We start from the raw sequence: 115,343 nt of genomic DNA, 5'->3' as shown, positions 1-115,343 counted from the left end.
GCGATTTATCACCGTGTACTGCGATTGTCTTAATACCATCTTTACACATTTCTTTTGCTAGGCTATCTGCGCCCTGCTTGGTACGCGTAAAGATAAGAACTTGATGCCAGTTGCGAGAACCGATTAGGTAAGACGTTAATTCACGTTTACGATCGTTATCAACAGCATAAATAATCTGTTCAACTTGGTCAGCCGCAGCATTACGGGTATCTACTTCTACTAATAATGGATCGTTTAACAAGCTCTTGCTTAGTTTAAAAATCGCATCATCGAATGTTGCCGAGAACAACATAGTTTGACGTTTTTTCGGTAAGTGTTTTAAGATACGACGAATTTCTTCCATAAAGCCCATATCGAGCATACGGTCAGCTTCATCGAATACAATCTTTTCAACAAACTCAAGTGTTAGCGTTTCACGATCTAATAGATCCAATAAACGACCCGGTGTTGCGACTAAAATGTCAGCACCTTGTGCAAGTGCTTTTACTTGTGGGTTAATGCTAACACCACCGTAAACAAGTTCAGCCGTTAGTTCGCTGTCTTCGCTATACTTAACAAAACTTTTATGTACTTGCTGTGATAATTCACGCGTTGGCGTTAATATTAAAGCACGGATTTGTTTTTTAGCTGTTGGTTCTGTTGCGTTAGCGGTTAACTCTTGGGCCATTAACTTGTGGGCTGTTAATAGGTGAATAATGGGCAATGCAAACGCGGCAGTTTTACCTGTACCAGTCTGTGCACCACCCATGATGTCACGCCCTTCCAGAATTGCTGGAATAGCCTGAGCTTGAATTGGTGTCGGCGTTTCATAGCCTAACTTGGTAACAGTGTTAATTAATTTTTGATTCAGATTTAAAGCAGAAAAACCCATAATGACCTTACTAAACACAACAAAAACGATATGCCGCGCAGTTTAGCAGAAGTCTTACAAGTTTGCAGATAAAGTCAGTAAAGCAATGATTTTAGGGGCGAGGAAGGCATGTTACGTATAAAAAGCCAACCGTACATGCAGTTGGCTATAATTTAATGCGCTAGTTAAATTTAAAATTATAAGCACAGATGATAAAATGAACCTAGTATAAAACAATTATACTTTAGTTGTGTTACCTGCGGGTGCAGTCGTTTTTTCAGTTTCTTGATTTAGTGCTGGAGCCGTTTTTGCGTGTGTTAAATACAGAGGAACACACGTGAATAGCAGACCACCAACTAGGTTACCTAGAATTGTTGGAATAAGATTCCAGTTTAACCAAGTTGCAATGCTAACGTCAGCGCCTAACAGCATACCGAGTGGGAATAAGAACATATTAACAACAGCATGCTCAAATACTAATGCGAAAAAGATAAAAATTGGCAACCACATTGCCGCAATTTTGCCAGCAACTGTGCGAGATGTCATATTACCAATAACACCTAAACAAACCATCAGATTACAAAGAATACCTTTAACGAATACAGTAATCCAACCATCAAAACCATGTTCAGCATAACCCACTGTACGTGCAAGTGTAGCACCAATGAATTTTTGCCCTACCGCGCCCGCTTCAACGCTGAAATTCATAGTGAATATAAGTGCAACAAGGAAAGCAACAATTAGCGAACCGATCAAGTTACCCAGGCCGACATAACCCCAGCAACGCAGAATTCGCCCCCAAGTAATACCTTTACGGTTTTCAAATTTAGCCAGTGGTGCAAGACCAAAAACACCCGTTAACAGATCATATCCCATTAAACTCAGAATACAAAAACCAACAGGGAAGACTAAAGCACCGACAATACCAACCCCTGTTTGTACGATAGCGGTTATCGCAACAACAACGGCTAGAGAAAGAATAATACCAGCCATAGTACCACGTAAAATAAGGTCTCGAGTGCCCGTACGTACTTTAGCTTCACCAACATCAATCATAGTTTGAACAAGTTCGGCAGGTTTTAAATCAGACATATAGGTTTCCAAATTATTTAAAGTTAAAATTGTATAGGAAAGGGCTCTAGCCTTTGGGTGGCTAGAACCCTTGAACTATCTAATTTTGCTTTTATTATAGCTAAGTGGCTTAAGCATTAATCTCAACAGCATCTTTGTTCACCCGTACTTTATATGTCGCGAGTGATACCAGATCATTTTCTAAACACTGACCCGTTACTAAGTTGAAGCGTTGTTTTTTCAGCGGGCTTGCTACCCACAGTTGCTCATCATGTTCACAAATAATACCGCGTGAAAGCACATTTGATTTCGCAAACGGGTCCATATTGTCGATAGCAAACAACTCATTGTTGTCACGTGGGCGGAAGATCGCAACTTGCTTACCATTAACCAGTGCACATACACCAGTCTTTGGGTTGATATCGTTTAGTTGGCAAACGTTAATCCATTTACTCATGCGTGTTCCTCCACTGTGATGATATAGGTATCGGTATTGGTATCAGCTTTTTCTTCGATTGATGCAGGACGATGTTGCTCACGCGCACTGACAAAACGCACATTGCTGTCTTGCTCATCGCTATTAATAAAGTGAGCGAAACGTTTTTGCTGTTCTTCACTTTCGACTACTTCAGACCATTCACATTGGAACTCATTAATCAGTTTATTAATGTCTGTTTCGAGTTGTTCGTTAATACCTAGCTTGTCGTTTACAATAACTTCACGTAGGTAATCTACACCGCCGTCTAAATTTTCCATCCATACCGACGTACGTTGTAACTTGTCTGCTGTGCGCACATAGAACATTAAGAAACGGTCGATATATTTAAGCAATGTTGCTTCATCTAAATCTGATGCGAGTAAGTCAGCGTGACGCGGCTTCATACCGCCGTTACCACACACATACATATTCCAACCAGCGTCTGTTGCGATAATACCTAAATCTTTACCCTGTGCTTCGGCACATTCACGGGTACAACCGGATACACCAAACTTCATTTTGTGCGGCGTACGAATACCTTTATATCGGTTTTCAAGTAACACACCTAGAGCAACACTGTCTTGCACACCAAAGCGACACCAAGTATTGCCTACACACGTTTTTGCCATACGCAGTGCTTTTGCATACGCTTGCCCCGTTTCATAACCACCGGCAATCAGTTTTTTCCAAATTGTTGGTAAATCACCTTTATGGGCACCGAATAAACCGATACGCTGTGCGCCAGTGATCTTGGTATACAGGTTATACTCAGCAGCAACTTCAGCTAATACCGCTAATGCTTGTGGTGTGACCTCACCACCCGCCATACGTGGGATCACTGAATAAGTACCGTCTTTTTGCATGTTACCAAGGAAGTTATCATGGGTATCTTGCAGGCCAACATTGTCACGACTTAATACATGGTCACCCCAGCAAGACGATAAGATTGAAGCAACGATTGGTTTACAGAATTCACAGCCGTAACCTTTACCGTATTTGCTTAATAGCGCTTCAAAAGTTTTAATGCCTTCGATACGAATAAGGTGGAATAGCTCTTGGCGGGAATATTCAAAATGACTACATAAGTGATTTTTCACTTCGATGCCAGATTTAGCCAATTCTGAATTCAGTACTTGAGTAATAAGTGGAACACAACCACCACAACCAGTACCCGCTTTCGTTACCGCTTTGATTTCCGCCATGGTTGTATGACCATCAGCAACTGCAGCAGCAATTTTGCCTTTGGTTACATCAAAACAAGAACACAGAACTGCAGACTCTGGTAATGAATCCACACCCATCGCTGGTTTATCGCCACCCGCATGTGCAGGTAAGATCAAGCTATCTGGATGTTCAGGTAAATCCATGTTGTTTAATTTAAATTGTAATAGACTACCGTAATCCGATGTATCGCCGATTAATACTGCACCCAGTAATTTCTTGCCGTCTTCTGAAACAATAATACGTTTGTATACTTCTTCTGTTTCATTCAGGTATACATAGCTCTTACAGCCCGGCGTACGGCCGTTAGCATCACCGATACTACCGACTTTTACACCAAGCAGTTTCAGCTTAGCGCTCATGTCTGCGCCTTCAAATGCGTTGTCGTTACCTAACAAATGGTCAACCGCAACTTGGGCCATTTTATAACCTGGTGCAACGAGACCAAAGAATTGTTCATTCCAAGACGCACACTCACCGATTGCATAAATATCATTGTCGCTGGTAATACAATGGTCATTAATGGTGATACCACCACGACGACCCGTTGCTAGACCCGATTGATGTGCCAGTTTGTCTTGAGGGCGAATACCCGTTGAGAAAACGATGAAATCAACTTCAAGTTCAGTACCATCGGCAAACTTCATGGTGTTACGTGCAGTTTTACCTTCAGCTACAATTTCTAAGGTGTTTTTACTGGTATGCACTTGCACACCCAGCTTTTCGATTTTCTTACGTAGTTGCTCGCCGCCTTCACGGTCTAGCTGTTCTGCCATTAACACTGGCGAGAACTCAATTACATGTGTTTGCACACCTAACGCTTTTAATGCGCCAGCAGCTTCAAGTCCTAATAAACCGCCGCCGATAACAACGCCGCTTTTACTGCGTTTAGCTGTTGCTTCAATGGCTTTTAAATCTTCAATGGTACGGTAAACAAAACAGTCTTTACTTTCGTTACCTTTAATTGATGGCACCCAAGGTTTTGAACCTGTCGCCATAATCAACTTGTCGTATTTAATTTCACGACCAGTGTTTGAATAAATTATTTTTTGTGAACGGTTAATATTAATAGCACGTTCACCAATCAATACATTAATATTGTTCTTTTCGTAGAAACCTTCTTTTACTAATGATAATTCATCAGCAGTATGGTGAGAGAAATAAGAAGAGAGGTGGACACGATCGTAGGCAACACGGGGTTCTTCACAAAAAACGGTTACATCAAAATCTTCAATTGCAGATTTTTCTACTAAGTCTTCAATGTAACGGTGGCCAACCATACCGTTACCAATAATAACCAGTCTGACTTTGCTCATAATTATTCCTATATATTTATTATGTAGGTATTTTGAGGTATTACTTAGGAGATAATGATGATGTAGATCAATGTTGTTGGCGAGGTAATGTGACGGAGATCAAAAGTGTGAAGCTGAACGTCATTTAATAACGACATGTGGACTTTAAAAGCAAGTAACTGGCTAAATATGGCCATTTATGTAATTTTAAAACAACAAAATACACAATTATATACCCTCAATAAGGTGGTTAATGTGTTTTGTTATTTTGTTACACTTTAAGGTAAATGGCCCTCAACTCATCTGTCCAGATAATTAATACTACTAATTGGTTAATTTTAAATTAGTATAAATAAAAATGGTTGCCCATACATCAGAAACGAACATCCGTTATGAATGAAAGATACCAAGTGTGAAGCCGATCGCAAAGCATCTTTTAACAACTTTAAACCAGCTCAAATACCGATGACAATACCTACATGTAAATACCCATTTAGATAGCAATTCTAAATTTTGGTACGTAAACGAAACTTGGCTTAAGTTATTAGAGCTACGACATATAACAAGGATGATACAATGTTAAAAAAGCGTTTTTTTAAAACTAAAGCCGAAGCCGATATCACGTTTGAATTCGCCTGCGACACGAATAACGCGTTAATGAGTGACGATACCGTTGAGTTGTTTGCTGATTTTAATGATTGGCAGGCCTTACCAATGAAATACATCAAAAAAGATAAAGTCTTTCGCACTAAGGTTCGTTTACCAGAAAATAAACAATTTCATTTCCGCTACTTAATTAACAGTAACGAGTGGCATAACGATCATAAAGCAGACTTATACTTACCCAATTCTTTCGGTACTGATAACAGCGTTGTATCTACATTACGTACTGCATAAATAGCTAACAATACATTTAATCCAGGATGGATAATGAGTGACATTTCAACTACACCAGCAATAGCGACTCGTTTTGAAGATCGCTTTAACCAAGAAATAGAAGCCCTTAACCAAGGTAAACTCTATGACCCGTTTGCTTTTTTAGGTCCACACCAAGTGAGTGAAGATGAATACCAACTCAAAGTATTCATCCCCGGTGCACAGCAAGTTTTTTATCAAGACAAAAACCAGCAGTTGCGTTATCAACGTATCGGTACCAGTGATCTGTTTGTCCTTAGCCTAACAACCAAGCAATACAATGCAGATTATCAATTAACGATCGCCTATCCATTTGCAACTGTTGTCGAGCAAGACCCTTATAAATTCTCATCGACACTTGATGCCAACGCCATTTACTTATTTAGCGAAGGTACGTTAGAGCAAGCACAACGTCATCTAGGTGCACATTGGACAATCACAGACAATGTTGAAGGCGTACGATTTACAGTTTGGGCTCCTAACGCCACGTCAGTAAGCTTAATTGGTGACTGTAACCATTGGAATACAACACGTCATCCGATGCGTAAGCACCCAGCTGCCGGTATTTGGGAAATATTTATTGCTGATATCGCAGACTCTGAACACGATAACAATTATAAATTTAGCATTATTACCGCAGATGGTGAGCGTTTAGAAAAAGCGGATCCGTTCGCATCATCAATGCAGCTACCACCGCAGACTGCGTCATGTGTACCAACCAAAGCACAATCTGCAGTATGGCAACAATCTCCTGCACAAGCGTGGTCGCAGCGTGCAGAACGCAATGCGATTAATGCACCAATTAGTATCTATGAAGTGCATGCAGGTTCGTGGAAACGTGATGAGAACAACCAGTTCTTAAGCTATAAAGCCATGTCTGAACAGCTGGTGCCTTATGTCAAAGAACTTGGTTTTACCCATATTCAGTTAATGCCAATCAGTGAATTTCCATTTGATGGTTCGTGGGGTTATCAGCCCGTTGGTTTATTCGCACCAACCAGTCGTTTTGGTAGCTTGGCTGATTTCCAATTCTTTGTAGACGCCTGCCACGAAGCCAACATCGGCTTATTAATTGATTGGGTGCCTGGACACTTTCCTGCAGATGCCCATGGTTTAGCGCAGTTTGATGGTTCACACCTGTTTGAACACGCAGATAAGCGCCAAGGTTTCCACCCAGATTGGAAAACCCACATCTTTAATTATGATCGCGCTGAAGTACAAAGCTTTTTAATTTCAAATGCGCTGGCTTGGTTTGATAACTTTGCCATTGATGGTCTGCGTGTTGATGCTGTGGCGTCTATGTTGTATCTCGATTACAGCCGCAAAGAAGGTGAATGGATCCCGAACAAATATGGTGGCAGAGAAAACCTAGGGGCGATTGAATTACTCAAACAAGTGAATCAACGCTGCTACAAAAACCACCCTGGCATCATGATGGTTGCAGAAGAATCAACCGCTTGGCCAGGTGTTACCAAATTTACTGACCAAGGCGGTCTGGGTTTTGGTTACAAATGGAATATGGGCTGGATGAACGACAGCCTAAAATACATGCGTTGTGACCCACTCTATCGCCAACATCATCATCACGAGATGACTTTCTCATTAGCATACGCATTTAGTGAAAACTTTATCTTACCGCTAAGTCACGACGAAGTGGTACACGGCAAAGGTTCACTGCTCGAGAAGATGCCCGGTGATGACTGGCAAAAATTTGCTAATTTACGTGCTTATTACGGTTTCATGTGGGCACACCCAGGTAAAAAACTGTTATTTATGGGTTGTGAATTTGCTCAACGTGCAGAGTGGAATCATGACCAATCGCTAGACTGGCATTTACTTGAGCAATCTGAGCATCAAGGTGTGCAAGCGCTCATCAAGGCATTAAATAACAGCTACTGTCATCAAACTGCCTTATTTGAGTTAGACACTGATCACCATGGTTTCGATTGGATTGACGCCAGTAACGCCGAACAGTCTGTGTTTAGTTTCTTGCGTTATAACCAAGCCAAAGATGAACATGTGGTCGTGGTATCGAATATGACGCCAGCATGCCAGTCACATTACCGCATTGGTGTCCCGAGTATGAGTGACTATGACGTGCTCGTTAATACCGATGAGTCGCAATTTGGTGGCAGTGGTTTTGCAACCCAGACAAGTTACATCGCAGAGTATGTTGAATGGCAAGGTTTTACCCAAAGTATTTGTATCGCCCTAGCGCCGTTATCAACTGTGTACTTAGTACCCAAAACAAATAGTAATAAATAGGCAACCTAGTTGCGGCTTGGTTGCTCATAAATACTTGTTGTTCAATAAATAGTTAGCCAAAATGTCATAATAAAGGACGTTATATGTCATTAAAGAAACAAAAGTCTAAAGCAAATAAAGTTTGCACATTAGCGACAAACAATGGGCCCGTGGTTAATGCCAGCACCTTGCCTGATGATTTACAGCGTCATTTCCATTATACCCTTGGCCGCGATGAAGTCGGTGAATCGCCACAGTATTTATATCACGCACTAGCATTAACAATCCGTGACCGCTTGATGGAAAAATTACGTGCGACGAAGAAACAACAACAGAAGCAACCGACTCGTCGTGCCGCTTATCTATCATTAGAATTCTTGATGGGCCGCGCTTTGGGTAATGCAGTACTAAACCTTGATTTAGAAGACAGTGTTCGTAAAGGCCTGAATCATTACAGCTGTGAATTAGAATCAATCGCCGAGTCAGAACACGATGCCGGTTTAGGTAATGGTGGTCTCGGTCGACTCGCGGCTTGCTTCCTTGATAGTTGTGCTAGCTTAGCATTGCCCGTCACTGGTTATGGTATTCGTTATGAATACGGTATGTTTAATCAAAGCATTGAAAATGGTCATCAAGTAGAACATCCCGATAACTGGTTACGTGATGGTCACCCGTGGGAAGTTGCTGCACCTGAGTATAACCGCAGAGTTAAATTTTTTGGTCATGTTGATACTTATCAAGATAAAGAAGGTCGCACCCATTACCAATGGGTAGGTACCGAAGATGTACTTGCGGTGCCATATGATGTGCCCATTCCAGGTTATCAAAACGATATCGTTAATACCTTGCGGCTGTGGAAATCAACGGCGACAGACGAATTTGATCTCGGAGAATTCAACGCCGGTAGTTATACCGAAGCCGTTGCTCGTAAAAACTTAGCTGAACAAATTACCATGGTGCTTTACCCAAATGACGCCAGTGAAAATGGTAAAGAGCTACGTTTACGTCAGCAATACTTTCTGACGTCAGCAAGCTTACAAGACATTATTGCTGAATGGGTAAAAATACACGGCAGTGATTTTACTGATTTTGCTAAGTACCATGTATTCCAGCTTAACGATACCCACCCAAGTGTGGCGATTGCTGAGTTAATGCGTTTATTACTCGATGAACATGATCTGGATTGGGACTTTGCCTGGCAGATCACCACATCTACAATGGCTTACACCAACCATACCTTATTGCCAGAAGCATTAGAAAAATGGTCGGTACGTTTATTCGCACATCTATTACCTCGCCTACTTGAGATCATTTATGAAATCAACGCGCGATTCTTAACGGAAGTTGCATGTCATTGGCCAGGTGATGTGGATAAGCAACGCGCTTTATCCATTATCGAAGAAGGCGACGACCCACAAGTACGCATGGCTTACCTCGCCATTGTGGGTAGCTTCTCGGTTAATGGTGTGGCGGCATTGCATACCCAGTTATTAAGCGCTGGTTTATTCAATGACTTCTATCAGTTGACGCCAAACAAATTTAACAACAAAACCAATGGTGTAACGCCTCGTCGTTGGTTAGCACATTGTAATCCCAAACTGAGTGAACTCATTAGCGATAAAATCGGTCATAATTGGACGCGTGATCTAAGTGAAATAAGCAAGCTGCGTCGCTATTACGACAACACCAAATTCCATGTTAAATGGCAACATGTTAAGCAGCACAACAAACAGCAACTTGCCGACTTAGTAAAACAAGCATGTGGTGTTGAATTCGATACTAATATGATGTTTGACGTACAAGTTAAACGTATGCACGAATACAAACGTCAATTACTTAATATTCTGCATGTTATCCATCTTTATGATCGTATTCGTCGCGGTGATACCGAAGGCATGACACCACGCTGTGTATTAATTGGCGGTAAAGCGGCGCCGGGTTACTTCATTGCTAAGTTAACCATTAAATTAATCAATAACGTTGCAGCAACAATTAATGCAGATCCGCTAGCACAGCCTTGGTTACGCGTTGCCTTCTTGCCAAATTACAACGTCACTGCAATGGAAACAATCTGCGCAGCAACGGATTTATCAGAACAGATATCAACGGCAGGTAAAGAAGCATCGGGTACCGGCAACATGAAATTCATGATGAATGGCGCTGCCACTATTGGGACGTTAGACGGTGCAAATGTCGAGATCAGAGATGCCGTAGGTGCGGATAATTTCTTCTTATTTGGCGCTCGTAGCGAGCAAGTAGCTGATATCCGTGCACACTATGATCCTGCACACATTATTGCTAATGACAACAACCTAAACAGCGTAATGGCATTACTTCGCAGCGGACATTTCAATTTGTTTGAGGGTGGTTTATTCCAACCGTTAATCGACGCTATTTTGAATCCAGATGATCAATGGTTAGTTGCATACGATTTCGCGAGCTACTGCGAAGCACAACAAATCGCAGCCCTCGCCTATCAAGATAAAGAAACGTGGACACAATTAAGTATTTTGAATACCGCAGCAAGTGGCTCGTTCTCAAGTGACCGAACAATTAATGAATACAATCAAGATATTTGGAAGCTAACGCCACTTAATGCTTGATGCTGTTATTTATAACAGCGTATTTGTAAGACAGATGTTTTATAAAAACAATGTTACCCATTTATTTAGGCCCTTGATTGCGCTTACTTGCTGATAAAGCATTAATTATTTCAAGGGTAAATAATTTAACCGAATTCCGACAAACGCTTATGGAGAAGTAATATGTCAAAAAATACACATCGTTATATTAGTAACTTAACTAAAGATACTTATGCCCTTATTCTTGCAGGCGGCAGAGGTAGTCGTTTACATGAGTTAACTGATTGGCGCGCAAAACCAGCTGTATTTTTCGGTGGTAAATTCCGCATTATCGATTTCCCATTATCTAATTGCATTAACTCTGGGATCCGTCGTGTTGGTATTGCAACACAGTACAAATCACACTCACTCATTCGTCACGTAAACCGTGGTTGGGGACATTTCAAAAAAGAACTGTCTGAGTCTGTCGAGATCTTACCGGCATCACAGCGCTACGGTAACGATTGGTATTCCGGTACAGCAGATGCGGTATTCCAAAACATCGATATTATCCGCGACGAAAAAACTAAATACGTGATGATCTTATCTGGTGATCACGTATATCGTATGGATTACGGTGATCTGCTTGCTAAACACGTAGAAAACGGTGCTGACATGACGGTATGCTGTATCGAAGTACCGACAGAAGAAGCGGCTGGTCAGTTTGGGGTAATGACCGTAGACCAAGATAACCGCGTTAAGCGTTTCGACGAAAAACCGGCACAACCAAATGAGATCCCTGGTAAACCAGGACAGTGTTTAGCATCAATGGGCAACTATGTATTTAATACCGAATTCCTTTTCGACCAATTAGAAAAAGATGCGATGCGTTCAACATCTGACCGTGATTTTGGTAATGACATCATTCCTGCAATCATTGAAGATCATCAAGTATTTGCATTCCCATTCAGCGATCCTGATAGTGATCAACAACCGTACTGGCGCGATGTCGGTACGCTGGATTCATTCTGGGAAGCGAATATGGAATTAGTGACACCAGAACCACAGCTTAACCTTTATGATTCAAACTGGCCTATTTGGACTTACCAAGAACAACTACCACCTGCTAAATTTGTATTTGATAATGATGAACGTCGCGGCATGGCTGTAGATTCGACCGTGTCTGGTGGTTGTATTATTTCTGGTGCTACAATCCGTAAATCGCTGCTATTTTCGAGCGTACATGTTCATTCATACTCAACCATTGAAGAGTCGGTAATATTACCGGGTGCCGATATCGGTGAACATTGTCAATTACGTCGTACTATCGTTGACAGCAAATGTGTCATACCAGCTGGTTTAATCGTCGGTCACGATAAAGAACAAGATATCACCAATGGTTTCCGAGTTTCGCCAAAAGGTATCACCTTGGTAACATCGGATATGCTGAAGAGAATGGTAGAAAAAGACGCAAAAACAGCACTCGAAAAAACGGCTAAACAAACTACAGAACTTGTTTAAGCGATAACTGATAAACTGTGATCTATCCATAATAGTCTAAAGCAATAAGTCGCTTAACTAAGTGACTTATTGCTGTTTTTGTTTTATAACTTTAATTTCACAACGATTTCTAATAACACCACTTTAATATTCTGCTTTAAGGACAATTTATTCATGCACGTTTTAATGATAGCCGCCGAAAATGATGCGATACCAGGTGCTAAAGTTGGTGGCGTTGCTGACGTCGTTCGGGATTTACCAAAAGCCTTACCTCACCATGATGTAAGTGTTGATGTTGTGATCCCTGATTATGGTCAATACGCGACAAAATTTGAGTCTCGTCAACTGGCCAGTGTCAATGTTGAGTTTGCCGGCCAAACAGAAACAGTTACCTTGTTCGAACTGTTCTTTCCTCAAACGCCAAATAAAGTCCGTCAATTTGTAGTGCAACATCCACTATTTGGTCAAGGCGGCAGTGTTTATAGTCATGATGAAGGTAATCGCCCTTTTGCCACTGATGCAACCAAATACGCTTTATTCAGCCTTGCCGTATGCCAACTTCTAATCGAGTCAGAATTAACCCGACCTGATGTATTACATTTACACGACTGGCACAGTGCCACAATCGCGGTACTAAACCAATACGCACCGCAATATAAAGAACTTGCAAACATTCACTCAGTCTACACTGTGCATAACATTGCCCTGCAAGGTATCCGCCCAATTGCAGACGATGAGTCAAGTTTACGCCACTGGTTCCCTACCCTTAACTTTGATCAGAGTGTTATTGCTGACCCGCGTTATAGCCATTGTTATAACCCGATGCGTGCTGGTATTAATCTTTGTAACAAAGTCCATGTGGTATCACCAACATATGCAGAAGAAGTATTACACGCCAGTGATGCGAACAATGGCTTCTTCGGTGGTGAAGGTCTAGAAAAAGACTTAGCAGCAGCAAAACAGCAAGGTCGCTTAGTCGGTATTTTAAATGGCTGCGAATATGCAGACTCAGTAAGTAAGAAACGCACTAAAAAACCTGCACTCAGTACTCTTTTAGTCCCAGCACAACAACAGGTTAAACGTTGGTCAGCACAGTCTGCGCAATTAAAAACGGTACATTACCTGGCTAATGAACAGATCAACAACTGGAATAGCCAAGCACCATTTACTGACTTCTTAGTGACTAGCATTGGCCGTTTAACCGATCAAAAAGCCCTGCTGTTACGTCAACCTTATCAGGGTAAAACGGTACTGTCGGTATTACTTAATGATCTTGCGCGAGTGAATGGTCGACTGATCATTCTTGGTTCTGGTGATACGCAAATCGAATTTGAATTCATGCAGCTAATGGCAAGTCATGACAATTTCTTATTCTTGAACGGTTATAGCCAAGCGTTATCTGATCAAATATATCGTCATGGCGATCTGTTCTTAATGCCAAGTTCATTTGAACCTTGCGGTATTAGCCAAATGCTAGCAATGCGTGACGGGCAACCCTGTCTTGTGCATGCGGTCGGCGGTTTAAAAGACACCGTTCAGCATTTGGAGAATGGCTTTAGCTTTAACGGTTCATCACTGCAGGAACAAAGTGATAATTTGATTACCGCCTTTAACGATGCAATTAAACTGCATGCGAACAAGCCTAAAACATGGGCCAAAATTGCCGACAATGCAAAATCAGCCCGCTTTAGCTGGCAAGAAAGCACCAAACAGTACCTAGAGTTGTTATATACACCTGCTTAGACAGTGATATAAACACGACTAAACTGATTATATAAAAAGTGGGGTCTAACTTCTCAACACCCACTTTTTATAAGCATAGATTTGTCTTTCATTGAGGTTTTAATTCAGAAAGAGTGATCATCTATTTATGCTGATTGCTATCAAGATTTATTCAACCAGATATCAGCATTCACAGGCGCTTTATTTTTACGTTTTTTCTTACCGCTGCCTTCAGGTGGCGCCATCGGTATATATGCTTCGACAGCTTCATCAACTTCAAAACCTACTTCTTGCTCACGCTCAAGTCGGATCTTGTTTTTCTTTTCGATGGTGCTGAAATGATGATAATCTTCATGATCGATAAGCGATAACGCCAAGCCAACTTCACCAGCACGGCCACTTCGACCAATACGGTGCATGTAGTCTGATGGGCTTCTTGGTAAGTCAAAATTGATCACGACAGGTAGTTTTTCAATATCGATACCACGTGCAGCAATATCGGTTGCGATTAGTACGTGAACCTGGCCAGCTTTAAAGCCGTCAAGCGTACGAATACGAGCGCTCTGCCCTTTATCGCCATGAAACACTTGCGAGGTAATGCCACGTTTAGCAAGTTTGTCCGCTAAGTGATTACAGCTGTGTTTAGAATTAACAAAAATAAGCACTTGTCGCCATTCATGTCGTTTGATCAAATGCGCTAACAAGGCTGTTTTCTCGCCTTTAGTAACCACAAATACGCGCTGTACTAAGGTACTGGCATCCGCACTTTGCAATTGAATTTCAACAGGGTCATTTAGCAATTCTTGAGTTAAAGTTTGAACTTGCTCAGGAAAAGTGGCTGAAAATAATAAAATTTGTTTTTGCTTTGGCGTTAATGCCAATAGCGCAGATAGCTCGTCAGTAAAGCCTAGGCTTAACATGCGATCGGCTTCATCTAGCACTAAGGTTTTAACTCTATCAAGCTTAATAGCATTACTTGAAATCAAATCGAGTAATCGACCAGGCGTTGCCACCAAAATATCTGTGCCACCGCGTAATGCGAGCATTTGCGTATTCGCAGATACACCACCAAAAACAGCAACCGTTTTAACTGCACCGTTTAAATGTGCTGCATAAGATTTAATGCTGTCAGCAACTTGTATAGCGAGTTCACGGGTAGGCACCAAAATTAGTCCAGTAACATAGTTACCTTTACTGCTGGTATCACTCAATTGTTTTTCAGTATGTAGTTGCTGCAATAGTGGCAGTGCAAATGCAGCTGTTTTACCCGAGCCGGTATTAGCCCCTGCAATTAAGTCTCGTCCCGCTAATACACTTGGGATAGCTTGTGCTTGAATTGGCGTGGGCTGCAGATATTCCATCTCAGTCAATCGAGTTAATAAAGGTGAAATAAGGCCAAGTTCAGTAAAGTTTGCAGGTGCTGTTACAGTGGTCATTAATATATAGAGCTCAAAATAAGATAATAGCCGGCTATTTTAGCGTATTTATGCCCTGTTAAGTTAGTTAAATCGTGCTACACCTGCTGTAATGTCATTCAATCCCTGCATAGACCGAGTTTTTTTTGACGTAACGTTCCAAGGGTTAAGTAACACAACTGTTTTTTCATTCTCATCAATAGCATGAATGTGAAACACGTTTTTTGCCAAATCCACACCAACTCTAATTATATTTTTCATAATATGTCACCTATGATAAATAAAATGCACCTGCTTACAGCCTACGCCATAATCAACGGGCTACCCCCTGCACTGCTAGGTGCAGGTGCAGATGCCGCTGCCGCATTCGCCATACTCCGACTTGCAACATAAAGATAAATCCATTTAATCAAACCAGCGATACGTCGCGGTACCGACATACGGCAATGACGCAGTATCAATCTGCAGGCTAGTACCCTGCCAGATATGCTGTTTATAATGATGATAAGTCACTAAAAAATGTAACAGGCTATAACAAGCGCCAATATCACCTTGGGTTATTTGTGGCGTAAAAAACTGGGTATTAGCATCGAAAAGTCCTGATATAGCAGCGAGGGTATTGTGGCTAACCTGATCTAAACCTTCATCGCCACTATGGCACAAAGATAAATACGGCATCGGCGCAGCTTGCTTTGCAACACTATCCGCAATCAGTGTAATTAAACCATTTGGACTATGCCTGTCTATCACTGCATCCATACCACAAGACAATACCTCAATGCCTTGTGCCTGTCGTGATAGCATCACAAAAACAGCGCCTTCCGAAGCGGGTAATACAACTGAGGAATAATCACTGAACTGGCTGACAAACTTCAACAAGCCCTGCTCCGTTGCCCAGCTGTCTACAGCGCCGATGACCACCTGTTCCATGCCATCACTGAGTAACACATCAGCCTGGCGTAGCGCTTGGTAAAAACCAGCGCTACCCAGCAAGTAATATTGATTATTGGGATGCGTTGTCCACGCAGGCAAAATATCAACTACAGAGTCAATGAGTTGCGTCTGCATTTCGCTAAACTTAGCGTCAACAAAAGGCAGTACCATTAATAACGGCGCATGCTGACTAGATTCAATTAGGTTGGAATTTTCCAGCGCCGTATTAATCAATATTTGCCAACGGTCAATCCGGTTATCTGCTAATGCCGATTGGGTAAACGCCACTTGTTTGGCTGATTTAAACTGTGCGTATGGTGCAAGTTCGGTTAAATCGATACGCGGCGCTTGGCCAGACAACACAGCATCAAATGATTGCGGCGCACAACCGAATTCGCCAGCATAAGCGGTTACAGTAAATTTCATAACAAACCTCGCGTATTAAACCCCAGAGCATCCGTTAAACGATGCTCAACCTTCAAGCACCAATAACGATAAGCGGCAACGTCGCATTGAAAAATATTGCCCTGTTGCCAGACCGATATAATATTCGACTCATTAATCGCTTTACCCGCTAATATCTGGTCAGGAAAATCATCGCGATGCGCTTCCCACCAAGCCGTTAATGTTTGTTTTAACGCCGCCAGCAACTCCACTTTAGATTCAGGTTCGAACTCGCCAACTAATCCATCAGGTAATTGCCGCTCAAATTCAGTCCCTAACAAGGTATGCAGAGCTGCAAAAGCAGCATGACTTAAAAAACCGGCTGTTAACATTTGGATCAACCAAGGAATAAACTGCTTATAACCACTAAACGCCATCATCGATAATACAAATTTGGCATTATCATTATGTTTCGATAATTCATTTATCAGAGTATTGACTAATTTGCTATCGGCCTGAACCACGTACTGCTTAAGTAAGCACTTGTCTGCCAACAGAGTGCTGTTTAGTGCCGGCAGTTTAGCCGCACTATTACCTCTACATAAGGTTAGTTCGAGCAATTTTTTATTATCATCATCGATGTTTTCATCGTTCATAAAATGGCTAAACCAGATTTGAGACGCTCTACCTAAATGCTGATTAATAAAATTGATACAAGGTTTAATATCACTAACGTGAAGGAAATTGAATTGATCGTTAATTGTCGACGTAGCGCTGGCAATTACACATAACAACTGCTTTGTCAGTTCTGGCGGTGTTGTTTCAAGACTAATAAGCGCCGCGATCAGGGCTGCACCGTTATTCTGCTGTGCCCACCACTGTATACAGATAAGGTCTGAATGAGTGGTTTTACTTTGGTTTTCTAATAACTGAATAATTTCGGCCACAGTTTCTGACAATAATAAACTTAGCCAAAATGGGATGTCATTTTGCTTGACTTTTAAAGTGGTTCGTTGCTGCGTAAGCAAATAAAACAAATTTGCAGCTTGCTGATCCAGCTGCCTAAGTTGCAATTGAGTGGACCAACAATTATCAAAGCAACGGTGACGTTGTTCGAAATAAACTTCAATTTGTGCAATCAATGTTTGTGAAGTCATATTCATTATATTAGCCAATGAGCACTGTAGGGATTCCGACAACAATTTTACCACCATGCGCAGAAGGATCGCCCATACGAGCAGCCGGTTTACCGTTTATAAATACCGTTGCAGACCCCATAATAATAGTATCTGGTGGACCACAACATATCATTTTATCCCCTAACCTTGCCGCAGGTTTTCCACCGATAAGCACAGTAGGTGAGCCGACTATCACAGGCCCCCCAACATGAGGAACAGGGCCGCTACTTGCAGGGCAAGAATGATAACTAGTCAGTGTTGCAGCGGGTTTTCCCATATTGGATATCCTTATGATAATAATTAACGAGCAATATATTTAATTGATTTTAACGACAGAGCCTTTAACGACGACCATAGAACCTTCAATGTTAGTCGCGGTTCCTTTTACTTTGACATTCGTGCCTGATATTTCGATATTAACGCCCGATAATTTAATCGTACCGTCACTTTTCATCGACAATTTAGCCGAACCAACGGTCAGATTTATTTCGGTTGCCGCTTTTAGATTAAAAATATTGCCAACATCTAACGTATCGTCATTACCAATATTGGTCTTACGATCATTACTGATGGTTTCGATTTGATCATTACTCACTGTCAGCGTGTCATTGTTGGTGACCGTTGTCGTTCTATCATTACCAACAGTATCGACTTGATCATTGACTACAACTAATTGGTGGTCTTTCTCGGCGCGTAATCCTAACAATTCATTACCGACTTTATCTTCGAATATCAATTCATTACAGTTAGCATTGCCGTCTGTTGTGGTAGAATGAGTGCGTATACCACTTTGCGTTTTGTTAGCTGGCAGTGCATTAGCGGGCATCTGCTCGCCATTATAAATAGAACCGATCACGATAGGTTGTGACGCATCACCGTCTAAAAATGAAACCAATACCTCTTGGCCAACGCGGGGATAAAAGAATGCGCCCCAGTTTTTACCAGCCCAATTTTGTGAAACCCGGATCCAACAAGAACTCTTCTCGTCAGATGTGCCGAGTCTGTCCCAATAGAATTTAACTTTGATCCGACCATAAGAATCTACGTATATCTCGTCGGACGCACCACCAGTTACAATTGCGGTTTGTACGCCTCGTATAATTGGCTTTTTGATATTGACAATTGGTTGATAGTTTTGGCTATTCGCAACACAATAAAAATTAGAATGGATTTCCATACCATTTTTCGAATTAACATCAAGCTGTGAGCCTTGACTCGCCATAAAATGGTTTCGTGTCACAAGGAATTCAGGTCCGACTAGACTTTGTGTCGCATGCTCAGAAAAAGCAATCATCTTGCCACTTTCAATGGTCACGTAATTCGAACTGGCTTTAAAAATCGCTTTGTTTGACTGTAATTGTTCTAACTGTGTTGTAGCAAATGCATTTGATGCCGCTAAATTTTTATTGCCCGAAACATACTCAAAATGTTCTAACTTATCTTGCCCTGTAAAATCTGCATTACTGGAACTGCCATCAATGTTCGTTAAGGGCTGTTCAAAATTAATTGCTCTTAAGCTCACCTTGCCGGGTTTTACAGCGGCCAGTGAAGACCACGCGGAAATATAAGCATGAGAAATAATCTCATCCGATTGCAATAAAGGGCTTTCAGCGCAACTCATGTGAGACGTGGTTGAATTAGCTAAAATAAGGGAGTTGGCTCCAGCGTCTTGCTTAAAGTAAAAATAAATACCTTCCTGAGCAAACAATCGAGTCAAAAATTGATAGTCAGTTTCATGATACTGAACGCAATATTCATAAGGCTTAAACGCGGTGCCAGCTTTGTTAGTAAACTGAATATTATGTTCAGGCAATATCTGAGAAGCAATATCAATAACAGATAAGTCTTGAAAGATACGGCAGTTACTGCGCATCGTCGCTAACCAAAATTGCGGTGAGATAATTAATGTATAACAGTAGTATTTATTGGCATTATCAGTTTTGTGATAAGCCTGGCCCTGCGAACTAATACTCGTTACAAGCCCATTAAAATTTCGCGTGTAATTACCAGAAGAATCTTTAACAGCAAGTTCAATGGTAGTCGATTGACCTAATAGCAGTTGATAATCCAGCTCACTATTTGTGGTATACACAGAAGCGTGAATTTCATACAAAGAAGATATGCTTTCTTGCATTGATACGGCCGTAATATGTAAGGCGTCACCTCCCAATGGTGTGGTGATTTTCATCATTGAATGTTGTTGAGTAGCCGATGCCATTTTATTTCCTAACTGAACAAAAAAAAACAGTTGGGCAACTGTTTAAGTTGCCCAACTGTGAAACCAGCAAACTTACATTTGTTGGCCAGTCACACCGCTGTAACCATAGACAAGTGGAGCTTGTACATTGTTTAAGTCATCAGTAGGCGTTACTGTCATCATCATTTCTGTATAACTAATGGTGATAGTTTCTAGTGGGCGATCGCCTTGAACTGAAACTTGGTAACTGCTGATCATGGCATTTGTAAGTTCAATTTTCATGATCTCTTCAATTCCTTCGCCTTGCTTAGTGATGTGGAAAACAGCACTTTTACCTTTACCGATCGTAGATTCTTTGAAAAGATCAGGTGAAGCTTTATCTTGTAGCTTAGTAATTGTTACATCATTAAGCTTTGCAGAGCTTGCTTCACGGTCTTGCGCTGTACCAGTATAAGAACTTAATACACGGCTTGTACCAAAGTCTAATGATAATACTGTGATTAGATCTGGGAATTCTTTAGCCGTAGATTCACCAACAATACCTTCATAATCTAAATACGTATTTGCTTGCATTTTATAATCCTTTAAAATTGCTTAAATAAGCTTGCTATGGTGATGGTTTTGTCAATAAAACCATCTGTGAAATTTATTTTTGGTTACCAACCTGTTCATTTAACACCTTAATAAATAAACAAATACCCGCTGTAGAAGCTGATTAAATTATCTTAATAATCTCCCTTTAACACAAGCTTTTGAAGTATGTATTACCAGCGAATTTAGAATGGTTTTTATCTCATACTTTTCTGTCTAATTCAGCGTAATAATGAAGTTATCTTCATTCGTAGTAACGTTAATTTGACTAAATTCAGTCTGCTGCGTCATCGCTTGTAACACTTGCACTGATATTTCCGGTAATAGCGTGTTTTGCAAATAATTGTGAATGGTACGCGCACCTGATGCCACGTCATGACATCGACTGACTATTTGAGTAATCACTTCATTATCAACGATAAACTCGGCATTGTGATTACGACGAATACGCGCAGCCAAACGGTTTATTTGTAACTGGGCAATGGTGCTTAACATGTCATCTGTTAGCGGCACAAACGGAATTATGTTGGCACGACCCAAAAATGCGGGTTTAAAGGCCGCCATGAGATCGCCTTTAATACAATCAGCCAAACTGTCTAACGCTGGAGCAGTATCGGGATCGGCAAATAATGCAGTGATCGTGTCGCTACCGACGTTAGATGTCATGATGATAATGGTATTTTTGAAATCAATATCGCGCCCTTCGCCGTCTTTAACACAGCCTTTATCAAAGATTTGATAAAAAATATCTTGCACACCAGGTGCCGCTTTATCAATTTCATCGAGTAATACGACACTGTAAGGGTTACGACGAACCGCTTCAGTCAATACGCCGCCTTCACCAAAACCAACATAACCAGGAGGAGAACCGAGCAACAGAGAAACCTTATGCTCTTCTTTGTATTCAGACATATTAATGGTGATGATATTTTCTTCACTGCCATAAACCTGCTCGGCAAGTGTTAACGCCGTTTCAGTTTTACCGACACCACTTGGACCCGTTAGCATGAAAATACCATTGGGTTTACTTTCGTCACTTAACTGGGCACGAGAGATCTGTACCGTCCGAGCGATCAAATCAATGGCATGGTCTTGACCGATAACACGAGTCTTCATCTCAGCACTTAAATTAAGCACAGTTTCGAGTTCGTCTTGCGCCATTTTACCGAGGGGAATACCCGTCCAGTCCGAGATCACTTCACAAATAACTTGCTCATCAACTTGCCAGTACACCATGGTATTTTTAGCTTCGTGTAATTCTGCTTTTAACGCAGTAAGTCGAGTATATTTATCTTGCTCTGCACCATGCTCATGAATGTCGGCAATTTGCTGTTGAATAGCTTGTACTAATTCCAATTGTTTTTTCCACGCTTGCAGCTCAACAACCAAGTTATCTTCAACACCAACAAGATCGCTTTGTAATGCGGTAATGACATCACCATGATCTTCGCCAGACAGTTGTTCACGCTCAAGCAATTTGATCTCAGCTTCAAGCTGCGTTTTTTTACGTTGTAAATCTTCAACTAAGCCCGGTGTTGCGGCTTGACTGATAGCAACACGAGCGCAAGCGGTATCCAATAGTGCCACTGCTTTGTCTGGTAATTGACGACCGTTTATATAACGTTTAGATAAGGCAACGGCGGCTTGCAGGGCATCAGCGGTAATCACAACATCGTGGTGTTGTTCCATCACAGGTAAAATACCACGCAACATAATCACCGCAGTGGCCACAGAAGGTTCTTCAATTTTAACCACTTGGAAACGGCGGGTTAATGCCGGATCTTTTTCAAAATACTTTTTATATTCAGCCCATGTTGTTGCGGCAATAGTACGTAACTCTCCGCGAGCAAGCGCAGGTTTGAGGATGTTAGCTGCATCGTTTTGCCCTGCCGCGCCACCAGCACCAATCATGGTATGAGCTTCGTCAATGAATAAAATAATAGGGGTTGCTGATTGTTTTACTTCATTTAATACTGCTTTTAGGCGGTTTTCAAATTCACCTTTCATACCCGCGCCAGCTTGCAGCAACGCTAAATCAAGTTCACGTAATTGCACGTGCTGTAGACTTTCTGGTACATCTTTGGCAACGATACGTTGGGCAAGTCCTTCGACAACGGCAGTTTTACCCACACCAGCTTCACCGGTTAAAATAGGGTTGTTTTGACGACGTCGAGTGAGAATATCGACCATTTGTCTAATTTCTGGATCACGGCCTAAAATCGGGTCCATTTTACCACTGCGGGCTTTTTCGGTTAAATCTACAGTGAATTGGTCTAACGATGGCGTTTTACTGTTGGTTGCGACACCAGCATTAGACACTGCAACAATACCGTTTTGTTCTGCCGATTTTTCGGTAATAATAGACCAGTTATCGCGAATTAAATTAGCTGATAGTCGCTCAAACTGGCGAATATGGCGAGACAACATCGCGTTGATGCTGTCATCACTTAGGAGTGTATAAAGAATAATACCGGAGCGGATCTGTTGTTCGTCAAACTCAATGGTGGTATTTAACCAGCTTTGTCTTAATAAGTTGATGATATGCGGAGACAGACTCGGCGCTGCACTATTGCCGGTTTTTTGTCGCTCTAATGATAAATTAAGTTCATTGATTAGTACTTGTACATCGATGCCCTGCAGCTGACAGATTATCGCTATATCATCTTGTTTGTTTTCTACTAGCTGTAATAACCAGTGTTCTATTTCAACCGTAAACTGACTGCGTGAGTGACAAAGCCCCGCAGCACCCTCTAGTGCCTTTTTACCATTTTGGTTCAGTTTGTCCACTAGGTGTTTTAACGACATCGTTGACATGTAAAATCCTTTTAATTCATCCCATTAACACTTCAATGGTATGAACTTTAGACTTAATCAACAATCGGTTATAGGTATGAAAAAAGGTTGGTTTTGTTTGAAGTAGTACTGCCCATTCTGCCCATTCTGATCATTCACAATCGAGCATGATTAACTCTTAATAGCTAATCATAATATCCTAGTGCACGGTGCCCTTTAACTTTTATTACTTGCTCGATATTTATATGTCGTGACAACGCTTCTAACAATTCAGCTTCTTGACTCGGCTTATAATGAATTTTACAACTATATGAAAAGTCTATGGGCTGACTACACAATGACATAATTCCAGCTTTACTCCATATTTTCACCTTATAATCTTGAACAAAGTTAACAGTCAACGCTTTAGTTACAGCTTTAAACCCTGTAAATTTAACGGCTAATAACGCCATTCCACCGGCACCAACAAAAGCAAGTGGTCCAACATATACAACAGTCGCCAAGCAGACAACCACTGAGAACCATGCAAAACCACGCATGATTGTATAAGCAACATCAGGGATGGTATCTTTTTCAGTATAAATGATACCTAAAGGAGTGAGCTTGTAGTGTGTGTCCTTATCTGGAAAAAATAAATAATGAGATATGCTTATAAGAATTAAACCAAAGATAAAACCAAAAATGATCGAACCTAATGATCCTTCATTCATTCCTCTATAAACAAATAAACCACCAATAAATACCCCCATCAAATAACAACAAAGCTTAGGTGCGATTGGAAACTTAACCATAAGTCGCCACTCGTAACTAACAGGAGCTTTTAATAATTCAGCATCTAAGGTATCACGTAACTTACGCTCTTCTTGCCAACGAATTTCATTCATTTCTTGCTGATCTGTTTCGTTTTCTTTATTCATGATGTCCTACTCTGCTCGTAAATAAGTTAGAACTATTTTCAATAGTTACTTGATCTTGTACATGTACAGTCAAAGAGCCTTCACTACCTGTCGCTTTATACTCTATGTCTGAATCGCCCGCAGGGACTACAATATTGACATTGAAGCTATCACGTTCTGTTTCAACAATAACGTCTACACTGTACTGCCATAGGCCTTCTAGCTCAGCCCATATTCCTTGATTAAGATCATCCAATGTAAGTGCTGCTACCGCAGATATATCACTTACGTCTCTAATACGCGTTGATGTAGATACATAGCTGTGTTTCGTTATACCAATATCAACTTCATCATTAGGTTTAATCCCAGGTACAGATATAACCAAACGTTTCTTAGTAGGTTTACGTCCATAGCCCATTTTCTGTGCTGCAGTCTCATTTTCCACTATGGTTGTAATTTCAATCATGGGTTGACGTACTATTTTGTCATATTCAAGAAGTTCTTGTTCAGCCGTCCAATCTTTGTTTTGCCTTTTTCCCCACGTACTTTTATTCACCCAAGTTTCTAGAGGTGTTTTTTGTATGATGCCAAGCACTACAGAAGTGATAAGATACACAACCCCCGATATAGCAAGTACAGCGGTCATCCACGGAAGAAATATAGTCCCTAGCGCGAGGTTTCCAAACTTTGAGAATAACCAAAGCACTGATTGAGCACCAAAGATAAAGGTTTGCGCAGTTAAGGCTGCAAATTTCATTTGTACTAATGTATCTTCAAATTCACTACCTGAATCATCTATATCATCCCATGTCATCCATGCTTCAACACCTGCTGCAACTAGCCCAAAACCAGCCATGGTTCCCATGCTAACACTGAATCTTTTCACTAAAACAGTTATTTTTTTATCAGCAGCTGCATCCCGTAAAGACGTTCTCAATAGTGTGTCACCTTGATTCTGAACCTGAGCCCAATGCACACCTCTAAACACATCACTAATAGAGGATGCAGTCCAAAAGAAAGTGGAAGCAAGATCTTTATTCATTCTAGATTTCTGTTTGTCATCCAAATAATCATAGCTATTTGCATAATCTTCAGCTTTATACAGCAGGTTAACAAAATTCAACATAGCTAACCCAGGTGAAGTAGCACCATATTTTTCATATATTCCTTGCGCTTTTTGTGTACGTTTTGCTACCGCAACGCCAGCAAGTTCTGTAGTACTTTGATTAGAAATTGCATCTATTACTTTAAGCTTTTCATTTTCAAAAACGAATAAATCAGGTTTATTTTCAATATGAAGTTGTTTTTGATTAACTAGTTTTTCAATTTCTATATCTATTGCTTCTTTCTTGAATTTTTTCGCATAGAACGAGTTACCTTTACCACTGGTATTTTTATTTGAATTTAAACTAGCCTTGCTTCTAAAAAGTGGTTTTAGACGATTGTCGATAGCATCGAGATCAGCATTAAATTGCTTCATCTTATTATCAAACTGTTTATTTATGATGATAGAATACTCATCAATTGCATTACTTAATAATCCCAATCGTAGATGGTGAATGATCGAATCATTCACATTATTTGATACTATAGATGGCAGAGCATTAGTGAATAATGAGGTTTGTAGCGTTCCCCATGCCGAACTTGCAGCTCCTTTTGCAGCTTCTTTAAAAGCATTGAAAGTTCGCTGAATAGCGGATTGGACTAGGGGATACCATGTTGAACCCTGAGCGCCTGCCACATTGAAACCCATAAGGGTATCCATTTCACTGAAGCGTCCCACCCACAAGGAACCATTTGCTGTACTATCTGCAAAGCTATAATTACCATTATCTGTTTCGGTTTTTAACTCAGCGAACAATAACATTCGTTCTTCAAACTCTTTTTGATACGCAGTTGAAAAGCAGAAAGTAGTCAGTGATAACAGGTTGTCAGGGGATTGCTGAGTTAAAAATGATTTGAGACTCGCACCACCGTCCTCATCGAGTGTGGTAAGCATAAGCATTGACGTTAGCGCATTGGAAAAATTCAACAGATAGGTCACGCTCTCAACATCTTCAACATCAAGGCCTACTTTCATGGCTTCATTACCAAGAATTCTCAAACTGGCTAATAAGTCTTTATGTGCCTGTTTAATTAACGGTAAATTGGCTTTTAACTTAGGTTCAATATCATCACAGAATGCATCTAATTCATCCCACCTCACTTCATCTTGATACTTACTTTTTTGTTGTGCAATCAAATCAAGTTCTTGTTTGTACGTAGGTACAAAATTGTACTTTTCTAATAATGTCTTTTTAGATACCGTAATTTTATTTTCGTATTTTTGGGCTACAGTTCCGAGTATATCTTGTGTCGCAGCATATGTTTGCGAGTAAGCGTTTCTAGCTTCAACCTGATTTAAGTATTCATTAAAATCAATATTGAATTTACTTTTTAGTAAGGGATTATCTTTAATTTTCGATGGTAATTCATCTCCACTTAACTGCACTCTCGCTAAACTCTTGGTAAACTGAGCCATCTCCCATTTACGGGTATTGTCTGCTACTTCTTTGTCCGTTAACCCCATAACTAGCGAGTGTCTGGCATACGGTTGGGCTAATGCCACATACAGGTCCTTCACATCTGCGAGTGAATCATCCAGCGCTACAATAATCGCTTCGGTTGCTTCTGGCAGATCAGCTGTATGATCTGTCTCGACGCTCGCAGCCTTGTGGAGTACCAGTCCGTCTTTATTACCCGCCAATTTTGGATCTGATAGCGGTGTACAGGTATTATTAAACGTTGCATCCCCTTCAGCATCTACATCTACGACTAATTCACTTAGTTTGATAATGTTGGCAGTATGCGGTGCATTTTTGTAGTCGCTCATATCCAACTGACGCATCCATGCATCACGGCTAGCAGCATCATTACTCATGTGTTCACAAACTCGGTCTGTCCATCGTAATGGTGCGAACGAAATCGCAAGTTTGTCACCTTCGTTGTATAACAAAATACTTTTTGCATCACCCGCCTGACTGTCGGCGTGTTGATCTATCGTATCCCAGTCATATTTGGTATACGTTGAGCCTGATATTTCATATTCGTCTAATTCACTCTTGGTGTCGTTATACACATATAGCCAACCATCACGTAATTGACGCAAGGTATAGTCGCGCATACCACTCGACATCAAGCCTGACTCTAAATTAGTACCGGTGCTATCGAGTTGCTGACGTTCTTCATCAAGAGATTCAGCGATCTTGTCAGAAAACGCATATCGAACAGGTAAAATACCGATTTGTTTAAGAGGAGTGATTTCTTTTTCTTTTACCACTCGAAAAACCTGTATTCCACCTTCTTTCGCAGGTATTGTTTTCATGACTTTATGGGGTATAACGATTTCATCACCCGGATAGATTGAGCTAGGATCTGGACGAAGTTTTTTAAACTCCGCGTTAAGCTCATGGTCATATATCGCTTGATAATTACGGAAACCAAATCGGCGTGCAATTAATGTAAAGTTATCACCACTTGCAACTGTATATACACTCGCTTTATCTGACATAATCAATCCTTAACGTTGTCATTATGACCAATCTTCGCCATCAAATTCTGGAAAGCAAATTTTTGCATTTTTGTATTCGGCACCACATAGTTTCACATAACCATCTGCGTCCAGTTTCCCATTAACTTCGTCGCCAGAAGCCAGCGTGACTAAATACGCTTCATTTGCCATAGGAGTGTCATCATGATCGAGCAATTTAAACTCTATCAATACAGCCTGCTCAGCTGCCGCATCTTGCATTTTCCTTACAGATGCAACGGCAGGCGTTTTAACTGGTGCGATAATTGGTTTTGATAGCGGTTTACTTTCAGCAGCAGGAGAATGACTTTCACCCGCGACAATAGATTCTTGAAGTGTTTTAACTTTACTCGCAAGTAATTCATTGCCAATACCCATTGTCATAGACAGGTATACATTTCCGCTACGGTCAATAACACCGTCAAACTGAGCTTGTGGCCACTGCAATAAGACGATATGCCCTAATAAGAGTTTCTCAATTACGCGTGCATATTTATCTGTTGGTGAGGACATGAAATCAGCATGATCGTTATGCCATTCAAGATCCCAAATCTGCGTATGGTGAAGATGCAACTCTCGGATAATATCAACAGCGACGTGAGGCCTTAATACCATGTTGAGATCTGTGGGTTTTAAATCACTTAATAATATTAATTTATAAGACATTGCCAAATCCATTTAGCGACAAGTTAAATTGAGGTTCTGCCATTATCAATCCTTAATACAGCAATTTATTGGTAACAGCCGTAACGCTATCCCGTAATAAAATTAGCTTATCAGAAATATCCATAGCTTAAAGTTGGAAAAAGTATGAATTTGTTGCTCATTAGCATACAAAATGAAGAGTGTGTATCGCAGTTAAAATATTCACCACGATACACAGTCGTGTTACTCGTTAATCAAACAACCGTTCACACTGTCTGAATTGGTATAAACCACCTGATTTGAGGGTGTAAATTCACTCGCAACAATATTGCCTTTTTCCTTGAAAAATGAATACAACACTTCAGCATCCACATAACCAGTCATGACCGGGTCAATAACTGGATAGCCATCACCACCCGCCGCATTAAAACTTGGCACAGTAAAACTATAACTCGCCGTATCACTAAAGCCTTTATTGTTTATATCGCTGATCGACACACTTTGATTTTGGCAATCAACCGACATGGTTACACCGATTAATTGCGCATAAGCACCCGAACCAACTTGCTTAGTGGCTACGTCACTCAAATAAGTGCTGATTTGGGCACCCGTCATCGTGCTTTTAGTTAATGTATTACCAAAAGGTTGCACGGTTAATACGTCTTTATAGGTAATATCTCCGGCTTCGATTGATGCACGCACCCCGCCCGAATTCATAATACCAATATCCGCGTTAACCTTGAGCGAATGCGCAGTCGCAATGAGATGACCCAAGTTAGTTTGTTGAGAACGAACATTAGCCCGTGCGCCATCTAATAGTTCATCGGTTGTGGCAATAACCTCGCTAAGTTCTTCTTGTCCCTTAGCTTGGTACTGGGATAAGATCTCTTTAACCGTTGCGTCGGGGATAATCGGATCTGCAACAAGCACACGCTCGCCATTTTCATTTTTAACTTTAATGTTAACAGGGATTAATCGATAATTAACCAAGTGTAGTTGTTGGTTATAAAATTCAAAATCAGCTCGACCTACATACTTCCCCCATTCAAAGGCTTGCATTATATAGGTGCCATTTTGTTGATCAGGAATACATTCACCTGTCGGTTGAAAGTCTGCATAGCTGTTGCTATCTACTTCCATACACACAGGGTTTTGCGAATGGCCGCCAATAATAACGTCCAGCGCGCCTTCGTTTAACGCACGAGCAAGTGCCACATCACCCGGTGCATTACTGCCATGCTGGCCGTCGGCATAATGCCCCATATGAGTTGTGGCAAATATCACGTCCGCGCTATTTGCAGCGTTAATTTCATCAATAACCAGTTGCACTTCAATTTTCGGATCGGTAAATCTAAGTCCACTGATAAATTCGGGATTGCCAATTTTCACCGTGTCTTCTGTTGTTAGGCCAATGACTGCAATACGTACGCCATTAATCTCAAATATTTTATAAGGGTCAAAGTAACGTTCGCCCGTTTCATTATCATATATGTTGGCGGCTAACATTGGAAAATCAGCTAATTCTCGCTGCATTTCTAACACCGATAATGGGTTATCAAACTCATGGTTACCGACAGCCATCGCATCATAACCAAGCAGATTCATCCCGATAAAATCAGGTCTCGCATCTTGTAAATCAGATTCCGGTACGCCGGTATTAATATCACCACCCGATAACAATAATATTTCGCCGCCTGAAGACTCGACTTCTGCAGTAATGGTATCAATCAATGTTTTACGGGCTGCCATGCCATATTCACCATAGCTATTTTCCCAGAAGCGGCCATGATTATCATTGGTGTGTAATAAGGTAAACTGCTGACATTCATCTCCCGCGTCTACGCATGTGCTGTAATTGGACTCATTATCATCACATGCTGTTAATGTGACTGATAAACTCGCTGCAATCATCGTCTTCAAAAATACATTATTCATTACATCAACTCCTTGACGTTATTTCATTCCATTACGATCTGCTATCGATCACCTTATTAAAGAGTAAGTTATGAATGTGGTAGTTTTATGAAAACGTTGATTAGTGTACGTTATTTTATTAAATGATCATGAAAGTCGATGCTCATAAACACACCTTACGTGCCTGTTCCCCCTGTGATTCGTCATGTAACAACATAGCGCCAGAACCCAGTTTCATTTCGACAGCGCCTAAGCGTGGTTTAACAATCGCCGCATAATCAGCCTCTACTTTTAAACTACTTTTGACTGCTGGGCCAAGGTAACTGGCAACTAGGTTTTCAATTATCTTACGTTTGGCTGAATTAGGTTTTAGCTGATCAAAGTCCGACGCATCACTTGGCTTTAACACTATATCTATCTTGCTACTCAGGTCCCACATCTTGCCACCAACCATGCTATTAACCCCTAAGCAGGCGAATGCACCTTCAGGTTGTTGCCGTGAACATAACCGGGTGACTTCATCATCCGCCATGTTGATCCACTGACCTTGCAGTGTCTTAATGACAACGTCGCCTGCCACAATCTCTTGCAACATATTGCGTAAATTAGCTTCGTTACGAATGGCATGTTTGAAATAACTGGCAAAATAGAGTTCTAAATCATCATCCGCGCCAGTTAAATTACTCAGCGCTACGCTGATGGGATCGGTGGGGTTACAGCCGTTTTGTTCATAACCAATGGCAAAACGATATTTTTCCCAACTGCGATAATACAAGGCAATGATGCGGTTATTAAACATATCGAAGAAATCACGTAATGCATGATCTTTATGTCGCATTCGCTGCAGAATGGCTTCGGTATAATGAAATGGCAGAGCCCCATTCACACCCGTCAAGCCTAAAAATGTCACCGCCAAATCTAACTGATGGCTATCTGCGACCTTGGTCACTTGGCTAATTGGAGCACCTGCATAACCAACTTGCTGCGCAACTGAAAAACGTACCGCTTCAAGGCTGGGGAAATTATCACGACCAATGGCACCATTCTCAAGTCCGGCCCGTTTTGCTTGGTTTTGCACGGCATAAACGGCTTGATAAAAATCATAATCATGCGGAAATTGCATTAAATCTTTTTCTAACATACATCGTCCCTATTCTTACAGCAAAGCTCGTTCGCCAATACGCGCAGGCCATTGATGATATAGCTGCGTACTGCCATGGCAAGTGACCTTAAGACGGGTAAAACTATTGATCGCAGCAAACAAAGCAAAGAAACGATCGAGCACCGAGGCAAAGAAAAATAAGTCATTGTCCGGGAAACCCGCAGGGTTTAAGGTTAAATTAATATCACTGCCATAACACACCCCCATTCGACCTTGTACTTGTAACTTAGCTGTCGCAGGCGTAATGGTTAACGCGTCAATATGTTGGATTTGGGTATTACTGGCAGCATTATTAGCAAAGTTAAACAGGTGTAATAAATCACACAGTTTATCGCGGCCCTCGTTGCCGGAGAAATGCTCAAGACTCACCAAACGTAATAACTGCCAACGCGTGGCTTTACCTAATTCAGGGCGTACTGCCGCGGTAAATGGCGTCATACAGGTCGCACTTTGTACCATATGACCACCCGTTGGGGTATGTAAAACAGGGTTACCACCGCCATAAGGTAACTGCACCGGTAAATTCCGATTAGAACAACGGCCATGTAAACTTAACCGTTGGCTGCTCCCATTTGCGGCTACATCCGTAAAACTATTGAATTCGCGATCAACAACCGAGATGAATAACTCCGTACCTTTTTGGGCAACACCGCCCGACCAATCTGAATGTTCACGCCTTGCCACCCAAAAATGCTGCACATCTTGATAGCTGGGATGACTTTGGCTGTAAAATGGCCCGAGTATGGTTTTATCCATCTCGCTGTCATACAAAGCGACATCCGTAATCGCGACAACTTCAGAACATGACTCGTCACGATTATCTGCCACTATGCGGTATTCATAGACACTTGGGCTCAGTATAACGGGCTCTAACTGCTGCTCGAAACAATTGATTATCGGCGTGCAGTTTAACTTCAGGCTGTCGTGATTAATGTTTGATTCGAGTTCTGATGAAGGCGCTGAAAAATAGAAATGAAACTGCACCTCATCATGGTATTCCGGGGTCAATTTAGATAATAAATCGACTAATTCCACAAACAAAAACTTCTGCGGAAACACAAATTGCTCGACTAACAAGCGATAACCATCAAATGATTTTTTGCCATAAGGTAATACAGACTCGTCATGGTCAAAACCGACAGTCGAAAGGTGCCTCGTTTCGAGCGTTTTACTGTGACTAAAATCATCTTTGGCACTGATGCTAATACCAATAAGATGTTGGAATAAATGGGTATAGAGTAAAAATGCGTGCTGCAGCTGCCCGCCAAGGTAAAAGCGTAATTTATCTGGATTAACCATGGATAAATTATCACCCGCCACAAAATGCTTTAAGCTAAATTGTAATACCGAATGCGGTTTAGTGATCCAAGGCGAATCAGGCGCATTGAAAGGGGCATTTTTAAAGCGTATATCTTCAATAGTCAGTGGTTTAACGTCGGTATCATAACAGGTGGTAAACTCACAAGCCTTGTACCCCGCCACATGAGTAACCACACGACTGCCTTTTGCAAATAAGCTACCATTGCTGACAATCTCGTTGACATTAAGTTGGCAAATACCCAGTGACGGAATAGTTACTTGATAATCAGGCGCCAGCTGCCCTAACAAGGCATCGGTTAATTCCGGAAAACTATCATCGAGTTTTTGTCTAATTTGTGCGGTTAATAACGATACCCCTTCGAGCAACCGTGATACATGTGGATCTTCGACTGAGTCATCATCAAGCTTTAATCGACCTGCTATTTTTGGATATTTTTTAGCATAGTCAGCGCCCATACGTCTTAGGTAACTTAACTCACGATTATAATAACTTAATAAATCATCACTCATATATACAGCCTATGGATATGGCAATCACAATAAATACACACGTATATACTGCCATTGCGATTACAAATTGGAAAATTAATACAAATTATCAGAGACCGATATGCCCAGATAAACTGGTTCAATTTCAGATTCTAAACTGATCAGTTCAGGATGTGGGTCCGCGTGCATCAGCGCTTCAATGCGCAACTTTAAAGACCGGTCAATATCATCATCTACATCAATCGGTTCGACATTCACCTCGATAATACGCGGTTCGAAACGCAGAATGGTGTCTTTGACTTTGGCGCATAATGCCAGTCTGCCATCTAATGTCCCTACCGGAACCCCCGAAAAATCAGGTAAACCATAGTTAAACAATGAATTATCCAGCTCACGATAATAATGTGACCAATTCATCCACCTTATCTTTGAATTTAATAAGTTTTCTAAGTCTCGTTTCATTGCTCGGCGTAATGCCCGCACCGTTATACCGGTACGCTTTTCCTGAGCATTACTAATATTGGGTTCTAAATCAATCAGCTTATCTAATAATGATGCTTCGATAAGCTGTTTATTGTTGACTGCCATTAAACTAACGCTGCTTGTGGCGATGTATCAACTTCCGTTTCCTGAACATCAAGATCACGCGTAAAATAAGTAAGTTGCTGCGCGGACTCACCGATTAATAACATTTTATGCCCCACACCTTGGTACATGCTCTGCTCGTTATTTGCAGCTTGGCTCATTGCTTGCCAATCGGTTTCGCGACCTAGTTTTTCGGCATCAGATTGGCTATTAAGATAAGTTAACGGAATGAATGCATCGCCACTGGGGCCGTTGATAATGTCAATATGCACACGACGCCATACTTGTTCCAATATTGACGTTGGCGCTTGCCATTCTAATACACTGATTTGTGAAAATTTAACTAAGTAAAATTTACCATTGGTGCCCAGCACTTCCAGATAACCAGCGAGGCTATCATCAAGATCACGTGGTTGGGTCGGACTCGACTGATAACGGGCACTTTCTAACGCGGCACACAGACTGACAACATCGGCATTATTCTGGTCTTTAATCGCAACCTGCAATGCCACAATCGCCTTAAGCTCGGCATCAACGTCACTGAACACTTCGGCAGTAGCACCACCTTGTGAAAAATCAACACGGGACTGTTGTGCACGAATTAATTGTTGTACATTTTTACCACCAATCGCCGTATCAGGCGCTTGACTCAGCAACAAGTTAATTTGTTTATCGGCTTTATCTAACTCGCCATTAACACATAACAGCTCGATATAGGCACTGCGGATATCGGTTTCTAGCGGTTGTTTTTTTAATATTGCCTGACAATAACTAATTGCGTCTTGTAGCTTGCCAGCTTCAATTAATTGTTTTATCTCTTGCATCTTCATATCCTTATGCATGCGAATGTAATTTGCTTTTAACTTTAAAGTCTAACTTCTAATATTTGTTGAATAGGCCAATGCATAGGTTGCTAACCAACCCTGCAGAGAGTGCCTTTCCTGCTACACGGCAACATCACTGCTCGCCAACTCCGTAATTAAGCGGATCGACGACACCATTTGATCTAATTGAAAATGGGGTTTTAAGTGTATGACTGAATAAAAATGACCTATTTTTCCTTTCACTTCGTGTACTTCGACTCGCGCTTCACTCAGAGGTCGCTTTGACCTTACTTCGTCAGAAGCACTGCCTGCGGCAGCCGTATATCCCTGCAGCCATTTTTGAATATCACCTTGGATCTGCTGCGCGGTTAAATAACTACCCACTTTTTCGCGGCCGATAACTTTAATCGCATGAGCAAACCGTGATACACAAAGAATGTATTGCAGCATAGTCGCGAGTCGTGCGTTAACCTGTGCGATTTTTGCATCCGTTGTCACTTGCACACCACTATGTATATAATTCACTGCTTTTTGCACTGAAGAATTACTAAAAAAGGCCAATTTGTCGGTGTGTTGTAACACCGATAACGGGATAAAACCCGCTTCCGAAAACTGTTTTTCTAACCGTTCACTTACATACATATTTAAGGGTATTTGGTTGCGACGTTTATACACGTCACAATTCATACTCAGTGACGATCCGGCCCCCAAATAGTGATGCGGGAATTGGTCAACTAACCCACGACTGATTTCACCCTGATTAACCCCGCGGATCTGCGCAAACCATTTTGAACTAGCAAAAGATCGCATCAATATCACTGCAAACGAATAGCCAATATTGCCCCATAAGTTATCTTGTTCGGAATTTTCAATACGTTCACGAAAACGAAATTGATGATGAAAACGGCCATCGTCTAAATAAGGACTGCGCATTAACATATACGGCACGGTAAGGCCAAGATAACGTGCATCTTCAGTTTCACGCAAACGACGCCATTGCATATATTCTAGCTGTTCGAAATGTTTATCAATATCCGCACCTAAACCTAATTCAGCAAAGCTGTTAACCCCGAAAAACTGCGGACTAGCAGAGACGATAAAGGGCGCGAAAGCCGCTGCAGAGACTTGCGTCATATTACGTAGAATATCAATGTCGGACAATGAATTACCCGGTTGTATGCGATTAGTGATCTGATAATCACCGAGTAATAACCCAAACGGCTGACCACCAGCTTGACCGAATTCATTACTGTAAATAAGGCGGTATAGATTACTCTGATCAAATTCGATGGCGCGACTAAAGTCTCGCGAAATTTCTTGCCACGAAATACTTAGCATCCTAACTTGAATCAACTCTTCCCGATCAATGGCTTGCTCTTGCTGCACCAGATAATGCACACCACGCCAACTTGCTTCAAGCCGTTGAAACTTATTATGATGAATAATGTTGTTCATCGTGGTATTCAATATTTTATCTAGGTCTGTTAACAACCGAGTCAAGGTAGCATTCAGTGCTTGCCTGAAATGTCCCTGCGTTTGCATGCCGTTATCTACGAGCCAAACCAATAATTCTTCAATACTGAGGTCATCTTCAACATCCATATGTTGCAAGAAATCCTGCTGTAAAAGATCCACAGCATTCAATACAAAAGCATTATTAGTTTGATTCTTACTGTCGGTACTCTTTTTGGTAATATTATCAGTACTGCTATCGCTACTTTTATCAGAATTGCTGTCGCTATTATTGTCCACAGAAGACATCGAGGCTTTAGCGTCTATTGTTTCGGACTGGTTAATAATGGTTTGCTGCATCATGCTACTCCCTTAACAATATGCATTGAATTAAAGTAGCAGATTCAACACCTGCTACTTTAAGTAAAAAACTAAGAATAGATCTTAATTACCTTCTGGAATTTTAGCCACAAGACGTAACGACGTGCTTAATTCTTCCATTTGTAACCACGGACGCATCCAGGCGATAGCGTTATAACTACCTGGTTTACCCGGAATTTCTGCAACAGTTACTTTCGCATCGGCTAATGGATATTTCGCGCGAATTTCTTGACCACCACCTTCAGACGCATTAACAAAACCAAGGATCCAACGGTTTAACCAATTTTCAAGGTCTTTCGCTTCAGCAAAGCTACCGACTTTATCTCGGCCCATCACCTTAAGGTAATGCGCAAAGCGTGACGTGGCCATAATATAAGGTAAACGTGTTGATATTGCGGCGTTTGCTCGGGCATCTGGATCGTTATATTGACCCGCTTTCTGGCAAGATTGCGCGCCAAAGAATACCGCGTAATCTTTATCTTTATAATGACAAATAGGCAAGAAACCGAGTTTGCTTAACTCCGCTTCACGACGGTCGGTAATGCCAATTTCGGTTGGACATTTGAGCGTTGGATCGCCATCATTACTAATGAAAGTATGGGTTGGCAGGCCGGTTACTTTACCTCCACCTTCAGCACCACGAATTGCAGTACAGAACCCATATTTTGAAAATGCTTCAGTAAGGCGAGATGCCAATGCATACGCTGCATTTGACCAGCAATAGTCATCATGATCGGCTTCTGTTGACGATTGCCCGTTTTCTGCTAATTCAAACTCTTCGTAACGGAACTCTTCAACTGGTGATGTCGCTTCACCATAAGGTAAACGCGCCAAAACACGTGGCATAGTCAGTGTCACGAAGCGTGAATCCGCACTTTCTCGGAATGAATTCCATTTAGTGTATTCCAGTGACTCAAATACTTTACTCAGATCACGGGGTTTATCCATTTCATTCCAAGAATCAAAACCAAATAATTCAGGTGCCGATGCGGATAAGAACGGGCAGAAACCAGAGGCTGATACGTTCGACATCAATGACAGCGTTTCGATATCTTCGGGGTGATTATTAAACTCATAGTCACCAACAATTGCACCAAACGGTTCACCACCCGCAATACCAAATTCACCTTCATAAACCTTTTTAAATATCTGGCTTTGATCAAACTCAACCGCTTTACTTAAATCTTTATGTAGTTCTTTTTTAGTTATCGAGATCAAGCGTAACTTTAACGAACCGCCCGTATCTGAACTGCTCACCAAGGTATGCACACCACGCCACGAACCTTCCAATTTTTGGAATTTGTCATGATGCATGATTTTAGCTAACTGCTTGGAAATTTTAGCATCAAGAGCTGCAATCGATTCATTGAAGGTAACGGTTAGATTCTTATTCCAACTAACCGTGCCATTTAACGCTTCTTCGGTTAACGTTTTAATCAGTTCTTGTGAGCGCGATATTTCAGTTTGCTTAGTGGCGCCAATGACTTGGTCAAGTATCGATACTTGACCTTCGGTCGACTCGAGTTCTTGTGCTGCTGCAATATCAGACATTATGCTTTCTCCCCAAGGTCTAGTTCACTCGCTAACTGCTCTAAATCAGCACTGTTGCTTAATACTTTTTCGAGAATATCTTCAAGTTCTTCAGAGCGATCTACTTTGGTCATTAAGTCTCTTAACTTGTTACGTGTTTCCATTAATTTACGCAATGGTTCAACTTGGTTAACAACAGCAGCAGGTTCAAAGTCAGCCAACGAATTAAATTCAAGGTTAATACTCATTTCCAGGCCTTCTTCATCGGTCAGCGTGTTATCAACTTTAAATTCTAACTTCGGATTCATACGTTTTAATACATCATCAAAGTTGTCTCGATCAACTTGCACAAAACGACGGTCTTTCAACGGTTTCAATGACGTTTTATTTTCACCGGCAAAGTCACCCATGATACCAACAACAAAAGGTAATTCCTTTTTGGCAATTGCACCACCCGTTTCAACATCATACGTAATATGTACCCGTGGGGTACGTACTCGTGATAATTTTGATTGTACGCTTTCCATAGCTATTCCTTAAATTAAGCTCTAATGATAATCATTATTTGGTTATTGGTATTTACTGTTCGTTGTTTACTTCTAATTGGCCGTATTTATTGCTAATTTATTCTATTTACGACTAATAGCCCGTTAGTGTTATGTCTCTTCATCTTGGATTATGCCGGTGAGTTTGAAATAATCGGTTCTCGCGCTAGGGTCGCTCACTAATTCTGCCAGTAACTCCGGTAAGCTAAGTTCACTCCAGCGTATCGCTTGCGCAATCGCATATGAAATTGGCGAGTGCGGCTCAGTGGTCCGAAAATACTGTTCAATTTTATGTAATGCTTTAATGGCTTCGTGGCGATTATTTAACGATTGATCCATTTGCATGAAATCATAGCCATTAACAGATTTAAGCGGTACTGATGCGCCTGAACTATGATTTGAACTATGACTTGCGCCGTTTAGTTCGACGGCGTCTTCAGCTACTTGTTCAACAACAGACGCCTCTACAGCGGCTTCTGCATTAATGACGTTAAAACGTTCTAAGGTAATGAAGGTAAAGATGCTTTCGCAATGTTGTAACTTCTCCGTTATTTTAGATGTCGGTTGCGCATCACCCGACATGACTTCATCCATTTTGTCGGCCAGCAGACGGAAGGCCATAATTGCCTCAGCAATATCGTTTTTTAAACTAACCAACTCATCATCGCTGACTTCGTTTAACGCTTCTTTAATCTGTTTTAATGAGATAGCACCGTTGGCAATTTTGGCTTTTTGTTTATCCGCACTGAGACTATTTAATTGACTTGCTTGCTCAATCTGCCAGGTTGCAAACCGTTCACCAGATCCGGTTTCAACCAAAGGAATGGATAGAATAGGCATTAACAACACCCCTTCCCCTTCAAAACCATTAAGGCCAAGTAACGGTGCAATGCGAGTTTCTAAACCATCTTCATCAGGGCTCGGATATAAACCGTCCCAAAACTGACTGATCAGTTGATGCGCCAATGTAAAGCCAATGGTTAATCCGGCAAAACCATCGGTACGGCATAACGCTTCAATGAGCCAGGCACAATACTCAAGATCTTTGGTTTCCTGTGCGAGTATCTGCGGGATCTCGTCTTTAATTGGACTCCATTCACGGACAAAGTTATTCATCGTTTCGTCGCTATCAATACCAATTAACGCACTGCGTTCATCCGCTCTGGTACGGGTTCGCACTTCCTTCAACCGATAATATTGCGACAGCGGCGAGGTGTCTGAACGCGGATCGAGTCCACACGGTAATTCACCGTTAATTGGCAGCGCTATATCTTCAATAATTTGTGAGTTTAATACTGACATTTACTACATCCATATACACATGTTAAAGCTACAGGTTAAAAACAAACGTTTAACTAAATAACGGTACGGTAAGATCATCATCTTTAAAGCTTTCGATCTGGTTCTGCTTCGATACCGACACTAATATTAAGGTCACATTATCCTTTGCACCTTTGCCTAACGCGGCGTGCATTAGCGATGAACCTGCATTTATAACGTTTTGCTGCTGTAACTGCTCCGCGATACTGGCATCCGATAGTTCACCCGTTAAGCCATCGCTGCACAGCAATAGCATTTCGCCTTCGACAATAGGATGGGAAATATGGTCGACATCGATATCTTCAACCACCCCTATCGCACGTGTTATCACATTGCCCATAGGGTGCTTTTCGGCTTCTTCAGCACTCAGCACACCCTGGTCAACCAGTTCATTGACATGGGAATGATCACGCGTAACTTGTTTTAAATCCTGATGGTAAAAACGATAACCACGGCTATCACCAGCCCATAACCAATGTGCCGTGTATCCATCAATCCATAACAATACTATCGTTGAACCGGCGGTTTTCCCTGCCAGTTGGCTATGACTATAAGCAATTATTTTTTCGTTTGCAGTCAGTATCGCTTGCTTCAACACGTTAATCGTAATGCCGTGATAAGCATGCTCATTAATATAGGTATTAATAGTGTCAATCAGCATTTGACTGGCCACATCGCCCGCTTCATGCCCACCCATACCATCAGCGACAACCCAGATATTTTGCTCTGGGTACTCCAATAAACTGTCTTCGTTTATTTTCCGTACTGCGCCAACATGACTCTGACCAAAAGATTTTAACGCTATATCAGTTAACATCTTATTACCTCCAGTTAAGACCGAGTCCAATTGCCATCAAGCATGCCAGCATACGTCGCCGCACTTGGCATACCAGAAAAGATCAATGTACAAGGGTCGATCTTGTCAGAGCCCGCTGTCCACCAAATACTATAACGGTTAAATTGCTGATTTAAGGTTTGCTGTAACAACCCTAATTGATCACTGCCGAACCCACCAATTTGCTCGCCAGCGGCTGACAGCAACCAGTTTGGCTGGTGGCTATTTGGCGATAATAATGTTTGTTTGTAGGGGGTGATCGGCGTGACATCTAAACTCAACGGCGTCAATTTTTTATACCAATTTAACAACACACACTCATCGTCTAATATTGACAATAACGGTTGCTCATTTTGCTGAAAAAACGCTTGTTCCTGCCAAAATTGTAGCGGGTCAATATCAGCTTGGTAGAACAAGGTAAATGGATAATAACGTCCGACATTATCCACACTCGGGATCAAGGTGCCTGCAAAACTACGGTCTGAACACACCCCTCCACTCACTGCAAAGTGCCATATTGGCGAGGTTAGATAATTATCCAACCATTCTCCTTGTAGCTTTTCACGACTTACCGCCAGCGCAGCCTGCACCCATTCATTCCACGATTGTTCTAAATTGGGATCCAAGCCTAGACTGACAAAGTCCCCCAAGCTGGGAATTTTGCCACAGTAACCCGTGATGATATCGATAGTTTTAGTGTTCATATTGGCACTATTCATTGATTGTTCGTCTATTACAGCTTGGCTGGACATGAGAACGCCTCCAATTCACGCGTTTTAAATGGGCTCGAAGCACTGCCAGCGATCAATTGGATCCTAGCAGTATGACCCTGAACTTTAATTTCAAGCATATTATCTGTTAATGTTTTTGGTCGCGCAGCAACAATGTCATCGAGGAAGCGGAACCACGCCCAATCACCTTCATATGACTTCTCTACCGTGCGCATGTAATTGGCCGGTGTAAATATCACCCGCATTTGGGAAAAATTTGCCGAACCTGGCCAGCGATACTCAGTCACTCGAATTGGATCATGACGATAGACAAAATTTTGATCATCAATTTGCACTTTAATTTGCTGCATATCACGGTCTAGATAATTGGCTTTCAACGCAAACTCGACTTCAGGTGTACTACTACCGGATTCAAAAAAGTCATTCTTGATCTTCTGCCAACTACGGAACACTTTTAACGACTCATTACTTAACCCTATGTTGTTTTTAAAGGTCCAGCGATTGGCTCCCATACGTACATGCGGTTTAATATAGGTTTCAAAGTACTTAGACATCGTGCCTTGTGGGCTAAAGAAACGGGAGAAATCTCGGATCCTGACTTCATTTTTCGCACTACGTTTAAACGGGTAACGACCACGTATACGTTTTTTGTATTCGTTATATACAGTGCCCTGCCACACATCATTGAGATGATAACGTGCACTTTGCAATGAGATTTTCGTGGTGCTGTCAATGACACCTTGGATCATAGCGGCAAAGGGACTTGGTAAATCCTCAACTAATTTATCCAGCTCGGCAATTGGCTCACCTGCTTGTGTTAAATTAACATGCTGGTTAACGATCTTGTCACCGCTGGTTTGGCCGCGATTAAGCTGCGCCAATAATGCATGAACCTTTTTCATTTGCGTCTGAATTTGTAATACATCAGTATCTTCAAGTGCCAAAATTTCCGGGAATACGTTTTCAACCGATTCGCCAGGTAATGCCACATTTATACTGACATTTCTTGGCATATATTGTTTAAAACGGTTAGTCGCACTTGGCATTTTTTGTGCCGCAATTGCGCCTGCTAACTTGCCGACTTTACCAGCAACTTCAGAAGCCGGTAACTTAGTTAACTCGATATTGTCTTGGATCGCCGTTAACAATTTTTGTATTGGCTGTTCAGGACTGGTCAATACCTTAGTTATATATGCCCCCTGCGATGCGGTAGCAAATGTTTTCAGGGCGATATCATCAATCAAATCACGCCAGTAATAACTGTACTCTTTAAAGTAGCGTTCTTTAACCTGCTTAATCACCTGATCTTCAACATCATCACCCATGCCTTTAACTTCATCACCATAGACCCAGCTATCTTTAGTTAAAACTTGGATGATCTGTTTATGCTCAGTTAAGAACACCTTATAAAAGCCTTCATAGGTGAATAACGCTGGAATTGGTTTATTCATCGGCTCACCACTGTGGCGATAAAATAAACCAATACTTTCATTTGGTAAAATATTCGTCAATTTAAAATCAGCTAATTGATTTTGTTTGGCTTTTTTCTCAATACGGGCGAACGCGCGGTCAGCTAAAGGCACGGCGAGGAGAATGTCTCGGGCATCATTAACGGCTAGTGCGTTGTACTCAGCTTGTATAGAGTTGTTGTTTAACAATACGGCTAAATGTTCATTAAGCGCTAAGCGCATATCTTTATTCACCTCACCAGGAATATTATTTTCTAGGTGGAATGAAAACCAGGATTTGATCTGCTCAGCATTATAATAATCACGCTCAAATAACATTAAGTATGTCTTCAAAGTTTCATATAGATAATCAATATGGGTTTTATTGTTGGCCATATCACTTACCAGTGACCGAGATACATACGACAATAAGTAACGCTGTAAAGCACGCTGATATACTTCGTTCGTCGCCTGCGCCAATCGATCACCTTGGTATAAACCAAGATGATTCGGCCAACCTTCGGGTAAATTACCGACATAACCAGTAGGTAAATTACGCAAGATAGTTAAGCCATTGCCAAGGGTAATTAAATCACTGGTTATTGTTAATCCACCATTGGCATTCTGTTTGAATGCTTCCACATCCTCACTGATCTGTGCCGAAAGCGTTTGGTTCCAGTTTGCACTCGCCCACCAGCTAGCACCGAGCACCACAGAAAAAACACAAATAGAGGTAATTGCAGTACGGCGTAACCAACGATGTTGACGGGCGTGTTCGGTATTAATACTGGCAATGTTCTGCTCTGCAAAAATAATATCGTTTAATACTGATTTAAGGAAAAAGCCTTTTGGTTCATTACTATTTGTGGTTAGAGGGGTACTTGGTTTTAACCCAAAGCCACTCGCCATCTGACTGCTGACGCGATCAATAGGATTACCAGCTTGATGACCACTGGCGATAAACACACCACGCAGCAGGGGGAGTTTTTCAAATGCATTGGGCGCAAATATCTCTTTTAAGAAATCATCGGCTGCGCTTTGCAACAAACGTAACTGTTTCGGGAATTCATAAATAAGCGCACGTACTTTCGGATCTCGCTCCCCATTTAAACGCTGCAACATGCCTTCGTTGATCTTGACAATAAGCTGATAAAACTCTTTGTTAAACAGAGACACCACCCCTTGGGTATCTTCGCTATTTTCCATCGGCAGGGTAAAACCCCAAGCCTGTTCGCGCTCTTCTTCAGTCAATTCAGCAAAATATTCATTAAACCCAGCCACAAGATCGGCTTTGGTAAAGATGACATAAATTGGAAATGTCATGTTAAGTTGATTCTGTAATTCTTGGATACGTTGTTTAATGGCCCGCGCATGTAAGTTACGCTCTGTTTGTGTGCAGGTTAATAAATCTGCTAAGCTCATTGAAATTAACACACCGTTAATCGGTTGCTTGGCGCGGTAACGTCTTAATAATCCTAAAAATCCAAACCACGCCCTTGAATCCGTCGTACTTCTGCTGTCTTGCGTAGTATAACGCCCAGCAGTATCAATCAGCACAGCTTTGTCAGTAAACCACCAATCACAATGGCGTGTACCCGCAATACCAGCTAACGCATTAACCCCCATTTCTTTCTGCAGCGGAAACTGTAAACCCGACTGTTGCAGTGCGGTGGTTTTACCTGAACCAGGCGGCCCAATAAGCACGTACCAAGGCAACTGATAGATACTTTTGCCCTTGCTCAATTTTGCGGTACGCAAGATGCTAATTGCTTGTTTAAGCTTGTCTTCAATAGCTGAAATGTCTTGGTCTGCCGCTATGTCATCATTCTCATTGCCTTGACCTTTGATCATCTCGCGCGCTAACGTGTCATTTTGACGTTTAACGATGATCTTTTTCACCACTAAGCTCATGATCCAGAACAGTAATAATATCGCTAAAAAAGCGAACCTATTTGGGGCACTGGCGAGTGGTGTGACACCGTCAATCGCAATTAACGGACCCGCTAACCAAACGCAAACGACAATGGCAACAATACCAATAATAATAAACAGTGTTTTTAACGTAAAGAACGCTAATAACTTGGACATACTTTGTTTAAAAGACATCTTTACTACCTCAAAATATCGATTTCAACACGGCGATTTAACGCATGCTGATCTTGACTAAACGTGGGATCTACAGCTAATGGTTCGGATGAACCTCGACCTTCCGGTAATAACCTGCCACCTAAACGGGTATCTTTGGCTAACACATCAGCAATACTTGTGGCACGAGCCAGTGATAAGTGCCAATTAGAAGGATAGCGACTCGATATAATTTGTTGTTTGTCGGTATGGCCAGTAATTAAGATCTGCCCTTGGGTGGATTCTAGCGTGCGCGCTATTTTACGTATGATAGGTTGATATGCCGGATTAATTTGGTCGCTGCCACTGGCAAATAGGTCTGAGCTGGTTATCCGGATCCGGATCCGATCTGACAATTCTCGAACAACGACAATATTACGCATAATTTCAGTTTGTAATAGCTGTTCTAATTTTAACGTTAATGAACTAGCACTCACGGCTGCAGACACTTCTGGCTGACGATCAACAAGATCCAGTACTTGCTGATAGACTAGATCTGCTTGTTCATTTACTTCTAAACGTAAACCAATAAAACTGGCCACCAGTAATGCACCCGCGATAGCAGCTGTCACCCAAATCGGCAGTTCCAATTTAGCTTTTTCACCACCCACTTCGATCACTTGTAAATTATCAGATAAACGTTTTTCTTTACGTCCGTGATGATTTTTCAATGCTAGTCCGAGCTTGTCCCGTAATGATTCGATTAACTGCTCGGCATGTTTCGTTACCCGATACTTACCTTGATAACCTAATGATAAACAGAGATATTGTAACTCAACAATATCAGCCATTTCGACCATGTTGGCAACAGACTCATCCAACAGCGTATAGAAATGTTCACCACCAAATGTTTGGTGATAAAAATGACTTTGCAGTGAGTTTTGTGCCCATGCACTATTGCGTCCCCAAGGCATTGTCATCACGGTTTCATCAATAAATGCGCAAATACAAAACTTAGCCGCATCAATCAGTTTGTTGTCCGTCGTTTCTGTTTTACCACTCAGTTTATTGTCGTATTTTAGTGCGTGTAGTTGCCGTTCATATTTATCCACCATGCTCACACATTGTCCGTGTAACACATCCACTTTTTCATACTCAATATTCACTTTAATCTGATTGATCAAGGATAATATCAAACCGGCATGCTCAATCAGTGGATTAGCACCTATGGTTAGGATCGTCTGATTAAGCGCTTTATTTTGTGGCTGCACAAATAAAGTATTTTCCTCTGCCGCGGCAATGCCAGGTTTAGGCACTGCATTGCCATTCGCCGCATTACTGTTCGCCGTAGAATTAGGCGCAGGTTGACTGCGTCCTCCAGGTCTGGGTTTAAATATTGTTTTTTCGCTCATACTAATCTATCCCTGCTTACTACTAAACGGTCCATGTTAATCATCACTGTCAAAATAATTCCTAATAAATATTCTATTTATCAATAAATTCTTATGGTTATTAATAAATTTTAATCGTTATTGTTTTATCGACCACAATTCCATTGCGAGTCCTGGAAATTGGCCGGATAAATGAATAGCGATACCACCACTATTTTTTAATTTATGCCAATATTCACTGCTACTATCGAGTTGAAAATAAAAACTACCAGCGTGATAAGGGATCTGCCTTGGGGCAACAGGTAACGCGGTTACGCTGATCCCTGGAAGCTGAACATTGACCAGATCTCGGATCATTTCAACCGGTCCAATTTTTATCTGTCCTGGTAAGTTTTTAGTTATATCCTGTACCGCCATATTGGCTTTTACGGCCAATACTAAAATACTGTTTTCTAATACTGATTTGTCGGCAAGTTGTGCCACATAAATGCCAAATTTCTTCTGCGTTAATACTAAGGCAACGGCTGTATGATCGACCACCACACTCAGTGTTTGCGTCAACAGCGACATGCTACTACCAAACGTTGCAGCCAAGTGCTCGTGTTGATACACAGGCATTTTGGCAGCCCTTTTGGTTTCGCCGTAGAAGGTTGACAGTTCACCTGAAATCGAGATAAACAACTCAAAAAGGCGTTCGGGATGCAGAGTGCGTTGTTGTATGTGATGCATCAACAACGGCTCTATGCGATTTAACAATTGCAGCATCATGTAATCTGCAACTGTCGATGCCTGCCCCTGCCCTGGTCCTTTGGTTAAACGTGCGGCAATGGCTTCAGCGCGTTGCCCGACCATACCCGTCACTTCATTTAAGTAATCAACTAGGTGACTCGCCGACCCAATACTCAAGCAAGGGGCAATAAACTTTTTATCCAGTTTGATATCACCAGCATCGCTGACATTAATCACCCGTGCGATTGGTACCGTGACATAACCGGTTAAATCTTGATTAGCCAGTTTCAATTCTGCACTTAACTTAGCCATGGCAATGGATTCAACTGGCAGGCTCTCTAGTGATGTATCAATAACATCCTTATAGACGTTTAAATAGCGGGCAATCACACCGTCGTCGTCACTGTTGATGATGTTAAGTCCAGTGCTTTTATCAATGGCCAGCGCTAACACAATATTACAATCTATCGTGCCCGGCGGGATCAATAACGGCGATGGCAATGTGGCCTGTGATGGCATTTTAATGTGGGTACCATCATTAAAGATGCCTTCAAAGTCAGTCAGTGCGAATCGCCCTAGCCCTAATAAATCATCATCAATACAAAGGTCTACTACGCCCCATTGGTGCGAACCCGATGCTTGTAACAAACGTCGTTGCACATAACTATGATAACGGTCTTGCTGTTGAAAATGCTGTGGACGAAGGAACATGCCTTCACTCCATGCAACTTTGCTGTAATCACTCATAACGGTTATCACTCATCAACGGGCGGATCTTCGCAACTAAAACAAAAGGATGATTAATCACGAATAAATACGCTTAGTTTTTCTAGGTATACGCTAAAGTCGTCATAAGATTTAGGGTCTACCGCAATGACATCACGCCAGCGTGAGTTTTCAATATCTTGATAAGCAACTAATACCGCAATAAAGCGGGTATTTTTGTTAAGCTCACGTGTGTAACTCAAGCGTTGACCAGGATTAAATACCAACTCTTCTTTGTTCAGTAACTCAGGTCCTAAGATCTGTTCATAATCAGAATACAAACTAAAAAAATCAGCCGTTTCTATTGGCCCACGACTTGCCAGCTCAAACACTCTCACGACTACAGGTGACGGACGTGTTTCCATGTCCGGGTTTAAATTTTCAGACGCCACAAAATTCAATGTTGTAGATGGCGTAACAAAAAAGTTCATCATCGAACAGCCAGAGATACTGCTCAGGGTTAACAATGCCAAACACATAAGTATAATGCGGTTAAAACGATTGAAGTTAAGGTTGAAATTACGATTCCGGTTTCGATAAAATAGTTTCATGTATTTACCTGTATTAATAGTTGGATTTTAAATAACGAAGGTTGATTACTCAGCATCTGTTATCCCTGTTTCTGCTTATTTTCATACGCCCGAACAAACGCATCAGAAAGAATACTTTCGCGGTTAACAGTGATCTCGTTACGAATATCTTCATGCATTTCAATAAAGTGACGCCACAATTTCTGCTCTTTGTTGCTGCGGTTGAATTTTGCAAAAAAACCTTGTTCACCCTGCTCTTCCTGCATATTTTCTGGCGCTAATTGATCTAAGATACCAACCACTGCACCTTCTAGACCCGCGCGCATGCTTTGTTCATGCTGGCGTAAATCCCCAAAGGCTTCGGTAATGGCTTTGTTCGTCGACATGAAACTGCCGTTACTACGTAAGTATAAATTACGGAATAAATCATCCACAGAAGCAGAAAATTTAAACGGGTTATTTTCTTTAATTTGAAACATGGTGTGATTTACACGAAATTTATTCTTGAATGCAGCGCGCTCGCGCAGTGATGACATCAGTTCTTCATTAATGGTTCGCATTGATGCACCTAGGTCAAACCACCATTCTTCATCGCCATCAACTGGTGACTTTTCGATACCTAGACCTTTCAGCAATGCCATCATGTTGTCAGTATTTGCAACTGTTGGTTTGTTCGATTTAGCGGCCACCTGAGGTGATTCAATCACCTTGTCTGTATTGCGGCGGCGGTTGCTACTATTATTGGCGTCAACAGCAACTGTTTGTTTCGGTGTTATTTTTGCCGAGACTGCTTTTGTCGATACTATTTTCTCTGCGTCTATTTGCGGATTATTTGGCGTTTTTTGAACGTCAGGGGTCTGACCTTCTTGATCCCAATTCCAATCATCAGGGATAAAATTACTCTCTAGCACTAAACTATCGTCCATCTCACTGCCCTCTAGATATGGGTCACTGAGACTGTGATTAGGCACTGATGGCATATTTATCTCACGATCAGTCTGAGCCATCGACGACGAAGTAAAAGAAGAAAAGCTAGACACTTGTTGGTTAGGTTCTAAATGAGCGGAAGTTTGGTTATCGTCAGATAATGCAGATTCGATAACCACTTCAATAACGTACTCACCCAATATAATCTGCTCACCTGTGGTCAACGCGTGTCGATTGCCTTTACCAAGCGGTTTTGTAGACTGGTTGATGAACACACCATTGGTCGATACATCGGTAATATAATATTTATCCATCACTAACGTGAGTTCAGCGTGGCGGCTAGATAATATTTTATCGCCATCTGGTAGCACCCAATCACTGGCATCCGAACGGCCGATCACGGCTGAAGCACCTTCAAGGGTAAAGTTAGCTTGTAAATTTGGTGATAATTGTTGATAGCTAATTACAGATAAAAACAGTCCCATTTGTCATTCCTTGACTTATCTATTGTTAACACTAAATAAATATCCCGCTGAACCTATTTATGAAATAATATTACAACTTCATAGCAATACTATTTACATCCAAATTTAAATACATATTAATATCCAAATACATACTGTTACAACTATAAAACCAAATATGCGCAATCAAGTCAAACAAGTGAATCCGCTACATTTACAAAATAAACAGATATCTAATACTACATTTAATACTATTTACGACAAATAAATGTGTATGCTGATTGACGTTACCAAAATTAAACTAATTAATATCCAATAACAACAAAGTGTTTATATAAGTCGCGAAATGTTATTTATATAAAATCTCTTCAGTGGTGCCAATACCTATATGAACGGCTAACATAACAGATAAATAACAATGACTTAAACGCGTAATATGTTGTTGTTGAAATTTAAAAAATATTAATGTAACAACAGCATAACCGTTGCGTCACTATTGATAAGTAGCATAGTAAACAACGATGATAAACAATAAACTTTAACTATTAATATGAAAGTTAACTAAAGTATTAAATTCAATAAAAAACAAAATTCAATACTAAAGTGCTAGACGGAACTAGTACTTTATATAAATTACGTTATTCAAACAGAACAAGGAGTGTAGTTGTGGTACAAGATAAAACGCTATTAGATAGCACTAGTTCAAAAGACGAAGTTGATACAGCTACGCTTACAGGACGAATATTAAAAGACCGTTATGAGTTAGAAACACATATCGGCTCTGGTGGTATGAGTGATATATATAAAGCCAAAGACTTACTATTAAGTAAAGCGGGCGTTGATGATCCTTACGTAGCGATAAAAGTCCTGCAACCACAATATACTAAAAACAAAGAAGCACAGCAGTTACTGTTTAGAGAAGCACACAAAACAATGGCGCTCTCCCACCCTAATATCATTCGTGTTTATGATGTCGATAAAGAAGATAAACTGTGTTTTATCATTATGGAGTGGCTGGATGGTGAAACCCTTGATCAAGTTATATCACGGTCAAAACCCAAAGGTCTGACGTATAAAGGTGCTGAAAAAATCATTTCGCAAGTCGCTAATGCACTTAAGTTTGCGCACAAAAATGGCATCGTGCACACAGATTTAAAACCGGCCAATATCATGCATACCCGTAATGGTGATATCAAGGTTTTTGATTTTGGTGTCGCACGCGTACTTCAGGATCATGCCGATGAATTTGCCAGTGATAATGTTGAACATAATAACGTATTAAGCGGTTATACACCTGCTTATGCCAGTGCCGAGTTACTGCAGGGTCAGCAACCATCAGAAAGTGATGATTTGTTTTCACTCGGCTGTATATTTTATGAATTACTGTCGAGTAAACATCCGTATTTACGTAAGCCAGCAGATCAGGCCATTACTGATAAGATCACCGCTAAAAAGTTAACTAAACTCAGTAGTAAGAATTGGGCCATGTTGCGTTCAGCACTGGCACTAAAAAATGCAGAACGTCCAGTCAGCATCCAACAGTGGCAAGCTAAACTAGCCCGCAAGCCGTTTCCGGTGTTTTCAACTGTCTTGCCGTTACTTACCGTACTAGGTTCAGTGGGTTATTTTTATTATATGGACAATGTAATTACTAAACAGCAGATCACGCAGCAAGCGCATATATCGAGTGTGGATGGTTTAGTTAATTCAAGTGTTGAAGTATTTATGAATTCATTAGCGGATTTAAATACTGAAACCTTGACCATTAAAGCCGGTGTTTTGCGCCAAAAACGTGATGAGGTGATCGATTATCATATTGCAAAAGTAAACCGCATTATGCAGGATCCAAACTCACGTTATCCGGACTTCTACCAAATGTCAGCGTTAATCGCAGAAACAATGGCTCTATACCCTGACTCAGTGAAGCTCACCGATATAGAACAGTATGTGGAAGGTCAAAGAGTATCAGCTCGATCAATCCTGGTCGCTAATATTGAGCAGCGGTTATTACGGGCCAATTATAAACTTGACAGCGAGGGCATGGATCTATTTACCCTAGAGCAGGATATAAAACAAGTTGATGCCGATTACAAAATCATCCCGTCCGAGCAAGCTATCAGCTTATATGCTAAACAGCTGAAAACAGCTTTAATAGATTATAATTATCGTCAAATTAACACCCTGCTTGCCCCTGGAGAGTTACTGTTTAAAGATTCGGTACCTGAGCTTCAAACCTTGTTAACACAGCCCGAGTTAATATCTGCCATTAACACGCTCACTGACTATCAAGCATCAGAACAAAGCGGAGAATTTCCATTCAATGCGGCTGAAACCTTTTACCAAGATCAGTTTGATTATTGGATAGCGGCAATCAAAAACGCTAAAAACCAAAAATCACTGGATCGTATTTATACACAACAGAATAAATATAACCAATATCTACCGGTAAACTTTAAACCGTTAATTAAACTGCGTCGAGACTTAGCCAATCGTTACTTAAAACTGATCGTGACAGGTAAAATAAAATCAGACTCAAGAGTGATTAAAAAAGCGGAGAGTTTGTTTACCAAAGCAGATAAAGGGCAAGAAATGTCTGTTTAATTCTGAAAAATGGAAGACCTCAATGATGGGGTCTTTAATACCGTGTGATCTAGTTCATTAAGACACAACACCCTTATAGTTGTTTCTGATAAACACCCTCTGTTCCATCAACAAGCTGAAAACCCACTTTGAGCAAATACTCTCTGTGTTCCTGCGTCGTCGGTGTCGCCATGAGTGTATTGATCCCTCTGTGTTTGAGTACATCAGGGTGCGACTCATAGTAATATTTCGCCAACTTAAAATCACGGTATTCCGGTGTGACATAGTCCAATAGCACAGACAACACACCTTGTTCACTATTATTGCCAACTAATACACCCGCGATGCTGTTATTCCTGAGCATATAAAACACCGTATTGGCTTCTTTAAGTTCGTCTACAGATGTCTGCAGTTCAACTTCGCCCTGATTTGTTGAAATAAAATGCTCAAAATACTCAGAATTAGCCGATGCAACAATTAGCTTGAACTGTTCCTTTGCCGAATGAATGTTCCATAAAAAGTAAACATTGATTCCAGCTATACCCAGATTCATTAACATCGTCGGTAAAGAATCAATTAAATAGGCAAACGCAGCAAACAACAGACAACCAATGAAGTTAATTACCCTTAGCTTTATGATTGACGTCATTGTCAGGGAAATAAGAACGACTAACGATGCCAGATAACCGAACCACTCTATCCAATCAAAATCCATTTTAATGTCCTTATGTGTTTGTTTACCATAAAGGTAGCATTGAATTAAATAGATGTAACAATGGTGTCTTATTTGTTTTAGCTAGGTTTACGTGCCAACATGGTCGCAAACTGTAATTTCGCGCCATTGTGCATAGTACCTACATCTTCATTGTACTTAATTAGATCCCAGCCCGTATAAGCCTCACGTAACTGCCCTGCTTTTAAGGTAAAAGGAAACGGAACCGGACACGGGTGTTCTTCAGTGCTCATGGCGCAAACAATTAGGTTATAACCGCCAGGCTGAGTACGCTTTTGCATATCGGCAAGAACAGCATCAACATTAGCTGGGCTGATAAACATTAAGGTTACGGTACAGGAGATAAAGCCATAGCCCTTATCATAGCCCTCACCAAGACTCGCACTGTTAATGTCGTGCACTTGAGCCTTAATATTATCCAGTTTCTCTTCAGTAATAATGCTTTGCAGCATATCAATGGCACCAGGATTAATATCTATGGCGGTAACGTTAAATCCGAGCTGGCCGAGATACAACGCATTACGCCCATTCGAACAACCCATATCTAACGTATCGCACGGCTCAATAAATTTGCACGCCTCGACTACTTCACTGTGTGCAGGATTTAAGCCGTAACGGCTATTTAGATCAACTTTCATGGTAACCACTTTAATTTTGTAATGAGGGTTATTATCTTACGACTGATATTGCCCAATGAAATTGATAATAGTCATTTCCATCGTTTTTTTCTGACTAGTCATCCCGATCATAGGTCATGTGATTGTGATTGTGATTGATAAATTTTATTTTGCTCTACCCGCCAATTTTTCAAATGTGCGGAGTGTTCCAAGCCCAAGTAGTGCCACGACTAACGCCATAAGTTGATCCATTGGAATTTGAGGACCAGTACCACCAGCCCACTCTATTAACGGATTCAGGATAAAAGGAAAGGCAAGACCGATTGCGCATACCCAACCAATTGCAGGCCGGCTTATTGCAGCTTGTTATGGCTAAACTTTACCATGTTGAATAGTCGCTGAATATGAAACCAATTTCAGCGGGCTTATTACTTTCTAATAGCTTGTCACCACAGTAAGGACAATGATCAATTTCAATAATAACCTCATTGATCATTTCTCCAACTTCTTCTAAGTGATGGTTTTCTTCTAAATCATGTTCAGTTGCCTCAGTATATAACTGCAATACCCAGTGGCCATCTTCTTCTTGAGATATATTCGCTTTTTCTTTTGTAATTCTAGAACAGTCATGGATTAACAATATAAAATACCCGATCTAGTTTCTGATGTGTTTTAAGGGTAAGTTTACCCTCGGAATGCTCTTTTGATTCAACAAGAGCTGAACTTAATTCTGAAAATAAATCACGATTGCTCATTGCGCAATACCTCCATAAAAGCTTTTAACTGTTTCTTTTGATCTGCGGATAAATCCGACATTTCATAATCTAAGCGTACGCAATTAACGTGTAGATAACAATATATGATTTGAGCTATAACGCCATAAGCAATGCCCGATTTAACCGTCTGATTGACTCTAGCACTTCAAAGATGCTCAACGTAGAAACCCTCGTTAAGAGGGTTTTGTTATACTTAGCAACACAAAATATATTTTTACTTACACAGCTTTAAGCCACTGATGATCTTTCTCTTCAAGAATGATTTCAGACATTAGTGTTTTAGCTTCTCTGTCTGCTAACTTTTCAAGTAGATAACTTAAATTACTATCTTCATTTAATAATTCTAAAAATAACTGACGCATAGTGGCATCAACTGTTTTAGGAATTGCTGTTTCTTCTTTTTCCCAACGGCCTACAGTTTGTTGGTCTATACCCAATAGCTCGCCAAGTACTCTGCGAGAATGGTTAAACTGTAATCGTAAGAACTTAAATTCATCACCAGTTAAGCCCTGGTTTTTATCCACAACTTGAGAACCAATGGCATTATGTAAACCGTTCATATCGTCGATACTTAGGTATTCTTCGCCATCAATAATTTCAAGAGTGTAGCCATTTTTTAGATGCACATTTGGTAGACCACACTCTGTATAGTGGTATGACTTACTCATGTTAACTCCGATTTGAAATAAATACTTTGCTAAGTAATCAAAGCTAGGATCAATAATTCCTGACGTTAATAACTAAATACTAATAACAGTAATCACTAATACAGAAGGGTCATCTTCATGCTTTCTTAATACTAACGGGATCCTAATTGAATCACCCGAAGCAATGCCTTCAATGTTCATTTGCCAATCACCGCCAGCAGTTTGGTGTGGTTGTTCATGAAATCGATTAGAATTACTTTTAAAAATACAAAGTACTTGCTGGATAGTAATATCTCGCTGAGAAAGTCTATCTCTAGCATGTTTTGAAAATTTAATTCTATTTGTGTGATTCTCAGCTAAATCACGAAGAATTAATTTTGCTGACCGAGCAGTTAAAGGAAACTCTACAATTTTCAAAGGTTCTGATTTACTCATAGTTTTCTCTCTACTATGCAATCATTGCCCATAAGTGTAGTGCCCTCGCCTAACACCACTCAATGGATATTATAATAATATAATCATTACTTATTGCGCTGATTGTTTATATCAATTTGATATAATTATGGTGTACGGCTTCTTTTCGGTCAAGCATTTATATCAAAATGATACAAATATATTCGAAGATGCTGTAATGCACGCTAGACAGTAACAGCATACTGCCTACATTAAAGAACGGCTCTATAATCATGGTTAATTGTGATGTGGATAATTTATCTGATGGGGTTTATGTCATGCGCCATGACAATAACTTATTGGTGAAGCGATTGCAGATGTTACCAGGCGGCATTATTCGTGTTAAGTCTGATAATTCTATGTATGACCCTTGGGAGATCACAAAATCGCAATTGGACGGTGAAGAACTGGCACTTATCGGGCGTGTGGTTTGGACTGGGCAGAAGATGTGATGAAAAATTAATTACAAGTTCATTTTTCATAGCGCATAAGGGATTATGCTTGGCCGCACATAGCAAGAAAGTAAACTTCGCAAAAGAGCAGTTATACGAAAGGGATTGCTCTGGAGTTAAACCTGATAAATTTGAACAATGGTTGGAAAAAAACCCTCTCGAAATAGATGATTGGGACGCCAAAAACTTAGCTAAGCATTATCCAACTATTTTTGAGCATTGCTTTGATGGTGACCACGATTCAGGCTACGCAGAGCTGGAAAGAGCCATTGAACAGAGCAAACCAAGCTTAGGATACGCGGTTTTAGCCTGGATACTTTCGTCTGGCCAACATAATATGGTCATCACGACTAATTTCGACAATCTTGTTGCCGATGCTTTGTCGATTTATGGTGAACACTACCCTCATGTAATTGGTCATGAATCGCTCGCCTCCTACTTGAAGCCTATGTCCCGCCGTTCTATTGTGGCTAAGATTCATCGTGATTTATTTACCTCTCCAATAAATACTGAAGATGGTGTAGCGAAGTTAGCAAGTCAGTGGACTGGAGCTTTGAAAAATATTTTTAAATTCTATACTCCGATCTTCATTGGCTATGGTGGTAATGATGGGAGTTTGATGGACTTTCTAAAAGGTTTAGATAAGAGAGACATCTCTGGACGCCCTTTCTGGTGTTATTACGAAAAAGGTGAAGAACCAAATCAAGATATTCAAGGGCTGATGGAGATGCACAATGGAGTATTAGTGGCAACGCCTGGATTTGACGAGTTGATGCTCAGAATTGGTGACGTTTTAGGTTATGACCGAGAGAAGCAAAAAGAGAAAGTCGAAGCTCGTACGAAAAAATTACTAAATACACTTGATAAGCAAGTTATTGATATGAGTGAGCATGGTTCTTCAGAGCTAAAAGAACAGCTCACTACACATGTTTCTGTTGAACAACGCGACTGGGTTGATTGGATTCTCTATATTAATACACTTGATGATATTAATGAAAAAGAAAAACAATATCAGGCGGCACTTAAGCAGTTGCCTGAGTCTTATCAATTGATAAATAACTATGCTGAACTATTAAGAAGTGAACAACGATACCCAGAGGCTAAAGAGCATTACCTGAAAGCGTTAGCCATTGAGCCCAACCATGCACGTATTTGGGGTAACTACGCAAACCTGTTGAGTCAAATGGAGCGATATCTAGAGGCGGAAGAGCATTACCAGAAAGCGTTGGCCATTGAGCCGGAAAACACCGATATTCTGGGTAACTACGCTGTTTTCCTGTTAAATCAGAAACGCCCCGATGAAGCTATAACCTGGTGTGAGAAATCGCTTTCTATCGAACCTGGACACTTTCATGTGACAACTTATGCTGAAGTTTTACGCGATTTAGGTCGCTTTGAAGAAGCTTTGTTGTTTGCCAAAAAAGCAGCTAAGTTATTTCCTGATAATCCTGCTACGCAAAATTTGAGTCAAGAAATTGAAAATAAAATTTCTTCCGAGCAATAACTTAATTCTTAATGAAGCCAAGTGTTGTGGTTCACTACCATGGTCAACAGCTTAAAACTGGTGCTGCAGAACATCGACACTTAATTATGATTGATTCAGACTTAGGCCACGCTAGAGCAGACCAAATAACACGGCAATACTTCATTCCATATCGAGAAAACAAGATGCGAAAAGGTATGGGAAAGTTAAAATAGGGTGTGTCGGAAATGGGGTTTTTAAGTAAAGCCAATATATACGCAATTAATAATTAGTACTTGTGAGTGCCATTACTGCTATTCATTACACATAAAAAAACCCCGTTAACAGGGAATAAGCCTGTGATAACGGGGTAATATTCGCACCCTCAGGCGCTTTTATTAATCATTGTCACTAATCAACATTAATCACTTGTACGATAGCTCGCCAATTCAGTACTTAAGCTAACACCTTGCAATTTCAACTGATTTACACGTTCTAAATACGCGGCACCTTTAAGCATGTGCAAGGCAACATCAACAGCGCCACGGCGAGTATAGTCTTCAAGGTAAGAACCTTTCACCCAGCTGTTAAATGCACCTAATTGGACCTGCCCAAATCTGGTAATCCATTTCACGTCCCTTCTCGCCGGTATTTGACCAACATGAAGAAAGACCAAGATACCAACGGAAGATCAGTGCCATTTTACGCTTAGGACTACTTTTCGCACGTGCTAGCATTTCTGGATCACGCTCAGCAAAGAACGCTATCGTACCATCCCAGATCTCGTCAAGGTTTGAACGGAAGATCTGCTGCCGGAATGTCTTTAATTGAGTCCAGGTCATAAAGTTTCTTCACGCGTATGGTGAACCAAATTAAGTTGAATTGTTTGGTATGTGCTTTAAACTCATATTACGAATCCCAAATATGTCACCCATTTATGACTAAATATGAAATCGACTCTTCTGAAACTCAATATCAGCCAGGGTCTAACGACACCGTAATGGCAAACATTCTCGATATTATTGACGTAATAGAAATGAATGATATTGAAGCGATACTGTTAACAAAACTATACGAAAAATATTTTACCACTAACACTCCCGAAGCAGACAATTTTTCTTTTGAAAACATTTCAACCTGGCATCGACAATGGCTTGGTAATGTCTATAAATGGGCTGGGAAAATTAGAAATGTTGATATGGGGAAAGGCGGATTTCAGTTCGCTTCACCGCTTCAAATTGGTCGTTGTATAGATCTATTTGAAACCGAATACTTATCCCAATTTAAACATTTACCGAATATGAATCAGGAAGAGTTAATATCATACTTAGCTCGCAGCCATATTGAATTTATCTTAATACACCCTTTTCGTGAAGGGAATGGTCGTATGAGTCGACTACTGATGGACAGTATCTGCAACAAAGCTGGATTTGGCTTGTTAGATTATAGCCTTTGGGATAAAAATAAAGATTTTTATATAGCCTCCATTCAAGCTGGTGTATCACACGACTACCAGCATATGGAGCGATTAGTTAGAGATATACTAGCAGGCTAGTGATAGTGAACTGTATTTATGCTTGTTAGCTTTGAGCTTTTTTTCTATCGAACTTACAGAAGCTCTTGTTTCAATAGCTGTAGAGCTAGCAACTGCCCTGTATATCATTTTTTGAGTTACTTTTTTGTTTTGACTTTTCATGACTCGCGATCCTGAGAGAAACTAACTATTACTGTTGATGCTACATGACAAATTATCACTTTTCAATCTAAAGTATATTCCATTTCAGCACATAATGCCTACAGAAATAAATTTACGATTAACGTAAAGCGCGAAATATGTTTATCCACCAATACGCGTTGCAGTGAATCCAGTGATAGCGGAAGGGATTCCCCCTCCGGCAGAAGCTTTAATATATAAATGAAACTAATCAACATTAATCACTTGTGCGATAACTTGCCAATTCTGTACTCAAGCTAACGCCTTGCAATTTCAACTGGTTTACACGTTGTAAATACGCAGCACCTTTAAGCATGTGCAAGGCAACATCTACAGCGCCACGGCGAGTATAGTCTTCAAGGTAAGAACCTTTCACCCAGCTGTTAAATGCACCTAAACTTGGGCCAGCCCAGATCTGATAATCCATTTCGCGTCCCTTCTCACCGGTATTAGACCAGCGTGAAGAAAGACCAAGATACCAACGAAAGATAAGTGCCATTTTACGCTTAGGACTGCTTTTCGCACGTTCTAGCATTTCTGGATCACGCTCAGCAAAGAACGCGATCGTACCATCCCAGATCTCGTCAAGGTTGGCACGGAAGATCTGCTTTTCAATCTTCTCACGTTCTGCTGCAGGAATGTCTTCAATCGAGTCATAAGTCACATACAGGTCATAGAGTTTCTTCGCACGCATAGCGAACATAGAACCACGTTTTAATACCTGTAGCTTAACGCCCATTTCAAACATATCTGCCGCTGGCGCCATCGTTACATCGGCCATTTCAACGGTAGCTAACAGTTTACGCGTATATTCAGATGCACCAGCTTCGACACAAGCCTGATTAACCGAGCCCAGTACGATGTAAGCTGCGCCCATGTTAAATGCGGCGAGCGCCGCTTCCGGTGTTCCGATACCACCACCAGCACCCACGCGTAATGCAGGAGAGAAGTTATACTTAGCTTGCACTTCATCACGCAAACCAATAATAGTCGGTAATAAGGTTAAAAATGGTCGATTGTCAGTATGACCACCAGAATCCGCTTCCGCAGTAATATCGTCAGCCATTGGCACTAACAATGCTAATGCCGCTTGTTCTGGTGTGATCTTGCCTTGTGCTAATAACTTATCCAGTAACTTTTGCGGTGCAGGCTCCATAAAGCGGCGACCAACTTCGGTACGTGATACTTTAGCAATAACCTTGTTACCAATATTTACTGACCCATCGCTGTTTTTTGATAAACCCGCCGCACGATACCAAACAATATGCTCAGTTAAACCCAGGTAAGCCGAGGCCTCTACCGTTTTAACACCCAGTTTAAGAAAACGTTCAACCGCGCCACGCTCTAGTGCTTCTTCTGCTGGTGCGTGGATCAGGTTAACCGCATAAGGGCCATTTGGCAGTTCTGCTTGAATACGACGAATTGCATCTTCAACCGCATCTGGTACTAAACCTGCTGCGCCGAAAGAACATAACAGCCCCGCTTTACCTAACGCGACAACAAGTTCAACCGACGCAATACCGTTCGCCATTGCGCCGCCATGGTAGGCATATTTAACCCCATGTTGTTTTTTATAAGCATCATCGCCCAGATCTTCTGGTGTTAGTTTTTGTGCAAATGCCAATACATCAACATCAATATTGTTGCTGATAGCACCAGATACTGAAGTATGGTTAGTGATGCCCATAACACCCGAGTGATTAGCAACGTAAAGTGGCTTAGACAAATCCATTAAAGTTGCTTTAATTTCGACATCTTGCGTATGCACTGACGCCGGATCAACTTTCCAAGCCCAGTTAATTGCGTTGTTATTGTTAAAACCTAAACTCGACATACTTAATTCCTATTTTTGCAGCTGCTGAGTTCTTAACTTTACGCCTGAACTCAACAACTGAACTATTCCGTTTATTATCTTGTATCTTAAAAGTAACCTAGCCTGTGCTACATCGGCCGTATTGATTAAAGAATATCTATAAGCGTCTTTAACCAATTCGGCACTTATGCCTGCTACGCCTCAACAATACTTAATACAATATTCTTCACTTCATAAATGCGCAGACCATCTTTAGACAGGTTAGCATCACCGACAATACGTATTTCACCAGCTTCAGTAATGATCTCGGTAATATGTACATCCAGAGACATTGTCTTATTCAGCGGCGTAATTTGACCACGGTATTTCCAATCAACTTTCGTCATTGGTGCAATGAAACGAGGATTACTGAACTGTGCGCCTAAATCATTTTTCAACGCATAAGTTTGCATTAACTCGATGATAGCTTCAACACCTAATGAACCAGGCATAACCGGATCTTGGTGGAAGTGATAACGGAAGAACCAATCATCAGCATCAATAGTACGTTCACCATAAACATAAGCAACACCAGCTTTACCACCGCCTTCAACCACTGACACGGTATCGATGAAGTTCATCTGACCGCCAGCCAATTTATAATGCGGTTTATCCGCAGGTGCTTTAAACAGAGCCAATGACTGATTAGTTAAATCAAACACATCAATTTTATCTGTCGGGGTATTGTTATCAACAAACCAAGCATGGGTAATTTTACCATTATCAATACCCAGTTGGTTAGTCAGCGACTCGCCACTGAAGTAACCAAATACCGCTTTACCAGTATAAAATAACTCGCCATCCACTGACATATCAAAGGTGAAACTTTGAATGATCGCGCCACCAGCAATAGCCGTGCTCACTAACACTGATTTATTAACAATCGTCTTGCCGCGTAAATCGATCTGTTTCAATAACGTGCCGCTACCATCAAGGTTACGGAAGAACAGGTCTTTTTCAGGGTATTTAAGCGTCGTGCCCATGTAACCAGAAATAAAGCCATTTGGTTGCAGTGCAATTTCCATGATCAGTGAATATGGCATCCAGTTTTCATGGCTATTTTTAGTGAAATACCAAGCGTCTTCCGGTACATAGTATTCAGCGACACAGCTTGACGGATTCTTCAGATCAAGACGTTCGCCCTGCACTTCAACAACCTGAGTAACCACTTGTAGATCACCACAAGGGGTACGCGGTGGAATGCGGCCTTCATAGACATCAAAATCAGGTCCAAAACAATTAGAAATGTTACCCGTTGCGAATTCAAACATATGCCAAGGCGTGAACGGTGCTTGATTCGGCACCCTATTCTGCCCTGCAACCATAGGCGCTTCGAAATGCTGGATAGGTGTTACACCTTTGCTTTTCGGTGACGACAAATCTGATTGCACGCGCATTAACGGACGTTCTGGGAACTTAAATGGTTCAATACCACGTTCGTCTATATCCGCTGCGTTAACATTTATAGCCACTGGCGCTGCCGTTGTTACAACAGGCGCTGAAGCAGGAGCCACTAGCGCTTTAACTACCACAGTCTCAGGTAATGTTACCGGATAAGGTGAATTATCATCTTGTTCGGTGATCATCACGCAAAGATTTTTAAAATCTACCACTACTTTACCGTCAAGCAGGATATCAATATTCGCCTTCATGAACGGGTACGGTTCCATCCCCATCGCAGTCACTTCCATACGATAAGTCAACGTGTTGCGCTGCGGTAATACCTGACCACGACAACGTACAGTTTGCGATTCGCCTGGCAGGGGTTGGAATCGTGCATTATTAACGTTGGTATGCATGCCCAATGACAACATAAAGAACATTGCCATCTGGCCACAGCCTTCCGACATCAAAGAACCTGCCATCACTTCATCACCTTTAAAGTGACAAGGAAAATACCAATGCTCAGGATCTAAGTCTTTTTCGCCTTCTAACAGCCCTAAGCCCCAATGACCACCGGTTGGATCTATTTTGGTAATACGCTCAATCATCAAGAATTTTTCTGATGAGAATTTCAATGACGGATTACGGCCACCGAGATCATATTGCGGACCGAAACAACCTGCCACGTCACCGTTAACCAGCTTCATCATGTCGTTATGATCGTATTGGCTGCGGTTATTTTGCAATAGCGGGGTAAATGATGATTTCACGGCATCAGCAAATTCAGCTTTATCTTTGTCGTTATGGATCACGCCTTTACCATCGACAAGCTCTTCATCAGTAAAGAAACCAGCACAACCATTACGCATGATAAGTACTTTCTTATCACCCACATAACAATCATAGTGGAAGAAGAATAATAACTGTTCACCATTACGTGCATAAGAATCGATATGGATCTCATAACGCAGTGTTTCACCACCGAAAGCCATTTCTTCAAGGAAAGTGAGTTCACAATCAAGTAAGCGGTATACACGCTCACCTTTAGCTTGGAAATCGATACCTATATATGAGATCAACATCAAGTCACACTGACCTGATTCCACGGCTACTGACCAAGGGATCTGACCATCAATAAGGAACGGTGCATCGACTGGGATATCATATTCCGTACACATGTAGGATTTTTTGTATTCGTGAATCTTAGCATCAAGCTCGGTAACGCGCGTGACTAACAAATAATCCGAGGTTGGTAAACGCACACGACGTGAGTAACCATCAATAATGTTGTACTCAGCACCAAATACTTTACCAATATCACCTTCCGCGAATTCGACCAGATCGGCTTGATCATAAATGACATTTGCTGGTTTGTTATAACGCTCAGTTAACTGCAATGGTGGATAGTTGTAACCGACTGGCCCTTTGATCTGGAAACCGGCCTGAGTCGCAACAGCTTGAGCCTGTGCTTCGACACTGGTGAGGTTAGCAGCAACGACTGGCTTCTCTGAAACAACTCTCGACACAACTGTCAGTGGAGTAACAGTTTCCGAGGCTGAAGCTTCAACTCGACCTTGCACTGGCAAACTATCCGATACTGGCGTTTTAGCTGATAGCTTCGCTTGTAGTTCGATAAGTTGTGACAGGTTTTTCTGTGCAGCTAAGCGGTTTTGTAAGAATGCCTGATGCGTAGACGCTTGCTGATAAATTTCTGTACTGGCTTTACTTTTCACTGTCACTCCAACAACGCTCTGAGCCATTACTGGCTGCGCTGTATGTTGATGTTGGGAAAGGATTGAGGATCCTGAGATCTCAGCTTCATTGCTCGAATTAGGACGAATACCTTGTGGTATCAGATTATCCATAATTATCGGCTGGTTAACCTTAGTTAAGGTTTTACCCGCAAACTGCGCTTTAATCACATTCAACGATGAACTGGCACTATTCACAATGGCTTCAGCAATTAACTGACCACCAAGCTTGATCGTTTTAACCAGTTGCGGACGGCGTTTACCGATTGGCGCTGGCGCAGCTTGATGACCTTGTTCCGAAGTCGACAAAATAAGATGTGCACAACTGTTATCACGACCAAGACCGTTAATCGCAATATGTTGTACCGCTTTTTGTTGATCTTGACTACTTGGTTGATCTAACAGTAAGGCAGTTTTAATAATACTAGCAATACCAGATGCATTAAACGTATGACCAATATTGGATTTTACCGAGCTAATATTAACGTTTGGATAAAGTGTTGAAAATGCGATTTTTTCAGCACTATTTTCGGCACTAAAACCACTGGCGTGCGCTTCTACACTCGTCACATCTGCAGCACTGATACCTGCTAACGTTAAGGCTTTATCCGCCGCACTCGCAATAGCTTTGGCATCGCTGCCTGATGCAAAACTAACCGCATCAATGCTGGCGTAAACTTGTTGAGATGCAACTTGGGATACAGGTTTCACTACAATCGCAGCAGCACCCTCACCCACCAGCCATTGCTGTTCATCGAATAGGTTGTTGCTGGTTACGTCTTTGCTATTACGTCCATTTTCACTTACCGGACCAAAATGCTGACGTAAGGTAATGTTTTCAATAGACCCGGCCAAATCAACCGCAGCAATAATAACCGCGTCAACATCACTGGTTTGGAATAGGTTTTCAGCTAATTCAACGCAACGATAAACCGAGTTTTCTTCAGCCGACACCGTGATCGCAGGACCAGAGAAATCCCATAACGCCGAAATACGTGACGCCATGATATTACCAATGAAACTGGTGTACTGATTTAACTGCGCGGCAGAGGCGAGACCATCTTTGGCAATATTAGTCAGTTCTTCACGTTGCTCAACCGTTAAGTTAATCCCTTGCTGTAATAAACTGTCTTCGATCTGCGTGGTTAAATTAACGCGACCACGATACTGGTGTAATTCCAGCTCCATGCCCATAGCAACTAACACGGCAACATTACTGCCTTCAACGAGTCCTGCATCTTTCGCCGCATTGTCGGCAACTTGCATCATCATTAATTGTTGTGGGATCAAGCAGTCTTTTTCATTTGGCGGCACTTTGAAACGTAAGAAATCGATATCTAGCTGTTCAACATAGCCACCTTTAGGCGCTTTTGTTAACTGCAACGACTGCATAACGTTAGCGTTACTTTCCATGCCTTTCCAGCGTTGCTCTGGTAACTCACGGAAGGTGTTTTGGTTATTATCTAATAAGGTTTTGAACTGCGCTAAGTTACTCGCACTACCAAAATGGCTGTCCATACCAATAATAGCCAATGGCTCACGCGGTTTAGCAGCACTAAAGTTAGTTTCAAGCACTTGCGTTGGTTGTTGTAATACCAAATGCGCATTACTGCCACCAAAACCAAAGACACTGACACCAGCTGTACGTGGGCCAGTCGTTTCAGGCCAAGGCACAGTACTCGTCGGCATCTGTTCGCCAGTAAAGTAACCATTTTTAGACTGCAATGGTTCTTTCAAATTAATCGTGGCAGGAATAAGACCTTTACCTAGCGCTAATATAGCTTTGGTCATGCCCGGCATACCGGCAGCCGTTAACAAATGACCAAGGTTAGATTTAACCGAGCCCAACAAAGGTTTGTTGTTGACTCGACTAAAGAAGGTTTCCATCGAGCGTAATTCAACATTATCACCTTTCGGGGTACCGGTAGCGTGGCACTCGATATAATCAACGTCTCTTGGATCCACTCCAGCATCTGCATAAGCGCGTTCATAAGCGAGTACCTGACCCTTGGTATTTGGGCTTAATACAAACTCACCTTTACCATCATTCGATAATGCGCCGCCTTTAATAATGGCGTAAATATTGTCACCATCGCGGACTGCATCACTGTGGCGTTTTAATACCATCATGCCCGCGCCTTCACCGGCAAATAAACCTTGTGAATTTTTGTCAAACGGGGCATGCACGTTATTACCTGGATAAGCTTGGAAAATCGAGAAGCCCATATTCACAAACATCGGATCTGCTGCTGATACCGCGCCGGCTAACATCATGTCAGCTTTGCCGGTATGCAGATAATCACAGGCTAATTTAACGCTATAACAAGATGACGCACAAGCCGCATCCAACGCAAAGTGTGACCCACCTAGACCCGCAGCTTTGGCGATCAAAGCCGCTGGATAACCCGAGACTAAGGCATTATCGGCATGTGTTTTTTTAGCAGCCGTGTAATGGGTTAATTGAAAATCTGGATGTAATAGTGACTTTAACGCATTATCAACAACTTGATGATATAACGGCATGAACAGCTGATTTGATGACTTGGTTGGGAATGACAGATTGCCTAAAATAACCCCGCAATTTGCCAGCGCATCACTGCCCCAGTAACCTGCATCTGCAAGCGCTTGTTTAGTAACATAAAGCCCCCACTGATTTAGATCGTCTAACCCCGTTAAATAGCTACTATCGACTTGATAACCAGAAGCATCAAAATTGAAATCACTGATGTAACCACCGTGGATACAGTAAAACTTATCCGTATCACCCTTATTAGCGGTATATTTAGCAGGGTCAACGCCCATTTGAACGGCTGTCGCTTGACTGCGGCAATCTTGTTGTTCAAGCAATTGCTGCCAAAACTGATCCGGAGCTTGTGAGCCCGGAAACAAATTAGCAATACCTACTACTGCAATATTTTCCATAATTACTCTCTTTAAATCCATATTTCGACTGACGGAGAACGCCCCGTCTGGACTGTTTATCTTGTTTTGTTGATCTTATTTAATTATCGGCCTGCTCTAGCGAAGCGTCATGTATTAACAATTAAGGCGGCCCGCTTTAACCAGGATTGACCCGTTAAACAAGCTATCTAAATTCAAATTCACGCCATGGCTAACTAATTTAGCAATCGCGCGAATATAAGTAAGTTCGTCACTGGTGCCTTTGGCATTCACCGGCACGGATACATGGCGGCTATCTTGTTGCTCATCATGTTTATTCTTGTCAGACAGTAGGATCTTATCTACCCAGCTGCATAACGAACGTCCCGGACCCATTTCAATAAATACCCGCGCGCCTTTATCATGTAAGGTATTCACTAAACGCGGAAAATCCACCACATCACACAAGCATTTAGCAATACTGTGCGAAATCGCTTTGCTGCGTTGTGGGATCGGTAAATAACATGAACTTGAATACATTTTGGTGTTAATACGTGCAGTAACATCCATATGATATAGCTCAACCATATGGTCATATTCGGCATAAGCTGGGGCGCTATGAATTGCGTTGGCCATATTTAATGCCATTGCCCGCTTGCCTAATTTTTTAATCACTCGCTGGCAAGCTTCTGGATAACCCGCCAGTAATAAACTATCTGGCGTATTGATAATGGTGCAGTACACACGATCTTCATCTGCAGCCGCGATCTCTACCTGTTCGATAGTCGCCTTGATGGTATAGGTTTCCCAGATCTGCTCAAAAGTACCGTTAGCCACATCAGGTAACCCCCAATGCTGGCGTAGGGTTCTTAATTCACCACAAAGCTGATGATTAAAGGTATTTGATTGCGCCAGACGCGCACTCATCAGTCCCGGTTGTTGCCAGCAGCCGAGTGCTGCATACATACTGACTTCACCCATGCTATAACCCGCGGCAAAGTCTGCTTTAACCGCAAAGACTTCTTCAAAAACCTTGGTAAATACACAAGCAAAACCCACACCCGCTTCTGCAATATTGGCTAGGTTGCCACGTAGATCCAGATCCAGCTGTTTTAGCTGTTTGAAACTATGGCGAGTAATGCTGCGCGGATTAAGTAAAGTATCTTTCAGGCTGGCACCAATGTCATCTGCTAAGGCAGCGACTGGCTGGAAAATCTGTGGGAATAAATGAAACAGCTCACGCCCTAAACCAACATAAGTAGCGCCAATACCCGGGTATAAAAATGCCACACCACCTTGCACGTTGTTATTCGCACCGCGGTTAGCTGGCTGCCCAGTAAAATAACTACCCTTAGGGGTTTTCCACTCACTGACATTTGCATCATTAAACACGCTGCTGATACCAACGAACGCAAGCGTGATCTCTTTGCTTAGCTCTTCAGTTGTCTCAGCAATGAGCACTGCGCTATAAACTTTGTTAGTATCAGTACGGGCAAAACAATCCGCCGCGATCTGTTTAATATCGGACTTATTTAATTGTCCGGCAATAGTCTCTAATTCACTGCGTAATTGTGCTTCGTCATTACCTTGAACAATAACCAGAGCTAAATCGCTCGATGCAAAAAAACCATTACTGCGCACATCACTAACCGGATGGACTTGGCCAGCAATCTTAACCTTGTTTTCTTGTAAGATGACGTGACAATAGCCATACTCTAATGCCGATTCTGATAAAGCATTATTTGATAATAAAGGTCGCGTAACGCAACTATAAGCCGCAACATGCGCGCTACCATCTGCATTCGGAAACCAAGGTCTGGCATCAACAGGCATATAGAATGGCGAACGCTGCCACTCTGACATTTGTGTTTGGATAGGTTGTTGCCAGTCTTTAATAGCGGGTATATAACGCTGATGTAAGCTAATAACTGCTTTTAATAAACCCGCAACCTGCGAGAAATATCTATCTTCACCAGTCACACTACGCGCACAACTTAATGCGGTATGTAAAGTTTGCGTATGACTGTAAGCAGACATTAAACCCTGGCTTTCAGATAACGCCACTCCCGCTTTAGAATCTGCCGTTACTTCTAATAAACCCACCTGCTGAGTTGTGATTTGAGCTTGCTGTAATGCGAGGCTGACGGTATTAGCAATGTTTTCAACATTGAGTTCAGTGTTTTCACTACTAAGCTGAGAGTTTACAGCCAACTGAGCGAAACCCTTGATACAGGCATAAATATAACATTGATTAACACCAGCAAAATCGGTTGAGGAGATAAGTAAACTGGCGAACCCTGCAACGCTGGCATAACCACTAAATGTTTCATCAAAGCTGATGGTTGCCACGGGTGCTTCTGCAGTATCACTATTGACGCTATCACTATTGGCACTATCAACTTTTACACAGTCATGACCAACAGCACTCGCACTATTAATACCGATCACAGCGACTGCACAGTCTTGGTTATTGACTAAATCAGTTGCTTGCTTCAGTGCTTGGCCTAGATCCGTAATAACAACACAGCTCGCACACTGCTGCGCGACTTGTTGTACCAGCTGGTCATCAGCACAGTTGTTCACATCAGCAATAATCAATACCGCTATATTAGCCATGTTCAACTGATTAGTTTCTGCTAATAACGCCACAGACGTTAACACTGTTGCTGAAATGCTTTGTGGCTCTTCAGCAGTATTCATACCGCTGGTGCCGATGCTATTTCCAACATTAGCACCTAAATAGAAAGCACGTTCAACACGGTCAATATTGTCTTGTCCGCTAAATTTAGCATCCATACCAATAACAGCTAATTCCGTCATATTCTCTTTAATATCCTATTTCGAATAGTAATAGCTAAAAACGCTGGAAACTGGAATTTAAGCCAACCGCTTTTAGCTATTAATATTGTTAAAAACAATGAATAAAATAGACGCCATGTTGACCATGACGCCTACAGTTATTACTTATTTATTTACAGGCTCAAGACATATCATTCAAAATGTCACTCACACTGACTTGCGCAGATTTAACTTCTGCAAGTAATTGCATATCAGCACTGATCAATTGAATATCACAACAGGCTTTACTGCCTCGTGATGTCAACAGATCATGCTCAACAACCTTGAGTTGCAAATAAAACAACTCATCAACCGCCACTTCACGATACACAGTCCAAGTGGCTGTTACAGAAGGTAAGCTACCTAAATTAAATTGCTTACGCACCCATACCAACATAGCCTGATAAACCAAGTCATTAGCAAAGATGTTGTTCGCTGCTAAGGGGAATGCACCCTGCTTAGCTGCTGCAACGTTCGTTACCTGACACGCCAGTAATAGTCCTTGCTCATCACAACGTAATATCTGCTTAATACCCTGCAGACTGTCGCCATGGAACAAGGTGCCATTGCTATATAATGCTTGTGCTTCATCCGCCGATTTAAATTCCGGAACCTGAAGCTGAACCTTAACCGTATCAAGTGGTTGAGAGGCTAACAATATCGTCGCTGCATAATGAAACACAGGTTTACCATTACTTTTCAGGCTAAATATTTTTGCCGCAATACGGACTACGTCTTCCTGCTCGGAACCAGTAGTCACAGGCGACAATTGGATTTGGTAATCCGCCGCCTCATTGCCATCAAAAACCACCCCTTTAAACAATTTATAGTCTTCGAAACCGACATATTTCAATGCACAGTCGCGTTTACTATAAGTCGCTTGTGCCGCATCACTCATCCAGGCAATCGCGCATACCGTAGGTAATACCTGATTGCCTTTAATCATGTGATCAGCTAAAAAATGGTTTTCGCTAACTTGAAAAATACTGTTGTTAACCTTAGCGTTATCACTATTAGGTAAAGAGCTACTGTTAGTCGCTTTGATGCTTTTAATCACTAAAGCATCGGATAAACGACTAACTTGTGGCTTTTTTACAGCTGTACCTTTTTCATCGACTTTTTCATCACTACTGGTATCTTTTGATAAATCATTACCCACTAGGATTTGTGGACAACGATTATCATTCGCTGCTAATTCATTCAGTAACAACTGCGCGCCCGCATCAAGCGGAATAATATATACACCACGTTGATCAAACATACGTTTCAGCTCAGGCGTTACCATACCGCCATCCCAAGGACCCCAGTTAAAGCTCAGAACCTGTGCTTGTGGGTGCAATGATTTAAAACGATAGGCAGTTTTATTTAAGATCTCATTGGCAATCGAGTAATCAGACTGACCCGGGTTACCGTAAAAACCAGCGGCTGACGAGAACAATACCAATTGCTTGATGTTGCTTGCCTCAGTCACAGATAGCAGTGATAACAAACCGTCAATTTTGGTGCTGTAAACAGACTCAAAATCGCTCAGTGTTTTTTGCTCAATGAATTGGTCAGCTAAAACGCCAGCGCCATGAATGATACCTGTGATATCACCAAATTTAGCGATAACGGGTGTCACAGCAGCCTTTACGTTTGCAGCCTTGGTTACATCAGCAGAAACATACTCAGCTTGACCACCAGCAGCGGTAATTGCTGTTAATGTTTGTGCAATTTCACGATTAGCTTGAATAGGTTTGATTAACTGTACGATCTTCATCGGTGTTGGTTTATCACCAGCAGCAATCAAAGACTGCATCGCTGCTTTCTTTAACGCTGCTTCATCGCTAATACCCTGTGCCCAACTCGGCTCATCGGTTGAGAACTTTGAACGTCCCAATAAGATAAACTTAGCTTGATACTCTTTCGCAATACGAACAACACAGTGTGCAGTCACACCTTTAGCACCACCGCTAACCAAGAATACCGAGTTAGCATCAATGTTATTACCAGCGGTTAATGCGTAACTATCAGTAACAACAGCGGTTAACGTGACACGTTCAACGCCATTTTTCTCTGCTGGTTGATAACCAACTTCAATTAAAGTGGTGTCAGCATCAAGCAGTTCATCACTAACAATGGTTGCCACTTGCTCGGCTGTTAATGACGATGGCATATCTACTGCACGACAGAATACGTTATCCCATTCGTGTGATAGTGTTTTAACTAAACCGTTTAAGCCACTTTGTACTAAGTCACTTTTGACTAGATCATCGTTCTTAGCTGAATTAGCGTCGCTAAAACCTAATGAACCACCCTGTTTAGTCACTACCATAAAAGTACCACGCACTTTAGCTGCTTGCGTTACTTTGCTCAATTTAGCCAATAAGAACGCTAACATTAAGCCTTGCTTAGAGGCTTGCGGGTATTCGATATGGTTTATCTCAGTGCTTGCATGCAGATAGATAACCGCATCAAGTTGCGCATTAGCAGTAATGATATTGTTAATTTCAGCTTCATCAACCGCGTTTAACGTCACTACATTCACAGACTTAGCAAACGTTTGAGTGCTGTTAGTTGTGATCCAACTCGGTTGTAATGCCGTTACATTCCAGCCAGATTTAATTAATTTATCCGCTAATTGCACTGCACTATCACTACCGTCAGCAACGATTAAGGCGTTAGCACCTTTAGCATCTTGACTGATTTTAGTGACTGAGCTTAATCGCGTAATCGCAACCGTCGCACTCGGTGCTGGTTGAAATTCCACTTTGTCTTCTGCAGCTGCTGTGATGGTTGCAACACTGTCATGCATAAATGCATCTGAAACAGCGCTTTTAGCATCGGCACTGCCAGTCGCCTTGCTTTGCATGGCTTTACTCTGCATATAAAGTACAATTTCTTCTAGGGTACGCAGCTCAGCTAAATCTTCTGGGTTTAGCTCAGGTAAATCAGTAATGATCTCCTGCACCGCACCTAAAATTTCAACTCGTTTGATTGAATCAATACCGAGGTCCGCTTCCATGTCCATTGCTAGTTCTAGCATATTGGCAGGGTAACCCGTCTTATCCGCAACAACGTCCATCATCACGTTTTGAATACGGTCTAAATCAATAGCCGGTGCCACAACTGTATTCGCCGTTGTATTAACAACTTCAGCTACACTGTCAGTAACAATCGGTGATTCAACTTTACTCTGCATATAGGTAACGATTTCACCTAAAGTGCGCAATTCAGCAAGGTCTTCTGGGTTTAGCTCAGGTAAATCAGTAATGATCTCCTGTACTGCCCCTAAAATTTCAACGCGTTTGATTGAGTCAATGCCAAGGTCAGCTTCCATATCCATGCCTAATTCAAGCATGTCTACCGGATAACCCGTCTTGTCTGCAACCACTTCCATCATTACCGTTTGGATGTGATTTAAGTCGATAGTAGGTGTAGCGCTTGCTGTTACAGCGGCAGGTGCACTTTCTGCTACAGGTGCCTTGCTCTGCATGTAACTAACGATTTCACCTAAGGTGCGTAATTCTGCTAAGTCTTCTGGGTTTAGCTCAGGTAAATCTGTAATGATCTCCTGTACTGCCCCTAAAATTTCTACACGTTTGATTGAATCAATACCTAAGTCAGCTTCCATATCCATGCCCAGTTCAAGCATGTCTGTTGGATAGCCAGTTTTATCAGCCACAACATCCATCATTACTGTTTGGATATGGTTTAAATCGATAGCAGGTGCTGAACTTGCTGCTACAGCGTCTGTCGTTGCCGCAGGTACACTTTCTGCTACAGGCGCCTTGCTCTGCATATAACTAACGATTTCACCTAAGGTACGTAATTCTGCTAAGTCTTCTGGATTTAGTTCAGGCAAATCTGTAATGATCTCCTGTACTGCCCCTAGAATCTCAACACGTTTGATTGAATCAATACCTAAGTCCGCTTCCATATCCATGCTCAGTTCAAGCATGTCTGTTGGATAGCCAGTCTTATCGGCCACCACATCCATCATTACGGTTTGGATGTGGTTTAAATTGATATCAGGTGCTGAACTTGCCGCGACAGGCGCCTTGCTCTGCATATAACTAACGATTTCACCTAAGGTACGTAATTCCGCTAAGTCTTCTGGATTTAGCTCAGGCAAATCTGTAATGATCTCCTGTACTGCCCCTAGAATCTCAACACGTTTGATTGAATCAATACCTAAGTCAGCTTCCATATCCATGCTCAGTTCAAGCATGTCTGTTGGATAACCGGTTTTATCCGCAACCACTTCCAGCATTACAGTTTGGATGTGGGCTAAATCAATGCCGGCAACTGCAGGTGTCGTAACAGATGCACTTGTTGCAGGCGCTACAGCCTGGGCTTTAGCATTCATATAATCAACGATTTCACCAAGCGTGCGTAGCTCAGCAAGATCTTCAGGGTTAAGCTCAGGAAGATCTGGGATCAGTTCCTGTACTGCACCTAAAATTTCAACACGTTTGATAGAGTCGATACCTAAGTCCGCTTCCATATCCATGCTCAGTTCAAGCATGTCGGTCGGATAACCGGTTTTATCAGCAACAACGTCTAACATCACCTTGTTAATCGTTGCGACATCGATGCTCGCTTGAACGGCAACCGCTGGTACAACAACTGCTTCAGTCACAGTTGCAGGGCTAACTTGTTGTTCAGCCACGACAGCAACCAATGCAGGTGTAGGCGCTAATACCACAGTTTGTACTGCAACGGCTGCACTATTTGCAACATTAGGTACCGCATTAGTCACGGTACTTACAACTACAGAACTTACCACTTTGTCATTAACAACCGGAGTTGTTGGCGATGCCGTTTGTACAGGCTGTTGTGGCGTATTCAATGCCACTTTAACAGGTACAGCTGTTGCTATAACGTTAGCTTCAGCACCCGTGAGCATGGTATTCATATGGCTGGTCTGATTATTCAGATAAGTTGCATGTACACGCAGAGTTTCAGATTGGAACTCGTTATACATAGATAAAGTACGATCTAAACTTTCTGGTAATTCGTTGTTGGTTTGCGCTGCAAGTACCGCTTGAACTGTTTTAGCATAGTCTTGTGGACCCTGCATAAACTGCTCATGCACGCTTAATAATTGCTGCTGGTGCTGAACAAACTGACCAACACTGCGCTCGATAGAAGCAACCAGGTCGGCATCACTATTATTAATGACATTGTTAACAACAGCGCTGTTAACGTGAGTGTTAACACCATTGTTATTATTTTTCGATGCAAGTGAACCATCCGCATTAACGTAGACAATCTTCTCGACTTCAACGATTCTTTCTACTATCTTCTCGACTTCAACGATCTTTTCAATCACTTGAGGCTGTGGCACAGCAACAGGTGCAGCTTTCGCTTGTTTCACCGTCCAGCCATCGGTTAACGCATCTTCAAATGCTTTTTTAGTTTTCGGACTCACATACGACGCAGCAGACAGTTTCATCACCATAGGTGACGCTTTCGGCGCCGTTAATGGACGCTTAACCGCATCAAACGGGTCAATATTTTCTAACGCGACACCAAGCACTGCCATCTGCAGAGCAGCTTGACGCATTTGCACATCAGCAGGTTGTTTTGGATTGGCATTAACAGCGATTGCTACAACATCAGCTTTGTCGTTAAGAATATTTTCAACCAGTTTAGTTAACACATTCTTCGGACCAAACTCGATAAAGATGCGACCACCATCCGCATAGATATTGTCAATTTCTTGATTGAAATGGACAGATTCCAACATATGCTTTTTCAGGCTTTTCTTAATTTCGCTCGGTTTACTTGAATGGGCTAAACCGGTGCCGTTTGCAAAGACTGGGATTGTCGGTGCTTTAAACTTAGCGCTATCAATCGCTTTGGCAAATGGCTTTTGAGCGTGACCCACTAATGGGGTATGGAACGCAGCGGATACAGGTAAAGGTACAACTTTGAAACCAGCCTTACCCAGCGCTGTAATAGCAACCGCAATTTGTTCGCTCGACCCAGCAATAACCACTTGGTTATTAGAGTTGTAGTTAGCAATAGAAACATCATCAATCGTATCGATGATAACCGCAACTTGCTGTGGGTCACCCACAACAGCCGCCATCTTGCCAGCATCAAAGTCTTGTTGCTCTGGCGCCGCCATTGCTTGACCACGGCTACGCGCCAACATCATGTAATCACTGTCGCTTAATACGTCAGCTGCCCATAATGCCGTTAACTCACCGAAACTGTGACCGGCGGTAAAATCAGCTTTGAAACCTGCTTGTTGGAAAGTTTTAAACAGACCAACACTCAGGCAACCAATCGCCGGTTGTGCATGTTGAGTTAAACGCAATTGCTCTTCTTGCAACTTACGATCAGTATCGGTATACACAGGGATCGGATAAGTGATCGCAGACAACTGGCCTAAACCAGCAGTACTGAATTCTTTATCCATCGCCGTCGCACTATCCATCATGCTTGGGAAGTTACACGTTAACTCACGGCCCATGTTCACATATTGCGAACCTTGTCCGGAGAATAACGCGACAACTTTACCATTGGCATCAATACCCGCTTGGCGATAATAAATCCCCGTTGGTACCGACCATGTTGCTTTATCTGCATTGACGCTGAATTGTTTCAACGCCGCATCAATCATAACAATCGCTTCGTTGGCATTACGTGCAACAAAACCTAAACGCGCTTGGTCTGCTGATGGCGTTTTTAACGGCCAGGTAGTCACCAAATCATTAAACGCAAACGTCTGCAGATCAGCCTCTACTGCTAGCTTAGTACGCCAGTTATTTAATTCTGCAATAATACCCTGTTGGTTAGTCGCAGAGATAAGGACGGTTTGCGAGACTGAGTTTAATCGATAAGCGCTATTATGGCTCGGGCGATACTCTTCTAATACAATGTGGAAATTAGTACCACCAAAACCGAATGAGCTAATACCCGCACGGCGTGGCATACCATCTTCACGTGGCATCCAAGGACGCGTTTCACTGTTTAAATACATCGGGCTGTTTTTGATATCCAAGGCTTCACTTGGTTTATCGATATGAATAGTCGCGGGTAAGATTTTATGATGCAGTGCTAATGCTGCTTTGATCATGCCCGCAGAACCTGCCGCAGCTTTGGTATGGCCAATTTGCGATTTAACCGAGCCTAACGCAATATGCTGTTTCTTATCACTCGCCGCACCAAAGTGTTGGGTTAAACCACCAAATTCGGCTGCATCTCCGGCTTTCGTACCCGTACCGTGACCTTCAATTAAGCCACATGTTTCCGGTGCAAAACCAGCATCTTCATAAGCACGTTTAAGCGCTTTAGCTTGACCATCTGGACGTGGAGCGTAAATTGATTTGAAACGACCATCAGAAGACGTGCCGATACCTTTAAGGACAGAATAGATTCTATCGCCATCGCGTTCAGCATCTTCAAGGCGTTTAAACGCCAACATGCCAATACCTTCACCAACCAGCATACCTTTTGAATCGTCATCAAACGGACGGATATCATCATTGGTGGTAAACGCAGGTGTTTTTGAGAATGACATATACATGAATGGTGAGTTATCACAACATACACCACCCGAGATCATCACTTCTGAACGGTATTCCAGTAAGTCTGTAATCGCCATCTTAATTGCTGCAAGGGAGCCAGCACACGCTGCATCAACCACACAGTTAGTACCACCAAAGTCGAAGCGATTAGCAATGCGACCAGCAATAACGTTACCTAACATACCAGGGAATGAATTCTCTTCCCAACCTATGTAGGCTTTTTTGAATTTTTCGATGATCATTGCGCGATCATCTTCATCAATACCTGACGCTTTTAATACTTTTTCTAACACTGGGCCTTGCAGGCGAGCAGTTAACGGTGAAATTTGTTTCTGACCACCACCAACACCTAGCGTGATACCAATTTTATCATGGTCATAATCACTGCCAATACCAGCATCACTTAATACATCGCGTGCAACGATTAACGACAGCAACTGAGCGATATCAGTTAACTCTAAGATATTTGGCGGCAAGCCAAACTCCATCGGATCAAAATCTAGTTCAGGAATGAAACCACCGCGTTTGCAGTATGTCTTATCTGCAGCTTTTTTATCTGCCGAATAATGGTCATCAATATTCCAGCGGTCGCTAGGCACATCGATAATCGCATCAACAGAGTCCACGATATTATCCCAGAATTGATCCAGATTTTTCGCGTCTGCAAAAACCGATGCCATACCAATGATTGCTATTGGACATTCTTGTAAACGTGAATTTAACCGTTGTTCATCATTACTTAACACTTCCTTGCCGTGCTTAACCGATGTGGTGTTCTTTTTAGCCATTGTGTTATTGCTCCTGTAAGGATCTTCCTGCACTAAAAACAATGCTCATTAAACGTTCATTTGAACACTAAGCTAATTGCTTGAGCGTACAAGTGTACTCTTAAAGTGCGAAAAAAATCTACCGTCATTTCATTTCACATAAAATAAATTCGGTAGAGTTAATTGTTTTAAATCTTATCTCAATAGTCAGCATTGAACTTTACCGTCCAACGCCAGCATTGTTATTATTTACATCTGCAATAATATACACAGGATTAAAAACCAACTCAAATACACTAAATTTATAGTGCGGCAGACTCATCAGATCAGGAGATAACTGAAAACAGCTGATCCGGCATTATAAAAACAGCATATTTATGCATTTAATCGCCGTTTAACTGTATATTAAGTCATAAACATCATTTTTTAACTAAATCGCCCTTCGCAAAAACAACCTAGAGGCAAATAATTAATCTTAAATCTGCGTGACATCTCATTTTTAACACGTCTTTGTTAGCTTAAACGACGTAATAAATGAGCCGGTGCTTACACTAAATTACATAACAACAGTGGCAATGTCAGAATTCAATCAGAATTCATGAGTTTTAGACTAAATACTCAGCATTTCAAATGTAATTATAACCGTATTTAATACTGATAACACTAGAAAAAGCATGTGAAAACGTCGCTATTAGCGATGGTCAAATCGTGACGGGAAGTCATATAAACGTAAGGAGAGGCAGCAAATGCCTCGTTATTAATTGTGATTTTTTCGTACTCAAATTGGCTAACGCCAGATATTATCCATTTACCATTGCGGTTAACACATCGTCAGGAATCGGCTGTAAGCGTTTTTCTTTATCTAAGCACACCATTTCAATGTCTCCGATAACGGCAGCCTTAGCCGCATTAGGACGCCACACCTCTTGACGCCAGACAGTTTTATATTTGCCGTCGAGTACAAAAGAAGTACGGATATCACAAACTTCAGCAAATTCCACCCCATCTAGGAAAGTTAGATTGGCTTTATAAACCGCAAAACCTAAGCCGCGTTCATTCCACAATGTCGCTAATAAATCACTATTGATCACATGCTCACGAGCGCGTTCAAAATACTTTAAAAAATTAGGGTGGTAAACAACGCCAGAGTGATCGGTGTCTTCATAATAAATTTGAACAGGGTGATGGTATATTTTCGTCATTACTGGAATTAACCTATTTGGTCATGTATTTAAAAATATATAGCATATAGATAAATTGGAGAAATAAAAGTGCAGTATTGAACAAGGTGTCAGGTATTGACACAGTCTATTAAATTAACCGGCAATTGTTTATCTCCATAATGAACAAGGACCGGTCAACAGCAACCGAAATCTAATCTTCAGTGACCATTTTCACATATAACGCTTCAACTTTTTCACGTGCCCAAGGCGTTTTTCGTAAAAATTTAAGGCTAGACTTCACACTTGGATCATGCGTAAAACAGCGAATATTAACGTAGTAGCCAAGACCATCCCAACCATATTTATCAACCAGACTGTTAATTACTTTTTCGAGTGTCATGCCGTGAAGCGGGTTATTTATTTGAGTCATGTTTACCGTAATAAATGATTAATAGTTAATTGCCGAGAAGTATAACACAAGACTAAAAAAATCAGTCTAGCTATACCCAAGTTACTTCAATTCAACAATACTATTATGTTGTTCTTTAGCAGCGTCATAGCCAATAGCAAAGATTTCTCGTAATGATTTTTCGTCAGTTGCAAATGTATTGTAATTAACTAATGCTTCGGGATAAATTTGTACATCACATTGTGCCAATTTGGCTAATTCAGCGGCACTTCCTTGTAGTGTAAATGCCCGTAATACCACGTCTTTGATACTCGACAATTCTTCAGGCTCCACTTGACGTATTGGTGAAACATACACGCCAATGATTTTATCACAATCATTTTCGATAACACTAACGGGGAAATGATTCACAATGCTGCCATCAGAATAAACTTGTTCCGCAATGATCATCGGTGAAAATACCAAGGGATAACTAGCTGATGCGAGCACTGCATTGATCACTGAGCCATCATTAAAGATATGCTCCTTACCAGATAACATATTCGTTGCAACAATACGTAACTCAGGAACAAGATGTTCAAAGTTGTCTAACGGAATATACTTTAAAAATTCAGGGTATAATTTAGCCGGATCAATAAAACCGGCTGAAGCCCGAGTAAACTTCCAAGAGAATGGCTTAACATCAATAAAAAAACGCAATATTTCGTCGATCTCTAATCCAGAACAATAAAGTGCACCGACCATAGATCCGGCACTGGTACCTGCAATTACATTTGGTCTTACTCCCTGCTCTAACAGATACTTTAATACCCCAAGGTGAGCAATGCCTTTCGCCCCGCCACCCGAAAGAACTAAGCCAATTTTATGTTTAACTCTACCCATCCTTTTGATTAATCCCAATTAACTTTTATTCACTGTATATTAACTTTATCTTAAATTTAGGTATAAAAAAAGAGAGCATACGCTCTCTTACTCTATAATATCAATTTAACAACTTAAAGTTGATGAACTGATGCCGTGTTTGTTGTACCCGATGGCACAAGTGCACCTGAAACCATAACAATAATATCACCTTTTTTTGCTAGGCCAGTTGCTAACGCAAGTTCTTTACCTTTACGATAGAATTCATCAGTACTATCAATTTGCTCAACGATACAAGTGCTTACACCTTTAGTTAGGCATAATTGTTGGGCTGTTTTTTCATTCGTTGTGATTGCAAGAATGTTCGCTTTCGGGAAATACTTACGTACCGACTTAGCTGATTTACCGCCGCGAGTAGCAACAACAATAAGTGGTGCGCATAACTTTTCAGTTGTTTCTACCGCACCTTTACAAACAGCTTCTGTAATACGTAAGCTTTTGGCAACGATATTAGCACCCAATTCAGAAGACATTGACTTATCAGTACGTTCACAGATATTAGCCATAATAGTTACAGCTTCAACTGGGTATTTACCTTTCGCCGTTTCACCAGAAAGCATTACCGCATCAGTCCCATCGAGTACAGCATTGGCAACATCGCCCGCTTCGGCACGTGTTGGACGAGGATTGTTGATCATTGAATCAAGCATTTGCGTTGCCGTGATCACAACTTTACCTGCTTTATTACATTTCTTGATCATCATCTTCTGTGCCATGATCACTTCTTCAACAGGGATCTCAACACCGAGATCACCACGAGCAACCATGATACCGTCTGATTCTGCAAGGATCTCATCGAAATTATCAACACCTTCTTGGTTTTCAATTTTTGAGATAATCTGAATGTTTTCGCCACCATTATTAAATAATATTTTGCGAATTTCTCTTACATCGTCAGCTTTACGGATGAATGATGCAGCAACAAAATCAACTTCTTGCTCACAACCAAACGCTAAATCTGCTTTATCTTTGTCTGACAATGCAGGTAATCCTACGCTGATGTTAGGTAAGTTAACACCTTTGTTTTCACCAAGTGCGCCAGTATTTAATACTGTACATTTTACTTCTGTATCAGTTGTTTCAATAACTTTCATTTCAATCAGACCATCATCGACAAGGATGATCGCACCTGCGCTTAGATCTTTAGCAAATCCAGGGTAAGTTACAGCTACACTATCTTTATTACCTACCACATTAATATCAGTTGTAAATGTGAATAACTGACCAGCTGTCAGTATTACGTCTTCACCATTTTCTAACTTAATTGTACGAATTTCTGGGCCTTTAGTATCCAGTAACACAGCAATTTTTTTATTTAGATTTTCACTTACTACACGGATATTTTGAATTCGTACCGAGTGCTCAGCAAAGTTACCGTGAGAGAAGTTTAAACGCATAACGTTCATGCCTGCATTAACAAGCTCTGTTAGTTTCTCTACTGATTCAGTTTTTGGACCAATTGTACAAACAATTTTAGTCTTTTTCATTCTTATAGCTCCGTATGGATGTTTTATATTCTTATTAATTTCGTGTTCTATTTATAGTCTAGATGAGAAAATGGTTCTATTTATGTGAGAATGACTATATACAATATTCTTTTATTGAAGTGATATCGCTTTCATATGAAACCAATTGTAGCAAGGATATATTGAAAAACATAGAGTGATATACACAAAGAAAGACAGAATAGATACCTAGATCAAATTTGTTTCGCTTTTTCGACTAAAAACACAGCAAGTAAAGGCGATATAGTGTTTAAACCACTGGGTTGTTAATAGATTTTTTTACCATCCGGGCGTGTTCTTAATAATCTTAACGTCCACATGTATTGATCCACACCACATTCAATCAACGCTTCAATCTCTTTATTCATCATGACCGCATCTTGCTCTGGGCTTTCTGATGGAAAATTTTGCATTGCCGGTCGAATAAAGGTTTCAAATTTACCTAATTTTTCATTATATGCGGCATACATAGGCACCACTGTCGCATTTGTTTTTTGCGCTAATTTACCCAACACAGGTAGCGTTGCTTTCTGAGTCGCAAATAACGGCGCGAATACACTACGTTTAGGGCCATGATCTTCATCGGGTAAATAATAACAACTCTCACCATTTTTTAAGGAATGTACAAGTGCGCCTAACCCTGCTTTTCGATGGTAAAGGCTACCACCGAATTTAGTGCGTTGGCGTGTCATTAACCAATCAAATAATTCGTTTTCAGAATTATTAAACATGGAACAAAAAGGCGCGCCATAAGACACGATATGCAAACCTGCAAAATCAATTGCAAAAGTATGGGGTACTAATAAAATGCAAGGCTTGCCTTGTTCTAATAACGGGAACAAATTTTCGCCACCATGAACAATCATTCGATTGCGATTATAAGCAAGACTGCGTGCACTCGGTTCTGCATAGCTTAAGATGGTTTGGCAAAATGTCACTAAGTTAACCATGATAATACGATCTTGTTCAACATCATCCATTTCAGGAAAACACATAGATAAGTTGATTTTTGCAATTTTCTTACGCTTAGCCATTAATTTTAAATTGAATAACTTAGTAGCAATAAATCGTGCAAACTTATCACGTGGTTTCACTGGCATAAAGGCGAATAAGTATAATACAAAAACGCCGAACCACACTGGCCAAAACTTAGGGAGTAAAAATGTTTTTTTGAAAGAAAGGTCGTACGGTTTATATTTATCAGACATACAATTTTATCAAACCTGTTTAAATTACAAAAATATTACAAGACAACAAGTAAATTAGTTTATGCAGTTCTGTCTTCAAATCCAACTATTTTTTATGTTTACTCGGTTATTTGAACCCTTTTAATAAATTATTAATCAATATGGGTAATTTTCATTACCTGGCTTACCCTAATTGACTGTTGATATTATCTATTAACCCATTAATTTAAAATATATTTAACCTTTATGCTAAATTACCATTGAGCTATGGTTAATTATCATGATAAATTTAACTTCCGAGGATTATTATTGTATTTAAATTATTTACTTAATGCCACATTTAGTATCATATTGCGTTAAATGGATTCAATCGTGCTTACGTCTAGTTAAGATGTATATTGATTCTCATCTCCCAGTAATTATGGAAATGTTATTTTTTAATGTGTTTAATTGACGATTCCACATTTAATTGCAACTTTTATAAAAGTTATGTCATTTTTTATTGCAATAAAATCAGAATATGGCAAATTAAACACACTATTTATAAAGTTAGCTGCAAACGCAGCACCAGAAGGAATTAGCTATGTGCTCAATATTCGGAATTCTAGACATCAAGTCAGACATTAAACCTCTTCGTGAACAAGCCCTAAAGCTATCAAAATTATTGCGTCATCGTGGCCCAGATTGGTCAGGTATCTATACGAATGATAATGCAATTCTAGTTCATGAACGCCTTGCAATTGTAGATGTTAATAATGGTGCACAGCCTTTATATAATGAAGAAAAGACTCACGTACTCGCTGTAAATGGTGAAATTTATAATCATAAAGATTTAAAGAAAACATTAAACGTTGATTTTGAATTCCAAACAGAATCAGATTGTGAAATTATTCTTGCGCTATATAAAGAAAAAGGCACACAGTTTTTAGATGACCTCAATGGTATCTTTGCTTTCGTTTTATATGACGAAGAAGAAGATGCTTATCTGATTGGTCGTGATCATATTGGTATTATCCCGCTTTATACTGGTTATGATGAACATGGTAACTTCTACGTGGCATCAGAAATGAAAGCATTAGTACCTGTTTGTACCCAAATTGAAGAATTCCCTGCAGGTCATTACCTGTGGAGTAAAGACGGCAAAGTGACACCGTATTACCAACGTGATTGGACCGAGTTTGATGCTGTTGCACAAAACGGCGGTAATAAAGAAGTTGTTAAGCAAGGCTTAGAAGAAGCGATTAAACGTCAACTAATGTGTGATGTTCCTTACGGTGTATTATTATCTGGTGGCTTAGATTCATCTGTCATTTCAGCGGTTACTCAACTGTATGCAAAACGTCGTATCGAAGACGGCGGCAAAACAGAAGCATGGTGGCCACAACTACACTCTTTCTCTGTGGGTCTAAACGGTTCGCCAGATTTAGCTGCTGCGCAGAAAGTAGCTGATCACTTAGGCACTATTCATCACTCGATTGAATTTACCGTACAAGAAGGTATCGATGCATTACGCGATGTGATTTACCACATTGAAACATATGATATAACGACTATCCGTGCGTCAACGCCGATGTATTTAATGGCGCGTAAGATTAAAGCCATGGGCATTAAGATGGTACTTTCTGGTGAGGGTGCTGATGAGTTGTTTGGTGGGTATTTGTATTTCCACAAAGCGCCAAATGCAAGAGAATTCCATGAAGAAACTGTACGTAAAGTATCTAAACTGCATATGTTCGATTGCTTACGCGCGAATAAATCAATGGCAGCTTGGGGGATCGAAGCACGTGTACCTTTCTTAGATAAAGAATTTATAGATATTGCAATGCGTTTAAACCCTGAATTGAAAATGATCACGGGCGACCGTATTGAGAAAAACATCATCCGTGAAGCATTTGAAGATTTATTACCTGAAGAGATTGTATGGCGTCAAAAAGAACAATTCTCTGATGGCGTTGGCTATTCGTGGATTGACCAACTTAAAGTACACGTGGCTGAAGCGGTAACAGATCAAATGCTAGCAAGCGCAGCATATAAGTTTCCAATTAATACGCCAGATACTAAAGAAGGTTATTACTATCGTGCCATCTTTGAAGGTCACTTCCCAGGTGACTCGGCAGCTAAATGTGTACCATTTGGTAAGTCTGTAGCCTGTTCAACGGTAGAAGCATTGGCATGGGATGAAAGTTTCCAAAACAATGCTGATCCGTCTGGTCGTGCTGCGGGCGTACATAACGAAGCATACTAAGACTAATCTCGTTTAACCTTTCGTTAACAGTACTTTGGTACTAATGCCGTTCATTTAAGGTGTACGGCATTTTTATTTTTGGCATATTGAGGTCTTGGTTTCACCATTCGAGGAAATGTCCGTTCCCTTCTGGGGGTAATATTAAATTTTCTACCATAGCATAAAAACTTTTTAACTGGCGCGGAAATCACATAACGATCACTCAATCTCGTTTCCTGTTGCATGATGGTCTATTCGTTACTATGCTAGTTATCAATACCACGTTTTCATTGATACTAGGATTAAAAATGACTGACATTAAAAGTTTATTTGAGCAACTCACGACAAAATTGCAACAATTAGAAAAATTATTAGCGACCACACAACCAGTGCAAGCATTGGTCAGTCGGATCCCCGCGGTACTAAAAGGCCAGGAACAGGCAATCATAAACCAAATCATGCCCGAGTTAGTCACCGACATGCTGGCAATGAAGTTAGCTGCTGAAGCCTTTAAAGACATTCATATTAAACACCCCTTCTCGCAAAAATCAGCCCGACGCTACGTGGGTATGATTCACTTACACCCAGAGCACCAGAATAGCGCTAAGATCATCTCGACCATTGAGCAAATTAATACTATCAAAGGCGCAATCGAACATGCGGTAGTCAGCGAAAATGAGTCTCGCCAGGCACGTTTTAGTGCGATCCATGATAATTGTCCCGGAGTAATGACAGTGCACTTGTATCGCAAGATCCATTGCTTAGAAAATGAATATGTTAAATCGGTACGTTTCAGTTGGCAGCGTAAAGATTCATTACACCAACCTGACAAGATAAAATTATTAGGGGAAATTACCGCAGAACAAGAGAGAGCCACGCCTGATAATCAGCTGGCATTAATACAGCTTCATCAACAAATAGCGACGACCGCAGAGCATCAGTTACGTGTGCGCAGGCCAGTTAAGGTTCAACCTGCGGCAAATATTGTGAAGGTAACAGGATTAAAAACAGTCACAGCCCCATTACCGATAATCGTAGTACAAAAAGAACCTCTCGAAACGCATGCAGTCGCTGACTTTATTGCATCTCACATGCGTAAGCAGCGCTCAGATAAACGTAAGAATGTTATTTTAGGGACTTTTTCTGGTAAAACAATTGAGAAAACAATGGCTTAAATAAGTAAAACTAGAACCAAGGACGGTTTTCTAACACATAATCTTGTTCAAATTCGACGTCTGATTTACACAAATAAATCACAAATTCCACCAAGGCAATAATGGCAATAACCATCGAGGGTAAACCGAGAAAAACATAACCGAATACAAACAATACCAACATGCATAGGCCCTGTTTGTGATAGCCTAAATAAAATTTATGAGCGCCGACTGCACCAAAGAAAAACGACAACAATACCGCCCCGGTTTTCTTGGATTTACCCACAGTAGCCATTGTTGCAGAGGCTAGTGTTCCTGACTTTATAGTGAAATTAACTGTACTACCAACCCGAGGCGCACTCTTATGCCTCCACTGATTCATATTAAATGTATAATGACATCCATCCTCATCAGAAATAACCCCTTCTGTACTTCCAATATTGAATTCAAGGATCGATCCCTTCATAACAAACTCCATCCATAATATATAACTAGCTAAATTATCACACAATTATAAACAATCACACTAAAATTACAGCAGGTTACGCCACGATACAAAAATAAATAAACAATTCAATATCCAACTGTATTATTTTGTTAAGCTTCAACATCGCATTCTATATATATTGGGGTATACTGGAAAATAAATATTATACAACACGGAGTTAGTGTATGAAAGTAAGAGATATAATGGCAGACAATGTTATTTGTATAAGCCATAAAGCCACTTTAAAAGACGCACATGAATTAATGCAAACGCGTGGGGTACGTCACTTACCTGTTATCTCCGAAAATGATGGTACCTTGATTGGTGTTCTGACGCATAAAAAAATGATCAGTGCGGTCATGACAATGATCAACAAATACGGTACTGATGCACTCGCGAGAAAAGAACGCGGTCAGTTAATCGAAGATTTGATGGCGACAGATTTTCAAAAGCTAACCGAAGATGAGCCTCTGAACATTGTTGTTGAATACTTCATTGATAATAAACTGGGTTGCCTACCTGTTATTGATGGTGAAAATAAGGTGATTGGTATCGTTACTTCATCTGACTTTGTTAAATTATGCGCGCACTTACTGAATAAATAACACCTGCAGTGTTTATTGACGTGAATGGCGAGCAGCAATCGTTGCTCCCATCAACGCAATGACAGATGAAATTAGCATGATAATAACTACAGGTTGCACTGCTCCCATACTGATGAACGCTGATAACGCACTCACAGTGCCACCGACTGTATATTGTGTTGCCCCTAATACCGCAGAAGCAGAACCGGAATTTCGACCAAATCGTTTCATAAAACAGGCACTGGCATTCGCAATAACCGCGCCATTGGCTGAAATCGCAATAACAAACCCTGCGACAGTCACATACAAAGCGTCAGGAACCATCACAGATGCTGTCACTAATATTATGCCACCAAGTACTTGTAAGCTTAAGAAGCCTTGTAACAATGTCTCGGGTTCAAATTTCGCCAATAAAAATGTGTTAGTACGATTAACAACAACCAAACCGCAAATATTTGCAAAAAATAATATTGAAAACTGCTGCGCCGTTTGACCAAATACTTCCATATACATCATCGACGCATTGGTTAAAAAGATCATCATTACCGAATAAGCAAATGCTTGTGCAACCATGAAACCTAACGCTTTTTTCTCACTGAACACCGACAATAAACCAAGCTTTGGTTTAATCTTATCGAACTTATCTTCAGCTATCGTCTTCTTAACTGGTTTCGGCATATAGCGCATCACCAGAATCGCCACCAACGCAGCCATTATGGCCAATGTATAAAAGATCCAACGCCAATCAGCTACCAACATGATAATCGTACCCAGCGTCGGCGCAATTGAGGGGGCTATCATCATAATAAGTGCAATCAGTGAGAACAGCTTAGCCGCTTCTTTACCACTCGTGGTATCACGAATAGTTGCTGGTACTCCAACAACGGCCATACCGCCACCGATAGCTTGCACCACGCGCCATAACCATAACACTTCAATGTCTGTTGCTATCGTCAGCAATATACTGGCAATTGCAAACACAACTAAACCCGCAATCATGGCATAACCACGGCCTTTTTTATCGGATAAAGGCCCCCCGATAAGTTGCCCTATCGCAAGACCAAAAATATATAAACTCACGGTCACTGACATCAAGGATATATCAACCCCCATTGCTTTTGCCATCGTTGGCATCGCAGGTAGGTAACTATCTATCGTAAATGGGGTTAAAGCAAATACTGCAGCCAGTGTCAGTATTAACGTTTTATTCATTTTTCCGGCAGTAGCTGTATTATCTATGTTTGCCTCATTCATTATGATTGAGGATGTATTATTCGGTGTCATTTACGCCTCCAACTATCTTTCTGGCAAGATAATAACTGGACTTTAGCTTTCTGGCAAGATATATTATTGATGTGTTCAGACAGCCATGCATATTAAGGGACAGATAGTGACGAATAACATTAACGAAATACTACAAGCAATGGATGATAATTGGCCTGAGTGTGCAGCAAGCGTATCACCTGCATTATTACGCTTGCTGCAGGTCAGTAATTTATTTCACCATCAGATGGAAGCACTGGTCGCTAGCTTTGATTTACAACGTGCAGAGTTCAGCGTATTAAGCTCGTTACGACGCAGTCCTGTTCCCTATTGCCTATCCCCCACAGCGCTATACCAATCGATGATATTTAGTTCTGGCGGACTGACTAAGGTGTTGAATCGTTTAAGCCAAGCGACGTTGATTGAAAGAATTGCTAACCCTAAAGATAAACGCAGTAAACTGGTACTGCTCACAAGTAAGGGTAAGCAATTAATTGAGACTGTGATGCCTGAATTACACCAACAAGAAAGAAATGGATTAAGTGTATTATCGGCAGATGAGCTGCAACAACTCGATGCTATGATGCAACGGGTGTTAGCGAAAAATAAGCCCACAAACTAATGCCCTGCCCTATTATCATCACCGGTGATGCTTGCTATCAGACTAATCGCTCTAATAGTGGCTTAAAAGCGACTGATGCTCATCTCAACATTTACCTGGTGAAATACCTGCAAAGCTGGCAGTGATGGCATTGATGGCATTGTCACTGTGCTCGCATTGGTTTTGAGAAACAACGAAACCGGAAATTGTTTTGAGGATGCAAAATAAATCGACAGTAGTTGTAATCCATCTTCCTGGTGTAACGGCTGCGCTTCTACCGATAAGGCTTCGAGTTTGTCTGCGTTTTCTAACCACGTCAAAAACCCTTTAAAATCGTCTTCAAGCACTTCATCACTGGCAAAACTAATTCTTAAAAAATCCAACTCAAGAAATGACCATAGTGGCTCAATCTCTGATTCTTCACACAGATCAATCTCGATGTTAATGCCATTAATACAATGACCATAATGAGTTAGGTGTTTGATCTGACTAATATCAAAAGCTTGCTTAGTATTAGCAATATTAATTTTAGCATCTGGTGTGTAACGTCACGGGCATTTCATCAAACACAGAAAACTGATCGCCGAGCAAATCGGTCATTATATTTCTTTGCTGCGCTGCATAGTCTATCCATAAAAATATTGAATGTAATCAGTATGAAAAATAATATATGCTATTGAGATATCAGTCCAGCGTCCGCTTCAACTCGGTGACATATTGCGGGTACTGCGAAATATCGTTATGACTGGCTCCGGTGATCAAAATAGTCACCACCAATTGCTCAGCAAACTGCGCAATTAACGATTCAGCCCTTGCTCGGGGGATCACCTGGTCATGCTCAGCAATGAAGATATAGGTTGGCGCGGTAATGTTTTCCACGCGATTTATTGACAAGTATTTATCTTTAAGCAACAAGTTTACCGGAAACATCCAATAGACCGACTTAGCGACATTGACGATACTATCAAAGGGAGTGATCAATACCAGCTTGGTTACTTGTCGGTTCGCTGCAACATAGGTTGCAACGCCGGTACCAAGACTTCTGCCCATCAGGATTATCTGTTCGTGATTCACGGTTACCCGGTCGAAAACAGACAAGGCATCATGATAGAGATGCTCCTCAGTGGGCGATCCCGTACTGTTACCATAGCCCCGGTAGGGAATTAGATAGACGCTATACTCCGGTAACACATCCTTAAAAAAATCGATGTTGTTTTCGATATTTTCGGCATTACCGCCATAATACATTAACGCTTTAGCGCGCCCTTCGTTAACTACCCAGCCACGTAACTGTTCTCCATCGGAATCAAAGCTGATTGCTGCTACACCATTTACTGGCGTTGCCGGTTGCGGAAAATACAAGAATTTGCGTTGTAATACGAATAACACAACACAAATACCGATATAGGACACGAGCATGGTGATCAACATACTTTTCATCACGACTCCCTATCTTGTTTAACGACATGCTTATACCAAACAAAAGCATAAATACTGATGTTCAAAAATACAACCAATATGTCCCCCTCAGAATCAACGCAGCGCTTAGAACGGCAATAACAAACCCAAGGTCGGTACACAATCAGGGTTCTATTGTTAAGTCTAGGTACTGTGAAATTAAACCGTTAGTGTCTGTAAACGTTTAAGTGCAGCATCGACACCGACATTAAGTTGCTTAGTGCCAGCAAGATAACGTTCGCGGAAAACATCAAACCAACAGCCAAGAATATCCGCATTCAGAGCTTCACCATGATGACCCAACACCAATGATGCAACTTCTGCCGTTGCGAGCTGATTGTCTTTTGCCGCCTTGCGGATCTGATACTGTGAAACTACGTCAGGATCAAATGAGATCACCGGTATATCTTCTAACCACGGGCTTTTTTTGAACATCTTCTTCGCTTCACGCCAGCTACCATCAAGTAGGATGTATAACGGTCGTTTGCCCGATTCAATGATTAATGGCCCTGTTTGTACCCGCTCACGCTCAACCACATACTCTTCAGGGAAGATAATGAATGGCTGCCAGCAATCTTGGTTAATGATATCGATCATCTCTTGATTGGGCTCGGTACGTGACCATTGGTAAGCAAATGTGTCTTCGATGACATCAGCAATCAAACGGCCTGTATTACTCGGTTTTATCATTTCATAATCAAACATCACCAGCATAAAACCAGCTGTCGATTTTACTAACGGTTGGTGTTCACAAATACAAAATTGCTTGCCTAACATGCAGTAATCACAACGAATTAATCGACCGCCACGAGCTTTAAAAGGTTTGGTACTGTCAGCTAAACGCTGTATTGCTAATCGATGAACATTATGAATGCGCATAAAGTAATACCACTTAGAAATAAATTGCCAAAATGCAGATAAAAAAATGACCCAGTACCAAGTTCTATCACCACCGTCGTGGGACAACACTTGCTACGAGTCATTCACATAGTTAAGGTACGCGTCAAGCGTTACTTAATTATGGTGCTTACGATCTTCCAATTCAGATTTAGTCGCACGAACCTGACGCATAAAGAAATTAGCCATAGATGCAGCAGCAGGTTTCTTTTCTGGTGCTGGCATTTTAGACGTTATTACGCGTGGCTTTGGTGGCGCAACAGGTGCAGCAGCAACAACAGGTCTTGCAACTTCTGGCTTCACAGCAGCAGGTGTCGCAGTCGTATGTACAGGACGAGCCTGATTCGTCGCAAATTGTGACGATGCAACGTGTTGTACTTGTTGTGGCACTGGTTGCCCAACCACTTGCGGACGAGTTCGAATCACTTCTATCGAGTAAAGTTTACTTGAGACAGAATTTGTAGACTGCGAGACTTGCTCTCGACGTAAACGTTCACCTGTTGATTTGAATTCTTGGTATTGTGCAGCTAACCAATTCTTCAAATGCATCAACATACCTGCTTCAATTAATTCGAGGCAAGTTCTGCTGTTGTACTCAACCAGTTTCGTTTCTGAAAAATACGTCTTGGCTTCTGCTTCTGAGCCGATGCGTTCGACTAATTCGAACCATGTTGATAAACCTAAAACTGTGTAATGACTCATTGTCTACCTTGCAGATAACCAGCTACATTTTAGTAGCTTTCTAGAAAAATTAGGAGGCGGATTCTATACCTTTGTCGCTGTGATTAAAAGCATATTTACGAAAAAAACCTAAAAATAATGTGATAACTCATAAATATGCACTTCCAACTTCATTTAGACTAGACTAAATTAATTTTTTAGTGTTCGAAAAGGTTAAAACAATAACACAATTTTTAACCTAATTAGCCACGATTCAATTTCGAAAATAGATATTATCAGATTTGTTATTTTCCTTGCGGTTTCGAATTGCTTAAATGAAAATACAGCGACTAAATTTTATTCATAAGGAAATGCGAGAATGCCTGACGCTTCATCACAAGTCACCTCTCAAACACAGCATTTTCCCTTCGCAGTGACGAACAAGCTCAATTTGAAGTTCCAGGTATGGGCGACGACTGTGAAACAAGTGTATGAGTTATTCTTTAGCAAGCCATTAAACAAAACCAACTTAATCCGATTGATAGAAATACCTGTTCTTTCACCTATCTGGGCTGAAGTGGCCAAAACACGCTAAGAAACGAATACCGTTGAAAATTGTAATTTTAGATTGTCGGATCATGCTTGATCTAAGGCTTTATAACTTGCCATCTATTCGAGCTTAGCTTACCCTCTCACTATCGTTTAACAGCAGATATTCATGAGTTTTCAAACCATTAAGTATCCGCTGTATTTAATTAGATAAAAATGAATAAGAACAAGGCGTAGTATGGATAACAATTCGAATAAATCAGCAGCTGAACAACCCACTTTTTACTGGCATGACTACGAGACTTTCGGCTTAAGCCCGTCCCTCGATCGCCCTTCTCAATTTGCTGGCATTCGCACCGACATGGACTTTAACGTGATCGGCGAACCGGATATGTTTTATTGCCGTCAATCAGATGATTACCTTCCTTCGCCAGAAGCCGCTTTAATTACCGGGATCACACCGCAAAAGACCCAAGCTGAAGGTGTGAATGAAGCAGAATTCAGTAAACGTATTGAAGCGCAGTTCAGCCACAAAAACACCTGTATCATTGGTTATAACAATATCCGTTTTGATGATGAAGTAACGCGTAATATCTTCTACCGTAACTTCTACGACCCATACGCACATACCTGGAAAGATGGTAACTCACGCTGGGATATTATTGATTTGATGCGCGCTTGTTATGCACTGCGTCCAGAAGGCATTGTCTGGCCAGAAAATGATGATGGCCTGCCAAGCATGCGTCTTGAGCTATTAACGAAAGCCAATGGTATTGAGCACGCCAATGCGCATGATGCAACATCAGATGTATACGCAACCATTGCTTTGGCTAAATTGGTTAAAGAAAAACAACCTAAATTATTTGACTTCTTATTTAACTTACGTAGCAAGCGTAAAGTCGAATCGCTTATTGATATCATCAACATGACACCATTAGTGCATGTGAGTGGTATGTTTGGTGCCGACCGTGGTTTCACAAGTTGGGTAGTGCCACTGGCTTGGCATCCTACCAACGACAATGCCGTGATCGTGGCGGACTTAGCCCAAGACATTACCCCACTATTAGAATTAAGCGCGGATCAACTGCGTGAGCGTTTATATACACCCAAGAAAGACCTAGGCGATCTAACCCCTATCCCGCTGAAACTTATTCATATTAATAAGTGCCCAGTGCTAGCACCCGCGAAAACGTTATTGCCTGAAAATGCCGAACGTTTAGGCATTGATCGTAACGCCTGCTTAGCAAACCTTAAACGTTTAAAAGAAAGCGCAACGCTACGCGAGAGTGTGGTGGGTGTTTATCAAGTAGATCGTGAATATCCAAAATCAAACAATGTTGATGCCATGATCTACGATGGTTTCTTTAGCGCTGGGGATAAAGCTAACTTTGAAATATTACGCGAAACAGCACCCGAGCAATTAGCAGGGTTGCAACTAAAAATCAGTGATGAACGTTTTAACGAGTTGTTCTTCCGTTATCGTGCGCGTAACTTCCCGCATTTACTCTCAATGCCAGAGCAACAAAAGTGGCTTAATCACTGTCGCTCTGTGTTAGAAGACAGTGCACCAGCCTATTTTTCCCGTTTAGATGCATTGGCGATTGAAAATAGTCATGACGAACGCAAAATGAAACTACTGCAGCAACTATACCTCTATGGTCAGAAGATCATTGGTGCATAGCGGCTAACCAATAAGATTCAAATGAGCACATTAAAAAAGCCTGTCAGTGATATCACTAACAGGCTTATATTAACTCCAAATTAGAATAGTTTTTTCAAACCTCTAAATATTTCATTCTTAATTTTATTCTTGTCTTCGTCTGACCCAAAATACTTATCAATCAGTTTATCTTTTTCAAGCTCAATGACTTGTTTAGTAATATCACCGAAATCAAATGTGATACTTGGCGCTGCAAAGCTGCCTTTCACTTCGACAGGAAGACGCAAGTCACGAATAACCTTCATTGTTGAACTCGATTGACCACCAATATTTTCGGCCAATGAGGCGCCAAAAGTAAAATCAAGCTGTTCACGCATCAGATCGACATAACCCTTGCCATCCACCTTGATCGCCGGTGAAGCCAAATCGATCTTCGTCGAGGTTAACTTACCGCCACCGAGTTTAAAGTTTGCCTCCATCGCGCTGAAATCTGTCTGTTCACGTTGATCCGCATTACCGGCAGGTTTGTTGCTAAACATAGCAATCGCTTTACGCACTTCTTGTGCCACATTAATCCCTAACACAGCGCCATCAGAAAACCTTGTATTAATCGTCCCCTTAGTCATCGACTTCAACTTGGTCATGGTTAAGCCTTTACCGCTTAAACGCACGTCTACATCAACCAAACCGGTCAGCATTTTTTTACCTGCCGCGATTGTGACTAATTGCTCTGACTGCACTTTTTCTAACGTACTATTCATATTGAATACCGCTGGCTTCTTATTACTGTCTAACAGGGCCTGAACCATTAACTTGCCCTCATAAAGATCAGCCGACAGTTTGGTTAACTGGAATACACCATCTTTTAACTCACTTTGTAGCTTAATATTATCCAAGACATACTCGCCTTGCTTAATTTGAGTGATCGTCAATGATCCTTTTTGATTAACACTTGATAGCGCACTAAGATCCGGTTCAACTTCTACCTGTTGATTTCTACTAGTCAGACCTGCTGTGCCTTTAGCCGCTGATCCGTTATTTGTACTTACAGGTTCAGCCTTAGGCAGCCAATCATCAACGACAAGGGTATTCATTGCGAGGTTGTATTCAATGCTAGGCTTTGAAAATACATCAACAGACAAATCACCAGTGATGGTAAGTTCATCGACATTTAATTTAAGCCCTACAAATTTTACTGTTTTATAAACATTGTCATAGGTCAGATCACCTTGCAGTGAAATAGTCATTTCTGGGCGAGGTAGTAACTTGCCAGTTAACGCGAGTTTATTATCCAGCAGTGCTAATTTAATTTGGTTAAATTGCTCATCAACGGTGAGTACCATGCTGGTATTTAATTTAACGGTTAACTCATTGGTACGATAGTTTGCAGCGAATGTGATCGGCACAGGCTTACCAAAGGCAAATTCACCTATATTTAAGCTGCTGTCAGACAATTTATGATAGGTGCCGTCTTGGCGATTATTCAAAGATAACTGGGCGTTGGTTATATTCACCCCTTTGACCACAAATTGATATTCACTTTTGGCAATCTCGCCTTCTGGTGTTACTTTAATCGCTTGAATATCTTCGTTTGATAATGGCTTTTCTGGCGGCGCTAACCTAGCAAGTAACTCATCCATGTTATTACGACCATTAGTTAACGTTTCTACATTAACGGTTAAGCCATCAATTTGCACATTCGTTACCACAATTGTTTTAGTCAATAGCGACATAAGCTCAACGGCGGCATGCACACTCTTCACTTCAATTTGTATCGCGTCTGAATATTCATGTTTATTAAATAAGGTAATTTTGCCTAATTCAAAACCAATCTGTGGATAGAAAGTTAAACGTAAGTCCCCTTCAATCGTGACGTCTTGTTTAGTCAATTGCTTTGCTTGCTCAATCAAATTATCTTTAATTAATTCTTCATTAACTAGGAATTTCATTGCAATAACACCGACGATAAAAATTATCGCAATGAGCCCGCCAATACCAAGCAGTACTTTTTTCATCCTAAAACCACCTTATAAAAATACATCTAAATCAATTAAAATAACGTACCAAGCATTATGTTAACGCCACCTAGCCTAATAATATCATGTAATTACCAGAAAACAGACGGATTAACAACAATACAGCTTATCGATACCAATAATTAACAAGTTTTAATTATATTGCATAAATTTATCATTATATTCTGTAAAACGAAACAGTCAGCTCAAAAAACAATCATAAAAACAATTTCATTATTTTTATATTATTCACAAATATAGCTTAAATACGAAAACATAATCACAATTACTGCATATCTATTATTCATTGAAATATAAAACTAGAAAAAACACACTAATCAATACAATAATTTAGCTTTAAAACCTATTTATGTGACATGGCGCACTTAAATCTCCATAAAACATCTTATTTTCATGACCCCTGACACATGGTGTTAATAATATGTTTCTCACATGTATGTTCGCAGTTACTATCTCCAGTAATTAAGTTAAAGGCAGTTTAAAACTCCAAACGTTAGAGTAAAATAGATATACAAATAGAAATGGAATATTTAGTGGCAACACTGTTATATCAATTTGATCCTCAGTGTTAGTCCTATAAAAGGGAACTATTTAATGAAAGATAATATTTACGCTGAATCACCGCGTGACATAAATAAAACAAACTTAGGTAATAAATCACTACTCCGATTTTTGTTACCCTCTTTAATCGGCTTATTTTTATTCATGACACCGGTTACCTATGAAGGTGACATGACAATTCCAGTCGCCTTATTAGCCAAATTGTTAATGTCTGTATTGGACGGTTATTTACGTAATATCATTACCGTCATCATTTCATTCATGGCTGTGGCATCCACACTAGCAGTGCTGCTTAAACCAAAATTTATTACTGAACGTGCATTCTGCAAAGAGTTATTCATGCCAACACCACTTTGGCTAATCGTCAGAATCCTCAGCTGTGCTTTTACTATCGCAACGGTTTACCAAGTGGGTCCAGAATATATTTGGAATGAAAATACCGGTGGTTTGGTACTCAACGATTTATTACCAACCTTATTCGCAGTATTTATCTTTGCGGGCTTGCTGTTACCGTTACTGCTTAATTTTGGTTTACTGGAGTTATGTGGCGCGTTATGTACTAAAATCATGCGTCCTATCTTCAATCTACCTGGCCGCTCTGCGGTAGACTGTATTGCCTCTTGGTTAGGTGACGGCAGCGTAGGTATATTATTAACGGATAAGCAGTACCAAGAGAAATTTTATACTCAACGTGAAGCCGCTGTTATTGGTACTACGTTCTCGGCGGTATCAATTACCTTTAGTCTCGTTGTAATTGCACAGGTTAACTTAGAGCAATACTTTTTACCTTACTACATGGCCATCACATTATCAGGTATCGTAGCGGCGATCATTGTGCCTAAACTGCCACCTCTATGTTGGAAAAAAGATATCTATATTGATGGTACACCAAAAAATCACGATTTAGAGTCGATCCCAACTGGACACACTGTGTTCTCATGGGGTATTGCGCAAGCCGTTGATAGAGCATCAAAAGTAACGTCATACAAAACAGTGTTTATCGAAGGGTTAAAAAATGCAACGCATATGGTGTTTGGTATCTTACCTGTCGTAATGGCAATCGGTACTATTGGTCTACTTATTGCGGAATACACCTCGGTATTTGCAGTACTTGGTAAACCGTTCATGTATTACCTTGAGTTTATGAACGTGCCAGAAGCTGCACTTGCATCTGAATCGTTAGTGGTTGGTTTTGCAGATATGTTTGTACCCAGTATTCTTGCTACATCAATGGAAAGTGATATGACTCGATTCATTATTGCTGGTGTATCAGTATCGCAACTTATCTATATGTCAGAAGTGGGCGCATTACTGTTAAGCAGTAAAATACCCGTTAATATCGTTGACCTATTTGTTATCTTCGTACTCCGTACCATCATAACACTGCCGATCATCACCGGTATTGCACATCTAATCTTCTAAATTACGGTTAGCTAAAAAAACGTAGACAAAAAAATGCCCATCACTCTAACAGTGATGGGCATTTTTATATTCTATTTAAGTTATTAACTGCTAGTCCAGTTAGCTACTCATTATATGACTGAGTAATCATTATGCACTTTGATTGCTATTATCGTCTTGGTTAATACGGCTGGTATCGGCACCATGTTGGTTTTTATACTTCGCATCTTTACGTTTATTGTAAGGACGAGCAGCCGGTGCAGACAGTGTTTCAAAGTTTAACGCAGCAATGGTCATTCTCGGACGTAAGGCTAACGGCAACTTACCACTGTTATAAAACTCAAGCACGATACGACCAGACCAACCAGGATCAATACGATGTGCTGTTACATGTACCATAAGACCAAGACGCGCTAATGATGAACGTCCATCTAACCAACCGACGATATCTGCTGGCAGCGTGACTTTCTCAAACGTTACCGATAAAGCGAATTCACCTGGGTGTAAGATAAATACTTCACCGTCAGGTATAACGATTTCGTCGCTCATGACTTTATCAAGCTGAATAGCCACTTCTTCTTTAGGGCCACTCAAATCAATATAAGGTGCGTTATGTGCTTGGAATACTCGGAATTCATGACCTAAAGTAACATCAACGCTTACGCCACTGATTTTACTTTGGTCAGGTCTTGGTTCAATCGAAATTCGACCATCGTCTAAGTATTTTTCAATATCTGTATCGCACAGGCGCATATTTTCTCTCTTTAATAAGTGCAGTGTTAGTTATAATGCTTTTCGCGTTGATGCAACAAACCACTTAAATTAGTCGTTAAGTAACTGACAAATCTTCGCTTTCAATGTATCAATCGCAAAACGGTTTTTACCACCACGCGGGACAATAAGATCCGCATATTGTTTTGATGGTTCAATAAACTGTAAAAACATTGGACGAACCGTCTCATTGTATTGCTCAATTACCGATTCCATCGTTCTGCCACGTTCGGCAACATCACGCTGTAAACGGCGGATAAAACAAATGTCTAACGGGGTTTCCATAAATACACTTGCGTGAATTATTTCACGGATATTTGGATCTGTCAGTAATAAAATACCTTCTAAAATGATCACTTTCTTGGGTGTCAATTTAATCGTCTCAGCCAAACGCGTATGTTCGGTATAGCTGTACGTTGGAATTTCTACTGCCTTGCCGTCACGTAAATCCTGTAAATGACTGCACAATAATTTATGATCCATCGCTTGTGGATGGTCATAATTTGTTTTAACTCGCTCTTCCATCTCGAGGTGACTTTGATCACGGTAATAACAATCTTCGGTAATTACTGCAATTTGTGATTCGCCAAACTCTGCAACAAGTTCATTGTAGATTGTTGAAGAAAGTAAGCTTTTGCCAGATGCAGAAGCACCTGCGATTGCGATGATCACACAAGAGTTAGATGTATTATTCATTAATAAAATGATCCGTTGAGAGCCTAAGACTCCGCTATTATAGAAATTTATAGTCTGTCATTCTAGAGCAAACCGGAAAATACCTATATTAAGTTAGTAAATACCTATAATAGCTTATCAAAGCATCTACATTAGGTTAGCTTAATCGGTATTTCTGTTGATATTGTGTGCGTTTGAAAAAACATTTTACTCACAATATCATTTGCTAATTGCGCGTAGATAGCTGCAAACTCTGAATCAGGTCGTGCCACAACCGTTGGGGTACCAGCATCAATATCCGCACGCAGGTCAATATGTAACGGTAGTTGAGCAACACATTCAGTGTCAAAACGAGCCGCCATTTTCACTACACCACCGCTACCAAAAATGGCTTCTTCATGACCGCAGTTACTACAGATATGGGTACTCATGTTTTCGACAACGCCCAATACCGGTACTTTCACTTGCCTAAACATGCTAATACCTTTAGCGGCGTCAGCAAGTGCAACATCTTGCGGGGTTGATACGATCAATGCGCCCGTCACTGGAATATTTTGGCTCAAGGTTAATTGAATATCACCCGTGCCCGGCGGCATATCGATAAATAGATAATCGAGTTCACCCCAATGCGTTTCATTTAACAACTGCATTAATGCTTTACTCGCCATTGGACCACGCCAGATCATCGCTTGATCATGTAACGCAATAAAGCCAATACTGTTAACCGCTAATCCATGTGCGTTAATGGCTTTCATGCTATTACCATCGTACTGCTCTGGGCGAGAATCACTGACACCAAGCATGAGTGGTATTGATGGCCCGTAAATATCTGCGTCCATAATACCGACTTTTGCACCCATTTTAGCCAATGCCAATGCCGTATTCACAGTTGTCGTGGACTTGCCTACGCCACCTTTACCAGACGCAACCGCAATGACATTCTTCACGCCATGAATCGCAGGTGCGTCGTTACAACGGGCTAAGGTCGCAATGTCTAACGTTATCACCCATTCAACGCTTTCCACGCCTTTCATTAGCGCTACTTTGGGTGCTAACTTGGTTTTAACTTCATTTTCAAAATCCAACGATGGAAACGGTAACCGTATCAGGATCTCAACACAACCGTCCTTGTTGTTAATTGTTTCTAATACATTACTGTCGCCAATATTTTTTAACCATTTTTTAGGTTGAAAAATACCAACGAGCCGAGTGATCTTTGCAATATCCATAACCGCCTCTTTATTTGAGCTTGTAAGTGTTTAGCTTTTAAGCATTTATACTTTATTAATCTACTATATCAATGATAAAGCAAAGAATCACAAATAAATACGCTAAAAATAGCAGGGTTTTTAGCCTAACATCTATGCTTTATAGGTCGTATCAGGTAACATCGGATAACTTTATTTTTAACCACAAGATGAATCAGATTTTTATGACATCAGAACGCAAAATATTAGTAACAAGCGCATTACCCTATGCCAATGGCCCCATTCATTTAGGTCATATGCTTGAGTATATTCAGACTGACATCTGGGTTCGCTTCCAAAAGCAACGTGGTCACACATGTACATATGTATGTGCAGATGACGCCCACGGCACGCCAATCATGCTTAAAGCGCAAGAGCGCGGCATTACGCCGGAAGCAATGATCGCGCAGACTAAAATTGAGCACATGGCAGATTTTGCTGATTTCAATGTTGGTTTTGATAATTACCATTCAACGCACAGTGATGAAAACCGTGAACTTGCAACTATGATTTATACGCGCCTGCGCGATAATGGTCATATCAAAACACGGGTAATTTCACAGCTATTCGATCCTGAAAAAGAAATGTTCCTACCGGACCGTTTTGTTAAAGGTATCTGCCCAGAATGTAAGAGCGAAGATCAAAATGGCGACAACTGCGACAACTGTGGCGCAACGTATTCGCCAACGGATTTAATCTCGCCAAGATCAGTTGTGTCTGGTGCCGAGCCAGTACTTAAAGATTCAGAGCACTATTTCTTCGACTTACCTGCATTTTCTGACATGTTACAAACATGGACACGTTCAGGTGCCCTGCAAGATGAAATCGCCAATAAACTCGCAGAATGGTTTAAAGCGGGCCTGAAACAGTGGGATATCAGTCGTGATGCACCTTACTTTGGTTTCGAGATCCCTGATGCACCCGGTAAATTCTTCTACGTTTGGCTAGATGCACCAATCGGTTACATGGGTAGCTTCAAAAACCTTTGCGATCGTCGTGACGACCTTGATTTTGACGAGTACTTCAAAAAAGATTCAACGACTGAACTTTATCACTTCATTGGTAAAGACATCGTCAATTTCCATAGCCTATTCTGGCCAGCAATGCTTGAAGGCTCGGGTTTCCGTAAGCCAACAGGTGTATTTGCACACGGTTTTGTTACTGTAAACGGTAAGAAAATGTCTAAATCACGCGGTACATTTATTATGGCGCGTACTTACCTAGACAACCTAAACCCAGAATACCTACGTTATTACTACGCAGCAAAATTAAGCAGCAAGATTGTTGATTTAGATTTGAATCTAGAAGATTTTGCACAGCGTGTCAACTCTGATGTTGTGGGTAAAGTAGTGAATCTTGCCAGCCGTACGGCTGGTTTCATCTACAAGCGTTTTGATGCAAAACTAGCAAGCGAAATTTCAGAACCTGCATTATTAGCTGAATTCGTTGCTGCTGGCGATACTATTGCTCAATACTACGAAACGCGTGAATTTAGCAAAGCGATTAAAGAGATTATGGCACTTGCTGATAAAGCAAATGCATACATTGCAGACAAAGCACCGTGGCAATTAGTAAAACAAGAAGGCTGTGAAGCGCAGGCGCATCTTGTTTGTACTATGGGCATCAACTTATTCCGTATCCTATCGGTATATTTGAAACCGGTACTACCAGATATGATTGCTGAAGTTGAAAAATTCTTAAATGATGAATTCAACTGGGATAGCCACAAAACAGTATTAACAGACCACCAAATCAACAAGTTCAAACCGTTAATGCAACGTGTTGACATGGACAAAGTTGAAGCCATGGTTGAAGCATCTAAGCAACACTTAGTTGTTGTTGCTGAAGAAGAGAAAGAAGAAGAAGTAGTTGTTGACGAAACACCTATCGACCTAGCTTCTGACAAACACCTTAAAGATGAGCCAATTGGTGAAATGATCACATTTGATGATTTTGCAAAAATTGACTTACGTATTGCTAAAATTGTAAAAGCTGAACATGTTGAAGGCGCGAAGAAATTACTTAAGCTAACCTTAGATGTAGGCGGCGAAACGCGTCAAGTATTTGCTGGTATCAAATCAGCTTACGAGCCAGAGCAACTTGAAGGTCGCTTAACGGTGATGGTTGCTAACTTAGCACCACGTAAGATGAAGTTCGGACTGTCAGAAGGTATGGTACTTGCAGCAGGTCCTGGCGGCAGTGATATCTTTGTACTAAATCCGGATGAAGGTTCTGAACCTGGCATGCGCGTAATGTAAGACGATTTAGTCATAAAAATAGTGTCTCATCGCTATTATTATCGCTAATTTTAAAGGGACTCGCACTGAGTCCCTTTTTATCTATCTACTATAGAAGAATAAGAGATTTAAATGACAGGTCAAATTATCCTTGCTAAAGGCAAAGAAAAAGCACTTAAACGTAAACACCCGTGGATCTTCTCTGGCGCAGTTGCAAAAGTGAAAGGCGAACCAGCAATGGGTGAAACAGTTGATATTATTAGTGCGGGCGGCGAATGGCTAGCATCAGGCAGCTACTCTCCTGAATCTCAGATTCGTGTACGTGTATGGCACTATGATCGCGGTCTTGAAATTGATCAAGCGTTCTTTGAAAAACGTATTAAACGTGCACAATCGTTACGTGACGATTTAATCGCAGAAAAAGGCCTAACTGGCTACCGTTTGATTGCAGCAGAATCTGATAGTCTACCGGGTATCACTATCGACCGTTATAACGACTTCTTAGTATGCCAGTTATTATCTGCCGGTGCTGAATTCCACCGTGACACACTGGTTGCAGCACTCAGCGTACTTTACCCAGAATGCAGCATTTACGAACGTTCTGATGTGGCGGTACGTAAAAAAGAAGGCCTAGAACCAGTAAAAGGCGTGCTTAAAGGTGAAGAGCCACCTGAAGCTGTTATTATCGAAGAAAACGGCATCAAAATTGAAGTTGATATCAAAGGTGGTCATAAAACAGGTTTCTACCTTGATCAACGTGATAACCGTCAAGCCGCGGCAAAATATGCCAAAGGCAAAGATGTACTAAACTGCTTCTCTTACACTGGTGGTTTTGGTATTTACGCACTACAAGCTGGCGCAAAATCAATTACGAACGTAGACCTATCTCAGTCGGCACTTGATATTGCCAAACGTAATATGGAACACAACGAATTAGATCTTTCAAAAGCAGAATTCGAACGTGCTGACGTATTCAAACTACTACGTAAATACCGTGAAGAAGGCCGTAAGTTTGATACCATCATTCTTGATCCACCTAAATTTGCAGAAAACAAAGCGCAAATGAAAGGTGCTTGTCGTGGTTATAAAGACATCAATTTTGTGGCCATGCAAGTACTTAAGCCAGGCGGCACACTGTTAACATTCTCATGTTCAGGCCTAATGGAAGTCAGTTTATTCCAGAAAATCGTTGCTGATGCCGCACTGGATGCGGGTCGTGATGCTTATATCGTTGAACGTTTATCACAAGCGGCTGATCATCCAACGGCTAGTTTTTATCCAGAAGGTTACTACCTTAACGGTTTAGTACTAAAAGTGTTGTAATTTAGACCTCTAACCTTGTAATTAATCGGGTTTAGTTGCAAAGTGGCACTCAGATAGAATTTTATTCTCTATTCAGTGCCACTTTTAACAAGGCCAATTTTATGAAAGAAAAGCTCCTTACCGCACTTTCGTGCTTACCTGAATCACTTCAAAGCCATGTTCACCCTATAATCTCTGAACCTAATTTTAAAGGTGTGATTAATGCTGAAAATGTCGACCTATTACAATTGCATTCTGCGCTCGAAACACCTGAGTTATTACTGAGTTTATTACCCCTCGCTGCGGCCTATTCTGTTGCACCTATCTCAGACTTCAATGTTGGCGCAATTGCACGAGCAGGATCGGGAAATCTATACTTTGGTGCCAATTATGAATTTACTCATCAAGCACTATTCAACAGTGTTCATGCTGAACAAGCTGCCATTAATAATGCCTTTAGTCATCATGAATCTGCTATTTTAGACATTACGGTCACCGATAGTCCTTGTGGTCACTGTCGTCAATTCATGAATGAATTAAACTGTGCACCCGAGTTAAGTGTCAACTTAAAGGCGACAGGGATTAAAACCTTAGCGACTTTGCTGCCCGATTCTTTTGGTCCAATTGACTTAGGTATTCGCGAATCACTATTAGCCGCTAAACCAGTTAATTTAACCTTACAACAACCAAGCGAGTCAACACTGGTACAAGCGGCACTGCAAGCAGCAAACGACAGTTATGCGCCTTATAGTCATTGCCATGCTGGTATTGCGTTAAAAACAACCACGGGGACTGTGATTACCGGCCGTTATATTGAAAATGCCGCTTTTAATCCGTCATTATCACCACTGCAATCCGCGTTAATTAATTTAAATTTAGCTGGGTTTGGATTAGCTGATATTACCGCGATGATCTTAGTTGAAAAAGCAGAGACTAAGATGAGTCACGCGCAAGCTACGCAAATACTTGTGTCTGAAATCGGTATTGAAAATTATCAGCATGTATTTGCACATTAAATGACAATTAAAAGCATCTGTGCGTTATAACATAATTAACAGATGCTTTTTTAGCATTTAATCTTCATTTAACTTCTTATATTAAAATTAGCTTAATTTAAACAATTCGTGTTCATGCTCAACGACACATTCAATATTATGTTGACCTTCGATTTGTTTAAAGTTTGTTACCTTGTTTCTCCCAGCACGTTTTGAGTCATACAAGGCTATATCAGCTTGCTGAACGAGTATTGATAATCTCCTGTCACTCTCTAATTCTGTAAACCCAATACTGATGGTAATAGTCCCAACTTGTGGGAATATATACTGCGCAATCATCTCCCTTAATCGCTCCAATATAAGTACTGCTGTATCTTCTGCTGCGCATTTAAACAATACTGAAAATTCTTCACCGCCATAGCGAAAGATATAATCTTGACTACGAAAATTGGTTTTAATTAAGCGTGCAATTAAGATTAACACCTCATCGCCAATGACATGTCCAAACTGGTCATTCACCTGTTTAAAGTTATCAATATCTAACATACCCAGATACCAAGCACAGTGTTCATCAATCTGCTCGCGGCGTTCATTGTGATCATGACCAGCGATCACCTCCATCAGTTTACTCTCAAAGGTTTGTCGGTTAAGTAATTCAGTCAGTGGGTCAAGTCGATTTTTAAATAATATATGACGTTGGTTAGCATAAATGTGTAATACATTAACAGCCGTGCCAAATTGATTGGTATCTAAAATATCTTCCTTTGTATGCACGGCAACAACAAAACCAATAACCGATTCACAATGACAGATGGGGATATAGCTTATTCTGAGTTGTGAGCACAGACAGGTATGGATCTTATTATCTTGTATTTTAAGATACAACGAATCAATACTTTCAGGCGTAAATTCTTGACCGGTTAAATTATCAGTAATTAAGGCGATGTTCTGCTCTGTAAGTACGTTTTCCCTCGCAAACACTGCAATTTTCTGCGTTTGTAAAATAGCTTGTAATGAATCAATTAGTCTAACTTCAAGTTGTGCTTCATCTTCCGATTCGGTTAATGAGATAAACCATTCATGTGCACAACCATTAACCGCGTGTAACATTTACTCATACCCTTTGAACATCACTAATACTGAGAGTTTAGTAAACAAAACATAAAATTGAGAACAAAAAAAACGCATAAATGCGCTTTGATTAATCACGGTATTTAGAATATACGTTAAAGCACGCCTAACTAGAGGTGGTTGTAAACCTTACCTGACAGAGACTTACATTAATACGCCAAAACCTGTGTCACGAAGCGATGTTACAAACGATACGATCAACTTTTGAATGAAAGTTGATATAGAAAAGGAACGGTACACACTCATCACTGTAAATAAACAAGTATCGCTCCATTTAGGATTGACAAATAAGATGTATTAGCGCTTATTTATCTAAACTGTTCAGATAAGTAATCGTTGCGGCTAAGTCTTCTAATGTTTTATGTGCGCTAGAGTTAACCAGGTATTTACCTTGTACGAGGAAAGCAGGTACAGATGCAATATTAGCGTTCGTTACAATCATTTCTGCTTTAACCATGGCTTGATAAACCGCTTCGTGCTCTGCTTCACTTAAATCAATTGGGCTTTTCATGTTGTATTTTGCGAATATGTCAACCATCTCTGCTTTTTTCTGAGCAGGTGTCATCGCTTCAGCAGCGTCTTCAGTCTCTTGACCTTCACCATGACCATGCTTGTCTGCACCAGCACCACTTTGGGTATAAATAAACAAGTCAGTCATCATCTCATGGCTAGGTTTACCGCTATTTTGATTCGCGGCAGCATAATAAACATAAGCAGAACGCTGCGCACTTTCATTAAAGGTTACGTGGGTTTTAGCAATCTCTATTTTAGTCATATCTTCGATTGCAGGGATCATTGATTCCATATTTCGGCAGTTACCACATGCAAGAGAAAATATTTCAACAACAGCAGGCATATCCGCCATCGGCGTTGAAATAACCGTATATTCAGTTCCTTCTGTTGGATTGCTAATGTCACTGCAACCAACAAGTGAAAAAAACGAGACAAAAAGTAATATCAGTGGTTTAAAGAAATATTTCATAAATAGAGGACCATAGATTGAAAATCCAGAGAGCGTATAATGCATCACCAATAGTGTCTAATAAGATTACCTAGCTTTACTTTCATCATGGTATAGATCAATCATGCAGAATAAGTATATCCTCTCTAAATCGAACAAGACTGCACCAATCCTGCTCAATAACAGTAATACTTAATGAATATATGCATTGTATTTTTGTGACCAATATCACTCATTAGCCATTTAAAATACGATATCAATATTTACAGCCGATAAGCTAATAACAATGTAATTGCGATAGTGTTATCGCTGTGTAATGCGAGTATCCACTCTCGAATTAATTTATAAAAAGGATGTACCCACGTGAATTTCTTATCAAGTTTTAAAGGCCGGATAATTACAGTAATTATGTTACTGCTTATCACGACGCTTGCAATATCAAACTTTCTTTCTTATCGCCAAATGTCCGCGTTAATGAAAGATGATATAGATAAGTACTCAACTCTGAAAGTCAGTAGTACATCCGAAACTGTTAACGCTTGGTTTCAAACTATCAAGGACGGTTTGATCGGCACGGCTCCCGATTTTTCTGTACCACGTAACGATGACCAGCTGATTTTAATGGTGCAGCAAATCAATGCAGCAACGAAAGCAACAGACATACTCGTCGGTTTTGAAGATGGGCGTTCTTATAGTGCGACGAGCGGAAAACATGACGCATCGGAATACGACCCGCGTGCACGAGGTTGGTATGAAGAAGCAAAACGTCAAAGAAAAACAATTATTACGCCTATGTATAAAGATGCATTTACCAACAATCTATTGGTGAGTATCGCCGAACCATTTTACCGTAATGGGCAATTACAAGGTGTATTACTCGCTGATATCGAATTGAACGTGCTTGAAGATATTGTTAAGGCTTCTGCATTTTCTCATGCAACCACAAGTTTGTTTGATGACGTAGGTACAATAATTGCTTCTACCGATGCTATCGACAACCCTGGGAAATCAAAACTTGCCGATAACACCGCATTTACCCAGTTACAGCAAAAAATGCTAGCGGAAGAAAAAGGTAAACTCGCTCTTTCAGTCAATGGTAAAGAAAAGATCAGCTATTTTGAATCTGTTAAGCTTGATAGCCAATTAAGCTGGCATATAGTGGTCACACTGGATAAAGACGCGCACCACGCCGTCATTACAGACAGCTTTAATGATTCATTGATCACAGCTGCTATTTTAATTCTTATCGTGTCGATATTAATATATATTTGTCTTAATAAACTCTATCAACCAATCATTGCATTAAAATCAACAATTCAAGATCTCGCGCAAGGCAACGGCGATTTAACTCAGCGATTGGAAGTAACAAGTAAAGATGATTTAGGCCAAATAGCCGAAGGCGTAAATACCTTTATTAGCAACCTACAGTCAATCATGTTAGAAATATCACAATCAACAACGCAGATTGCTACCGGGATTGAACAATTACGCTCTCAAACAGAGCACAATAATGCCGTATTAATTGATCATGCAAATGAAACCGATCAGGTTGTTGTTGCAGTAACTGAAATGAGTTCGACTGCAGACAGTGTGGCTCAAAGCGCAGCACAAAGTGCGACCTTCACGCAGAAGTCTAGCGATGAGGCGCACCAATCTAAAGCTGTGGTTCAAGGCGCGGTTAACGGGGTTGCTGACTTAGTTAATGAAGTTGAAGCGATGGCACTAAACATTCAAACGATGAATGAAGACACCGATAGAATCAGCAAGGTATTAAGTGTAATTGGTGAGATTGCAGATCAAACCAACCTACTGGCATTAAACGCGGCTATCGAGGCTGCACGTGCTGGCGAACAAGGTCGAGGCTTTGCGGTGGTTGCCGATGAAGTTCGCACACTCGCAGCAAGAACTCAGCAGAGTACCTCTGAAATTAATGAGATGTTAACCCGCCTACGTAATGGTGCAGATACTGTCGTTAAAGCAATGGATGCAACCAAATTGAGTTGCCAACAAACGGCTGAAACGACAGCAAGTGTCAATGTTAGCCTTGATTCAATGACAGATTCAGTCATGCAAATAAACGATCTTGGCATTCAAATAGCGACTGCGGCAGAAGAACAAAGTTCAGTAACTGAAGAAATAAACCGTAACATGACAATGATTCAAGGTATGGTATCTCAGTTAACTGAGAATGGTAAAAAAACCATGGACAGTACACATACACTCGCAAGTTCGAATGAACAATTGGTCGCGATTGTTGGACAATTTAAACTAAAATAATCACAATATAACATATCAAGATTTACAGCCCATGCAGCTGTAAATCTTGATCTAAAATAGTAATAAAGCATTTAATGTCAATATTAACTTTATAAACACCAATAAAACCCTACCCGAACTTTCCTATGAATGATAGCATGTTAAAAAATTTCCTTAAACAAATATACATTGGCAAATTAGCTAAACAGCAATATTTCTAACCATTAAAGGGTGTAAATACACGTGGATTTTCTATCAAGTTTTAAAGGGAGGATAATATCTGTCATTATTCTACTCTTAATAACAACCTTAACTATTTCTAACTTCTTTTCTTACCGCCAGTTATCTTCTTCGATGTCGAGTAATATCAACGATTACTCTATATTAAAAGTTGATACCACATCGGCAAAAATTAATACTTGGTTCCAAACCATTAAAGACGGTTTAATTGCAACGGCACCCGATTTTGCCCAAGCACGTAGTGACGAGCAGATACTCTTAATGGTACGACAAATCACCGCAGCCACTAAAGCGAGTGACATCGTGGTTGGTTTTGCTGATGGCCGCTCTTATGGCGCTGCAAGTGGTAAACGAGATTTAGCTAGTTATGACCCCCGCACACGTGATTGGTATACTCTTGCTCAACAAAAACGCAGTACGATTGTGACGGCAATGTATAAAGATGCATTAACAAAGCAATTACTTATCAGTATTGCAGCCCCTTTTTATAAAAATGGTCAACTTGAAGGAGTACTGCTTGCCGATATCGAGTTAGGAGTGTTAAATGAGATGGTTCGTGCATCTGCATTTGCCAACGCGGTAACAAGCTTACACGATAACCAAGGTACCACTATCGCCTCAACAGTGCAGATCCGTAATCCTGGCCAAAGTAAGTTAGCTGACAAAATGGGCTATGCACAACTGCAACAAGAAATGCTCAATAAAGATGAAGGCGTAACCAACTTCACTGTTAATGGTGCAGATAAAGTGAGTTACTTTGAAAGCATTAAACTTGATGACTCAATGCGTTGGCATTTACTGATCACAATTGACAAATCTGCACACCACGCAACAATACAAGAATTATTAGAAGAAAAAATATTAAGCGCCCTACTGCTTATCCTTATTGCATCCGCTATTGTATATGCCGCACTTAATCGATTATACCGTCCAATTCTGGCGTTAAAAGCGACAATTGTCGACCTTGCCCAAGGTAACGCTGATTTAACCCAGCGTCTCACTGTAAACAGTAACGATGACTTAGGCCAAATTGCAGAAGCAGTGAATCAATTCGTGAGTAACTTACAAGCGATGATGTTAGAGATATCACAATCAACAGACCATATCTCAGCAGGCATTGAGCAACTAAGAACGCAGACTGAGCACAATAATACAGTATTAATCGACCATGCTAGTGAAACAGACCAGGTTGTTGTAGCGATAACAGAAATGAGTTCAACCGCAGAAAGTGTTGCTCAAAATGCAGCGCAATCTGCAACCTTTACTCAGCAATCTGCAGACGAGGCACGCAAATCAAAAATTATTGTCGAAGGCGCTGTGCACGGGGTGGCAGACTTAGTTAATGAAGTTGAAGCGATGGCAATCAACATTCAAACAATGAATGAAGACACCGATAGGATCAGCACTGTATTGAGTGTGATTGGTGAAATTGCAGACCAGACTAACTTACTGGCATTAAATGCTGCGATTGAAGCAGCACGCGCTGGTGAACAAGGCCGTGGTTTTGCGGTTGTCGCAGATGAAGTTCGTACGCTAGCAGCACGCACACAGCAAAGTACCTCTGAAATTAACGAGATGCTGACACGTTTACGTAATGGTGCCGATATGGTTGTTCGTGCGATGGACATCACCAAAGCCAGTTGTCAGCAGACAGCAACGACCACGGCAAGTGTTAATGATAACCTCGATTCAATGACTGACTCTGTCATGCAGATTAATGATCTGGGTATTCAAATAGCCACTGCAGCAGAAGAACAGAGCTCAGTAACGGAAGAGATCAACCGTAACATGACCATGATCCAAGGGATGGTAAATCAACTAACCCAAAACGGTCAGAAGACCATGGACAGTACCCGTGATCTAGCCAGTTCAAATGAACAGTTAGTGGCGATTGTTGGTCAGTTTAAACTGAAATAATACCGTATAAATATAAGATTATTTGTGTAACTTGCTCGGCCCTTGCTTATCTTAAGGGCCGATGTATTAAAGGCCGAAACGCGGTGCAGATACAAATTGTGGTTTAAATAGAAAGCCTTGAACGTAATCAATATTTAATGCTTTTGCAAACGCCAGATCCTCATCCGTTTCAACCCCCTCCAAAATGGTTTTCTTTCCGGCCTCTTCAGCGTAGGTAATTAGCGCTTTAATTAGCAGCAGAAAACTTGAATTGTGTTTATTCAATACCACAAAACGATCGAACTTGATAAAATCAACTTGCTCTAATACTGCGGTCGAAATCATAGACTGTTCATTACAGATATCGTCAAGCGCAGTCCTTATATTATATGACGCCATAAGCTTGATCATATTCAGGCTCATTTTTGCATCGTTTATTTCTGAATTTTCAATTAACTCTACCACTATTTCATTATCGCCATGCTCTAAAAACAATCGAATGAAAGGGTTTAATTCCGTCGCTGTTACCGACTGCTCAGCGACATCGTCGCCATAAGCAAAATAGGAGTCTTGATCTAAATTAACGAATAATTTGAAATTTTTAGGGGCATGTTTAAGCTGTAATTTTTTCTGTGCTAATTCCACCTGAAATAGTGATAGCGGATTATGATGCAAAGCTTTATATACGTGATCAGGGGGAATTGGATTGTTTGCTTCGTCATAAAAGCGAGACAAGGCTTCATAAGCAAAAACCTCAAGTGTTTCAACCGCAATAATAGGCTGATACTCAACACCATAATTCTTTGCTTTTAATATATATAATAGTAATTTAGGTGGTAAAATTGGCGCTATATTAGTCAAATCTGTTAACTCTGGCATAAAAACGATTTAGTATACTAACACCAACTACTAATAATCCTCAATATCACTACTAATAGTTAGCTCAAAAATGACAATTAAATGAATAAAAAGGCCTTTAGTGCAGAACTAAAGGCCTTTTTATTCATGGTTGAACGCTTTATCAATTAAGCAACTGAGTTTATCGCATCTGTTAAAATAGCAACAACCACATCAATTTCTTCTGATTGGATGATGAGTGGCGGTAACATACGGATAGTCGAACCAAAACGGCCGCCTAATTCGATAATCAAACCACGACGTAATGCCGCTTGTTGAATTTCTTTCGCACGTTGCCCATCTTGTGGCAAGTTACCCAATACATCACGTTCACCATTCGGATCAACAATCTCAATGCCTAACATCAAACCCCGGCCACGCACATCACCGATAACGTTACTGTCAATCGCTTCTAGATCATGTTTTAACTTAGCGCCCATTGCACCCGCATGTAAATGCAGTTGCTCTTGCGCAAGGTGGCGCATAACCACCAACCCCGACGCCATTGCCAACTGGTTACCACGGAATGTGCCCGCGTGAGCACCTGGATTCCATTTATCAAAGTCATTATGATAAATAATCGCGGCTAATGGTTGGCCACCACCTAACGCTTTAGAAACGACGATCACATCGGGTTCAATATCGGCATGTTCAAATGCAAATATTTTACCTGTACGGCCCATACCCGCTTGAATTTCATCAATGATGAGTAAAATGCCGTGACGTTTAGTGATATCACGTAAGCCTTTAAGCCAAGTAGGATCTGCGGGCAGTGCTCCGGCTTCGCCCTGCACTGCTTCTACGATAATCGCGGCAGGTTTAGCTACTCCCGATTCAGGATCCGTAAGCATCGTTTCTAGCTGATAAAGACTGGCTTTAATCCCTGCTTCACCTAGGCCATAAGGACAGCGAGGTGCATACGGGAATGGCATAATTTGCACATCAGCCCCCGTCATACTCAGTGCCGATTTAGGCCCTAAATTGCCCATCATCGCTAACGCGCCATGCGTCATGCCATGGTAAGCACCAGAGAATGCGAGAATTGAACGACGACCAGTGGCAATTTTAGCTAATTTCAATGCTGCTTCAACCGCATCTGAACCGCAAGGGCTACACATTTGAATACGTGCATTGTCAGCCATATTACCCGGCAGCAGATCCAACAACTGCGTCATGAACTCATCTTTAATTGGCGTCATCAGATCTAATGTTTGCATTGGTACGTCTGATTGCACAGTTTCAATCAAAGCTGCTGTCACATCTGGGTGGCTATGGCCAAGCGCTAACGTGCCAGCAGCAGCTAAACAATCAATAAAGATCTGTTGTTCAGTATCTTCAACAAAGATACCTTGACCGCGTTTAAGCGCAAGTGGCAAACGACGCGGATAACTGCGTGCATTTGATTCACGCTGTTCTTGGCGTTGTAAATAGCTATTAGTCGCCAGCACGCGTGCAGGCTGACTAAGAAACGAAGTCAGATTTAACGCAACAGGCGCTTGGGCGCGCGTCTCTGGTTTATCGTTATTCATTTCTGTCACATTATTTAAAACTTCGCTCACGGCATTTCCAACCTTCTTTGATCTTTTATTCATAGTACCACCTTGTGAAAGGTATTATTCATATTGTTGCTTACACTCGGCAAGATTAGTCTTGCCCTAATGTCGCTTTGAAATCCTGATAATTAAATTGATTCAGGCTTTCTATTTTACCTTCTACACGTTCGCCAT

General features: G+C 41.0%; 80 protein-coding genes and 5 pseudogenes (2 of these 85 cut by a window edge). 22 read left to right on the top strand and 63 right to left on the bottom strand.

Translation table 11 applies throughout. From position 1 onward, the window contains the following. From MORIYA_RS03290 to nirB, 4 genes are all read right to left on the bottom strand, one after another. On the bottom strand, positions 1-871 hold the 5' portion of the coding sequence (locus tag MORIYA_RS03290; protein WP_112712685.1) for a DEAD/DEAH box helicase. It extends 440 nt beyond the left edge of the window; the window shows 871 of its 1,311 coding nt (coding positions 1-871); it begins with the start codon at positions 869-871; its stop codon lies beyond the left edge, outside the window. 216 nt (positions 872-1,087) lie between these two features. After that, a complete protein-coding gene (locus MORIYA_RS03285; protein WP_112712684.1) occupies positions 1,088-1,942 on the bottom strand; it encodes a formate/nitrite transporter family protein in 855 nt (284 codons plus the stop codon). A 109-nt stretch (positions 1,943-2,051) separates the two neighbouring features. Further along, positions 2,052-2,378 carry a nitrite reductase small subunit NirD gene (nirD, locus tag MORIYA_RS03280; protein WP_112712682.1) on the bottom strand — a complete coding sequence of 109 codons (327 nt, stop codon included), beginning with the start codon at positions 2,376-2,378 and terminating at the stop codon, positions 2,052-2,054. After that, positions 2,375-4,936: a nitrite reductase large subunit NirB gene (gene nirB, locus MORIYA_RS03275; RefSeq protein ID WP_112712680.1), complete on the bottom strand. Its 2,562-nt coding sequence runs from the start codon at positions 4,934-4,936 to the stop codon at positions 2,375-2,377. The genes nirD and nirB overlap by 4 nt, the downstream gene beginning before the upstream one ends. Before the next feature lie 555 nt (positions 4,937-5,491). Here nirB and MORIYA_RS03270 point away from each other — a divergent pair. From MORIYA_RS03270 to MORIYA_RS03250, 5 genes are all read left to right on the top strand, one after another. Next, entirely contained in the window at positions 5,492-5,812 is a 321-nt protein-coding gene (locus MORIYA_RS03270; RefSeq protein ID WP_112712678.1) for an isoamylase early set domain-containing protein, read from the top strand. A 33-nt stretch (positions 5,813-5,845) separates the two neighbouring features. Beyond that, positions 5,846-8,095: a 1,4-alpha-glucan branching protein GlgB gene (gene glgB, locus MORIYA_RS03265; RefSeq protein WP_112712676.1), complete on the top strand. Its 2,250-nt coding sequence runs from the start codon at positions 5,846-5,848 to the stop codon at positions 8,093-8,095. An 83-nt stretch (positions 8,096-8,178) separates the two neighbouring features. After that, complete coding sequence (locus MORIYA_RS03260) at positions 8,179-10,677, top strand: glycogen/starch/alpha-glucan phosphorylase (protein ID WP_112712674.1); 2,499 nt, start codon at positions 8,179-8,181, stop codon at positions 10,675-10,677. Positions 10,678-10,839: 162 nt separating this feature from the next. After that, positions 10,840-12,156 carry a glucose-1-phosphate adenylyltransferase gene (glgC, locus tag MORIYA_RS03255; RefSeq protein ID WP_112712672.1) on the top strand — a complete coding sequence of 439 codons (1,317 nt, stop codon included), beginning with the start codon at positions 10,840-10,842 and terminating at the stop codon, positions 12,154-12,156. A gap of 153 nt (positions 12,157-12,309) precedes the next feature. Continuing rightward, complete coding sequence (locus tag MORIYA_RS03250; protein ID WP_112712670.1) at positions 12,310-13,878, top strand: glycogen synthase; 1,569 nt, start codon at positions 12,310-12,312, stop codon at positions 13,876-13,878. Positions 13,879-14,018: 140 nt separating this feature from the next. Here the strand turns inward: MORIYA_RS03250 and MORIYA_RS03245 are convergent, their stop codons facing one another. The 27 genes from MORIYA_RS03245 to tagH all read right to left on the bottom strand — a co-directional run bounded on the left by MORIYA_RS03245 (position 14,019) and on the right by tagH (position 49,884). Further along, positions 14,019-15,293: a DEAD/DEAH box helicase gene (locus MORIYA_RS03245; protein WP_112712668.1), complete on the bottom strand. Its 1,275-nt coding sequence runs from the start codon at positions 15,291-15,293 to the stop codon at positions 14,019-14,021. Between the two features lie 63 nt (positions 15,294-15,356). Beyond that, positions 15,357-15,533 (bottom strand): hypothetical protein, encoded by a 177-nt coding sequence (locus MORIYA_RS20715; RefSeq protein WP_162629221.1) that lies wholly within the window; start codon positions 15,531-15,533, stop codon positions 15,357-15,359. Between the two features lie 144 nt (positions 15,534-15,677). Further along, complete coding sequence (locus tag MORIYA_RS03240; protein ID WP_112712666.1) at positions 15,678-16,631, bottom strand: hypothetical protein; 954 nt, start codon at positions 16,629-16,631, stop codon at positions 15,678-15,680. Then, entirely contained in the window at positions 16,628-17,752 is a 1,125-nt protein-coding gene (locus MORIYA_RS03235; protein WP_112712664.1) for a hypothetical protein, read from the bottom strand. Before MORIYA_RS03235 ends, MORIYA_RS03240 begins: the two co-directional genes overlap by 4 nt. Before the next feature lie 4 nt (positions 17,753-17,756). After that, a complete protein-coding gene (locus tag MORIYA_RS03230; RefSeq protein WP_112712662.1) occupies positions 17,757-18,044 on the bottom strand; it encodes a PAAR domain-containing protein in 288 nt (95 codons plus the stop codon). Between the two features lie 39 nt (positions 18,045-18,083). After that, positions 18,084-19,985 (bottom strand): type VI secretion system Vgr family protein, encoded by a 1,902-nt coding sequence (locus MORIYA_RS03225; protein WP_112712660.1) that lies wholly within the window; start codon positions 19,983-19,985, stop codon positions 18,084-18,086. A gap of 72 nt (positions 19,986-20,057) precedes the next feature. Beyond that, a complete protein-coding gene (locus MORIYA_RS03220) occupies positions 20,058-20,537 on the bottom strand; it encodes an Hcp family type VI secretion system effector (protein WP_112712658.1) in 480 nt (159 codons plus the stop codon). Positions 20,538-20,771: 234 nt separating this feature from the next. Beyond that, positions 20,772-23,369, bottom strand: coding sequence for a type VI secretion system ATPase TssH (tssH, locus tag MORIYA_RS03215; RefSeq protein WP_112712656.1), 2,598 nt, complete (start codon positions 23,367-23,369; stop codon positions 20,772-20,774). 164 nt (positions 23,370-23,533) lie between these two features. Beyond that, positions 23,534-24,265 carry a hypothetical protein gene (locus MORIYA_RS03210; protein WP_112712654.1) on the bottom strand — a complete coding sequence of 244 codons (732 nt, stop codon included), beginning with the start codon at positions 24,263-24,265 and terminating at the stop codon, positions 23,534-23,536. Next, positions 24,258-27,794: a T6SS effector BTH_I2691 family protein gene (locus MORIYA_RS03205; RefSeq protein WP_112712652.1), complete on the bottom strand. Its 3,537-nt coding sequence runs from the start codon at positions 27,792-27,794 to the stop codon at positions 24,258-24,260. The genes MORIYA_RS03210 and MORIYA_RS03205 overlap by 8 nt, the downstream gene beginning before the upstream one ends. Before the next feature lie 21 nt (positions 27,795-27,815). Continuing rightward, complete coding sequence (locus tag MORIYA_RS03200) at positions 27,816-28,478, bottom strand: hypothetical protein (protein WP_112712650.1); 663 nt, start codon at positions 28,476-28,478, stop codon at positions 27,816-27,818. 222 nt (positions 28,479-28,700) lie between these two features. Then, entirely contained in the window at positions 28,701-30,392 is a 1,692-nt protein-coding gene (gene ushA, locus MORIYA_RS03195) for a bifunctional UDP-sugar hydrolase/5'-nucleotidase UshA (protein ID WP_112712648.1), read from the bottom strand. A 142-nt stretch (positions 30,393-30,534) separates the two neighbouring features. Continuing rightward, positions 30,535-31,512, bottom strand: coding sequence for a type VI secretion system baseplate subunit TssG (tssG, locus tag MORIYA_RS03190; protein WP_112712646.1), 978 nt, complete (start codon positions 31,510-31,512; stop codon positions 30,535-30,537). Positions 31,513-31,527: 15 nt separating this feature from the next. After that, complete coding sequence (gene tssF / locus MORIYA_RS03185; protein WP_112712644.1) at positions 31,528-33,363, bottom strand: type VI secretion system baseplate subunit TssF; 1,836 nt, start codon at positions 33,361-33,363, stop codon at positions 31,528-31,530. A gap of 75 nt (positions 33,364-33,438) precedes the next feature. After that, positions 33,439-33,930 (bottom strand): type VI secretion system baseplate subunit TssE, encoded by a 492-nt coding sequence (tssE, locus tag MORIYA_RS03180; RefSeq protein ID WP_112712642.1) that lies wholly within the window; start codon positions 33,928-33,930, stop codon positions 33,439-33,441. Then, positions 33,930-34,751, bottom strand: a complete 822-nt coding sequence (locus MORIYA_RS03175) for a type VI secretion system accessory protein TagJ (RefSeq protein ID WP_162629220.1) — start codon at positions 34,749-34,751, stop codon at positions 33,930-33,932. Before MORIYA_RS03175 ends, tssE begins: the two co-directional genes overlap by 1 nt. Before the next feature lie 120 nt (positions 34,752-34,871). Further along, entirely contained in the window at positions 34,872-36,566 is a 1,695-nt protein-coding gene (gene tssC, locus MORIYA_RS03170; RefSeq protein ID WP_112712638.1) for a type VI secretion system contractile sheath large subunit, read from the bottom strand. A gap of 81 nt (positions 36,567-36,647) precedes the next feature. After that, positions 36,648-38,135, bottom strand: coding sequence for a type VI secretion system contractile sheath large subunit (gene tssC, locus MORIYA_RS03165; RefSeq protein WP_112712636.1), 1,488 nt, complete (start codon positions 38,133-38,135; stop codon positions 36,648-36,650). Beyond that, the gene (gene tssB, locus MORIYA_RS03160) at positions 38,135-38,641 is read right to left on the bottom strand and encodes a type VI secretion system contractile sheath small subunit (protein ID WP_112712634.1); all 507 of its coding nucleotides are present in this window, start codon (positions 38,639-38,641) and stop codon (positions 38,135-38,137) included. Before tssB ends, tssC (MORIYA_RS03165) begins: the two co-directional genes overlap by 1 nt. Before the next feature lie 129 nt (positions 38,642-38,770). Further along, entirely contained in the window at positions 38,771-39,961 is a 1,191-nt protein-coding gene (gene tssA / locus MORIYA_RS03155) for a type VI secretion system protein TssA (protein ID WP_112712632.1), read from the bottom strand. A 49-nt stretch (positions 39,962-40,010) separates the two neighbouring features. Beyond that, on the bottom strand, positions 40,011-40,796 hold the full coding sequence (locus MORIYA_RS03150) for a PP2C family protein-serine/threonine phosphatase (protein WP_112712630.1): 786 nt from the start codon (positions 40,794-40,796) through the stop codon (positions 40,011-40,013). 14 nt (positions 40,797-40,810) lie between these two features. Further along, positions 40,811-41,566, bottom strand: a complete 756-nt coding sequence (gene tagF, locus MORIYA_RS03145; protein WP_112712628.1) for a type VI secretion system-associated protein TagF — start codon at positions 41,564-41,566, stop codon at positions 40,811-40,813. Beyond that, positions 41,548-45,099, bottom strand: coding sequence for a type VI secretion system membrane subunit TssM (tssM, locus tag MORIYA_RS03140; RefSeq protein ID WP_112712626.1), 3,552 nt, complete (start codon positions 45,097-45,099; stop codon positions 41,548-41,550). The genes tagF and tssM overlap by 19 nt, the downstream gene beginning before the upstream one ends. A gap of 5 nt (positions 45,100-45,104) precedes the next feature. After that, positions 45,105-46,469 carry a type VI secretion system protein TssL, long form gene (gene tssL / locus MORIYA_RS03135; RefSeq protein WP_112712624.1) on the bottom strand — a complete coding sequence of 455 codons (1,365 nt, stop codon included), beginning with the start codon at positions 46,467-46,469 and terminating at the stop codon, positions 45,105-45,107. A gap of 117 nt (positions 46,470-46,586) precedes the next feature. After that, on the bottom strand, positions 46,587-47,924 hold the full coding sequence (gene tssK / locus MORIYA_RS03130; protein WP_112712622.1) for a type VI secretion system baseplate subunit TssK: 1,338 nt from the start codon (positions 47,922-47,924) through the stop codon (positions 46,587-46,589). Positions 47,925-47,977: 53 nt separating this feature from the next. Then, on the bottom strand, positions 47,978-48,493 hold the full coding sequence (gene tssJ / locus MORIYA_RS03125; RefSeq protein ID WP_232011490.1) for a type VI secretion system lipoprotein TssJ: 516 nt from the start codon (positions 48,491-48,493) through the stop codon (positions 47,978-47,980). Between the two features lie 59 nt (positions 48,494-48,552). Then, positions 48,553-49,884 carry a type VI secretion system-associated FHA domain protein TagH gene (tagH, locus tag MORIYA_RS03120; protein ID WP_112712620.1) on the bottom strand — a complete coding sequence of 444 codons (1,332 nt, stop codon included), beginning with the start codon at positions 49,882-49,884 and terminating at the stop codon, positions 48,553-48,555. 645 nt (positions 49,885-50,529) lie between these two features. Here tagH and MORIYA_RS03115 point away from each other — a divergent pair. Further along, positions 50,530-52,464 (top strand): serine/threonine-protein kinase, encoded by a 1,935-nt coding sequence (locus tag MORIYA_RS03115; RefSeq protein WP_112712618.1) that lies wholly within the window; start codon positions 50,530-50,532, stop codon positions 52,462-52,464. 73 nt (positions 52,465-52,537) lie between these two features. On the opposite strand, the gene MORIYA_RS03110 is transcribed toward MORIYA_RS03115, so the two are convergent. From MORIYA_RS03110 to MORIYA_RS03080, 6 genes and pseudogenes are all read right to left on the bottom strand, one after another. Further along, positions 52,538-53,158: a hypothetical protein gene (locus MORIYA_RS03110; RefSeq protein ID WP_112712616.1), complete on the bottom strand. Its 621-nt coding sequence runs from the start codon at positions 53,156-53,158 to the stop codon at positions 52,538-52,540. Positions 53,159-53,235: 77 nt separating this feature from the next. After that, the gene (gene tehB / locus MORIYA_RS03105; protein ID WP_112712614.1) at positions 53,236-53,814 is read right to left on the bottom strand and encodes a tellurite resistance methyltransferase TehB; all 579 of its coding nucleotides are present in this window, start codon (positions 53,812-53,814) and stop codon (positions 53,236-53,238) included. 358 nt (positions 53,815-54,172) lie between these two features. Then, complete coding sequence (locus MORIYA_RS03095) at positions 54,173-54,433, bottom strand: hypothetical protein (RefSeq protein ID WP_197713349.1); 261 nt, start codon at positions 54,431-54,433, stop codon at positions 54,173-54,175. 13 nt (positions 54,434-54,446) lie between these two features. Beyond that, positions 54,447-54,548 (bottom strand): annotated as a pseudogene (locus MORIYA_RS21680) (transcriptional regulator); the annotation flags it as partial. Positions 54,549-54,787: 239 nt separating this feature from the next. Further along, complete coding sequence (locus MORIYA_RS03085) at positions 54,788-55,237, bottom strand: helix-turn-helix domain-containing protein (RefSeq protein ID WP_112712610.1); 450 nt, start codon at positions 55,235-55,237, stop codon at positions 54,788-54,790. A gap of 72 nt (positions 55,238-55,309) precedes the next feature. Continuing rightward, positions 55,310-55,651, bottom strand: coding sequence for a DUF4258 domain-containing protein (locus MORIYA_RS03080; protein ID WP_112712608.1), 342 nt, complete (start codon positions 55,649-55,651; stop codon positions 55,310-55,312). A gap of 215 nt (positions 55,652-55,866) precedes the next feature. On the opposite strand from MORIYA_RS03080, the pseudogene MORIYA_RS03075 reads away from it, so the two are divergent. The 3 genes and pseudogenes from MORIYA_RS03075 to MORIYA_RS21885 form a co-directional block, all read left to right on the top strand. Beyond that, a pseudogene (locus tag MORIYA_RS03075) lies at positions 55,867-56,121 on the top strand (S24 family peptidase); the annotation flags it as partial. A gap of 49 nt (positions 56,122-56,170) precedes the next feature. Next, the gene (locus MORIYA_RS03070; RefSeq protein ID WP_162629219.1) at positions 56,171-57,625 is read left to right on the top strand and encodes a tetratricopeptide repeat protein; all 1,455 of its coding nucleotides are present in this window, start codon (positions 56,171-56,173) and stop codon (positions 57,623-57,625) included. An 11-nt stretch (positions 57,626-57,636) separates the two neighbouring features. Then, positions 57,637-57,819 (top strand): phage integrase, encoded by a 183-nt coding sequence (locus MORIYA_RS21885; protein ID WP_456299074.1) that lies wholly within the window; start codon positions 57,637-57,639, stop codon positions 57,817-57,819. 185 nt (positions 57,820-58,004) lie between these two features. On the opposite strand, the pseudogene MORIYA_RS03065 reads toward MORIYA_RS21885, so the two are convergent. Further along, positions 58,005-58,450: pseudogene (locus tag MORIYA_RS03065) on the bottom strand (2-nitropropane dioxygenase); the annotation flags it as partial. Between the two features lie 70 nt (positions 58,451-58,520). Here MORIYA_RS03065 and MORIYA_RS03060 point away from each other — a divergent pair. Further along, positions 58,521-59,138: a Fic/DOC family protein gene (locus tag MORIYA_RS03060; protein WP_112718404.1), complete on the top strand. Its 618-nt coding sequence runs from the start codon at positions 58,521-58,523 to the stop codon at positions 59,136-59,138. A gap of 376 nt (positions 59,139-59,514) precedes the next feature. Here MORIYA_RS03060 and MORIYA_RS03055 read toward each other — a convergent pair whose 3' ends face one another. From MORIYA_RS03055 to lpxM, 9 genes are all read right to left on the bottom strand, one after another. Further along, the gene (locus tag MORIYA_RS03055; protein ID WP_112712604.1) at positions 59,515-61,131 is read right to left on the bottom strand and encodes a PfaD family polyunsaturated fatty acid/polyketide biosynthesis protein; all 1,617 of its coding nucleotides are present in this window, start codon (positions 61,129-61,131) and stop codon (positions 59,515-59,517) included. Between the two features lie 173 nt (positions 61,132-61,304). Continuing rightward, positions 61,305-67,205: a beta-ketoacyl synthase N-terminal-like domain-containing protein gene (locus MORIYA_RS03050; protein ID WP_112712602.1), complete on the bottom strand. Its 5,901-nt coding sequence runs from the start codon at positions 67,203-67,205 to the stop codon at positions 61,305-61,307. Positions 67,206-67,319: 114 nt separating this feature from the next. Further along, positions 67,320-69,983, bottom strand: a complete 2,664-nt coding sequence (locus MORIYA_RS03045; protein ID WP_112712600.1) for a PfaB family protein — start codon at positions 69,981-69,983, stop codon at positions 67,320-67,322. Between the two features lie 160 nt (positions 69,984-70,143). Next, a complete protein-coding gene (locus tag MORIYA_RS03040) occupies positions 70,144-78,309 on the bottom strand; it encodes a type I polyketide synthase (protein WP_112712598.1) in 8,166 nt (2,721 codons plus the stop codon). 779 nt (positions 78,310-79,088) lie between these two features. Next, positions 79,089-79,490, bottom strand: coding sequence for a thioesterase family protein (locus MORIYA_RS03035; protein ID WP_112712596.1), 402 nt, complete (start codon positions 79,488-79,490; stop codon positions 79,089-79,091). Between the two features lie 172 nt (positions 79,491-79,662). Continuing rightward, complete coding sequence (locus tag MORIYA_RS03030; protein WP_112712594.1) at positions 79,663-79,881, bottom strand: VF530 family protein; 219 nt, start codon at positions 79,879-79,881, stop codon at positions 79,663-79,665. Between the two features lie 81 nt (positions 79,882-79,962). Next, positions 79,963-80,742 (bottom strand): patatin-like phospholipase family protein, encoded by a 780-nt coding sequence (locus MORIYA_RS03025; RefSeq protein WP_112712591.1) that lies wholly within the window; start codon positions 80,740-80,742, stop codon positions 79,963-79,965. A 113-nt stretch (positions 80,743-80,855) separates the two neighbouring features. Then, positions 80,856-82,268 (bottom strand): pyruvate kinase PykF, encoded by a 1,413-nt coding sequence (gene pykF, locus MORIYA_RS03020; protein WP_112712589.1) that lies wholly within the window; start codon positions 82,266-82,268, stop codon positions 80,856-80,858. 284 nt (positions 82,269-82,552) lie between these two features. Next, positions 82,553-83,494 (bottom strand): lauroyl-Kdo(2)-lipid IV(A) myristoyltransferase, encoded by a 942-nt coding sequence (gene lpxM, locus MORIYA_RS03015; RefSeq protein WP_112712587.1) that lies wholly within the window; start codon positions 83,492-83,494, stop codon positions 82,553-82,555. Between the two features lie 562 nt (positions 83,495-84,056). Here lpxM and asnB point away from each other — a divergent pair. Beyond that, the gene (asnB, locus tag MORIYA_RS03010; RefSeq protein WP_112712585.1) at positions 84,057-85,718 is read left to right on the top strand and encodes an asparagine synthase B; all 1,662 of its coding nucleotides are present in this window, start codon (positions 84,057-84,059) and stop codon (positions 85,716-85,718) included. Positions 85,719-85,768: 50 nt separating this feature from the next. On the opposite strand, the pseudogene MORIYA_RS21735 reads toward asnB, so the two are convergent. Then, a pseudogene (locus tag MORIYA_RS21735) lies at positions 85,769-85,902 on the bottom strand (IS4 family transposase); the annotation flags it as partial. Positions 85,903-86,005: 103 nt separating this feature from the next. On the opposite strand from MORIYA_RS21735, the gene MORIYA_RS03000 reads away from it, so the two are divergent. Beyond that, the gene (locus MORIYA_RS03000; protein ID WP_112712583.1) at positions 86,006-86,872 is read left to right on the top strand and encodes a DNA replication terminus site-binding protein; all 867 of its coding nucleotides are present in this window, start codon (positions 86,006-86,008) and stop codon (positions 86,870-86,872) included. Between the two features lie 10 nt (positions 86,873-86,882). Here the strand turns inward: MORIYA_RS03000 and MORIYA_RS20890 are convergent, their stop codons facing one another. Then, positions 86,883-87,317 (bottom strand): TM2 domain-containing protein, encoded by a 435-nt coding sequence (locus MORIYA_RS20890; RefSeq protein ID WP_174216892.1) that lies wholly within the window; start codon positions 87,315-87,317, stop codon positions 86,883-86,885. Between the two features lie 206 nt (positions 87,318-87,523). Between MORIYA_RS20890 and MORIYA_RS02990 the strand changes: the two genes are divergently transcribed. Continuing rightward, entirely contained in the window at positions 87,524-87,943 is a 420-nt protein-coding gene (locus MORIYA_RS02990; RefSeq protein WP_174216891.1) for a CBS domain-containing protein, read from the top strand. A 12-nt stretch (positions 87,944-87,955) separates the two neighbouring features. On the opposite strand, the gene MORIYA_RS02985 is transcribed toward MORIYA_RS02990, so the two are convergent. Beyond that, a complete protein-coding gene (locus MORIYA_RS02985) occupies positions 87,956-89,206 on the bottom strand; it encodes a multidrug effflux MFS transporter (protein ID WP_112712581.1) in 1,251 nt (416 codons plus the stop codon). A 106-nt stretch (positions 89,207-89,312) separates the two neighbouring features. Here MORIYA_RS02985 and MORIYA_RS02980 point away from each other — a divergent pair, with 106 nt between their 5' ends. Continuing rightward, positions 89,313-89,807, top strand: coding sequence for a MarR family winged helix-turn-helix transcriptional regulator (locus MORIYA_RS02980; protein WP_112712579.1), 495 nt, complete (start codon positions 89,313-89,315; stop codon positions 89,805-89,807). Positions 89,808-89,869: 62 nt separating this feature from the next. On the opposite strand, the gene MORIYA_RS02975 is transcribed toward MORIYA_RS02980, so the two are convergent. The 4 genes from MORIYA_RS02975 to MORIYA_RS02960 all read right to left on the bottom strand — a co-directional run bounded on the left by MORIYA_RS02975 (position 89,870) and on the right by MORIYA_RS02960 (position 92,843). After that, complete coding sequence (locus MORIYA_RS02975) at positions 89,870-90,169, bottom strand: hypothetical protein (RefSeq protein WP_232011488.1); 300 nt, start codon at positions 90,167-90,169, stop codon at positions 89,870-89,872. Between the two features lie 301 nt (positions 90,170-90,470). Further along, a complete protein-coding gene (locus tag MORIYA_RS02970; protein WP_112712577.1) occupies positions 90,471-91,226 on the bottom strand; it encodes an alpha/beta hydrolase in 756 nt (251 codons plus the stop codon). Between the two features lie 177 nt (positions 91,227-91,403). Next, complete coding sequence (locus MORIYA_RS02965; RefSeq protein ID WP_112712575.1) at positions 91,404-92,123, bottom strand: tRNA-uridine aminocarboxypropyltransferase; 720 nt, start codon at positions 92,121-92,123, stop codon at positions 91,404-91,406. A 135-nt stretch (positions 92,124-92,258) separates the two neighbouring features. Beyond that, positions 92,259-92,843 (bottom strand): hypothetical protein, encoded by a 585-nt coding sequence (locus tag MORIYA_RS02960; RefSeq protein ID WP_112712573.1) that lies wholly within the window; start codon positions 92,841-92,843, stop codon positions 92,259-92,261. Between the two features lie 337 nt (positions 92,844-93,180). On the opposite strand from MORIYA_RS02960, the gene MORIYA_RS20970 reads away from it, so the two are divergent. Next, the gene (locus tag MORIYA_RS20970; protein WP_197713347.1) at positions 93,181-93,396 is read left to right on the top strand and encodes a hypothetical protein; all 216 of its coding nucleotides are present in this window, start codon (positions 93,181-93,183) and stop codon (positions 93,394-93,396) included. Positions 93,397-93,588: 192 nt separating this feature from the next. Continuing rightward, on the top strand, positions 93,589-95,031 hold the full coding sequence (gene sbcB / locus MORIYA_RS02950; RefSeq protein WP_112712571.1) for an exodeoxyribonuclease I: 1,443 nt from the start codon (positions 93,589-93,591) through the stop codon (positions 95,029-95,031). Between the two features lie 80 nt (positions 95,032-95,111). On the opposite strand, the gene MORIYA_RS02945 is transcribed toward sbcB, so the two are convergent. Beyond that, the gene (locus tag MORIYA_RS02945; RefSeq protein ID WP_112712569.1) at positions 95,112-97,025 is read right to left on the bottom strand and encodes an AsmA family protein; all 1,914 of its coding nucleotides are present in this window, start codon (positions 97,023-97,025) and stop codon (positions 95,112-95,114) included. A gap of 615 nt (positions 97,026-97,640) precedes the next feature. Between MORIYA_RS02945 and MORIYA_RS02940 the strand changes: the two genes are divergently transcribed. Then, positions 97,641-99,029 carry a YjiH family protein gene (locus tag MORIYA_RS02940; RefSeq protein ID WP_112712567.1) on the top strand — a complete coding sequence of 463 codons (1,389 nt, stop codon included), beginning with the start codon at positions 97,641-97,643 and terminating at the stop codon, positions 99,027-99,029. A gap of 129 nt (positions 99,030-99,158) precedes the next feature. Here the strand turns inward: MORIYA_RS02940 and dcd are convergent, their stop codons facing one another. The 3 genes and pseudogenes from dcd to apbC all read right to left on the bottom strand — a co-directional run. After that, the gene (dcd, locus tag MORIYA_RS02935) at positions 99,159-99,761 is read right to left on the bottom strand and encodes a dCTP deaminase (RefSeq protein ID WP_112712565.1); all 603 of its coding nucleotides are present in this window, start codon (positions 99,759-99,761) and stop codon (positions 99,159-99,161) included. Positions 99,762-99,830: 69 nt separating this feature from the next. Continuing rightward, positions 99,831-100,475 carry a uridine kinase gene (gene udk, locus MORIYA_RS02930; protein ID WP_112712563.1) on the bottom strand — a complete coding sequence of 215 codons (645 nt, stop codon included), beginning with the start codon at positions 100,473-100,475 and terminating at the stop codon, positions 99,831-99,833. A 131-nt stretch (positions 100,476-100,606) separates the two neighbouring features. Next, positions 100,607-101,686 (bottom strand): annotated as a pseudogene (gene apbC, locus MORIYA_RS02925) (iron-sulfur cluster carrier protein ApbC); the annotation flags it as partial. Between the two features lie 200 nt (positions 101,687-101,886). Between apbC and metG the strand changes: the two are divergent. The 3 genes from metG to cdd all read left to right on the top strand — a co-directional run bounded on the left by metG (position 101,887) and on the right by cdd (position 106,256). After that, on the top strand, positions 101,887-103,959 hold the full coding sequence (gene metG, locus MORIYA_RS02920; protein WP_112718398.1) for a methionine--tRNA ligase: 2,073 nt from the start codon (positions 101,887-101,889) through the stop codon (positions 103,957-103,959). 111 nt (positions 103,960-104,070) lie between these two features. Further along, entirely contained in the window at positions 104,071-105,261 is a 1,191-nt protein-coding gene (locus tag MORIYA_RS02915; protein WP_112712559.1) for a class I SAM-dependent methyltransferase, read from the top strand. Between the two features lie 101 nt (positions 105,262-105,362). After that, complete coding sequence (gene cdd, locus MORIYA_RS02910; RefSeq protein ID WP_112712557.1) at positions 105,363-106,256, top strand: cytidine deaminase; 894 nt, start codon at positions 105,363-105,365, stop codon at positions 106,254-106,256. 87 nt (positions 106,257-106,343) lie between these two features. On the opposite strand, the gene MORIYA_RS02905 is transcribed toward cdd, so the two are convergent. Further along, complete coding sequence (locus tag MORIYA_RS02905; protein ID WP_112712555.1) at positions 106,344-107,345, bottom strand: GGDEF domain-containing protein; 1,002 nt, start codon at positions 107,343-107,345, stop codon at positions 106,344-106,346. A gap of 325 nt (positions 107,346-107,670) precedes the next feature. Further along, positions 107,671-108,348: a thioredoxin domain-containing protein gene (locus tag MORIYA_RS02900; protein ID WP_112712553.1), complete on the bottom strand. Its 678-nt coding sequence runs from the start codon at positions 108,346-108,348 to the stop codon at positions 107,671-107,673. A gap of 342 nt (positions 108,349-108,690) precedes the next feature. Between MORIYA_RS02900 and MORIYA_RS02895 the strand changes: the two genes are divergently transcribed. Together MORIYA_RS02895 and MORIYA_RS02890 are read left to right on the top strand one after the other, a co-directional pair. Next, positions 108,691-110,604, top strand: coding sequence for a methyl-accepting chemotaxis protein (locus MORIYA_RS02895; protein WP_112712551.1), 1,914 nt, complete (start codon positions 108,691-108,693; stop codon positions 110,602-110,604). 222 nt (positions 110,605-110,826) lie between these two features. After that, positions 110,827-112,740, top strand: a complete 1,914-nt coding sequence (locus MORIYA_RS02890) for a methyl-accepting chemotaxis protein (protein ID WP_112712549.1) — start codon at positions 110,827-110,829, stop codon at positions 112,738-112,740. A 66-nt stretch (positions 112,741-112,806) separates the two neighbouring features. On the opposite strand, the gene MORIYA_RS02885 is transcribed toward MORIYA_RS02890, so the two are convergent. The 3 genes from MORIYA_RS02885 to nspC form a co-directional block, all read right to left on the bottom strand. Further along, on the bottom strand, positions 112,807-113,598 hold the full coding sequence (locus MORIYA_RS02885; RefSeq protein WP_174216890.1) for an EAL domain-containing protein: 792 nt from the start codon (positions 113,596-113,598) through the stop codon (positions 112,807-112,809). A gap of 146 nt (positions 113,599-113,744) precedes the next feature. Continuing rightward, positions 113,745-115,208 (bottom strand): diaminobutyrate--2-oxoglutarate transaminase family protein, encoded by a 1,464-nt coding sequence (locus tag MORIYA_RS02880; RefSeq protein ID WP_112712547.1) that lies wholly within the window; start codon positions 115,206-115,208, stop codon positions 113,745-113,747. Positions 115,209-115,260: 52 nt separating this feature from the next. Next, positions 115,261-115,343, bottom strand: the 3' portion of a protein-coding gene (nspC, locus tag MORIYA_RS02875; protein ID WP_112712545.1) for a carboxynorspermidine decarboxylase. It continues 1,102 nt past the right edge of the window; the window shows 83 of its 1,185 coding nt (coding positions 1,103-1,185); its start codon lies beyond the right edge, outside the window — the gene reads right to left on this strand; it ends in the stop codon at positions 115,261-115,263.

It is taken from the genome of Moritella yayanosii (assembly GCF_900465055.1).
Lineage (GTDB): Bacteria > Pseudomonadota > Gammaproteobacteria > Enterobacterales > Moritellaceae > Moritella > Moritella yayanosii.
The sequence above is the reverse complement of the archived record's forward strand: the minus strand, read 5'-3'. Positions and strand labels throughout refer to the sequence as shown.

What these genes read in the sequence shown, in the direction of transcription:
- MORIYA_RS03285 (WP_112712684.1), bottom strand. Translation starts at nt 1,942, where the DNA reads ATGTCTGATTTAAAACCTGCCGAACTTGTTCAAACTATGATTGATGTT.
- nirD (WP_112712682.1), bottom strand. Translation starts at nt 2,378, where the DNA reads ATGAGTAAATGGATTAACGTTTGCCAACTAAACGATATCAACCCAAAG.
- nirB (WP_112712680.1), bottom strand. Translation starts at nt 4,936, where the DNA reads ATGAGCAAAGTCAGACTGGTTATTATTGGTAACGGTATGGTTGGCCAC.
- MORIYA_RS03270 (WP_112712678.1), top strand. Translation starts at nt 5,492, where the DNA reads ATGTTAAAAAAGCGTTTTTTTAAAACTAAAGCCGAAGCCGATATCACG.
- glgB (WP_112712676.1), top strand. Translation starts at nt 5,846, where the DNA reads ATGAGTGACATTTCAACTACACCAGCAATAGCGACTCGTTTTGAAGAT.
- MORIYA_RS03260 (WP_112712674.1), top strand. Translation starts at nt 8,179, where the DNA reads ATGTCATTAAAGAAACAAAAGTCTAAAGCAAATAAAGTTTGCACATTA.
- glgC (WP_112712672.1), top strand. Translation starts at nt 10,840, where the DNA reads ATGTCAAAAAATACACATCGTTATATTAGTAACTTAACTAAAGATACT.
- MORIYA_RS03250 (WP_112712670.1), top strand. Translation starts at nt 12,310, where the DNA reads ATGCACGTTTTAATGATAGCCGCCGAAAATGATGCGATACCAGGTGCT.
- MORIYA_RS03245 (WP_112712668.1), bottom strand. Translation starts at nt 15,293, where the DNA reads ATGACCACTGTAACAGCACCTGCAAACTTTACTGAACTTGGCCTTATT.
- MORIYA_RS20715 (WP_162629221.1), bottom strand. Translation starts at nt 15,533, where the DNA reads ATGAAAAATATAATTAGAGTTGGTGTGGATTTGGCAAAAAACGTGTTT.
- MORIYA_RS03240 (WP_112712666.1), bottom strand. Translation starts at nt 16,631, where the DNA reads ATGAAATTTACTGTAACCGCTTATGCTGGCGAATTCGGTTGTGCGCCG.
- MORIYA_RS03235 (WP_112712664.1), bottom strand. Translation starts at nt 17,752, where the DNA reads ATGAATATGACTTCACAAACATTGATTGCACAAATTGAAGTTTATTTC.
- MORIYA_RS03230 (WP_112712662.1), bottom strand. Translation starts at nt 18,044, where the DNA reads ATGGGAAAACCCGCTGCAACACTGACTAGTTATCATTCTTGCCCTGCA.
- MORIYA_RS03225 (WP_112712660.1), bottom strand. Translation starts at nt 19,985, where the DNA reads ATGGCATCGGCTACTCAACAACATTCAATGATGAAAATCACCACACCA.
- MORIYA_RS03220 (WP_112712658.1), bottom strand. Translation starts at nt 20,537, where the DNA reads ATGCAAGCAAATACGTATTTAGATTATGAAGGTATTGTTGGTGAATCT.
- tssH (WP_112712656.1), bottom strand. Translation starts at nt 23,369, where the DNA reads ATGTCAACGATGTCGTTAAAACACCTAGTGGACAAACTGAACCAAAAT.
- MORIYA_RS03210 (WP_112712654.1), bottom strand. Translation starts at nt 24,265, where the DNA reads ATGAATAAAGAAAACGAAACAGATCAGCAAGAAATGAATGAAATTCGT.
- MORIYA_RS03205 (WP_112712652.1), bottom strand. Translation starts at nt 27,794, where the DNA reads ATGTCAGATAAAGCGAGTGTATATACAGTTGCAAGTGGTGATAACTTT.
- MORIYA_RS03200 (WP_112712650.1), bottom strand. Translation starts at nt 28,478, where the DNA reads ATGTCTTATAAATTAATATTATTAAGTGATTTAAAACCCACAGATCTC.
- ushA (WP_112712648.1), bottom strand. Translation starts at nt 30,392, where the DNA reads ATGAATAATGTATTTTTGAAGACGATGATTGCAGCGAGTTTATCAGTC.
- tssG (WP_112712646.1), bottom strand. Translation starts at nt 31,512, where the DNA reads ATGTTAGAAAAAGATTTAATGCAATTTCCGCATGATTATGATTTTTAT.
- tssF (WP_112712644.1), bottom strand. Translation starts at nt 33,363, where the DNA reads ATGAGTGATGATTTATTAAGTTATTATAATCGTGAGTTAAGTTACCTA.
- tssE (WP_112712642.1), bottom strand. Translation starts at nt 33,930, where the DNA reads ATGGCAGTCAACAATAAACAGCTTATCGAAGCATCATTATTAGATAAG.
- MORIYA_RS03175 (WP_162629220.1), bottom strand. Translation starts at nt 34,751, where the DNA reads ATGCAAGAGATAAAACAATTAATTGAAGCTGGCAAGCTACAAGACGCA.
- tssC (WP_112712638.1), bottom strand. Translation starts at nt 36,566, where the DNA reads ATGATGCAGCAAACCATTATTAACCAGTCCGAAACAATAGACGCTAAA.
- tssC (WP_112712636.1), bottom strand. Translation starts at nt 38,135, where the DNA reads ATGTCTGATATTGCAGCAGCACAAGAACTCGAGTCGACCGAAGGTCAA.
- tssB (WP_112712634.1), bottom strand. Translation starts at nt 38,641, where the DNA reads ATGGAAAGCGTACAATCAAAATTATCACGAGTACGTACCCCACGGGTA.
- tssA (WP_112712632.1), bottom strand. Translation starts at nt 39,961, where the DNA reads ATGTCAGTATTAAACTCACAAATTATTGAAGATATAGCGCTGCCAATT.
- MORIYA_RS03150 (WP_112712630.1), bottom strand. Translation starts at nt 40,796, where the DNA reads ATGTTAACTGATATAGCGTTAAAATCTTTTGGTCAGAGTCATGTTGGC.
- tagF (WP_112712628.1), bottom strand. Translation starts at nt 41,566, where the DNA reads ATGTCCAGCCAAGCTGTAATAGACGAACAATCAATGAATAGTGCCAAT.
- tssM (WP_112712626.1), bottom strand. Translation starts at nt 45,099, where the DNA reads ATGTCTTTTAAACAAAGTATGTCCAAGTTATTAGCGTTCTTTACGTTA.
- tssL (WP_112712624.1), bottom strand. Translation starts at nt 46,469, where the DNA reads ATGAGCGAAAAAACAATATTTAAACCCAGACCTGGAGGACGCAGTCAA.
- tssK (WP_112712622.1), bottom strand. Translation starts at nt 47,924, where the DNA reads ATGAGTGATTACAGCAAAGTTGCATGGAGTGAAGGCATGTTCCTTCGT.
- tssJ (WP_232011490.1), bottom strand. Translation starts at nt 48,493, where the DNA reads ATGAAACTATTTTATCGAAACCGGAATCGTAATTTCAACCTTAACTTC.
- tagH (WP_112712620.1), bottom strand. Translation starts at nt 49,884, where the DNA reads ATGGGACTGTTTTTATCTGTAATTAGCTATCAACAATTATCACCAAAT.
- MORIYA_RS03110 (WP_112712616.1), bottom strand. Translation starts at nt 53,158, where the DNA reads ATGGATTTTGATTGGATAGAGTGGTTCGGTTATCTGGCATCGTTAGTC.
- tehB (WP_112712614.1), bottom strand. Translation starts at nt 53,814, where the DNA reads ATGAAAGTTGATCTAAATAGCCGTTACGGCTTAAATCCTGCACACAGT.
- MORIYA_RS03085 (WP_112712610.1), bottom strand. Translation starts at nt 55,237, where the DNA reads ATGAGTAAGTCATACCACTATACAGAGTGTGGTCTACCAAATGTGCAT.
- MORIYA_RS03080 (WP_112712608.1), bottom strand. Translation starts at nt 55,651, where the DNA reads ATGAGTAAATCAGAACCTTTGAAAATTGTAGAGTTTCCTTTAACTGCT.
- MORIYA_RS21885 (WP_456299074.1), top strand. Translation starts at nt 57,637, where the DNA reads ATGAAGCCAAGTGTTGTGGTTCACTACCATGGTCAACAGCTTAAAACT.
- MORIYA_RS03060 (WP_112718404.1), top strand. Translation starts at nt 58,521, where the DNA reads ATGACTAAATATGAAATCGACTCTTCTGAAACTCAATATCAGCCAGGG.
- MORIYA_RS03055 (WP_112712604.1), bottom strand. Translation starts at nt 61,131, where the DNA reads ATGTCGAGTTTAGGTTTTAACAATAACAACGCAATTAACTGGGCTTGG.
- MORIYA_RS03050 (WP_112712602.1), bottom strand. Translation starts at nt 67,205, where the DNA reads ATGGAAAATATTGCAGTAGTAGGTATTGCTAATTTGTTTCCGGGCTCA.
- MORIYA_RS03045 (WP_112712600.1), bottom strand. Translation starts at nt 69,983, where the DNA reads ATGACGGAATTAGCTGTTATTGGTATGGATGCTAAATTTAGCGGACAA.
- MORIYA_RS03040 (WP_112712598.1), bottom strand. Translation starts at nt 78,309, where the DNA reads ATGGCTAAAAAGAACACCACATCGGTTAAGCACGGCAAGGAAGTGTTA.
- MORIYA_RS03035 (WP_112712596.1), bottom strand. Translation starts at nt 79,490, where the DNA reads ATGACGAAAATATACCATCACCCTGTTCAAATTTATTATGAAGACACC.
- MORIYA_RS03030 (WP_112712594.1), bottom strand. Translation starts at nt 79,881, where the DNA reads ATGACTCAAATAAATAACCCGCTTCACGGCATGACACTCGAAAAAGTA.
- MORIYA_RS03025 (WP_112712591.1), bottom strand. Translation starts at nt 80,742, where the DNA reads ATGGGTAGAGTTAAACATAAAATTGGCTTAGTTCTTTCGGGTGGCGGG.
- pykF (WP_112712589.1), bottom strand. Translation starts at nt 82,268, where the DNA reads ATGAAAAAGACTAAAATTGTTTGTACAATTGGTCCAAAAACTGAATCA.
- lpxM (WP_112712587.1), bottom strand. Translation starts at nt 83,494, where the DNA reads ATGTCTGATAAATATAAACCGTACGACCTTTCTTTCAAAAAAACATTT.
- asnB (WP_112712585.1), top strand. Translation starts at nt 84,057, where the DNA reads ATGTGCTCAATATTCGGAATTCTAGACATCAAGTCAGACATTAAACCT.
- MORIYA_RS03000 (WP_112712583.1), top strand. Translation starts at nt 86,006, where the DNA reads ATGACTGACATTAAAAGTTTATTTGAGCAACTCACGACAAAATTGCAA.
- MORIYA_RS20890 (WP_174216892.1), bottom strand. Translation starts at nt 87,317, where the DNA reads ATGAAGGGATCGATCCTTGAATTCAATATTGGAAGTACAGAAGGGGTT.
- MORIYA_RS02990 (WP_174216891.1), top strand. Translation starts at nt 87,524, where the DNA reads ATGAAAGTAAGAGATATAATGGCAGACAATGTTATTTGTATAAGCCAT.
- MORIYA_RS02985 (WP_112712581.1), bottom strand. Translation starts at nt 89,206, where the DNA reads ATGACACCGAATAATACATCCTCAATCATAATGAATGAGGCAAACATA.
- MORIYA_RS02970 (WP_112712577.1), bottom strand. Translation starts at nt 91,226, where the DNA reads ATGAAAAGTATGTTGATCACCATGCTCGTGTCCTATATCGGTATTTGT.
- MORIYA_RS02965 (WP_112712575.1), bottom strand. Translation starts at nt 92,123, where the DNA reads ATGCGCATTCATAATGTTCATCGATTAGCAATACAGCGTTTAGCTGAC.
- MORIYA_RS02960 (WP_112712573.1), bottom strand. Translation starts at nt 92,843, where the DNA reads ATGAGTCATTACACAGTTTTAGGTTTATCAACATGGTTCGAATTAGTC.
- MORIYA_RS20970 (WP_197713347.1), top strand. Translation starts at nt 93,181, where the DNA reads ATGCCTGACGCTTCATCACAAGTCACCTCTCAAACACAGCATTTTCCC.
- sbcB (WP_112712571.1), top strand. Translation starts at nt 93,589, where the DNA reads ATGGATAACAATTCGAATAAATCAGCAGCTGAACAACCCACTTTTTAC.
- MORIYA_RS02945 (WP_112712569.1), bottom strand. Translation starts at nt 97,025, where the DNA reads ATGAAAAAAGTACTGCTTGGTATTGGCGGGCTCATTGCGATAATTTTT.
- MORIYA_RS02940 (WP_112712567.1), top strand. Translation starts at nt 97,641, where the DNA reads ATGAAAGATAATATTTACGCTGAATCACCGCGTGACATAAATAAAACA.
- dcd (WP_112712565.1), bottom strand. Translation starts at nt 99,761, where the DNA reads ATGCGCCTGTGCGATACAGATATTGAAAAATACTTAGACGATGGTCGA.
- udk (WP_112712563.1), bottom strand. Translation starts at nt 100,475, where the DNA reads ATGAATAATACATCTAACTCTTGTGTGATCATCGCAATCGCAGGTGCT.
- metG (WP_112718398.1), top strand. Translation starts at nt 101,887, where the DNA reads ATGACATCAGAACGCAAAATATTAGTAACAAGCGCATTACCCTATGCC.
- MORIYA_RS02915 (WP_112712559.1), top strand. Translation starts at nt 104,071, where the DNA reads ATGACAGGTCAAATTATCCTTGCTAAAGGCAAAGAAAAAGCACTTAAA.
- cdd (WP_112712557.1), top strand. Translation starts at nt 105,363, where the DNA reads ATGAAAGAAAAGCTCCTTACCGCACTTTCGTGCTTACCTGAATCACTT.
- MORIYA_RS02905 (WP_112712555.1), bottom strand. Translation starts at nt 107,345, where the DNA reads ATGTTACACGCGGTTAATGGTTGTGCACATGAATGGTTTATCTCATTA.
- MORIYA_RS02900 (WP_112712553.1), bottom strand. Translation starts at nt 108,348, where the DNA reads ATGAAATATTTCTTTAAACCACTGATATTACTTTTTGTCTCGTTTTTT.
- MORIYA_RS02885 (WP_174216890.1), bottom strand. Translation starts at nt 113,598, where the DNA reads ATGCCAGAGTTAACAGATTTGACTAATATAGCGCCAATTTTACCACCT.
- MORIYA_RS02880 (WP_112712547.1), bottom strand. Translation starts at nt 115,208, where the DNA reads ATGAATAAAAGATCAAAGAAGGTTGGAAATGCCGTGAGCGAAGTTTTA.